Source organism: Dactylosporangium sp. NPDC049525 (assembly GCF_040676755.1).
Taxonomy (GTDB): domain Bacteria; phylum Actinomycetota; class Actinomycetes; order Mycobacteriales; family Micromonosporaceae; genus Dactylosporangium.
Genome location: NZ_JBFAPO010000040.1, coordinates 1 through 109,478 on the forward strand (window position 1 = coordinate 1; position 109,478 = coordinate 109,478).

The 109,478-nt window shown below is 72.0% G+C and carries 90 protein-coding genes, 2 tRNA genes and 3 pseudogenes; 44 read left to right on the plus strand and 51 right to left on the minus strand.

Annotated features, from left to right (window positions below; translation table 11 throughout):
- The 6 genes from AB0K00_RS39065 to AB0K00_RS39090 all read right to left on the minus strand — a co-directional run.
- A partial coding sequence (locus tag AB0K00_RS39065) for a DUF4407 domain-containing protein (protein ID WP_363531655.1) occupies nucleotides 1-500 on the minus strand: 500 nt, incomplete at its 3' end.
- Between the two features lie 29 nt (nucleotides 501-529).
- The gene (locus AB0K00_RS39070; protein ID WP_363531658.1) at nucleotides 530-1,243 is read right to left on the minus strand and encodes a hypothetical protein; all 714 of its coding nucleotides are present in this window, start codon (nucleotides 1,241-1,243) and stop codon (nucleotides 530-532) included.
- A gap of 242 nt (nucleotides 1,244-1,485) precedes the next feature.
- A complete protein-coding gene (locus tag AB0K00_RS39075; RefSeq protein ID WP_363531660.1) occupies nucleotides 1,486-3,066 on the minus strand; it encodes a discoidin domain-containing protein in 1,581 nt (526 codons plus the stop codon).
- A 142-nt stretch (nucleotides 3,067-3,208) separates the two neighbouring features.
- Nucleotides 3,209-6,082 (minus strand): peroxidase family protein, encoded by a 2,874-nt coding sequence (locus AB0K00_RS39080; protein WP_363531663.1) that lies wholly within the window; start codon nucleotides 6,080-6,082, stop codon nucleotides 3,209-3,211.
- Nucleotides 6,083-6,223: 141 nt separating this feature from the next.
- Nucleotides 6,224-6,874: a response regulator transcription factor gene (locus AB0K00_RS39085; RefSeq protein WP_363531666.1), complete on the minus strand. Its 651-nt coding sequence runs from the start codon at nucleotides 6,872-6,874 to the stop codon at nucleotides 6,224-6,226.
- A complete protein-coding gene (locus AB0K00_RS39090) occupies nucleotides 6,871-8,178 on the minus strand; it encodes a histidine kinase (protein WP_363531669.1) in 1,308 nt (435 codons plus the stop codon). Before AB0K00_RS39090 ends, AB0K00_RS39085 begins: the two co-directional genes overlap by 4 nt.
- 110 nt (nucleotides 8,179-8,288) lie before the next feature.
- Here AB0K00_RS39090 and AB0K00_RS39095 point away from each other — a divergent pair, with 110 nt between their 5' ends.
- From AB0K00_RS39095 to AB0K00_RS39110, 4 genes are read left to right on the plus strand one after another with little or no spacing between them, the layout of a single operon-like run.
- Nucleotides 8,289-8,843 (plus strand): hypothetical protein, encoded by a 555-nt coding sequence (locus AB0K00_RS39095; protein WP_363531672.1) that lies wholly within the window; start codon nucleotides 8,289-8,291, stop codon nucleotides 8,841-8,843.
- Nucleotides 8,840-9,928: a peptidoglycan-binding domain-containing protein gene (locus tag AB0K00_RS39100; RefSeq protein ID WP_363531675.1), complete on the plus strand. Its 1,089-nt coding sequence runs from the start codon at nucleotides 8,840-8,842 to the stop codon at nucleotides 9,926-9,928. The genes AB0K00_RS39095 and AB0K00_RS39100 overlap by 4 nt, the downstream gene beginning before the upstream one ends.
- Nucleotides 9,925-10,614: an ABC transporter ATP-binding protein gene (locus AB0K00_RS39105; RefSeq protein ID WP_363531678.1), complete on the plus strand. Its 690-nt coding sequence runs from the start codon at nucleotides 9,925-9,927 to the stop codon at nucleotides 10,612-10,614. The genes AB0K00_RS39100 and AB0K00_RS39105 overlap by 4 nt, the downstream gene beginning before the upstream one ends.
- The gene (locus AB0K00_RS39110; RefSeq protein ID WP_363531680.1) at nucleotides 10,611-11,798 is read left to right on the plus strand and encodes an ABC transporter permease; all 1,188 of its coding nucleotides are present in this window, start codon (nucleotides 10,611-10,613) and stop codon (nucleotides 11,796-11,798) included. Before AB0K00_RS39105 ends, AB0K00_RS39110 begins: the two co-directional genes overlap by 4 nt.
- 110 nt (nucleotides 11,799-11,908) lie before the next feature.
- Here AB0K00_RS39110 and AB0K00_RS39115 read toward each other — a convergent pair.
- Nucleotides 11,909-11,981: transfer RNA gene (locus AB0K00_RS39115), tRNA-Thr, on the minus strand.
- A 68-nt stretch (nucleotides 11,982-12,049) separates the two neighbouring features.
- Here AB0K00_RS39115 and AB0K00_RS39120 point away from each other — a divergent pair.
- On the plus strand, nucleotides 12,050-13,864 hold the full coding sequence (locus AB0K00_RS39120) for a metallophosphoesterase (protein WP_363531683.1): 1,815 nt from the start codon (nucleotides 12,050-12,052) through the stop codon (nucleotides 13,862-13,864).
- Here the strand turns inward: AB0K00_RS39120 and AB0K00_RS39125 are convergent.
- The 6 genes from AB0K00_RS39125 to tmk all read right to left on the minus strand — a co-directional run bounded on the left by AB0K00_RS39125 (nucleotide 13,861) and on the right by tmk (nucleotide 18,948).
- Nucleotides 13,861-14,001 (minus strand): hypothetical protein, encoded by a 141-nt coding sequence (locus tag AB0K00_RS39125; protein ID WP_363531686.1) that lies wholly within the window; start codon nucleotides 13,999-14,001, stop codon nucleotides 13,861-13,863. The genes AB0K00_RS39120 and AB0K00_RS39125 overlap by 4 nt on opposite strands.
- Nucleotides 14,002-14,047: 46 nt before the next feature.
- Complete coding sequence (locus AB0K00_RS39130) at nucleotides 14,048-14,737, minus strand: hypothetical protein (RefSeq protein ID WP_363531689.1); 690 nt, start codon at nucleotides 14,735-14,737, stop codon at nucleotides 14,048-14,050.
- A complete protein-coding gene (locus tag AB0K00_RS39135) occupies nucleotides 14,737-15,045 on the minus strand; it encodes a hypothetical protein (RefSeq protein ID WP_363531692.1) in 309 nt (102 codons plus the stop codon). The genes AB0K00_RS39130 and AB0K00_RS39135 overlap by 1 nt, the downstream gene beginning before the upstream one ends.
- 52 nt (nucleotides 15,046-15,097) lie before the next feature.
- Nucleotides 15,098-15,415, minus strand: coding sequence for a YbaB/EbfC family nucleoid-associated protein (locus AB0K00_RS39140; protein ID WP_363531695.1), 318 nt, complete (start codon nucleotides 15,413-15,415; stop codon nucleotides 15,098-15,100).
- 75 nt (nucleotides 15,416-15,490) lie between these two features.
- Complete coding sequence (locus AB0K00_RS39145) at nucleotides 15,491-16,696, minus strand: DNA polymerase III subunit delta' (protein ID WP_363531698.1); 1,206 nt, start codon at nucleotides 16,694-16,696, stop codon at nucleotides 15,491-15,493.
- Nucleotides 16,693-18,948, minus strand: a complete 2,256-nt coding sequence (tmk, locus tag AB0K00_RS39150) for a dTMP kinase (RefSeq protein ID WP_363531864.1) — start codon at nucleotides 18,946-18,948, stop codon at nucleotides 16,693-16,695. The genes AB0K00_RS39145 and tmk overlap by 4 nt, the downstream gene beginning before the upstream one ends.
- A 202-nt stretch (nucleotides 18,949-19,150) precedes the next feature.
- On the opposite strand from tmk, the gene AB0K00_RS39155 reads away from it, so the two are divergent.
- The 5 genes from AB0K00_RS39155 to AB0K00_RS39175 are packed head-to-tail and all read left to right on the plus strand — an operon-like array spanning nucleotide 19,151 to nucleotide 23,023.
- Nucleotides 19,151-20,359, plus strand: a complete 1,209-nt coding sequence (locus tag AB0K00_RS39155; RefSeq protein WP_363531701.1) for an amino acid deaminase/aldolase — start codon at nucleotides 19,151-19,153, stop codon at nucleotides 20,357-20,359.
- 26 nt (nucleotides 20,360-20,385) lie between these two features.
- Nucleotides 20,386-21,309, plus strand: coding sequence for an SAM-dependent methyltransferase (locus AB0K00_RS39160; RefSeq protein WP_363531866.1), 924 nt, complete (start codon nucleotides 20,386-20,388; stop codon nucleotides 21,307-21,309).
- Between the two features lie 32 nt (nucleotides 21,310-21,341).
- The gene (locus AB0K00_RS39165; RefSeq protein ID WP_033363510.1) at nucleotides 21,342-21,599 is read left to right on the plus strand and encodes a DUF6364 family protein; all 258 of its coding nucleotides are present in this window, start codon (nucleotides 21,342-21,344) and stop codon (nucleotides 21,597-21,599) included.
- Nucleotides 21,586-21,876, plus strand: a complete 291-nt coding sequence (locus tag AB0K00_RS39170) for a type II toxin-antitoxin system PemK/MazF family toxin (RefSeq protein WP_363531705.1) — start codon at nucleotides 21,586-21,588, stop codon at nucleotides 21,874-21,876. Before AB0K00_RS39165 ends, AB0K00_RS39170 begins: the two co-directional genes overlap by 14 nt.
- Before the next feature lie 10 nt (nucleotides 21,877-21,886).
- The gene (locus AB0K00_RS39175) at nucleotides 21,887-23,023 is read left to right on the plus strand and encodes an NADH-quinone oxidoreductase subunit D (RefSeq protein ID WP_363531708.1); all 1,137 of its coding nucleotides are present in this window, start codon (nucleotides 21,887-21,889) and stop codon (nucleotides 23,021-23,023) included.
- A gap of 2 nt (nucleotides 23,024-23,025) precedes the next feature.
- On the opposite strand, the gene AB0K00_RS39180 is transcribed toward AB0K00_RS39175, so the two are convergent.
- The 4 genes and pseudogenes from AB0K00_RS39180 to AB0K00_RS39195 all read right to left on the minus strand — a co-directional run bounded on the left by AB0K00_RS39180 (nucleotide 23,026) and on the right by AB0K00_RS39195 (nucleotide 27,907).
- Nucleotides 23,026-25,197 (minus strand): hypothetical protein, encoded by a 2,172-nt coding sequence (locus AB0K00_RS39180; protein WP_363531711.1) that lies wholly within the window; start codon nucleotides 25,195-25,197, stop codon nucleotides 23,026-23,028.
- Between the two features lie 106 nt (nucleotides 25,198-25,303).
- Nucleotides 25,304-26,357, minus strand: a pseudogene (locus AB0K00_RS39185) (glycine betaine ABC transporter substrate-binding protein); the annotation flags it as partial.
- Nucleotides 26,358-26,451: 94 nt separating this feature from the next.
- Nucleotides 26,452-27,141, minus strand: coding sequence for an ABC transporter permease (locus AB0K00_RS39190; RefSeq protein ID WP_363531714.1), 690 nt, complete (start codon nucleotides 27,139-27,141; stop codon nucleotides 26,452-26,454).
- A gap of 85 nt (nucleotides 27,142-27,226) precedes the next feature.
- A complete protein-coding gene (locus AB0K00_RS39195) occupies nucleotides 27,227-27,907 on the minus strand; it encodes an ABC transporter permease (RefSeq protein WP_363531717.1) in 681 nt (226 codons plus the stop codon).
- A 2-nt stretch (nucleotides 27,908-27,909) separates the two neighbouring features.
- Here AB0K00_RS39195 and AB0K00_RS39200 point away from each other — a divergent pair, with 2 nt between their 5' ends.
- A complete protein-coding gene (locus tag AB0K00_RS39200) occupies nucleotides 27,910-28,902 on the plus strand; it encodes an ABC transporter ATP-binding protein (protein ID WP_363531719.1) in 993 nt (330 codons plus the stop codon).
- Nucleotides 28,903-28,958: 56 nt separating this feature from the next.
- Here AB0K00_RS39200 and AB0K00_RS39205 read toward each other — a convergent pair whose 3' ends face one another.
- The 7 genes from AB0K00_RS39205 to folP all read right to left on the minus strand — a co-directional run bounded on the left by AB0K00_RS39205 (nucleotide 28,959) and on the right by folP (nucleotide 33,624).
- The gene (locus tag AB0K00_RS39205) at nucleotides 28,959-29,432 is read right to left on the minus strand and encodes a hypothetical protein (protein ID WP_363531722.1); all 474 of its coding nucleotides are present in this window, start codon (nucleotides 29,430-29,432) and stop codon (nucleotides 28,959-28,961) included.
- A gap of 48 nt (nucleotides 29,433-29,480) precedes the next feature.
- Nucleotides 29,481-29,768 (minus strand): hypothetical protein, encoded by a 288-nt coding sequence (locus AB0K00_RS39210; protein WP_363531724.1) that lies wholly within the window; start codon nucleotides 29,766-29,768, stop codon nucleotides 29,481-29,483.
- 30 nt (nucleotides 29,769-29,798) lie between these two features.
- Nucleotides 29,799-31,226, minus strand: a complete 1,428-nt coding sequence (locus AB0K00_RS39215) for an ABC transporter permease (RefSeq protein WP_363531727.1) — start codon at nucleotides 31,224-31,226, stop codon at nucleotides 29,799-29,801.
- A 67-nt stretch (nucleotides 31,227-31,293) separates the two neighbouring features.
- A complete protein-coding gene (locus tag AB0K00_RS39220) occupies nucleotides 31,294-31,866 on the minus strand; it encodes a DUF3180 domain-containing protein (protein ID WP_363531730.1) in 573 nt (190 codons plus the stop codon).
- 15 nt (nucleotides 31,867-31,881) lie between these two features.
- Nucleotides 31,882-32,403: a 2-amino-4-hydroxy-6-hydroxymethyldihydropteridine diphosphokinase gene (gene folK, locus AB0K00_RS39225; protein ID WP_363531733.1), complete on the minus strand. Its 522-nt coding sequence runs from the start codon at nucleotides 32,401-32,403 to the stop codon at nucleotides 31,882-31,884.
- A 46-nt stretch (nucleotides 32,404-32,449) separates the two neighbouring features.
- The gene (gene folB, locus AB0K00_RS39230; RefSeq protein ID WP_363531735.1) at nucleotides 32,450-32,815 is read right to left on the minus strand and encodes a dihydroneopterin aldolase; all 366 of its coding nucleotides are present in this window, start codon (nucleotides 32,813-32,815) and stop codon (nucleotides 32,450-32,452) included.
- 11 nt (nucleotides 32,816-32,826) lie between these two features.
- Complete coding sequence (folP, locus tag AB0K00_RS39235; RefSeq protein ID WP_363531869.1) at nucleotides 32,827-33,624, minus strand: dihydropteroate synthase; 798 nt, start codon at nucleotides 33,622-33,624, stop codon at nucleotides 32,827-32,829.
- A gap of 341 nt (nucleotides 33,625-33,965) precedes the next feature.
- On the opposite strand from folP, the gene AB0K00_RS39240 reads away from it, so the two are divergent.
- From AB0K00_RS39240 to AB0K00_RS39270, 7 genes are all read left to right on the plus strand, one after another.
- A complete protein-coding gene (locus AB0K00_RS39240; protein WP_363531872.1) occupies nucleotides 33,966-34,277 on the plus strand; it encodes a hypothetical protein in 312 nt (103 codons plus the stop codon).
- Nucleotides 34,278-34,324: 47 nt separating this feature from the next.
- Nucleotides 34,325-34,699, plus strand: coding sequence for a hypothetical protein (locus AB0K00_RS39245; RefSeq protein WP_327006656.1), 375 nt, complete (start codon nucleotides 34,325-34,327; stop codon nucleotides 34,697-34,699).
- A gap of 122 nt (nucleotides 34,700-34,821) precedes the next feature.
- A complete protein-coding gene (locus AB0K00_RS39250) occupies nucleotides 34,822-38,235 on the plus strand; it encodes an ATP-binding protein (RefSeq protein ID WP_363531875.1) in 3,414 nt (1,137 codons plus the stop codon).
- Between the two features lie 11 nt (nucleotides 38,236-38,246).
- Nucleotides 38,247-40,199 (plus strand): DMT family transporter, encoded by a 1,953-nt coding sequence (locus AB0K00_RS39255; protein WP_363531878.1) that lies wholly within the window; start codon nucleotides 38,247-38,249, stop codon nucleotides 40,197-40,199.
- A 6-nt stretch (nucleotides 40,200-40,205) separates the two neighbouring features.
- On the plus strand, nucleotides 40,206-40,751 hold the full coding sequence (locus AB0K00_RS39260) for a hypothetical protein (RefSeq protein ID WP_363531738.1): 546 nt from the start codon (nucleotides 40,206-40,208) through the stop codon (nucleotides 40,749-40,751).
- Nucleotides 40,752-40,798: 47 nt separating this feature from the next.
- Nucleotides 40,799-41,890 carry a M23 family metallopeptidase gene (locus tag AB0K00_RS39265; RefSeq protein ID WP_363531881.1) on the plus strand — a complete coding sequence of 364 codons (1,092 nt, stop codon included), beginning with the start codon at nucleotides 40,799-40,801 and terminating at the stop codon, nucleotides 41,888-41,890.
- 38 nt (nucleotides 41,891-41,928) lie between these two features.
- Entirely contained in the window at nucleotides 41,929-42,516 is a 588-nt protein-coding gene (locus AB0K00_RS39270; RefSeq protein ID WP_363531884.1) for a hypothetical protein, read from the plus strand.
- Nucleotides 42,517-42,518: 2 nt separating this feature from the next.
- Here AB0K00_RS39270 and AB0K00_RS39275 read toward each other — a convergent pair whose 3' ends face one another.
- Nucleotides 42,519-43,142, minus strand: coding sequence for a hypothetical protein (locus AB0K00_RS39275; RefSeq protein WP_363531741.1), 624 nt, complete (start codon nucleotides 43,140-43,142; stop codon nucleotides 42,519-42,521).
- A 263-nt stretch (nucleotides 43,143-43,405) separates the two neighbouring features.
- On the opposite strand from AB0K00_RS39275, the gene AB0K00_RS39280 reads away from it, so the two are divergent.
- Nucleotides 43,406-45,520: a hypothetical protein gene (locus AB0K00_RS39280; protein ID WP_363531744.1), complete on the plus strand. Its 2,115-nt coding sequence runs from the start codon at nucleotides 43,406-43,408 to the stop codon at nucleotides 45,518-45,520.
- An 80-nt stretch (nucleotides 45,521-45,600) separates the two neighbouring features.
- Here AB0K00_RS39280 and folE read toward each other — a convergent pair whose 3' ends face one another.
- From folE to dacB, 7 genes and pseudogenes are all read right to left on the minus strand, one after another.
- Complete coding sequence (gene folE / locus AB0K00_RS39285) at nucleotides 45,601-46,278, minus strand: GTP cyclohydrolase I FolE (protein ID WP_363531747.1); 678 nt, start codon at nucleotides 46,276-46,278, stop codon at nucleotides 45,601-45,603.
- Nucleotides 46,279-46,325: 47 nt separating this feature from the next.
- Nucleotides 46,326-48,329 carry an ATP-dependent zinc metalloprotease FtsH gene (gene ftsH / locus AB0K00_RS39290; RefSeq protein WP_363531749.1) on the minus strand — a complete coding sequence of 668 codons (2,004 nt, stop codon included), beginning with the start codon at nucleotides 48,327-48,329 and terminating at the stop codon, nucleotides 46,326-46,328.
- Between the two features lie 212 nt (nucleotides 48,330-48,541).
- Nucleotides 48,542-49,117, minus strand: coding sequence for a hypoxanthine phosphoribosyltransferase (gene hpt, locus AB0K00_RS39295; protein WP_327006663.1), 576 nt, complete (start codon nucleotides 49,115-49,117; stop codon nucleotides 48,542-48,544).
- 151 nt (nucleotides 49,118-49,268) lie between these two features.
- Nucleotides 49,269-50,888, minus strand: coding sequence for a gamma-glutamyltransferase family protein (locus AB0K00_RS39300; protein ID WP_363531753.1), 1,620 nt, complete (start codon nucleotides 50,886-50,888; stop codon nucleotides 49,269-49,271).
- A gap of 9 nt (nucleotides 50,889-50,897) precedes the next feature.
- Complete coding sequence (tilS, locus tag AB0K00_RS39305; protein ID WP_363531756.1) at nucleotides 50,898-51,866, minus strand: tRNA lysidine(34) synthetase TilS; 969 nt, start codon at nucleotides 51,864-51,866, stop codon at nucleotides 50,898-50,900.
- A 443-nt stretch (nucleotides 51,867-52,309) separates the two neighbouring features.
- Nucleotides 52,310-53,353, minus strand: a pseudogene (locus AB0K00_RS39310) (zinc-dependent metalloprotease); the annotation flags it as partial.
- Nucleotides 53,354-53,427: 74 nt separating this feature from the next.
- Complete coding sequence (gene dacB, locus AB0K00_RS39315; protein WP_363531759.1) at nucleotides 53,428-54,822, minus strand: D-alanyl-D-alanine carboxypeptidase/D-alanyl-D-alanine-endopeptidase; 1,395 nt, start codon at nucleotides 54,820-54,822, stop codon at nucleotides 53,428-53,430.
- 81 nt (nucleotides 54,823-54,903) lie between these two features.
- Between dacB and AB0K00_RS39320 the strand changes: the two genes are divergently transcribed.
- Nucleotides 54,904-55,443, plus strand: a complete 540-nt coding sequence (locus AB0K00_RS39320; RefSeq protein WP_363531762.1) for an inorganic diphosphatase — start codon at nucleotides 54,904-54,906, stop codon at nucleotides 55,441-55,443.
- A gap of 4 nt (nucleotides 55,444-55,447) precedes the next feature.
- Here the strand turns inward: AB0K00_RS39320 and eccCa are convergent, their stop codons facing one another.
- The gene (eccCa, locus tag AB0K00_RS39325) at nucleotides 55,448-59,407 is read right to left on the minus strand and encodes a type VII secretion protein EccCa (protein WP_363531765.1); all 3,960 of its coding nucleotides are present in this window, start codon (nucleotides 59,405-59,407) and stop codon (nucleotides 55,448-55,450) included.
- Nucleotides 59,408-59,537: 130 nt separating this feature from the next.
- On the opposite strand from eccCa, the gene eccD reads away from it, so the two are divergent.
- Nucleotides 59,538-60,872, plus strand: a complete 1,335-nt coding sequence (eccD, locus tag AB0K00_RS39330) for a type VII secretion integral membrane protein EccD (RefSeq protein ID WP_363531768.1) — start codon at nucleotides 59,538-59,540, stop codon at nucleotides 60,870-60,872.
- A gap of 103 nt (nucleotides 60,873-60,975) precedes the next feature.
- Complete coding sequence (locus AB0K00_RS39335) at nucleotides 60,976-62,292, plus strand: S8 family serine peptidase (RefSeq protein ID WP_363531771.1); 1,317 nt, start codon at nucleotides 60,976-60,978, stop codon at nucleotides 62,290-62,292.
- Nucleotides 62,293-62,296: 4 nt separating this feature from the next.
- Here the strand turns inward: AB0K00_RS39335 and AB0K00_RS39340 are convergent, their stop codons facing one another.
- The 5 genes from AB0K00_RS39340 to AB0K00_RS39360 all read right to left on the minus strand — a co-directional run bounded on the left by AB0K00_RS39340 (nucleotide 62,297) and on the right by AB0K00_RS39360 (nucleotide 68,315).
- Nucleotides 62,297-63,481, minus strand: coding sequence for a MarP family serine protease (locus tag AB0K00_RS39340; RefSeq protein ID WP_363531774.1), 1,185 nt, complete (start codon nucleotides 63,479-63,481; stop codon nucleotides 62,297-62,299).
- 4 nt (nucleotides 63,482-63,485) lie between these two features.
- Nucleotides 63,486-64,139, minus strand: a complete 654-nt coding sequence (locus tag AB0K00_RS39345) for a CoA pyrophosphatase (protein ID WP_363531777.1) — start codon at nucleotides 64,137-64,139, stop codon at nucleotides 63,486-63,488.
- Nucleotides 64,136-64,756: a TlpA family protein disulfide reductase gene (locus tag AB0K00_RS39350; protein WP_363531780.1), complete on the minus strand. Its 621-nt coding sequence runs from the start codon at nucleotides 64,754-64,756 to the stop codon at nucleotides 64,136-64,138. Before AB0K00_RS39350 ends, AB0K00_RS39345 begins: the two co-directional genes overlap by 4 nt.
- The gene (gene nth / locus AB0K00_RS39355; protein WP_363531887.1) at nucleotides 64,753-65,436 is read right to left on the minus strand and encodes an endonuclease III; all 684 of its coding nucleotides are present in this window, start codon (nucleotides 65,434-65,436) and stop codon (nucleotides 64,753-64,755) included. The genes AB0K00_RS39350 and nth overlap by 4 nt, the downstream gene beginning before the upstream one ends.
- Before the next feature lie 77 nt (nucleotides 65,437-65,513).
- Nucleotides 65,514-68,315: a CapA family protein gene (locus AB0K00_RS39360; protein WP_363531783.1), complete on the minus strand. Its 2,802-nt coding sequence runs from the start codon at nucleotides 68,313-68,315 to the stop codon at nucleotides 65,514-65,516.
- A gap of 251 nt (nucleotides 68,316-68,566) precedes the next feature.
- Between AB0K00_RS39360 and AB0K00_RS39365 the strand changes: the two genes are divergently transcribed.
- From AB0K00_RS39365 to AB0K00_RS39400, 8 genes and pseudogenes are all read left to right on the plus strand, one after another.
- Nucleotides 68,567-69,244, plus strand: coding sequence for a Crp/Fnr family transcriptional regulator (locus AB0K00_RS39365; protein WP_033363643.1), 678 nt, complete (start codon nucleotides 68,567-68,569; stop codon nucleotides 69,242-69,244).
- Nucleotides 69,245-69,342: 98 nt separating this feature from the next.
- Nucleotides 69,343-69,945 carry a TetR/AcrR family transcriptional regulator gene (locus AB0K00_RS39370; protein WP_363531890.1) on the plus strand — a complete coding sequence of 201 codons (603 nt, stop codon included), beginning with the start codon at nucleotides 69,343-69,345 and terminating at the stop codon, nucleotides 69,943-69,945.
- Between the two features lies 1 nt (nucleotide 69,946).
- A complete protein-coding gene (locus tag AB0K00_RS39375; RefSeq protein WP_363531786.1) occupies nucleotides 69,947-70,756 on the plus strand; it encodes a TIGR03084 family metal-binding protein in 810 nt (269 codons plus the stop codon).
- Between the two features lie 56 nt (nucleotides 70,757-70,812).
- Nucleotides 70,813-72,305, plus strand: a pseudogene (locus AB0K00_RS39380) (acyclic terpene utilization AtuA family protein).
- Nucleotides 72,302-73,402 carry an acyl-CoA dehydrogenase family protein gene (locus tag AB0K00_RS39385; RefSeq protein WP_363531789.1) on the plus strand — a complete coding sequence of 367 codons (1,101 nt, stop codon included), beginning with the start codon at nucleotides 72,302-72,304 and terminating at the stop codon, nucleotides 73,400-73,402. The pseudogene AB0K00_RS39380 and the gene AB0K00_RS39385 overlap by 4 nt, the downstream one beginning before the upstream one ends.
- A gap of 3 nt (nucleotides 73,403-73,405) precedes the next feature.
- A complete protein-coding gene (locus tag AB0K00_RS39390) occupies nucleotides 73,406-74,986 on the plus strand; it encodes a carboxyl transferase domain-containing protein (RefSeq protein WP_363531792.1) in 1,581 nt (526 codons plus the stop codon).
- Between the two features lie 8 nt (nucleotides 74,987-74,994).
- Complete coding sequence (locus tag AB0K00_RS39395) at nucleotides 74,995-77,016, plus strand: biotin carboxylase N-terminal domain-containing protein (protein WP_363531794.1); 2,022 nt, start codon at nucleotides 74,995-74,997, stop codon at nucleotides 77,014-77,016.
- A gap of 17 nt (nucleotides 77,017-77,033) precedes the next feature.
- Entirely contained in the window at nucleotides 77,034-78,194 is a 1,161-nt protein-coding gene (locus AB0K00_RS39400) for an acyl-CoA dehydrogenase (RefSeq protein WP_363531797.1), read from the plus strand.
- Here the strand turns inward: AB0K00_RS39400 and AB0K00_RS39405 are convergent.
- The 5 genes from AB0K00_RS39405 to AB0K00_RS39425 all read right to left on the minus strand — a co-directional run bounded on the left by AB0K00_RS39405 (nucleotide 78,188) and on the right by AB0K00_RS39425 (nucleotide 85,140).
- On the minus strand, nucleotides 78,188-79,750 hold the full coding sequence (locus tag AB0K00_RS39405) for a serine/threonine-protein kinase (protein ID WP_363531893.1): 1,563 nt from the start codon (nucleotides 79,748-79,750) through the stop codon (nucleotides 78,188-78,190). The genes AB0K00_RS39400 and AB0K00_RS39405 overlap by 7 nt on opposite strands.
- Nucleotides 79,751-80,062: 312 nt before the next feature.
- Complete coding sequence (locus AB0K00_RS39410) at nucleotides 80,063-83,623, minus strand: adenylate/guanylate cyclase domain-containing protein (RefSeq protein WP_363531800.1); 3,561 nt, start codon at nucleotides 83,621-83,623, stop codon at nucleotides 80,063-80,065.
- The gene (locus tag AB0K00_RS39415) at nucleotides 83,620-84,405 is read right to left on the minus strand and encodes an MBL fold metallo-hydrolase (RefSeq protein ID WP_363531803.1); all 786 of its coding nucleotides are present in this window, start codon (nucleotides 84,403-84,405) and stop codon (nucleotides 83,620-83,622) included. The genes AB0K00_RS39410 and AB0K00_RS39415 overlap by 4 nt, the downstream gene beginning before the upstream one ends.
- Before the next feature lie 113 nt (nucleotides 84,406-84,518).
- Nucleotides 84,519-84,980 (minus strand): RidA family protein, encoded by a 462-nt coding sequence (locus AB0K00_RS39420; RefSeq protein ID WP_363531806.1) that lies wholly within the window; start codon nucleotides 84,978-84,980, stop codon nucleotides 84,519-84,521.
- 1 nt (nucleotide 84,981) lies between these two features.
- Nucleotides 84,982-85,140, minus strand: a complete 159-nt coding sequence (locus AB0K00_RS39425) for a hypothetical protein (RefSeq protein WP_203848715.1) — start codon at nucleotides 85,138-85,140, stop codon at nucleotides 84,982-84,984.
- Between the two features lie 146 nt (nucleotides 85,141-85,286).
- On the opposite strand from AB0K00_RS39425, the gene AB0K00_RS39430 reads away from it, so the two are divergent.
- The 3 genes from AB0K00_RS39430 to AB0K00_RS39440 are packed head-to-tail and all read left to right on the plus strand — an operon-like array spanning nucleotide 85,287 to nucleotide 88,415.
- Nucleotides 85,287-86,258 (plus strand): hypothetical protein, encoded by a 972-nt coding sequence (locus tag AB0K00_RS39430; RefSeq protein ID WP_363531809.1) that lies wholly within the window; start codon nucleotides 85,287-85,289, stop codon nucleotides 86,256-86,258.
- A gap of 29 nt (nucleotides 86,259-86,287) precedes the next feature.
- A complete protein-coding gene (locus tag AB0K00_RS39435) occupies nucleotides 86,288-87,265 on the plus strand; it encodes an ArsA-related P-loop ATPase (RefSeq protein ID WP_363531812.1) in 978 nt (325 codons plus the stop codon).
- A 28-nt stretch (nucleotides 87,266-87,293) separates the two neighbouring features.
- Nucleotides 87,294-88,415, plus strand: coding sequence for an ArsA-related P-loop ATPase (locus AB0K00_RS39440; protein ID WP_363531815.1), 1,122 nt, complete (start codon nucleotides 87,294-87,296; stop codon nucleotides 88,413-88,415).
- 21 nt (nucleotides 88,416-88,436) lie between these two features.
- On the opposite strand, the gene AB0K00_RS39445 is transcribed toward AB0K00_RS39440, so the two are convergent.
- Nucleotides 88,437-88,745, minus strand: a complete 309-nt coding sequence (locus AB0K00_RS39445) for a WhiB family transcriptional regulator (protein WP_033363547.1) — start codon at nucleotides 88,743-88,745, stop codon at nucleotides 88,437-88,439.
- A gap of 432 nt (nucleotides 88,746-89,177) precedes the next feature.
- On the opposite strand from AB0K00_RS39445, the gene AB0K00_RS39450 reads away from it, so the two are divergent.
- Complete coding sequence (locus AB0K00_RS39450; RefSeq protein ID WP_363531818.1) at nucleotides 89,178-91,619, plus strand: transglycosylase domain-containing protein; 2,442 nt, start codon at nucleotides 89,178-89,180, stop codon at nucleotides 91,617-91,619.
- A 105-nt stretch (nucleotides 91,620-91,724) separates the two neighbouring features.
- Here AB0K00_RS39450 and AB0K00_RS39455 read toward each other — a convergent pair whose 3' ends face one another.
- Nucleotides 91,725-92,177, minus strand: coding sequence for a GatB/YqeY domain-containing protein (locus AB0K00_RS39455; RefSeq protein ID WP_363531821.1), 453 nt, complete (start codon nucleotides 92,175-92,177; stop codon nucleotides 91,725-91,727).
- A 286-nt stretch (nucleotides 92,178-92,463) separates the two neighbouring features.
- Between AB0K00_RS39455 and AB0K00_RS39460 the strand changes: the two genes are divergently transcribed.
- From AB0K00_RS39460 to AB0K00_RS39470, 3 genes are all read left to right on the plus strand, one after another.
- The gene (locus tag AB0K00_RS39460) at nucleotides 92,464-93,357 is read left to right on the plus strand and encodes a metallophosphoesterase (RefSeq protein ID WP_363531824.1); all 894 of its coding nucleotides are present in this window, start codon (nucleotides 92,464-92,466) and stop codon (nucleotides 93,355-93,357) included.
- Entirely contained in the window at nucleotides 93,354-94,544 is a 1,191-nt protein-coding gene (locus AB0K00_RS39465) for an alpha/beta fold hydrolase (RefSeq protein WP_363531827.1), read from the plus strand. The genes AB0K00_RS39460 and AB0K00_RS39465 overlap by 4 nt, the downstream gene beginning before the upstream one ends.
- 61 nt (nucleotides 94,545-94,605) lie before the next feature.
- Nucleotides 94,606-94,679 (plus strand) — tRNA-Pro (locus AB0K00_RS39470).
- Nucleotides 94,680-95,063: 384 nt separating this feature from the next.
- On the opposite strand, the gene AB0K00_RS39475 is transcribed toward AB0K00_RS39470, so the two are convergent.
- Nucleotides 95,064-95,399: a hypothetical protein gene (locus AB0K00_RS39475; RefSeq protein WP_363531830.1), complete on the minus strand. Its 336-nt coding sequence runs from the start codon at nucleotides 95,397-95,399 to the stop codon at nucleotides 95,064-95,066.
- 302 nt (nucleotides 95,400-95,701) lie between these two features.
- On the opposite strand from AB0K00_RS39475, the gene AB0K00_RS39480 reads away from it, so the two are divergent.
- From AB0K00_RS39480 to AB0K00_RS39495, 4 genes are all read left to right on the plus strand, one after another.
- Nucleotides 95,702-96,055, plus strand: a complete 354-nt coding sequence (locus tag AB0K00_RS39480) for a hypothetical protein (RefSeq protein ID WP_363531833.1) — start codon at nucleotides 95,702-95,704, stop codon at nucleotides 96,053-96,055.
- 45 nt (nucleotides 96,056-96,100) lie between these two features.
- Nucleotides 96,101-96,376: a hypothetical protein gene (locus AB0K00_RS39485; RefSeq protein ID WP_363531836.1), complete on the plus strand. Its 276-nt coding sequence runs from the start codon at nucleotides 96,101-96,103 to the stop codon at nucleotides 96,374-96,376.
- 224 nt (nucleotides 96,377-96,600) lie between these two features.
- Nucleotides 96,601-99,738 (plus strand): diguanylate cyclase, encoded by a 3,138-nt coding sequence (locus AB0K00_RS39490; RefSeq protein ID WP_363531896.1) that lies wholly within the window; start codon nucleotides 96,601-96,603, stop codon nucleotides 99,736-99,738.
- On the plus strand, nucleotides 99,722-100,333 hold the full coding sequence (locus tag AB0K00_RS39495; protein WP_363531839.1) for a metal-dependent phosphohydrolase: 612 nt from the start codon (nucleotides 99,722-99,724) through the stop codon (nucleotides 100,331-100,333). Before AB0K00_RS39490 ends, AB0K00_RS39495 begins: the two co-directional genes overlap by 17 nt.
- On the opposite strand, the gene bfr is transcribed toward AB0K00_RS39495, so the two are convergent.
- The 3 genes from bfr to AB0K00_RS39510 all read right to left on the minus strand — a co-directional run bounded on the left by bfr (nucleotide 100,308) and on the right by AB0K00_RS39510 (nucleotide 101,363).
- Entirely contained in the window at nucleotides 100,308-100,790 is a 483-nt protein-coding gene (gene bfr / locus AB0K00_RS39500; protein ID WP_363531842.1) for a bacterioferritin, read from the minus strand. The genes AB0K00_RS39495 and bfr overlap by 26 nt on opposite strands.
- Nucleotides 100,791-100,811: 21 nt before the next feature.
- Nucleotides 100,812-101,000 (minus strand): (2Fe-2S)-binding protein, encoded by a 189-nt coding sequence (locus AB0K00_RS39505; RefSeq protein ID WP_363531845.1) that lies wholly within the window; start codon nucleotides 100,998-101,000, stop codon nucleotides 100,812-100,814.
- A 72-nt stretch (nucleotides 101,001-101,072) separates the two neighbouring features.
- Nucleotides 101,073-101,363, minus strand: a complete 291-nt coding sequence (locus tag AB0K00_RS39510) for a DUF4031 domain-containing protein (RefSeq protein WP_363531848.1) — start codon at nucleotides 101,361-101,363, stop codon at nucleotides 101,073-101,075.
- Nucleotides 101,364-101,382: 19 nt separating this feature from the next.
- Here AB0K00_RS39510 and AB0K00_RS39515 point away from each other — a divergent pair, with 19 nt between their 5' ends.
- The gene (locus AB0K00_RS39515) at nucleotides 101,383-102,786 is read left to right on the plus strand and encodes an FAD-linked oxidase C-terminal domain-containing protein (protein ID WP_363531851.1); all 1,404 of its coding nucleotides are present in this window, start codon (nucleotides 101,383-101,385) and stop codon (nucleotides 102,784-102,786) included.
- A 13-nt stretch (nucleotides 102,787-102,799) separates the two neighbouring features.
- On the opposite strand, the gene AB0K00_RS39520 is transcribed toward AB0K00_RS39515, so the two are convergent.
- The gene (locus AB0K00_RS39520) at nucleotides 102,800-104,680 is read right to left on the minus strand and encodes a glycerol-3-phosphate dehydrogenase/oxidase (RefSeq protein WP_363531854.1); all 1,881 of its coding nucleotides are present in this window, start codon (nucleotides 104,678-104,680) and stop codon (nucleotides 102,800-102,802) included.
- On the opposite strand from AB0K00_RS39520, the gene AB0K00_RS39525 reads away from it, so the two are divergent.
- The gene (locus AB0K00_RS39525) at nucleotides 104,663-105,130 is read left to right on the plus strand and encodes an SRPBCC family protein (RefSeq protein ID WP_363531856.1); all 468 of its coding nucleotides are present in this window, start codon (nucleotides 104,663-104,665) and stop codon (nucleotides 105,128-105,130) included. The genes AB0K00_RS39520 and AB0K00_RS39525 overlap by 18 nt on opposite strands.
- Here AB0K00_RS39525 and AB0K00_RS39530 read toward each other — a convergent pair.
- Nucleotides 105,124-106,710, minus strand: coding sequence for an NAD(P)/FAD-dependent oxidoreductase (locus tag AB0K00_RS39530; protein ID WP_363531859.1), 1,587 nt, complete (start codon nucleotides 106,708-106,710; stop codon nucleotides 105,124-105,126). The two genes, AB0K00_RS39525 and AB0K00_RS39530, sit on opposite strands and share 7 nt — an antisense overlap.
- Nucleotides 106,711-106,772: 62 nt before the next feature.
- Between AB0K00_RS39530 and AB0K00_RS39535 the strand changes: the two genes are divergently transcribed.
- A complete protein-coding gene (locus AB0K00_RS39535) occupies nucleotides 106,773-109,052 on the plus strand; it encodes a S8 family serine peptidase (RefSeq protein ID WP_363531861.1) in 2,280 nt (759 codons plus the stop codon).
- The last annotated feature ends 426 nt before the right edge of the window (nucleotides 109,053-109,478 follow it).

Sequence of the window (109,478 nt, forward strand, 5' to 3'; positions counted from 1 at the left end):
TTGCAGGTGCGCAGGTTGCTCTCCCGGGTGGTCAGCTCCTCCTGCCGGTCCTTGGCGACCCGTTCGTTGATCGCCGTGTTGTACACACCGAGCAGGAGCGGCTCGGCCAGGATCACGCCGAGCGCGACCGACAGGAAGAACCGGGGGAACAGCTTGCCCCACGCCCGCCCACCGGTGCCGGTCGACGAGGACATCAGCCAGCGGTCGAGGCTGAGGATGAACATGCCCCACACCAGCACCGCGACCGGGATGAACGGCTCGAAGCCGCCGAACACCCAGTACAGCGCGGCGCCCATCGACAGCATGGCCATGATCGCCGTGCCGACGACGACGCCACCCATCGACGTGTACCGGGCGCGCTCGCTCGGCACCTGGGCCAGGATGTCCTCCCGGACGCCGGTGGCCAGCCGCAGCACTCGGCCGAGACCCCAGCGCGCCGGCTCCGGGGGCGGCGGCCGCAACGAGTCCGTGTCGTGCTGTCCCTCAAATGGTTGACCCATGACCTCTATCCACCGTCCGCCTTGTGGTTTCAGTACCTGTCTCGCGGCTGGTTGTCCTCGGCGTCCCCGAAGCTGTCCCGGGTCCGGTAGCCGTACTCACGGAACTCGCCGGCCTGCTCCGGGGAGCGCCGGGGACCCGGCAGCCATCCGTTGTCGTGCTGCACGTTCAGCGCCAGGTCGATGAGCTCGACGGCGAGCCCGGGGATCACCGGCGGCTCCAGCTGGTTGCGCGCATACATCCGGGCGAGGATGCGCTGCGCGACCTCGGGGTTGCGCCCGGCGTCCTCGCGCGCGCCGAGCATCCGCAGCTTCGCGTCCCTGAGCAGGTAGCCGCGCAGGTCGGCGCGGACGTCCCAGCAGCCGCTCTCCAGCACCCGCACCGGGTCCAGAACCCGACAGTTGTAGCTGGCCCGCAGGATCAGGCGGCTGCCCGAGTTCGTCGCCGACAACGTCGCGAAGGCCGGCACCTCGTGCGCGCGCATCAGCACGACCGCGACCATGTTGGCCTTCACCACCACGTCGGAGCCGAGCATCTTTGGCCCCTCCGGCGCGAGGGCGAACTTGTCATTCGTCTGGAACACGAAGACCGAGCCGCCCGCGAGCTGGGGCAGCTCGTCGATCCGGCGGCGGGCCTGCCGGAACAGCCGGCTGGGTAGTGGGTCCAACTGGGTCGATTCGACCACCGGGAATCGCGTGTCCGGATGTACGACGTCGAAACCGGAGGTCGGCTCCAGAACCGACACGGCGGATCCTCATCTCCGTGGGGGGACTTGCATGTCGCTGCCTTCTGACGGACAGGACTGCGTCTCCCCCGCGGCCCGGCACGGAGCAACCGCGCCGGGGTCACCCGGTCAGGTGCCGGGCTCCCGCGCGACCGGACCACGGGCACGACGACAGCCCGGCCGGGCTGCGGGCCGGGCCGGGCGGACGTCGTTCTTCAGCCGCCGTGGGGTGCCGGCCCCTGTGAGCCGGCACCCCACGGTCGTCACGTGCCGTAGACCTGGAACTCCAGCAGCGAGTAGCCGTACTGGGTGCCCCGCTGGGTGCCGTACATCCGCACGTACCGGCCGGTTCCGGTGACGGCGAGGTTCTGCACGCCACCCGTGCCGGTCGTGGTGGTGTACACCGTCGTCCAGTTCGTGCCGTCGAGGGACGTCTGGACCTGGAACGCTTTGCCGTAGGCGTTCTGCCAGTTGAGCACGACGCGGTTGATCGGGTGGGACGCGCCGAGGTCGACCTGCAGCCACTGCGGGTCGCTGAAGGCGCTGGACCAGCGGGTGGTGGTGCTGCCGTCGACCGCGTTCGCGGCGACCAGGCCGCCGTTCTCCACCGACGACGCCGTCGCCGGGCGGCCCTGCGACAGCAGGCCGGGTGGGTTGCTGGGACCACCACTGGGACCGCCGCTGGGACCGCCGCCGCCGGCCACCGGCGTCACGGAGACCTCGTTGGAGTTCGGCGAGCCACCGACGGCGTTGACCGCGTCGACGAAGTAGAAGTACAGCTTGTTGTTCTGCAGGCCGGTGTCGGTGAACGTGGTCGTGCCGCCGCCGACGGTGGCGACCGGGGTGGGGACCTCACCGTCGGACTTCGTGCCCCGGTAGACGCGGTACGAGGTCGGGTTGCCGCTCGCGCTCGCGTTCCAGTTGAGCGTCACGCTGGTGCTGCCCGCGGTGGCCCGCAGGTTGGTGGGTCCGGCCGGCGACGAGGCGGTGGCCGGGGTGACCGTCATCAGGTCCACTCTGGACAGTCCGTGGTCGGAGACCGCGAACTGCTGGATCGAGTTGACCCCGGCGTTGAGCCGGACCTGCAGCGCGGAGTGGCCGTACACGTCGAAACTGCCGGTGATCGGGAAGCTCTGGGTCGACGTGATGACCACGCCGTTGACCTTGAGCCCCATCTGGCGGTTGTTGACGCCCGGAAACAGGCCGCCCTGGAACGCATAGCGCCAGTCGACGGTGTAGAGGCCGGTGGTCGGCACGACGACGTTGTTGAACGTCATGGTGCCCTCCTCCGCATAGGCCATGTCGACGACCCGGTCGCCGGGCGAGTCGGAGCCCGAGGAGCCCAGCACCGACGGGAACCAGCCGCTCAGCGTCTGGAACCAGTCGAAGCCGCCGAGCAGCGCGTCCTTGCAGTAGTAGACCTTGCCGGCGCCGACGGTCACGCCGGCGACGTTGCCGCCGGTGCCGATGGGCGGCGGGGTCTTGGACGCGTCCTCGTCGGAGCGCGCGGACTCGCCGGCCGCGTTGACCGCGGTCACCTGGTAGAAGTAGATCGGCGTGCTGCTGAGGTTGTTGTCCTTGTACTCGGTGTCGGTCGTCGTGGCGATCGGGGTGTTGCCCTCGGCGCCGGACGCGGTGCCCCGGTAGATCCGGTAGCTGGTCGCGCCCGCGACGGCGGGCCATTCGATGGTGATCGACAGGTCGCTGCCGGCGACCAGTTCGAGTTCCTCGGGGGCGTTGGGCACATCGGCGGCCATGGCGGCGTGGGTGGCGCCGAGACCGATGCCGGTGAGCGCGAGCAGGACGATGCAAGCGCGGGTGATCCCGCGCCGGGTTGTGGTCATGCTGACTCCAGGGGATGCAAGCATGGGGTGGTCCGGCCGGTCCGGTGGCGGCACCGGGACGGCCGGCGGCGGGTGTGTGTGCGGGGCGGTTGAACCCCGCTGAGCGGCGGTTTCGAGCGGGAGAGCGCTCTCTGCGGCGAGGCTAGCATCTGCGTCTGTCGATCAAATAGGCGTTGCCACAGGTTGCCAAATTGGTCTTGCCCAGCGGCGTACCGGCGCCATCGCCGACCGCCTGGAATGCCGCCGCCGCAACGATTCCCGGCGCTCCGGGGATGCGGAAAGCGTTTGCCGCAAGGTCGGTGAGCGGGATGTCGGTGTTGCGGGCGATCAGCTGGCTCAGCGACGTGTGGAAATCGATGCCGAACTCGCTGCGGATGGCGGCCTGCAGCGGGTCGTTGGCGTAGAAGAAGCGGTCGCCGTCGCGCAGCGCGGCGAACTGCTCCCGCCAGATCGCCTGCTGCAGCTCGCCGAACTCCGAGCCGGCGAGGTGCCGCTCGGCGAGCATGCCGGTGAACGCGTCGAGGCTGCCCACGCTGCCGTAGATCGCCTTGAGGCGGGCGGCGAGCGTCGTGCGGCGCACGACCCGGGTGGCGTTGTCGGCCTCGACGGTGGTCGGGTTGCCGTCGATGTCGAACAGGGCGACGATGTCGAGGCTGTTCGGGTCGTCGATCTCGTGGCCGGGCGTCAGCAGCGGGTCGGCCGGGAAGGCGTCGGTCGCCTCGCCGGTGATCGCGGTGAACGAGGTCTTCGCCGGCAGCCCGTAGGCCGCCCGCATCTGGTTGTAGGTCGGCATGCCGTGATCCCGGCCGCGCTGCAGGTCGATCGCGCCGAGGTCGACCACCCCGTCGAAGCACTGCGGCAGCTCGGGCCCGTCCAGGCAGGCCGGGTTGCCGCCGACCGGGACCTGGAACAGCACGCTGCGCAGCTGGTTGTCGATCATCTCGTCGTTGCGGTACTCCGACTCCCCGCCGATGCCCTTCAGCAGCGGTCCGAGCTGGAGCATCGGCACCAGGTCCGGGTTGAAGAACGCCACGTTCAGCGGCACCCCGATCTCCGCGTCGGCGCCGTCGACCGTCACCTCCGCACCCTGCGCCTCGATCGCGGCGAGCGTCGCGGCCGTGTACCGGCTCGCGTTCGTGTCGACCTCGATCTCGCCGTGGATCTGGCTGTGCGCCCGGTACCCGACGGTCGCGAACTCGTTGGAGACCGAAGGGTCGACGCTGCTGTCGTAGCCCTGGTACGCCGGCAGCGTGACGCCCATCGCCGGCAGGAACTCGGTGTAGGTGATGTACTGCTGCTCCGCGATGACCACCGCACGGGCGATCTGGAACTTGTCCTGCTGCGACAGTGACGCCGGCAGCAGCCCCACGATCCGGTTGTGCTCGCGGGCGAACAGGGTCTGGGTCGCGGTCAGCGCGATGTTCTCGTTGGCCCGCACGTCACCGGCGACGACCGCCTTGTTCGGATTGCCGAGCAGCCGCCCGTCGACCTGCATCGCCGGCGCGGCGCCCGGGTTCCCACGGCTGTCGCGGCGCGGCAGGTAGCCGCCGGGCATCAGCAGGGTGGCGTTGTTGTTGTCCGGGTTGCCGTCCTGGGAGCCGTCGCGCAGCCAGTCCAGGCGGGCGTCGGTACCGCCGTACACGGCCCAGGCGTCGATGTAGGAGCTGACCGTGTTGACCTGTTGGCGGGGGTTGGTGACCCCCGTGCCGGGTGCCGCGGCGGTGCGGGTGAACGGGATGACGCCCAGGTCGTTGCTGAAGGACTCCATCGGATCCGCGGCGTTGAACGGGATGTCCGCCGCGGTGCCGTTGTCCTGCCGCAGGCCGATGGTGTGGTCCAGGAACTGGCCCCACACGTTGCCCCACTGCGTCACGCCGCGTTCGGAGAACACGTTGACGTTGGTGTCGTTGAACACCCGGTTCGACACGAGGCGGGCGTTTGGCCCGGCCACCTGCTGGCTGTGCCCGTCGGCGTAGCGGGCCGCGCCGACCCGGCGGTATTCGGTGCCGGAGGTGCCGAGGGTCACGGAGCCGGGGTTGTTGCCGGACCCGTCCAGGCTTTCCGCCTCCCAGGTGCCGCGGATCGGCGGCGTCGCCGAGCCGAACACCTGCAGTTCCCACAGCGAGTAGCCGTAGCCGGTGCGCCGGACGGTGCCGGTCACCCGCACGTAGCGGCCGGTGCCGGTGACTGGCAGGGTCTGGATGCCGCCGGTGCCCGTGGTGGTGGAGTAGACGGTCGCCCATCCACCGGTGCCCGAGGCGGAGACCTGGATCGTGAAGCTGGTGGCGTACGACGTCTGCCAGTTGAGCACGATCTGGCAGACGTCACGGGAGGCGCCCAGGTCCACCTGGATCCACTGTGGATCGCTGAACGCGCTCGACCAGCGGGTGGCGGCGTTGCCGTCGACCGCGGCCGACGCCGGGGTGCTCGAGTTCTCCGTCGACGACGCGGTCGCCGGACGGTTCCGGGCCAGGTCAGCCGCGCCGCAGCCGGTCCGGACGTAGGAACCGTAGACCTGGAACTCCCACAGCGAGTATCCGAACGCGGTGTGCCGGGCGGTGCCGTACATCCGCACGTATCGCCCGGTGCCGGTGACCGCGAGGGTCTGGGTGCCGCCGGTGCCGGTGCTCGTGGCGTAGACGTTCGTCCACGTGACGGCGTCGTTGGACACCTGCACGGCGAAGCCTTCGGCGTAGGAGTTCTGCCAGTTCAGCACCACCTGGGTGAGCGCGGCCGGGGCGCCGAGGTCGACCCGCAGCCACTGCGGGTCGCTGAACGCGCTCGACCAGCGGGTGCCGCCGTTGCCGTCGACGGCGGCCGAGGCGGGGGTGCCGGCGTTCTCCACGGACGAGGCGACGACCGGCCGGCCCTGCGACAGCGGTCGCGTCGCGGCCTGGGCGGGGCTGATCCACCCCGCCACGATCAGGCCGGCGATCAGTGTGACGACGATGCTCGAGGTGGCGATCCGGCGGGCAATGCCGCGCCGGAACGCCGACGACAGAGGGACAGGTTGCATTGACACTCCCTGCTCAGGGGCGGTTCCGCGCGGGTCGTGCCGCGCGGACATGAGCAGAAAGCGCTCTCCTGCAGTGAAGGCTCGACGTTCCGGCCCCCGTTGTCAATGCCATCGACGCCGGTTGTTCTTGTCAACGTCCTGTCAGGCCAGGCCGGTCTGGTACGCGTAGATCACCGCGTGGATGCGGTCGCGCAGCGCCAGCTTGGCGAGGATCCGGCTGACGTGCGTCTTGACCGTCCCCTCCGTGATCATCAGCCGGCGGCCGATCTCCTGGTTCGAGAGTCCTTCGGCGATCAGCCTCAGCACCTCCCGCTCACGCGTGGTGAGTGCCTCGACGGCGGGAGGGTCGGCGATCCGCGGTCCGGTGGTGACGAAGTGCTGGACCAGCCGCCGCGTGACGCTCGGCGCGGCGACGTTGTGCCCGCCCGCGACGGCCCGGACCGCCTGCAGCAGTTCGGCGTCGAGCGAGTCCTTGAGCAGGAACCCGGCCGCGCCCGCGCGCAGCCCCGCGTACACGTACTCGTCCAGGTCGAACGTCGTCAGGATGATGACGTGGGGTGGCTCGTCCGGCGGATGATCGGCCCGCAGCCGCCGGGTCGCCTCGATGCCGTCGATGCCGGGCATGCGCACGTCCATGAGGACCACGTCCGGCCGGGTCCCGGCCGCCACGGTGAGCGCCTGCAGCCCGTCGGCCGCCTCACCGACCACGGTCATGTCGTCCGTGCCGTCGAGGATCATGCAGAAGCCGGCCCGGACCAGCGCCTGGTCGTCGGCGATCACGACGCGGATCACGGGACCGGCTCCAGCACCGGGCCGACGGCGACCGGAAGCCACGCCGACACCTCGAAGCCCCCGTCGGTGCCCGGGCCGAGCCGCAGGTCGCCGCCGAGCGCGTGGACGCGCTCGATGATCCCGCGCAGCCCGTTGCCGGGCAGCGGCGGCGCGACGGGGCCGCCGTCGTCCGCGATCCGCACGCCCAGGCCGGCCGGGCCGAAGTCGAGCGCGACCGCGCAGCCCGCGCCCGGCGTCGCGTGCTTGAGCGTGTTGGTGAGGGCTTCCTGCACGATGCGGTAGGCGGCCAGCTCGACCACGGCCGGCAGCGTGGTCGGTTCTCCGGTGACCTGGAAGTCGACCCTGGTGCCGCCGTCGCGCACCCGGTCGACCAGCTCGGGTAGCGTGCCGAGGCTCGGCTGGGGCGCGAGCTCGGCGTGCGGGTCCTTCCGCACGAGGCCGAGCAGCCGGCGCATCTCGGCCAGCGACGCGCGACCGGTGGTGACGATGTTGGTCAGGGCGGCCTCGGTGCGCTCCGGCTGCCTGGTGAGCATCGCCTTGGCGCCCTGCGCCTGGACCACCATCACGGACAGGCCGTGCGCGACGACGTCGTGCAGCTCCCGGGTGATCCGGCCGCGCTCGGTGGCGACCGCCAGCGCCGTGCGCTGCTCCTGCTCCCGCTGCAGGTCGTCGGCGCGGGCGCGCAGGGTGGCGACGTGGGCGCGGCGGGTCCGGGCGCTGTCGGCGACCGCCCAGGTGGCGGCGAGCAGCAGCGCCGGCACGGTGGCCGCCTTCAACGCATCGGACAGTATCATCAGGGTGTCGCCGTGCAGGGTGGCGTGGAGCGATTTGGCCAGCCGGTCGGCGGTGGCCGGGCCGGCCTTGCCGCCGCCGGGACCTCTGGCGACCACATCCAGCTCGGCGAACAGGCACACCACGAACACCGCGGCCTCCGTCGCGGCCAGGACGGCGATGACGGCCCGGCGGGAGTAGGCCGACCCGGCCAGCGTGTACATAGTGATGAGCGCGGCCACATCCATCGGCGGCGGCGCCACGGTCCGGTCCAGCAGGTGCGCGCCCGCCGAGCCGGCGGCCAGCAGCATCGCGGTCAGCGGCCAGCGGTGCCGCAGGACGATCGCGACCGCTCCGGGCACGCCGGCCAGCCACCACCAGAGCACGTGGGTGCGCCAGGCATCGAACGAGCCGAACATCTGCAGCTTCTTGTCGTTCGTCGAGCCGCTGAACAACAGCAGCGCATCGCTCCAGATCAGGCTGCAGACGGCGAGCAGCAGGATCAACGCCGCATCGAGCCAGAGCCGTCGCATCGCCCCAGCGTACGTGGGGTACGGCGGGCCGGAATCCGTCGTAGGACAGACCCGGAGGTCCGTCGACGGGCAGACGCGACGATGCCCTCGGAGCGACGAACCTGGGCCGCATGACACGCAGATCTCTCGCCGTCGCTCTCGCGGTCGGCGCACTGCTGGCCGCTCCGGTCGCCGCTTCGGCCGGCTGCTCGCCGAGCCACGACGCGGCGCCGTCCGCGTCGTCCACCGCCGGCGGCAACACCCAGCGGATGCTGGACGTCGGACGCCAGTTCGCGCAGTGCGCCCGGGACCACGGGTACCCGGGCTTCCCGGATCCGGACGTCGACGGCGGGCGCCTCGTCTGGCCGGCCGACACCGGCATCGGCCTCAAGGACCAGATCAACAAGATCGGCGAGATCCCGGAGTGCAGGGCGATCAGCGATCAGATGGGTGCGCTCGGCACCCGGCACACCCCGTCCATCGGACCGTCCGACCTGCCGAAGCTGCGCGACTTCGCCGAGTGCATGCGGGCGCACGGACTGCCCGACTTCCCCGACCCGAAGCCGGACGGCTCCTTCCAGATCACCGGAACGCCGCTGCAGGGCCAGGACCAGTCGGAAACCTGGATGGCCGGCATCGACGCCTGCAAGCAGCATCTTGCCGACAAGCGGATCGTCACGACATGAGGACCCGGTTGTTGGCGGCCGCCGGTGTACTGCTGGCCGCGGCGGGTGTGGTCGGCTGGGCGGTCACCCGGGCACCCGCGGCGGCTCCGGTCGCCGCGCCTCAGGTGCGTACGACGACGGCGGCCGTGACCCGCGGCGACGTGACGGCGCGCGTCCAGGTCGCCGGCACGCTGGGCTTCGACGGGTCCTACACCGTCGCCAACCAGCTGCCCGGCGGCGTGGTCACCGCCGTGGCGGCACTCGGCTCGGCCGTCGGCCGCGGCGCCGACCTGTTCGCGGTGGCCGGCGTGCCGGCAGTGCTGCTGTACGGGGGCACGCCGGCCTACCGCGACCTCGCCGCCGGGATGACCGACGGCAACGACGTCCTGGAGCTGGAGCAGAACCTGGTCGCGTTGGGCTTCGACCCGTCGCACACCATCACCGTCGACCGGCACTTCAACGACGCCACGGCCGGCGCGATCCGCCGCTGGCAGGCGGCCCGCGGGCTGCCCTGGGCCCAGCGCACCGGCAGGCTCCCGCTCGGCCAGGTGGTCTTCCTGCCCGGTCCGGTCCGGGTCGGGCAGATCGTCGCGGACGTCGGTGCCTCCGTGGATCCCGGCGCGCCGGTGCTGGCGGCGACGGGGACCGCACGCGTGGTGCGCGTCGCGCTGACCGCCGGCCGGCAGTCCATGGTCCACGCCGGTGACCCGGTCCGGGTCACCGTTCACGGCCTGGATCAGGCGGTCGCCGGGACCGTCCGGGACATCGGCGCGGTGGCGACCGTGCCCAGCGAGGGACCCGGCGGCGGTGGCGCGGCGACGATCCCGGTGGTCATCACGCTGAGCCTGCCGGTCGGCGCGCCGACGCTCGACCAGGCGCCGGTCCAGGTCGCGATGGCCGGCGCGCAACGCCGGAACGTGCTGCTGGTCCCGGTGACCGCGCTACTCGCAGGACCCGCGGGCGGCTATCAGGTCGCGGTCGTGGACGACGCCGGGCGGCACCTGGTGCCGGTGCAGCCGGGGCTGTTCGACGACGGCACCGGCGCCGTCGAGATCACCGGTGGCGGCCTGGCCGAAGGCACCAGGGTGGAGGTGCCGGTCTCGTGAGCGACGTCGTGCTGTCCCTGGAGAACGCCGGCCGCACCTACCCCGGCACCCCGCCGGTCGAGTCGCTGCGCGGGGTTGACCTGGCCGTCCGCGCCGGTGAGATGGTCGCGGTCGCCGGCCCGTCCGGGTCGGGCAAGACCACCCTGCTCAACCTCGCCGCCGGGCTGGACCGACCGACGACCGGCTCGGTGCGGCTGGCCGGTCAGGCCGTCGAGCGCCTCTCCGACCGACGGTTGTCCGGTCTGCGCGCCCACACGCTGGGCGTGGTGTTCCAGCAGTTCTTCCTCATGGACCAGCTGTCCGCAGTGGACAACGTGGCCAACGGGCTGCTGTACCGCGCGGTGCCGGTGCGGCAACGCCGGCGGGCGGCGGCGGAGGCGCTGGACCGCGTCGGGCTCGGGCACCGGGCCGGACACCCGGCCGGCAAGCTCTCCGGCGGCGAACGCCAGCGCGTCGCCATCGCCCGCGCGCTGGTCGGCCGGCCGGCGCTGATCCTCGCCGACGAGCCAACCGGCAACCTCGACAGCGCCAACGGCGCGCAGATCCTCGCGCTGCTGCGGGACCTGCACGCCGACGGGGCGACCCTGCTGATCATCACGCACGACGCCACCGTCGCGGGCGCCTGCCCGCGACGCGTCGACCTCCGCGACGGCCGGGTCGTCGCCGACACGGGAGCGGCCGGATGATCTCCCGCGTACGGACCGCGGACCTGCTCGCCCTGGCGACCATCGGCATCCGCAGCCGCCCGCTGCGCGGCGCACTGTCCACATTGGGCATCGCGATCGGCGTCGCCGCCATCATCGGCGTCCTCGGCATCACCCGCTCCAGCCAGTCGGACCTGCTGGCCCGCATCGACCAGCTGGGTACCAACCTGCTCACCGTGGTCAACGGCCACCAGCTCGGCGGCGACGAGTCGAAATTGCCGGCGAACGCCACCACCGGCATCGCCCGCACCGAAGGCGTCCAGCGGGTCACCGCCACCGCCGACCTGGGCCACCTCCAGGTGTTCCGGACCGACCAGGTTCCCGTGTACCGCAGCGGCGGCATCGAGGTGCGCGCCACCGAGCCGTCCCTGCTCGCCACCCTCGACGGCCACGTCGACACCGGCGTGTTCCTCAACGAGGCGACCGTGCGGTATCCGGTGGTGGTGCTCGGCCACGACGCCGCGTCGGAGCTCGGCATCAACCACGTCGACCCCGGTACCCGGATCTGGCTGGGCGAGCACTGGTTCACCCTCGCCGGGGTGCTGCGCCCGTTCGAGCTCGCGCCGGAGGTCGACCACGCCGCGTTGATCGGCCTGCCGGTCGCCGCCGAGTACTTCGGATTCGACGGGCACCCGACCCGCGTGTACGTGCGGACGGACACCACCCGCACCGCGCTGGTCGCCACGATGCTGGCCCGGGCGGCCAACCCCGCCGAACCCAGCACCGTCGACGTCAGCCGCCCCTCCGACGCGCTCGCCTCACGACTGCTCGTCGCCGACTCGGTCACCTCGCTGCTGCTCGGCCTCGGCGCGATCGCATTGCTGGTCGGCGGCGTCGGCATCGCCAACGTCATGGTCATCTCGGTGCTGGAACGCCGAACCGAGATCGGACTGCGCCGAGCCCTCGGCGCCGCCCGACGGCACATCGCCGCCCAGTTCCTGTCCGAGTCGCTGCTGCTGTCGACCCTGGGCGCGGTGGCAGGCTCGCTCCTCGGCACCGCGGTCACCTACGGCGTGGCAACCTACCGTGGCTGGCAGATGCTGATCCCAGTGACGGGCGTCTGGGGCGGCCTGGCCGCAACACTGGTGATCGGGACGCTCGCCGGAGCGTACCCAGCGGCGAGAGCAGCCCGCCTCAACCCGACCGACGCACTACGGACGTCCTGACCGGGTCCACTGCCGGCGATGACCGCAACCCGTGATTTCGGGCCGGATCAACCCGCACCGGAAACGGCAGCGCCCTGGCCAGGTATCCCCTGACCAGGGCGTCGTTGCCGAGCCGCCTAACGGAATCGAACCGTTGACCTATTCATTACGAGTGAATCGCTCTGCCGACTGAGCTAAGGCGGCAACGATGACCAAGTGTACGGCACGCCTCGGGGGCGCGCGCGAGGGGTTTCCCGGGTAACGTCCGGCGCGTGATCCCCGACGATCTGCCGGCCGCCCCCGGCGAGCTCACCGCCGAACCCGGCGAGCCACTCCTGCCGATGCCCGACGTGGAGAAGCCCGCCGCGCAGGTCGGTGACCGGCCGAACGCGTTGGACCCGGACCAGATGGGGTTCACTCCGCGGCGGGCCGTGCCGTGGCTGAGCCCGGTGCTGCTCAGCGGCACCGCGGTGCGGGTCGTGCTGGCCGACCTGTTCGGGGCATACCTGGACAAGCGCGAGCTGCAGGACTCGATGCCGGACCGGATCATGCGCGAGGCGCCCGGGTTCACCGGGGAGCTGGGCGCCGAGGACTCGGAGATCGTCGAGATCCCCGACGGTGAGCTGTGGGTCGACTACTGCGCCGACACGGGTGACGGGTTCAACGCCACGTACTCCATTGCCTACCTGCTGGCGCAGCGGTCGCTGAGCGTCGAGGGGCATGAGCTGCCGCGTGGTGAGGTGCTGGTGCTCGGCGGGGATCAGGTCTATCCGACGGCGAGCGGGCAGCAGTACGAGGACCGGTTCAAGGGGCCGTTCCGCGCCGCGTTCCCCGACCCGCCCGAGCACGGGCCGCGCCCCCGCATGTACGCGGTGCCCGGCAACCACGACTGGTACGACGGCCTGACCGCCTTCCTGCGCCTGTTCGTCCGTGGCGGCGAGGGCAAGATCGGTGCCTGGCAGACCCGCCAGTCCCGGTCGTACTTCGCGATCCAGCTGCCCAACCGGTGGTGGATCCTCGGCACGGACGTGCAGGCCGGCGCCTACATCGACGACCCGCAGCTGCGGTACTTCAACCGGGTCGCGGCCCGCCTCGGTCCCGGCGACAAGGTCATCATCTGCCCGCCGTCGCCGAGCTGGGTGGAGGCGCACGAGGACCGCAAGGCGTATGACAGCCTCGACTATTTCGTGCGGACCGTGATCACTCCGACCGGTGCCGACGTGAAGCTGATGCTGTCGGGCGACCTGCACCACTACGCCCGGTACGAGGGGGCCGACCGGCAGCTGATCACGTGCGGGGGCGGGGGCGCGTACCTGTATCCGACGCACGAGCTGCCGCAGCGGCTCGAGGTGCCGCCGCGCCGGTCGCTGGTGCGCAACGCCAGCCCGTCGCAGTGGTTCGACTTCAAGGCGGCCTACCCGAGCAAGGCCAGGTCGCGCGGGCTCTCGTTCGGCGTGTTCTGGCGGGTGCCGTGGCGCAACCCCATGTTCCTCGGGCTGCTCGGCGTGCTGCAGACCCTGACGATGCTCGCCTTCGTCAACGCCGCCGACCGGGTCATGTCGGGCGCGGAACAGCGCCTGGTCACCATCCCCGCGTTCCTGATGGTGATGGTCGACGTGGTCAGCGCGTACTTCCTCGCGATGCCGGGCGTCGCCGGGAGACGCAGACCCAAGCACTGGATCCTCGGGCTGGGGCACGGCGCCGCGTTCGTGGGCATCGCGGTGCTCGGCACCTGGGCGTGGCTCAGCCTGCCGTTCGTCGACCAGTCGTGGCCGCTGCCGCTGCTGATCGCGATCGTGCTGTACTTCCCGCTGTCGTGCGTCGCGGCCGGTGAGCTGTTCGCCCTGTACCTGCTGATCGCCTCGAAGTTCGGGGTCAACCTCAACGAGCTGTTCGCCGGCCAGGGCATCACCGGCTACAAGGGGTTCCTGCGGCTGCGGTTCGGCGCCGACGGCACCCTGACGATCTACCCGATCGGCGTGGACCGCACCGCCCGCCGCTGGCACGCGCAGCCGGTGGGCTCCTGGTTCGCCCCGCGCAAGCCGATGGCGCTGCGGCTCATGGAGCCCCCGATCAACGTGTCTTAGCTCAGGTATGCGAGGAGGCCCACCTCCGGTGCGAGGGCGCCGGGCTGGGCAAGGGCACGAAAATCCTCCTCGACGGCGGCCCGGGTCAGCACGCCGGCCCGGGCCGCCTCGTACCGCACGATCGAATACAGGAACACGTCGAGGTCGTCGAATTGCCGCCGCCGTCGGAGGCGATGGACGGACCTACAGGGGCACCCGGGTGATCAGGGGGACGGTGCCGGCCGGCGCGGCCTCGGGCTCGGCGTAGCGCAGCTCCGCGAGGTCCGGCGACCAGCGCCGCTCCAGGTCGCGGGCGGCGCCGAACGCGTCGGCGACGGGCTGCAGGACGCGGACCCCGATCCGGGCCGCCGCCGCGAGCACGGCCGCCGGCGGCGGGCCGTCGACCTGGTTGCCGCGGATGGTGACCGCCTCGGCGGAGCCCGCGACCCGGGCGACCGCCTCGGCGAGCTCGGTGCGCAGGCCCTCGGACCAGTCGGCGAGCGCGTCGGCATAGGACGCGGTGGCCCGCAGCCGGCCGGTGACGGTGGCGGGGTCACCGCCGTCGCCGAGGTGCCCGGCGAGCGACCGCCACCGCGCCGCGAACGCCTCCGCCCCCGACCCCTCCCATGTCCCTGCGGTGCCGAGGTCCGCGGCGAGCCGGTCCCGGCGCCGGGCGAACCGGTCGGCGTCGGCCCGCAGCTGCGCCGCCGCCGCCCGCAGCGGCTCGGGGGTGAGCTTCAGCCCGAACTCGAGCGCGTCGCCGGGCAGCGCGCCGACCTGCCGCAGCAGCGGCCAGAGCGGGTCACCGGCCGGTGCCCCGCCGGCGACGAGGGCGGCGTCGACGCGGTGCAGCAGGTCGGTTCCGATCCCGGCGAGCCGGTCGAGGGCGTCCATCACGCATCCTCCTGCCGCTGGTGCTGCCGCCGCGCGTCGTGGTCGGCGGCCCGGTAGCCCTGGGCGGCCAGGCGCAACGCCGCCGCGGTCTCGGCGAGCCGGACGCCGTGCGCCGAGGCCTCCCGGGCGCGGGCGGTCAGGGCGGTGGTCAGGGTGCGGTGCAGGGCGCGGCCCAGCTCGCCGGGGCCGCCCGGCGCATCGCCGCCGAGCGCCCGGGAGCCCGGGTCGGCAAGCGCCATCGTGGTGCTCGCGCCGGCCAGCTCGTCACCGGCGGCGTCCAGCCGGCCGGCCAGATCGTCGAGTCGCATGCAGTCCCCCCGCCGTGTCCACGTGCGCTGCCAACCGCCCACCAACCGCCCGCTACGTCAGGGAGCGGTAGTCGCCGAACGTCTCGGCGTGCAGCTTCTTCCTGGCCCAGGCGGCGGCGTCGGTCGCGGCGGTGACGGCCGCACGGACCGAGCGGGACAGCTCGGCCCCGGTCTGCCCCCGCACCTGGTCGATCCGCACGTCGCGGATCGTGCCGTCGGCGGTGACCACCACCTCGACCAGGCCGTCCGGGGAACGCACGCTCACCTCGACGGTCGTGACCGCCTTGTCGAATTCGGCGAGCAACGCGTCGATGCGGCGATAACGCTCCACCGCCTGCTCGATCCACGTCTCGTCGATCTCGCGCCCCATGTCGGCCCCTCCCCCGGGTGACCGTACGGCACCACGCAGTGACGCGAAACCCCGAGCCGCGGCCTGTGGATAACTTCAGCCGCGCCACAGCGCGAGCATCATCGCCTCGACGGCGATGCGGGGTTTGACGTTGGTCTCGATCGCGACGCGGCACTCCAGGACCGACTCCAGCCGGCGCAGCGTGCTCTCCGGCGCCCACTTCTGCGCGGCGGCGGCCGCCAGCTCGTCGGTGTCGCCGTGGACCGGCTCGACACGCGCGTCGAACGTGTGGACCAGCACGTCCCGGTAGAAGCCGGCGAGGTCGACCAGGGCCCGGTCGAGGGCGTCGCGCTGGGCTCTGGTGGCGCGCGACTTCTGCCGCCGCTCGAGGTCCTTGAGCTGCCCGGCCGAGCCGCGGGCCGCGCCGGCGGCGCCCTTGCCGGTGCCACCGGCGCCCAGCGCGGTCTCCAGCGAGGAGCGCTCCTTGGCGTCGGTCTCGACCACGGACGCGGCGGCCTCGGCCTCGGCGGCCTCGATGAGCGCGGCGGCGGCGTCGAACGCGGCACCGATGCCGGTCAGGCGGCGCGGCACCGCGAGGACCGCCTCCCGGCGGGCCCGGGCCTGCGGGTCCCGGGCGAGGCGGCGGGCCCGGCCGACGTGGCCCTGCGCGGCCGCCGCCGCCCAGGCCGCGGTCTGCTCGTCGAGGCCGTCGCGGCGGCGCAGGAGCGCGGCGATCGCGTCGGCCGGCGGCTGGCGCAGCGGGACGACCCGGCACCTGGAGCGGATCGTGACGGAGATGTCGTCGGGGTGGGTGCTGGGGGTGCACAGCAGAAAGACGGTGCGCGGCGGCGGCTCCTCGATGGCCTTGAGCAGCGCGTTGCCGGCGGCCTCGGTGAGCCGGTCGGCGTCCTCGACGAGCAGGACCTGCCAGCGGCCCTGGGTCGGCGAGCTGGCCGCGCGCAGGACCAGGGCGCGCATCTCGCCGACCGCGATGGACAGCCCCTCCGGCACCACGAACCGCACGTCGGCGTGGGTGCCGCCGAGCGTGGTGTGGCAGGCCGGGCACTCGCCGCAGCCGCCCGTGGGGCATTGCAGGGCGGCGGCGAAGATGCGGGCGGCGACGGACCGGCCGGAGCCGGGCGGGCCGGTGAAGAGCCAGGCGTGGGTCATGCCCGCTTCGGCGACGTCGCCGCGGACGATCGCGGCGGCCGAGGAGATGGCGCGGGTCAGGGTCGCGACCGCGTCGTCCTGCCCGACGAGCTCGGCGAAGATCGGCGGGACCGTGCCGACGTCCGCGCTCATACCCGCGTCTCCCGACCCCCGTCGAACCGATCGCCGTCGAACCTGTCTCCGTCGAGCCGGTCCCCATCGAGCCGGTCCCCGTCGAGCCGCCCTCCGTCGAGATGACCAGCGCCGAGATGACCAGCGTCGAGCCGTTGCCCGTCGATCCGGACGCCGTCGAAATGACCGGTCAGCTCGTCGCCGGTGAGCGCGGTGACGGTCTCGGCGGTGTCCTCCAGGGCCTCCTCGATCGCCTCTGCGAGGTCGAACTCCTCCTCGGCGGGCATCAGGTGCCGGACCCGCTGCAGCACGCCGGTGGCGAGTGCCTCGGCCGGCCGGGACGCGTCGAGGACCAGGTAGCGGCTCGGGTCGGCGGCGGCCAGGTCGAGGAACGCGTAGCGGACCCGCTCGTGGAAGGCGAGCGACTCGCTTTCGAGGCGGTCGGCGTTGCCGCGGCGGCCGGCCCTGGCCAGGCCCACGGACGGTTCGAGGTCGAGCAGGACGACCAGGTCGGGCTTGAGCCCGCCGGTCGCCCACTTCGACAGCCAGGACACCTCGTCGACCGGCAGGGTCCGGCCGGCGCCCTGGTAGGCCAGGGACGAGTCGACGTAGCGGTCGCTGATGACCACCGCGCCGCGGGCGAGCGCGGGCCGGACGACGGAGGCGACGTGGTGGGCCCGGTCGGCGGCGTAGAGAAGCGCCTCGGCACGGGGGGTCACCTCCTCGCCGGTGACCTCGGGCGGGTCGAGCACGAGGCTGCGGATCCGCTCGCCGAGTGGTGTCGCGCCCGGCTCGCGGGTGACGACGACGTCGCGGCCGATCCGCTGCAGCGCCTCGGCGAGGTGCCGGACCTGGGTGGACTTCCCGGCGCCCTCGCCGCCCTCGAAGACGATGAACAGCCCGCGGGCCGCGAGGGGCTCGTCGGGGCTGAGCGGGCGGCCGCGGATCGAGCCGAGCACGTCGGCGAACAGCGGCACACCCTTCTTGTCGTCCATCTGCCGCAGGGCGACGACGCCGGCGATGACGCCGAAGATGCCGGCGATCGCCAGCAGCGGGCGGGTGCTGGAGACCTCGAAGTCCTTGAAGCCGAGGTTGAGGTGCCGCGACCCGCCGGCGCCGACGATGACACTGGACAGCGAGATGGTGAGCATGAGCACCACCCGGGTGCCCGTCTGCACGAAGGCGAACGCCCGGCCGCGCATGTCGTCGGAGACCTCGCCGCCGAGCAGCGTGGTGCCGGACAGGAACGCCATGCCGGCACCGACACCGACGAGCAGCGCGCCACCGACGGCGACGGTGAGGTGGGTGGCGAGGGCCAGGATCAGCACCGAGCCGGCGGCGAGGATGATCGACAGGCCGAACCAGCGGCGCCGCGACAGCGCCCCGACGATCCGCGGACCGGCCGCGATGCCGACGCCGAGACCGAGGAAGAGCGTGGCGAAGAGCAGTGCGAAGCCGGCGTCACCGGCGCTGAGCGACACGGCGTAGAACTTCGCGGTGCCGACGACCACGCCGCCGCCGGCGAAGGCGCCGAAGATGCCCAGCACCAGGCCGCGCACCAGCGGGGTCCGGCTGACGAACGCCCAGCCCTGGGTGAACTCCTTGAGCATCCCGGGCTTGCGCTCGACGGCGGCCGTGCGCCGGCCGCTGATCTCCTTGATGCCGAAGAACACGGTGATGGCGGTGGCGAGGAAGGTCAGCGAGTTGAACCACAGCGCGACCTCGCTCGGCTCGACCCCCTGCGGCCGGACGTCGCCGCCGCCGAAGATCACGACGACGAGCTTCTCCAGGCCGATGAGCACCAGGCCGGCGAGCACCGGCGTGATGCCATAGGTCGTGGCGAGCGTCAGCTGGTTGGCCGTCTCCAGCCGGGCCCGGGGCAGCAGGTTGGGCACTGCCGCCTCCTTGGCCGGGGTCCAGATCATCGCGGTGGTCTCGATGATGAACGTGGCGATGGCGGCCCAGGCGATCACGAGCGTGCTGTCGTCGACAATCAGCGCGGCGGCCGGCATCGAGGCGAAGAAGAGGAACCTGACCAGGTCGCAGACGACCATCGTCAGGCGCCGGTCGAACCGGTCGGCGAAGACGCCGGCGACGGGTCCGAGGATCAGCGCCGGCAGCAGGCGCACGGCGATGACCGAGCCGAACGCCACGCCCTGCGCCGTCGAGTTGGACACCTGGTCGGCGGCGAAGGTGGCGGCGGCCAGCAGGCCGAGCCAGTCGCCGAGGGACGAGAGCCCCAGGACGGCCCACAGCCGGCGGAACGCCCGGATGCGCAGGACCGCCTTCAGCTCCCCGAAGCCGGACAGGTCACTGCTCGCGATGGCGACACCTCCCGTCGTCGACGCCCCCCACCTGGGTGACAGCTCGCGCCTACTGTAACCACGCTACCGGTCCCGAAGTGTCGGGCAGATATGGGCCGACGCACGGACGCGAGGTTCTTTCATATTCATCGCCGACTCGGTACGGTGAGTCGTGTCCAGCTCACGTGCCGCCCAACGGGCTCGCTACGATCACGCCACCGCTGACCTCGACCCGCCGTTCGCGATCGTCGACCTGGACGGGTTCGACGCCAACAGCGCCGCGATGGTCGGCCGCGCGGCCGGCAAGTCGCTGCGGATGCCCAGCAAGTCGGTGCGGGTGCGCGCGCTGATCGACCGGGCCCTGGCCCAGCCGGGCTGGCACGGCGTCATGGCGTTCACCCTGCCGGAGGCGATCTGGCTGGCCGGGCACGGCACGTCCGGGGACATCCTGGTGGCCTATCCCACCGCCGACCGGGCCGCGCTGCACCGCCTCGCCACCGACGAGAAGCTCGCCGCCACCGTCACCGTCATGATCGACAGCACCGCCCAGCTCGACCTGATCGACGCGGTCGTGCCGGCCGGCGAGCGGGCCGGGGCGGTGCGGGTCTGCATCGACCTGGACGCCTCCTGGCGCCCCGCGCGCGGCGTGCACATCGGGGTGCGGCGCTCACCCGTGCACAGCGCCGGCCAAGCCGGCGAGCTGGCCGCCGCGATCGCCGGCCGGGCCGGGTTCCGCCTGGTCGGGCTGATGTCCTACGAGGCGCAGATCGCCGGCCTCGGCGACGCGCCGCCCGGGCGCCCGGTCCGCGGGGCGCTCATCCGCATGATCCAGTCCCGCTCGTTCCCCGAGCTGCTCGCCCGGCGCGCGGCGGTCGTCGCCGAGGTCCGCCGCCACGCCGACCTGGAGTTCGTCAACGGCGGCGGCACCGGCAGCGTGCAGGCCACCGCGCAGGACCCGGCGGTCACCGAGGTCGCCGCCGGCTCCGGGCTGTTCGGCCCGTGGCTCTTCGACGGGTACCGCCGCTGGCGCCCACAGCCCGCGGCGTTCTTCGCGATGTCGGTCGTCCGCCGGCCGAACCCGCAGGTCGCCACCGTCCTCGGCGGCGGCTGGATCGCGTCCGGAGAGACCTCACCGACCCGCCAGCCGCTGCCCTGGCTGCCGGAGGGGCTGCAGCTCATCGGCACCGAGGGCGCCGGCGAGGTGCAGACCCCCCTCGTCGGCCCCGGCGCGGCCGGCCTGCGCCTCGGCGAGCGCGTGTACTTCCGCCACGCCAAGGCCGGCGAGCTGTGCGAACACGTCAACGAGGTGCACCTCGTCTCCGGCGACACGATCGTGGACGTGGTCCCCACCTACCGGGGAGAAGGCAAAGTGTTCCTGTGAACACAGGCGTGCGGTGGCGGGCGGCAATGCAGCGGGCGCTCTACGGCGACGACGGGTTCTTCCGTCACGCCAGCCCGGCCGCCCACTTCCGCACCAGCGTGCACGCCTCGCCGCTGTTCGCCGGGGCGATCGCCACGCTGCTGGAGCGCCTCGACGAGGCCCTGGAGCACCCCTCGCGGCTGGACCTGGTCGACGTCGGCGCCGGCCGCGGCGAGCTGCTGCGGGGTGTCCTCGCCGCCCTGCCGCCGGCCGTCGCCGCCCGGGTCGCCGCCGTCGGCGTCGAGGTCGCACCCCGCCCGGAGGACCTCCCCGACACGATCGGGTGGACCTCTGCCATCCCCTCCGGCAGCACCGGCCTGCTCGTGGCCACGGAGTGGCTCGACAACATCCCGGTCGACATCGTGGAGCTCGACTCGCGTTTGCGGCCGCGGTACGTCCTGAGCTCCGCCGACGGCACGGAAACCCTCGACGAGGCACCGCTGGCGCCGGGTGACGCCGCCTGGCTGGCCGAATGGTGGCCACTCGACGGCCTCCCCGAGGGTGCCCGCGCCGAGCTGGGCGCGCCGCGCGACGAGGCCTGGGCGGCCGCGGTCGGCAGCCTGACGCGCGGACTGGCGCTGGCCGTCGACTACGGGCACCTCGCCGGGGCACGGCCGCTGTTCGGCACGCTCACCGGCTTCCGGGACGGCAAGGAGACTCCGGCGACGCCCGACGGGTCGTGCGATCTGACGGTCGCGGTGGCGTTGGACGCGCTGGGCGTACACCACCTGCTGATGACGCAGCGAGAGGCGTTGCGGCTCCTGGGGGTGCACGGCGGGCGGCCGCCGATCGCGCTCGCCTCCACCGACCCGGCCGGCTACGTGCGCGCCTTGGCGCGGGCCGGCGAGGCGGCCGAGCTCATTGACCCAGCGGGCCTCGGCGGCCACCACTGGGTCATGCGGTGGGTATGAACATTCGTCATACCGGCGGTACACTGGGGGCCATGACAGCCAAGGTGACGTTGTCGTTCTCCGATCAGACCATCGCCGACGCCCGGCACTGGGCCGAGCGCGACGGCGTCTCGCTCAGCGCGTGGATCGACCGCGCCGCGCAGGAGCGCGCGCTGCGCGAGATCTTCACCGCGCACGCCGAGGCGGTGCGCCGGGCCAAGCCCGACCTGGAGCGCGCCGCGCTCGCCGACGAGGAAGAGATCGCCCTGGTGGACGCGGAGCTGTTCAGCGGGCGCCGTGCGGCGCGGTGAAGTCTGGCTGATCAAGGGCGCCCGGGAGCGCCTCGGACTGATCATCAGCTCCGACGTGTTCAACAGCACGGACGTGCCCGTCGTCATCGTCGCCGAGGTCACCGACCAGGAGGAGCTGCGTGACTCGCCGCTCGCCGTCGAACTCGACGACCTGGTCGTCATGCCCGACCGGATCTCCTCGCCGCTGAAGCGCTGGTTCACCGAGCGGGTCGCCGTCGCGGACACCGCCACGATGCACAACGTCTCGCGCGCGCTGCGGATCCTGCAAGACCTCTAGGCTTAGCCGTATGACCTCCGAGTTGACGGTCGGCACCGGGGCGGGCCTCGACACCGCCGACATGGTGCTCAACATCGGCCCGCAGCACCCGTCCACCCACGGCGTGCTGCGGCTCAAGCTCGTCCTGGACGGCGAGCGGGTGCTCAGCGCCGAGCCGATCATCGGCTACATGCACCGCGGCGCCGAGAAGCTCTTCGAGGTCCGTGACTACCGGCAGATCATCATGCTGGCCAACCGGCACGACTGGCTGTCGGCGTTCTGCAACGAGCTCGGCGTCGTCCTGGCCGTCGAGCGCCTCATGGGCATCGAGGTCCCCGAGCGGGCCATCTGGCTGCGCACCGCCCTGGCCGAGCTCAACCGGGTGCTCAACCACCTGATGTTCCTCGGCTCGTATCCGCTGGAGATCGGCGCGATCACGCCCGTCTTCTACGCGTTCCGCGAGCGCGAGACGATCCAGGCCGTCATGGAGGAGGCGTCCGGCGGGCGGATGCACTACATGTACAACCGCGTCGGCGGCCTCAAGGAGGAGGTCCCGGCCGGCTGGACCACCCGCGCCCGCGCCGCCATCGACCAGGTCCGCCGCCGCATGCCCGACCTGGACAACCTGATCCGCCGCAACGAGATCTTCCTCGCCCGCACCGTCGGCGTGGGCGTCCTCTCCGCCGCCGACGCCGCCGCATACGGCGCGTCCGGCCCCGTCGCCCGCGCCTCCGGCCTCGACTTCGACCTGCGCCGGGACGAGCCCTACCTCGCCTACGGCGCGCTCACCGTCCCCGTCGTGACCCGCACGACCGGCGACTGCCACGCCCGCTTCGAGGTGCTCCTCGACCAGGTGTATGCGTCCCTCGACCTCGCGCAGGCCTGCCTCGACGAGGTCGACAAGCTCACCGGCCCGGTCAACGTCCGCCTGCCGAAGGTCGTGAAGGCCCCGGAGGGCCACACCTACGCCTGGACCGAGAACCCGCTCGGCGTCAACGGCTACTACCTGGTCTCCCGCGGCGAGAAGACGCCCTGGCGGCTCAAGCTGCGCACCGCGTCCTACTCCAACGTCCAGGCCCTGTCGAAGCTGCTCCCCGGCACCCTCGTCCCGGACCTGATCGCCATCCTCGGCTCGATGTTCTTCGTCGTGGGCGACGTCGACAAATAGCCTTACCGCCAGCGGTCGTCGTTGCCTTCGAAGTCGACGATCTGGCGGGTGGGACGGGAGCGGGGCTCGTCGCGGGAGCCGTTCCAGCCGTAGTCCTCGTCGTCGTCCTGGCGGGCGCGGCGGGACACGCGCTCGTCGTCGCGGGCGGGAGTGGGGTCCTGCCAGCGCGACGCGGGCGCCGCGGGCAGGGCGGCCTGCGCGGCGCCAAGGGCGGGCCGGTCGCGGCGGACCTCGGACCAGCGGGTCGTGCCGCCCTCGTCCCGGCGGGCTTCCTCGTAGCTGCTCTCCGACCACTGCCCGTCGGCCCCGCGCTGCTGCTCGCGTTCCCGGCGGGCCTCGGACCGGCGGGGGCTCTCCCGGCGGGGCTCGTCGTCGTCGGGGGTGGGCGCGTACTCCTCGTGCCGCACCGACGCCCAGCGGTCCTCGATCCGGACGTGGGTGCCGGTCTCGTCGGCGTGGACCGCGGCGCGGCGCTCGCCCATGCGCAGCTCACGGCCGCCGCGCTCGTCGCTGTGCACCGACGCCCACCGGTCCGTGGTGCGGACCCCGGTCACGCTGCCCGCCTCGTCCGGGTCGTGCGCGCGGCGGCGGCCACCCGCGCGTTCGACGTCGCGGGACGGCCCGTCGGCGTCGGCCCGCGCCATCCGCTCACGCAGCAGCTGCTCGGTCCATGACTCTTCGCGGGGCTCCTCGCGAGGGGTCTCGGTGCGTTCGATCCACTCGGACCGTTCGCTGCGCTCGGTCCACTCGGATCGTTCGGTGCGCTCGGACCGGCTGATGCGCTCGGCGCCCCAGCCGCGCTCGGCGCGGTCGGGCTGCTCGTCCCGGCCCCCGCGGTCAGTGTGCTCACCACGTCCGCCGCGGTCGGCGTGGTCCCCCCGGCTTCGTTCGCCCCGGTCGGCGGCCTGCTCGCCCCGGTCGCCCCAGTCGCCGCGGCCGGCGTGCTCACCGCGGCCCCGGTCGGCCCGGTCGGCGGCGTCGCCGCGGTCGGTCCACTCGCCGCGCCGGCGGCGGCCGCCTTCGCCGGCGTCGGCCCCGTCGCCGCGGGCGCCCCAGTCACCGCGGGCGCCTCTGCCGGGGTCGGCGTCGACCCGGTCACCCCGCGCGCCGCGGTCCGCCCGGTCGCCGTCGGCCCACTCGCCGCGGCCCATGCGCCCGCCGGCGTCGCCGCGGTCGGCCCGGTCGCCACGGCCACCGCGCTCGGCCCGGCCGGGGTCGCCGTCGTCGCCGCGGTCGGTCCAGTCGCCACGGCCGGTGCGGTCGGACTGGTCGGCCCAGTCGGCGGCGTCGCGGCCCATGCGCCCGCGGTCGTGCGCCCCGGCCCGGCCGCCACGGTCGCGGTCGTCCTGGTCTGGGTCGTCGCCGCGGTCGGTCCAGCCGGTGCGGGCGGCGCGGCCGGTGCGGTCCGGCGCCTCGCTCCAGTGGCCGCCGTCGACGATCCTGCCGTTGTCCCTGCCGGCGTCTCTGCCGTCGTGGCGGGCCCGGTCGGCGGGCTCGTGCCAGTCCTGGCCGTCGCGATCGGACCATTCGGCGGGGCGCTGGGGCCAGTCGCCGTCCCGGTCGGCGACGCGCTCGGTGATCGGGCGGCGCTGCTGCGGGATCTCGGGGCGGGCGCCGTAGACGGTGCCGTCGCGGCGCTGGTCGGTCGGGTCGACGACCATGGTCTTGGTGGTGACCTGCACGGTCTCGGTGTGCCGCAGCACGCCCTGGGGCACCGCGGCGGAGCCGACCGGCTGCGGCCCGGCGTGCTGCGCGGCGGCCGCCTGCTGGGCGGCCCGGGTGGTGCGCTCGAGCTGGCCGCGCATCAGGTCGACCTGGTTGCGCAGGGCGTCGACGGTCTCGTGCAGCACGCCGATGCGCTCGACGAGCTGACCATGCGTGGCGCGGGCCGCGTGGGTGATGTCGCCGCGGATCTCGTCGCGGAGCGTGTCGAGCTCCTCGAACACCGCGTCCTCGATCTCGCTGCGCACGTTGTCGTTGTCGGGGCGCAGGGCGATGGACAGGCCGATGAGCACGACCACGAGCACGGCGAGCACCGCGGCGAGCTGCAGGACGAACCCGCCGCCGAACAGCAACAGCAGCGCGGCCAGCGGAGCAAGGCCGACGCCAGCCCAGAAGAGGATCTGGAGGAGCTTTGCGCTCGGCCGTCCTCCGGTGGTTTCCGCGGCTGGCATGAGCAGAGACCTTACCTAGTCTTCAGGACAAGTGAAATGCCCGCCCTCGGCGGCAAGGATGTGCCGGGGACGGGCATTTCGCAACTACCGTGCGTTATCGGTGGGGCTAGCCGAGCGAGCCGTCCGAGGAGAAGACGAGCGCGACCGTCGCCGTGCCCTTCTTCAGCGCGTCGAGGCTCTGCGGGCCGCCCGCGTCGAGGCTGACGAACTTGCCGAACTGGATGCTGTAGGTCTTCTCCAGGCCGGGCTGGCAGAACGGCCGCTGCGGGCACTCCGCCGGGCCACCGAGGACGGTGTCCTTGCCGGAGCACTTGGCGGCGAACTCGCTGAGCGTCTTCACGCCGTTCTTGTCGGCGAACGCGGTGGTGACCGCGAACGCGTTCTGGTCGGCGGCCTTCGACGCCTTGCCGAAGGTCAGGCCGGCCTTGCCGCCGATGTCCTTGAGCGCGGTGACGGTCTTGTCGACGTCACCGGAGGCCAGGGTCTTGGCGTCCTTGCCGTTGACCTGCCCGTTGATGAACTCCGTCAGGGTGCCGGCATACTCGGGGACGACCTGGATGTCGCCCTTGGTGAGCTGGCCGTAGTAGACCTCGCGCTTGCCGATGGTCTGGACGGTCGCGTCGTAGCCGGCCGAGTCCAGGACGATCTCGTAGAGCGCGCCGAGCGTGGCGTTCTCCGCGAAGTCGGCCGCGCCGATCTTGATCGCCCCGCCCTTGCCCTTTTCGAGGCCGGTGGTGAGGTTCTCGGCCTTGGCGAAGTCCTCCGCGGCGACCTTGGAGGTCTTGCGGTCCACGACGACCGCCTTGTTGAGCTGGATCAGCTTCTCCGTGGTGAGTGCGTCGGAGACCTTGTCCAGTGCCGCGACGAGGGCCGGGTCGGCGGCCTTCGTGTTGATCGCGGCAATGATGTTGTCCGCCGTCTGGAGCTGCTTGTCGTCGGTCAGGACGACCAGCTTGTCCCCGGCGACCGGGGCACAGCCGGCCCCGCTCACACTCGCCGGCGCCTGGGTGCCCGAGGAACCCTCATCGCCGCAGGCCGCGAGGCCTACGGTGGCGAGGCCCAGAAGGACCCCGAGCGTGGCGCGCATGGCAGTTCGCAAAATGGCCCGCCTTCCGTGTCCCGGCGCGATCACTGTTGACCGGCCGCGTGTCCGACGGACGGCGCTATCGGCTTGAAGCCCGCCCGCTAATCAATAGGCAACTCTGCCCATGGGAAATCGGCAACCGCAACCAGGCACGGTTTCGTAACGACCCGTCACGCACGGCCTGCGGCCTGCCGCAACACCTTCGGTGTGACCTTGCGCTCCACCAGGGCCATCAGGCCGTCGATGAGCAGCGCGAGCAGCGCGACGAGGACCGCGCCGGCGAGGATCTGGGCGTCGCCGCGGCCCGGTCCGAGCCCGAACCCGGCGGAGATGATGTTGCCGAGTCCGCCGCCGTTGACGAGCGTGGCGAGGGTGGCGGTGGCGACCACCTGGGTGGTCGCGATGCGCAGCCCGGTGGCCAGGAACGGCACCGCCAGCGGCACCTCGACCCGCCACAGCATCTGCGCCGACGTCAGGCCCATGCCCCTGCCCGCGTCGCGGACCTCCTCGTCGATCGCGCGCATGCCGGTGTACGCGTTTGCCAGCAGCGGCGGCAGCGAGAACACGGTCAGCGCGACCACGACGGCCGGCATGCCGATGCCGAGCGGGCTCAGCGACAGGATGGTCAGCAGCGCGATGACCGGCATTGCCTGCGTGATGTTCGACAGCGTGACGACGACGCCGGAGCCCGCGCCGCGTCGGCCGAGCCAGATCCCGATCGGCCAGGCGACCAGGCAGCCGACCAGCACGGACAGGAACGAGATCTCCAGGTGCTCACGCAGCCGGACCACGATCCCGTCCGGGTTGGTCCAGTTCAGCGGGTCGTTGAACCAAGTGATCATGTCGCTTATAGCGCTCATGCCGTCACCTCCGCTGCGCTCCGGCGCCGGCCTGAGCCAACACTGCACCCCTGGTTCGCGGCGTCCTCGCTGCGCTGCGGGCCGCTCATGCTTTCCCCCTGGTCCACGGCGTCAGCGCCCGGGTCAGGGCGACCAGCAGCAGGTCGAGCACCAGGGCGAGCAGCACGCAGATGAGCGCGGCGGTGGCGATCTGGGCCTTGTAGAAGTTGTTGCGGAAGCCGCTGAGGATCAGCGCGCCGAGGCCGCCCTGGGAGCCGACGGCCGCGCCGACAGTGACCAACGCCACTGTCGAGACCGTCGCGAGCCGCAGTCCGGTGAGGATCGCCGGCAGCGCGAGCGGCAGCTCGACGCGCAGCAGGCGGGCGCCCCTGCCGTAGCCCATCGCGGTGGCGGCTTCCCGCACGTCGCTGGGCACCTGCTGCAGCCCGGTGAGAGAGTTGCGGATGATGACGATCAGCGCGTACATCACCAGCGCCACGACCACGGGGGTGCGGCCGGTGCCCAGGAACGGGGCCAGGAAGGCCAGCAGGGCGAGCGACGGAATCGTGTAAAGCACGCTCGCTGATGTCAGAATCGGCGTGGCGAGCGGGCGCACCCAGTACGCCAGCACCGCCAGCGGCACCGCGATGGCCACCGCGATCGCGACCGACCACACGGTGATGGCCACGTGATCCACCAGCGCGTCCCGGATCGTGTCGGAGTTGTCCCGGACATAGCTCCAGGAGAACCAGGGGTTGCCCGCCTCACCGCGAGCCAGGAAGGACATGCGTGGACCGTACCGCGAAGGCCGACGCCGCGCCGATCACCCTCGATCGGCTCGGCAAGACGTACCCGAACAGCACCACGGCGGTCGACGAGCTGAGCCTGGACATCGCCGGCGGCGACGTGACCGTGCTCATCGGCCCGTCGGGCTGCGGCAAGTCGACCGTGCTCAGGATGGTCAACCGGTTGATCGAGCCGACCAGCGGCCGGGTGCTGGTCGACGGCGAGGACGTGACCACGGTCGATCCGGTGCGGCTGCGTCGGACCATCGGCTACGTCATCCAGAATGTGGGACTGTTCCCGCACCAGACGGTCCGGACCAACGTCGGCACGGTGCCGCGGATGCTCGGCTGGGACAAGGCCCGCATCGCGAAGCGCACCGACGAACTGCTGGACCTGGTCGGCCTGGAGCCGGAGCGGTACGCGGCCCGGTATCCGCACGAGCTGTCCGGTGGTCAGCGGCAGCGGGTCGGGTTCGCCCGCGCGCTCGCCGCGGACCCGGTGGTGCTGCTGATGGACGAGCCGTTCTCCGCGGTCGACCCGATCAACCGCGGCCGGCTGCAGGACGAGTTCCTGCGGCTGCGACAGAGCGTGCGCAAGACGACGATCCTGGTCACGCACGACCTCCAGGAGGCGATCAAGCTCGGCGACAAGATCGCGGTGCTGTCCGACCACGCGCACCTGGAGCAGTACGCGACGCCGGCGGAGCTGCTGGCCAACCCCGCGAACGCATTCGTGGAGCAGTTCATCGGCGAGGACCGCGGCGTCATGCGCCTGTCGGTGACCCCGATCCCCCGCGACCGCCTCCACCCGCTGGACGGTGCCCCCGACGGCCTGCCCACCGTGCCCGCCGACGCGACGCTGCGGGTTGCCTTCGGCACCATGCTGGCCGCGGGGACGGGATCGGTGGTCGTCCGGGACGGCGACAAGCCGCTCGGATTGCTGTCCGCCGCGGATGTACAGCTGGCGCTCGCCGAGGTCGACACCGCCGCCCGTTGACGCAGCGAAGACCGGCGACGGGGTTGGCCTGTCGCCGGTCTGTTTCGCGGTGCCGCTTACGTCCGCCGGCCTGCCATGGAGGCGATGCCGACGATCCAGCCGACGATGAGGCCGTAACCGGCGCCACCGGCGGCGTTGACGACCGCGGTCCCGAAGGACGTGTTCGCCAGCAGGAACGCGGTGAGGAGGGCGGCCAGCGCGGCCGCGAAGATGAAGGCGGCCCAACCGGTCAGGATCGCCGAGATGGTGCCGCGCGCGCTGGACAGCTGCGCGCCGACGAGCAGTGAGATGAACACGGCCGTGAACAGGATCAGCAGGATCGCCTTGAGGTCGGCGGCCAGCAGCTCCCGCACCGACTGGTCGCTGTCGATGTTCCACTGGGGCCACGCGAGGGTCTCCAGGAACAGACCGCGGTTGCCCGAGTTGACCCAGTCGACGTACCAGGGACTGCCGAAAATCAGCACCAACAGGAACGCCACCAGCGTGCCCGCGCTTGACGCGGAGCGGTAGCGCGAACGAGTAACAGCCATGCCCCGGATTAGTCCCGGGAAACAAATTTTATAAACGGATACCGATAGTTACTTCGCCGGCGACATCAGGTAGTCGATGAAGGCCGCGCGGACCATCGGCTCGGACTCGCCATAGGTGTGGTCGGTCACCTCACGCCAGAGCGCGACCACGTCATCGACGGTGGCGTCCAGCGAGCCGAGCCACCCGTCCTGCGTCTCGTCGTTGCTGGACGTGACGTGCTTGAACAGGTCCCAGAAGAACTTCACGTCGCGACGCTGCCGGGCGAGGCTGAAGGCGCGTTCGCGGAGTTCCTCGGTGGACAGCGCGTCAAGCTCCGCAAGGGTGGCGTCGGTCATGACCACAGCTTAGCCAGGCGTGCGCCGCGGTCAGCGGCTGCTGCCCCACCGCTCCTCGACGCCCCAGTCCTCGTCGGTGGTGCGGGCCGGCAGCTGGCTCGTCCAGCCTCCGGTGCGCGACGCCGACCAGCCGTTGTCGGACTCGGCCTGGCTCGAGCCGTAGCTACCGGCCGAGCTGCTGCTGGGGGTCCAGACCTCTTCCTCGATCTCCTCCTCCGCGAGGGTCCGCGGCCGGCCGAAGGTCTCGATCAGGCGGGTCACGATCAGGCCGATCACGATCGCGCCACCGGCGACGGCCAGCGGGGCGATGTTCCACCGCTCGGCGGCGGAGTACCGGAACAGCACGGTGATCGCGGCGACCGCGAGGACGGTGCCGAACACGCCACCGCGGCGGCCGTAGGCGGAGGTGCCGCCGATGAGGGCCGCGCCGAGCGCGAGGGCGGTGGTGGCGAGGCCGGCCGCGGCCATGCCGTTCTCGGTGGTGGCGACCTCGCGGACGTCGAGGGCGGTCAGCACCCCGGCGGCCGAGGCGAGCAGGGCCGAACCGGCGATCGCGAGGCCGGTGATGGTGGCCGCGCCGCCACCGCGGCGGCGGGCCGGGTCGGCGACCGGGCGGAAGCGCCCGACGGCGCGGCGGACCGGCCGGATCAGGCCGACGGCGCTGCCGACGACCCCGACGAGGACGACCGCGAGCAGCCAGAACAGCGCCTTGTCATGCGGGTCGTAGGCGCCGGCGACGACCTTCTCGGCGTTCTGGTCGGCGATCCAGGCCATCAGCGCGAGCGCGACGCCGAGGCTGGCCGCCCAGCCGGGGACGTGGAAGCCGACGACCAGGACCGCGATGACCACGCCGACGCCGAGCGCGACGAGGGCGGTGATGCCGGCGGTGACCGCCAGGCCACGGTGGGAGTTGTCGGCGAAGAACAGCGCCGACGCGTACGCGATCGGGCCGAGGGCCAGGTTGACGGCGCCGGCACGCAGAGTGAGCCCCATGGCGACCGCGACGAGTCCCAGCTCGGCGCCGGCGAGCAGCAGCGACTCGAACTCCGCGCCGCGCAGCGCCTCCGGGCGGGCGTCGCGCAGCAGGTACAGCAGGGAAGCGGAGGCGAGCAGGAGGACCATCTCCCACAACGCGTGCACCGCCAGCCGGTCGCGGCCGGGCTCACCGTGCTCCGGGTCGTCGAAGACGTCGCCGAGCTGCGCCGGGCTGGGCGCGGCCCGCCTCGCGGCGAGGCCCAGCGTGCTCTCCGTCGGCGGCACGCTGTAGTCCGTGCTCGCCGAGTAGGCGCCCGGGGTGTACACCGACTGGTTGGCGACCCCAAGCGTCGGCGCGTCCTCGGGCACGCCGCCCGAGCGGAAGTCGGGCTCCTCACGGAACCCGGGTTCACCGCGGAACCGCGAGTCGTCGTACGCCATCGTGCGCGCCTCCTGCCAGCCGACGACCGGTACGGGTCGCACAGTAACCGCGGATTGTGACCTGCGACAGTCTTTGGGCGAGGAAGACGACAGTGTTTGTTACAGATGCCTATCGATCGAGGCTTTCGTCCTCGGTGCGATCGCCCTCGTGGCGCCCGTCCAGGCGGCCCTGCCTGGGCAGGTCCTTGTCCCGCGGGCTGGGTGGCACCCGGCACGCCCGCTCCAGCCACAGCGCGGCGGCAACCAGCACGATCGATCCGGCGACGCCGAGCAGCGCCTGCGGCAGGTTGTCCGAGACCTTCGCGAGCACCCCCTTCTGCGTCAGCAGCCAGGAGGACATGCCCAGGTAGAGCCCGCCGAACAGGGCGGCAACCAGCGCGGATGCCTTACCGAGGACGGCATACCGCGCGATCACCAGCGGTTGCAGCGGGCCGGCGCCCTCCTTGCGGAGGATCCGGTTGCGGGTCGAGTAGGCCTCGAAGCCCTCGAAGATCGCCAGGCCGATCAGGGTCAGCGGCGGCAGCCAGGGCAGCGTCGGCATGCTGTTCCAGAGGCTGCTGATGCCGATCCAGGCCAGCGCGGTGGTGGCGAGCGCCGCGATGACGAGGGTGGCCGGGCTGGTCGGCTCCATACGGCCCTTGGGCCCGGTCGCGTTCGGTTCGTCGGATGACGGCGTGGCCATCGGCTCGGCTCCAGATCACGAATCGAGGTGGATGTCTTCCCGCGGGCGCAGGTCGGCGAGGTCGGCCGCGACCGGGGCGGACCGGACCAGGTCATAGAGCCATCCGTGGCCCGGCAACTGCCCATAGGGCTGGATGTCGAGCCACGGCCGGAGCACGAACGCCCGGAGATGTGCCCGCGGGTGGGGCAGGGTCAGCTCCGGATCGTCGGTGGTGACCGGCCGGTCGTCGTCGTCCCAGACGGCGATGACGTCTACGTCAAGCGTACGCGGGCCGAAGCGGCGCTCCGGGTCCCGCATCCGGCCGGCGGCGTCCTCCAGTTGGTGGGCCCGGTCGAGCCAGTCGCGGGGCGTCGCGGCCGGGTCGACGGCCAGCAGGGCCGCGTTGAGGTAGTGCGGCTGGTCAGGGTCGCCCCACGGGGGTGTCTCGTACACCCCGGAGACGGCCATCACGACGTCGCCCAGCCCCGCGACGGCGCCGCGCAGGTTGGCCGCGCGGTCGTCGAGGTTGCTGCCCAGGGCCAGCACCGCTCTCGTCACGGCTGCTCCCTCATGCCCGGGTCCGGCCTCATGCCCGGGTCCGGCCTCATGCCCGGGTCCGGCGGATGGTCACGGCCACATCGGCGAACACGTGCGGGATCGGCGCCTGCGGCTTGTGGACGGTCACGGTCGCGGCTCGTACCCGCGGATCGTCCACACACACGTCGGCGAGGCGCTGCGCGAGGGTCTCGATGAGGTTGACGGGCTCGCCCGCGACGACCTCGGCGAGGCGTCCGGCCAGCTCACCGTAGTGCACGGTGTCGGTGACGTCGTCGGACTTCGCGGCCGGCGCGAGGTCGAGCTCCAGCACCACGTCGATCACGAAGTCCTGGCCGTCGCGGCGCTCGAAGTCGAACACGCCGTGGTTGCCGCGGACCCGTAGCCCGGTCAGGGTGATCCGGTCGGCCGTCATGTCACCGCCTGTCATCGTGCCGCCTGCACGGCCTGCCACACCTTGATCGCGTCAACGTTGCCACGGACCTCGTGCACCCGCACACCCCAGGCACCCGCGGCGACGGAGAGCACGGTCGTGGCGATCGTCGCCGCCTCCCGGTCCTCGGTCGGGCGCGGCGACCCGTCCTCGGCCGCCAGCAGCCGGCCGAGGTGGGACTTGCGGCTCGAGCCGACGAGGACGGGGTACCCGAGCGCGACGAGGTCCGGCAGATGCGCGGCCAGCCGCCAGGTGTGCTCGGCCTTCTTCGCGAACCCCAGGCCGGGGTCGAGGATCAGCCGTTCGGGTGCGACCCCGGCGGCGACGGCCTCGTCGACGCGCTCCAGCAATTCGGCGCAAACCTCTTTCACGACATCGTCGTAAAGGGCTAAATCGGCCATCCTCCGCGAATGGCCCCGCCAATGCATGAGCACCCAGGGGCAGCCGGCGTCCGCGACCACGCGGGCCATGTCGGGGTCGGCCAGCCCGCCGGACACGTCGTTGACCAGGGCGACCCCCGCCGCGATGGCCTCGGCGGCGACCGCCGCGCGGGTCGTGTCGATGCTCATGGCGACCCCGGCCGCGGCGAGCTCGCGGATCACCGGCAGGACCCGGTCCAGCTCGGTGCGCGCGTCGATCCGCTCCGCGCCGGGGCGGGTGCTCTCGCCGCCGATGTCGATCACGTCGGCGCCCTGGTCGACCATCTGCATGGCGTGCTCGACCGCGGCGCCCAGCCCGGCGTAGCGACCACCGTCGGAGAAGCTGTCCGGGGTCACGTTGAGCACCCCCATGACCACGGGGGAACGGCGGTGAAGGAGCGTCACCTGAATGAAGGTACTCACCTTCGGTCTGTCACCTGTCCCCCACCAGGGGTAACCGCTGGAACGCCTCATCAGCAACACTGATCACGGACCGGTCAGCTTGTTGGAAAGAGGGCTGCAACGTACTCTCTGCAAGTGAACGTTATTCGGACCGTTAAACCCGACAATGGGCATTTAGCAGGGCAAACGCCCGGATAAGGTTCCGCTGGAGGGCGACACAGCAGCCGGGGTCGTATGACCGGGTCGTCTTATCAGCGAGGCTTAACGCGCGGCGTGCACCTCGCCCGTCGCGCCTCCGGGGAGGTCTGATGATGTTGTTGGAGATCGGCCACACGTTGTGGGGGGAGACCACCCGCGTCGTGGACGCGATCGCCCTGGCTCCGTCGCCAGAGCCCGCACCGAAGACGATCAACACCGACGGCATTCTGAACTTCTTCACCACCAAGATCGTTCCGATCCTCCTCGCCGCGCTCGGCGTGATCTTCATCGGGCGGGCCAGCAAGGGTGAGGTCTCTCGGGTGCTGACCAGTTCAGCCATCGCGATCATCGGCCTGGCCTTCGTCGCCGGCGCCGCGTCGCTGTTCTTCTTCGGCGACTCGCTCGTCAAACTGCTCTTCAACTAGAGCTGCCGTGCCTTCCTGGCCTCACTGCTGAGACGAGTGAATAACACATGCGGCTGCGCACCGACGACGACATCTACCGGGCCCGCCTGGTCTACCTCGGGCCGCCCGGCTACACCCTGCCCATCCAGCTGCCGTATGCGCAGTATGGGGTGTTCGCACTGCTGGTGCCGTTGTTCATGTTCATCCGCTACCTGATCACCCTGCAGGTCGACTACTTCCCCGCCTACGAGATCGCCCTCGCGATCGTGGCGACGTCGCTGATCTTCCGCTACGTCGACCCCGACCGTCCCGCCCGGATGGTGGTCCGCACAGCCCTGACCGACTGGCGCCACACCCGGGAGCCGAGCCACGAGCAGCGCGATGCCAGGCTCGTGGCCACCCGGGTGCGCATCCGCCCGGAACTCACCGGTGATCTCGCATGACCAACCCGCCTCCCCGCCGTACTGGGGGCTATTCCAACCAGCCGGACACCGACGACGACGCTGCGCACACGTCTGACTACGATGGCGGACTTCGGGCCGCCGCCGAGGGCGGTCGCGTGGCGATGTTCCGCGGTCCGGCCCGCGGCCCGGCGGCCGACCGGCCGACGAGCGCGCCACCCGCGGCGGACGTCGACTCGCCGTTTCTCGGCCTGTTCGACGACCCGTCCGGCGGGCGCCCACGCGACCGGGTGAAGGCCCTCGAGCCCGGCAACAACCGGCCGATCTCGGGCATCCCGGTATCGGCGGCCCCGTCGTCCGGCGCGGGGCGGGCGCCGGAGGACCTGCGCGCCCCCAAACGGGTCGTTCCGCGCACCGAGGCGCTGCCGGCGGGTAGTTACGAGCGACGCCAGCTGGACCGGCCGCCCGTTGAACGCCAGCCCGTTGAACGTCAACCCGTTGAGCGCCAGCCTGTCGAGCGTCAGCCTGTCGAGCGCCGGACGATCGACGCCGGCCCGCCGGCGCTGCCGTCTGCCGCGGACCGGCTCGAGCGCAGCGGCGAGCACCCCGGCTATCCGGAGATCCACGACTGGAGCGGCGAGCACCCGCGCCTGCTCGGGCGGCCCGGCGTCGCCGAGCGGCGCCCGGTCGACCGCGGACCCGTCGACCGGGTGCCGGTGGACCGTGTGCCGGTGGATCGCGGGCAGGTCGACCGGCATCCCGCTGAACGGCAGCCCGCCCAGCGGCAGCCGGATCGTTCCTCACGGCTGCCCAGCCGGCCGTCGGGCGGAAGCGCCAGTCGTACACCGGCGAAAAGCAACGGCAAGGTGGTGCCGGGCCGGGAGCTCGTGCCGCCGGCGCGCCGCACGCCATCGGAGCCACCGGGGCGCAGCCAGCCCGGGAAGCCACCGCGGCCGGCGGTGAAGCCCGGCAGGAAGACCCAGCTGGACCGCACCCCGAAGCCCCGGCACAAGGACCGGCAGGCCTCGATCGACCTGGCGATCACCGAGATCGCCGGGCACCTCACGTTCACCCCGAACACCGTCACCGCGTGGTACTGGCTGCCCGAGGTGCGCTGGGCCTTCCGCCCCGACGCCGAGCGCGAGGCGCTGCTGTCGGCGATCTCCGAGCAGTACGCCGGGCTCGCCGGCTTCCGCCTGCACCTGCGCCGCACCACCAAGCCGTTCCCGGCCGACCAGTGGGCCCGCGTCGTGGACAACAACACGCCGTATCCGCTGCCGTCGGCCGGCGCCGGCCCGTCGTGGGCCGATCACCTGGTCGCCGCCCAGAAGCACCTGCTGGCGATCAACCACGCCGAGGGCCAGACCTACCTCGGCATCTCCTTCGCCCGGCGCACCCTCGGCGACACCTTCGCCGAGCGCATCGGCTCCCTGTTCCGCCGAGGCGTCGCCGACGCCGAACGGCGCAGGATGGCCCGCACCGTCGAGCAGTTCGACGAGGTCCTCGGCGCGTTCGGCATGCGCGGCCGCCGGGTCACCGCGTTCGAGCTGGAATGGTTGCTGTACCGGTCCGTCGCGCTGTGCATGTCGCCGCCGGGGCAGATCACCACCCTCGACGGCGGCTGGGAACGTGGCGACCTGCTGGCATTGACCGAGCAGGTCGAGCGGTACCGCACGCCCTACGGCTCCACGGTGAAGCTGGTCAACCGGGTCAGCGGCGAGGAGCGGCACGTCGCGGTCCTCACCGTCGGCCGGATGGAGCCCCTGGAGATCCCCGAACGGCACGAGCCGTGGCTGCACTTCCACGAGCGGCTGCCGTGGCCGATGGAGCTCTCCTCCCGGATCGACATCCTCGGCCCCAACGACTCCTTCCGGAACCTCGAGCACCGGCTCCGGCTGATCCGCTCCCAGCAGGCCGACTACAGCGAGCACGGCATCGACGCGCCGCCGGAGCTGGAGCGGCTCGCGAAGCGCGCCCTCACCATCGGCGACGAGATCAGCACCGGCCTGCCCGTCGATTCCTCCCGCGCGCACGGCTGGCACCGCATCGCGGTCGGCGGCCGCACCCGGGAGGAATGCCTGGAGCGGGCCCGCCGGGTCACCCAGATGTACTCCCGGGAGATGCGGGTCGCCCTGCAGCACCCGAAGCAGCAGGACTGGCTGGCCCGCGAGTTCATCCCCGGCGAGCCCCTGGCCAACACCGGCTACCTGCGCCGCATGCCGGTGAAGCTCTTCGCCGCCGCCCTGCCGCAGGCCGCCTCCACCGTCGGCGACCGCCGCGGCGACCTCATCGGCCGCACCGCCGGCACCTCCCGCCGCCCGGTCTTCCTCGACCTGCACTTCCCCATGGAGGTCCGCGAACGCTCCGGCCTGGCCGTGTTCGTCGCGGAGCCCGGCGGTGGCAAGTCCACCCTTATGGGCGCGCTGGGCTATTTGAATGCCCGCCGTGGTGTCCAGGTGACGCTGCTCGACCCGTCCGGGCCTTTGGCCAGGCTGTGCGCGATGCCGGAGCTGGCACCGTACTCCCGGGTGCTGAACCTGACCGGGTCCGAGCAGGGCACGCTGGCGCCGTACTCGCTGATCCCGACCCCGCAGCGCGGCCACTACGCACCCGGCTCCGGCGGCGACCGCGAGTTCGAGATCGCGATCTCCAACGCCCGGGCCGAGCGCCGCATGCTCGTGCAGGACATCTGCATGATGCTCGTCCCGCCGCAGGTCGCTCGCGAGGCCTCCACCGCCACGATGCTCCGCCACGCCGTCCGCCAGGTGCCGGCCGAGGAGTCCTCAACCCTCGAGGACGTCATCCGCTCGCTGCGCGACACCGGCGACCACGACGCGCTCGAACTCGGCAACCTGCTCCTGGACACCGCCGAGATGCCCCTCGCCATGCTCTTCTTCGGCACCCCGCCACCCGGGCTCCTCGGCGCCGACGCCACCCTCACCGTCATCACCATGGCCGGCCTCCGCCTCCCCGACCTCAAGATCGAACGCGAGTACTGGTCCGCGGAGGAATCCCTCGCCCTGCCGATGCTGCACACCGCCCACCGCCTCGCGGTCCGCCGCTGCTACGGCGGCGACATGACCCAACGCAAACTCGTCGGCCTCGACGAGGCCCACTTCATGGAAGGCTGGCGCTCCGGGCGCTCCTTCCTGGTCCGGCTCGCCCGCGACTCCCGCAAGTGGAACCTGGCAGCGCTGGTCGCCTCGCAGAACCCGAAGGACATCCTCGGCCTGGACGTGCAGAACCTCGTCTCCACGGTCTTCGTCGGCCGCATCGCCGAGGACTCCGAGATCGCCGCCGAGGCCCTGCGTTTGCTGCGGGTCCCGACCGACGTCGGCTACGAGCAGACGCTGGCGGCCCTGTCCCAGGTGGACACGTCCTCGTCCTCGCGGCTGGGGTTCCGCGAGTTCGTGATGCGCGATGTGGACGGCAGGGTGCAGAAGGTCCGCGTCGACGTCTCCTATGTCCGGGACCTCCTGCGATACCTGGACACGACACCGGGGGGTGTACACGTCGACGGCACCGTCGGCGGCGAGGTCGTGGACATCCACGACGACGACCCGGAGGTCGACAGGTGAGACGCCTGCCCGTGTACGCAGCCGTAGTCATCGTCACCGCGGTGGCGACGCTGTTCGGCGGACCGGTAGGGCCAGCAGCCGCATCACCAGCACCAGTCCGGGCACCGGAGGGAGGCTTGTGCTCTGTAGAAGAGTGGCGGGTTCCGAGCAACTTCCAGAACTGCGCCGATCGACTGCAGGTAGATATTCAGTCTCGAGTGAGCTGCTTGGACGCACCAACTCCGGACGCCCCGGATTCGGGAATGGCCGGCTGGTTTTCTCAGCAGCCAACCACCCCTGAGACATCACGCCTTCGCTTCCGATACAGTGAATACGGATACGCTGGCTACGACTTTACCACTTATGATCTTAAATGCGCTTCGGTGGTAACCAATCCGAGTGCGGAATTCGAGAACACAATAGCCAATGGCGAGTTCCTGCTTGCCACTTCGGTCATCGGCGCATCGAATGCACTGCGGGAACGCGCTTGGGACCCATCGTACATGTGGGGTTGGGCAGAGCCCCTCGTCGAGCAAGCGACGAAGGCGGTGTACGCCAAAGTATTTACCGCATTCGGAGCCGTAACGATTTCGATCGTTGGGCTCTACCTATTGTGGCGCTCAAGACAGTCCGATCTGTCCAATGCCGTCACAACGGCTGGCTGGGCGCTCTTCGTAATGGTGCTCATCACCGGAATCGCGGAATGGCCGACGCTAGCAGCAGGCCTCGCAGACAAGACTCTGGTGTCCAGTCTGGGCGTAATCCACGACGCGGTAGGTCCACCATCTCAGGAGATTCCACCAGATGAGTGCCGGAATCCAGATCCGTCCGCCTGCGCCGACCCGCGGCCGCCGGCGGTCAGGGCTAGCAACACAGTAGTTGACGGACTTCTCTACAAAAATTGGCTTCGAGGCACCCTGGGGTCTGCCGACAGCACAACTGCAACCAAGTATGGTCCGGCGCTATACGACGCCAAATCATTCTCATGGCAAGACATTGAGAAGATCCGCGCAGATGAACGACGCGCAGCAAAAGAAGAAGAGCAACGAATCGTCGACAAGCGTCCCGGACCCCCGGTCGAGTCCTCAATGCGTAAGATTGTCACCGAAGAGAAAAAGCAACGCTGGATGCGCATTGCCGAACAGATCAAGACCGAAGATCCGGAGGCATACGAGCATCTTCAGGGAAGCAAGGGAATGGACCGCATTGGAGCGGGGTTCCTGGCGATCCTTTCAGCTTTGTTCTTTGCGCTCTTTGACGTCACCGCGTCAGTGCTGGTCATCCTTGGCTTCTTGATCTTCCGGTGGGCGGTGATCGCGTCGCCGATCTTGGGCACGGTCGGGTTGCTTCGACCGGCTAATGCTGGATTGCGGCGGCTCGGCAACGCCGTCATCGCGGCAATGTTCAACATCATCATCTTTGGAACCGGCTCTGCGATCTATCTCTTCGCGGTCAGCTTGATCCTCGGTACCGCTTCGCTGGCTGGATGGCTGCAGGTGCTGCTGATCTGGCTGACCGGGGTGGTCGGCTGGCTGCTACTGCGCCCTTACCGCCGGATCACACAACTCGGCGGAAAGGACTCGACCCGGGCGATCACGTCGGCCGGCAGTTGGCACCGGCTGTTCCTGCGCGATGTGCGCCAGGCGGCCGCGTTAAAGGTCGTCGACGCCGGAGGGACGAACGAACCGCGGCAGCGCGGCGAGGACGGTCCGGTTCGGCAGCGGCCCGAATCCCGGGACGAGGACTCGTTGCCGGTGGGTGCCGGTGAGCGGTCCGCGGGGACCGGCGAACGGGTGGCAAGACCTGAAGAACGGCCCGCGCGACAGGACAGTCCACAGCGCCAGCGCCGGCAGCCGATGTGGGAGGAGCCGGACTCGCCGGCGGAGACGGCGCCGTCGTATTCGATCTATCGACCCGACTCGGAACGGTCCGTGCCAGACCGGGCGCCGACTCGACGGCCGGAGTCGGCAAACCTGCCGGGGTGAGCATCCATGCGTACGGTTCTGCGTCTGCTCGGCACGCGGTACGGCATCGCGATGGTGCTCATCGTTGTGGTGCTCGTGGTCGTGGGGTTCGGCCGGATTGTCTTCACCGAGGGTGACCGGTCGACCAACGACGCGCTCGGTCCGACCGTCGCTCCGGCCACGCCGACGACGCCGGATCCGTACAGCTCGCTCGGTGACGACGGAGTCCAGGACGAACCGGCCTCGGTGGCGCCGTCCCTGAGCAAGGGTGCCGCCGACGCGAACACGGTGGCCACGCGGTTCGCGAAGGCGTGGATCCGCAAGGCGGGGGTCACCGGCGAGCAGTGGCGGGCAGGGCTGAAGCCGGACGCGTCGAGCGAACTGATGGAGGACCTCGCCGACACGGACCCGGCCGACGTACCGACTGCCACGATCACCGGCCCCACGGCCCTGGAGGACTTCGGGCAGGTCGCGACCGCGAAGGTGCCGGCTGACGGCGGGACCATCGTCCTGCAACTCGAGGCCATCAACGGGCGCTGGCAGGTCACCTCACTGGACTGGGAGGTGGCGTGACCGACTTCGAGACCGCCGACGGCGACGGCACAGACGGTCGGCGCAGGATCCGTCCCGCGCTCCTGATCGCGCTCGCCGCGGTACTGGTGCTGGTGTGCTGTGGCGGCGGCGTGGTGTCCTTCTTCCTCGATGCGGCAAACAAGACCGTCACGTACGATTCCGGCTGCGGCAACGGCAAACTGGTCGACGTATCGGCGGAGATGCCGAGTCATCGCAGGCTGGGTCCCGAGCAGGTGCGCAACGCGGCAATCATCGTTCGGGTCGGACAGGACCTGAATGTCCCGCCACGGGGGTGGGTCATCGCCGTCGCGACCGCGATGCAGGAATCGTGGCTGCGCAACCTGCCGAACCTGGGCAACCGCAATGACCACGATTCGCTGGGCCTGTTCCAGCAACGTCCCAGCACCGGCTGGGGCACGCCCGAACAGATCATGGATCCGAAGTACGCGTCGCGGAAGTTCTACGAGAAGCTGGTGACCGTTCCCGGCTGGCAGACCATGAGCCTGACCCGGGCCGCGCAGAAGGTGCAGCGCAGCGCGTACCCCAACGCTTATGCGAAACACGAGGAACTGGCGTCGACGGTCGTCAACTCCTTGACCGGCGGCGCGGCGCGGGCCGTCGGAGACCAGACCGATCTGACATGTGTCAATGCCGGGCAGATCGCCGCATCAGGGTGGACGGCGCCGGTCAAGGGAAAGGTGGGGTCGGGGTTCCGGACTGCTTCCCGTCCCACCCACCAAGGCGTCGATCTCATTGTGCCGAGGGGTACCGTCATCCACGCCGCTGCGGCGGGCCGCGTCATCAAGGTCCGTTGCGATGCGATCGGGCCGAATGGAAAACCCTGGGGTTGCGACCGCGACGGTTCGCCGTCAGTTCGCGGCTGCGGATGGTTCGTCGACATCATGCACGCCAACGGCATCATCACTCGGTACTGCCACATGGTGAAACAGCCGAGCGTCGTCGTCGGCCAGAGCGTCGCACCCGGCCAGGAAATCGGCTTCTCGGGCACGACGGGCCATTCTTCGGGTCCACACCTGCATTTCGAGACGCACCGGAACAACGATTCGAGCAAGAACGGTGCGGTCGATCCGGTGCAGTTCATGCAGCTGATGGGTGCACCACTCGGAGCCGAGCCGTGAGCAACCGTCCCAGCGATGACGATCTTCCCGACTGGGATCTGATCGCCGGCAACACCGAACGCACTCCGGCGGGCATTGAACTGGTGCCGGCCGGGTCCGTCCGCGACCTACGGGGGCGGCGGGCGATGGTCGGACTGCCAGGTCTCGGCTGGCGCGGCGACCTGCGCGTCGATGACGCGGTGGTGCAGGCGAGTCGGACGTATGTACCGGTGCTGCCGGAGCAGGAGTGGTACCGGGCCGAATCCGAACAGACCGAGGTCTTCGCGCCGCTGGTGCCGATTGAGCGGGTCTGGGTGGAGCGGATTTCGTCAGCGGTGAAGCCGGCGGAAGGCGGCTCGGACCTGGTGGGGCGGTTAGTGTCGCTGGACGCACCGCCGGCCCGGCCGCCGAGGCCGGTACGCGAGGTCGGAACTGTCACCGGGCTGCGGGTGATTCGACTGCCCGGGCCAGATGACAAGGTCGGGCGAGACGAGCGAGATCTCCGTGCGGTGACGGAGCCGTACAACAGCGCCGAGGGCGACATCTGCGTCCGAGTGTGCACGGAGCTGGACTGGTACCGGTGGGCCTGGAGTGGCCAGGCACCAAAAACCCTCGAACTACCGATCCATTTGGTCTGGATCGAATAGATCTACGTGGCTCTCTCGGCGCTACAGACTCGCCAGCCATCTTCTTTCACGAGATGGAAGGTCCACTTCTGCACGCGAATCGAGTCCTGACCGTTCTGCTCAGGAATTACGGTGTTGACATTGGCGCGTATATCAGCAGTCGTATCGCTATTATTTACCTCAAGATCAGACAACGACGTGCTAACAGATATACCATACTTACGTTCCAATTCTTCAATCTCGGCAAGCGCCTCGCTCACACTTTGAAGCTGCGGCGACGAGCATTCGAACACATGAGCACGAATCGCATCCCTCCGCTCAAAGCGCGCACTGACATACTGCTGCAGCGTGGCCGAGGGGCTACTACGCTCTGGCCTGGTGGCTTTGTCGTACAGGACGTAGGCGGTGATTGAGCCGCCCAGGCACAAGCCCACCGCGACAACCGCCAGCACCAGCAGCAGCGTCTTGCGCAGGCCGAGGCCTCGCTTCGGGGGCTCCGGTGGCTGTGGGGGAACGGCGGCGGGACGGCCGAGGGGCTCGTCCTTGCCGATGACCTCGCCCTCGAGCACCTCGTCGTCGCCGGGCCGGGAGCGGGGAATCGACCTGCCCTGATCAATGCTCGGCTCGTTCGGCTTCGATGGGTCCACGCATCAGAGGCTATCCGCCCGTACGGGGACTGGCATCCTCCCGCGCCGCTGGCGCCGAACAACACAAGCTCCCGCGCCGCCGGCGGTGAACAACCACAAGATCGCAAGTACCCGCGGCATCCCGTGCAAGATCGAAAGAGGTGGGCGGGGATGCGAAGACCAGAGCTTGCACCTGCGGGAACGTAAGACTCCCAGTGCGCCTACTGACTGGTTCCGCGGTCTGCGTTACCGTTCCCGCATCTGCTGGATCGGAAAGGGGCACGGTGGCACGCCTGCGGGCACGGATCGAGCGAGCGGCTGCGCTGCACCGGCACACCGCTGCGCTGGTCGCCGCCGCTGGGCCGGTCCTGGACGGGTATTCGCCGAGCGCGGCGCCGGCCTCGCAATATGCGGAGCAGCACGACCTCACCGCGGAGTTGCGGGCGGACGCGAACATGCTGGCCCCCGGCTGGTTGGGTGCGCAGCTGGACGCGCTCGCGCCGAGCACGCCGCTCGGGGGGCCGTTGCCGCCGACGTTCGTGCGGGTCGGGCAGGCGCATCCGCTGGATGACGCGCGGTTCCCCGTGGTGGTGCCGCTGCTGCGGGCGGGGCACATCGCCATCGACGCCGACGCCAGGGACAGCCGGGTCGCGGGGTTGCTGCGCAGTCTGGTGCTGCGGCTGCTGGCTTCGTCACCGCCGGGTTCGGTACGCATCCGCGCCATCGACGCGGTCGACTCGGGGTCCACGTTCGGGTGGTTCACCGGTATCGAGTCGATCATGCCGCCGCCGGTGAGCGATGCGGAGGGGCTTCGCGCGGTGCTGGACGAGGGCGAGCAGTGGATTGCCGCCCGCACCGACAGCCCCGGCCCGACGCTGCTGATCGTGATCGCTTCCCTGCCGGAGCTCACCGAGGGCCGGGATCTGGCCCGGATCGCGGGGCTGGCGCACGCGGGTCCCGCCGGACGGTTGCATCTGATCGCCGCGGGCTGGCCGCCGCCGCCGTTGACGGCGGAGACGACGCAGGCGCCGCTGCCGCACGCGACGCAGATCGCGATCCGTAACCCGCACGCGTGGGTGGGTGACCCGCCGGGGGGCACGTTCTCCGGCACGGGGGTGACCCCGGCCCGGCTCAACGCACCGGTGTATCTCGACCCGGACCCGCCCGCCGACCTGGTGCGGCGGGTCTGTGCCCAGCTCAGCGGGCCGTGGGGCACGCCGCCGACGCCGGTCGGTGAGCCGAGCCGGACCGCGTGGCTGAACTACGTTGCCGCCGGGCAGCGGCTCGACGTGGTCCGCCGGGAGGTCATCGCGGTGGTCGCGGAGCACAAGGCGGCGTTGAAGGCCGCCCGCGACGACCTTTCCGCGATCCGCGCGAAGCTCGCCCACCATCAGGCGTTCCTGGCGGAGATCGCCCGGGAGGCCGGTGGCCGGCCGTTCGACCTCGTGCCGAGCTGGCAGGAGACGCAGACCGCCGCGGCGGTGCTGACCGGTGCGGCCCAGCCCGCCGGTCGCCGCCGCAGCACCGCTCAGGAGCCGGCCGCCTCGTGGCCGCAGCAGGGTACGCGCACCGCCACGCTGCCAGTGAGCGCGCCGCCGGCGCCTCCCGGTGTCACCAGCCCGGCGCCGTCGTCGACGGGCAACCTCTACATGGGCTCCACCGCGGGCAACACGGGCGCGATCATGGGCCCGTTCCAGAACTACCCCGGCGGCCCCGCGACCGGCGCGCTGAACGGTCCCACGGGCGCGCAGCCGGCCTACCGCCCGCCGGTGAGCGGCGTGCCTGCCCGCCCACAGAGCCCAGGCCACGGGCCAGGCCACACGCCAGGCCACACGCCCAGCCACGCACAGACCTACCCCAAGAGCCCGGCACAGGTGAGCGGAGGCCCGGCCCGCCCGCCGGTCAGCGGTGGCCCGGTCAGGCCCGCGGCCGTCAGCGGCGTGCCGGCGTCCGTGGCCGCCGGCGCCACTGGGACAGGCACCGTGCGCCCTCTGAGCCCCCCAGCGCCCGAGTCCCTACCGGGGAGGGTGTCCCATGCCCTGCGCGTGGCAGCGGCCGGCCTGAAGCAGTCTGAGGGCGCGCTCGCCGCCCCTGACCGGTCCGGCACGGCGTCCAGTTCCCGCGTCTGGATCAACGCCGCGATCTACTTCACGTTCGCCGTGCTTGCCGCCATCGTCCAGGTACCGACGCTGCTGGCAGGCGAGCGGTTCGACGAGATCAGTCTGCTGGCGCTGCCCTGCGCGCTGGTGCTGCCTGCGCTCGCCTTCGTCCTGGGCTGGCTGACGATCGGCGCGACGACCCGCCGCCCCACGGCGAGGACCCCGGTGATGGGCATGGCGATCAGCCTCCTCGCCCTGATCCCCATGATCGTCTTCGCCGCCGTCCTGTTCCTGGACTGACCCCGACAGCAGGACGCCGGCGCCCTGAAGCAGGACGCCGGCCAAGAACCATGAAAGGCGAGGAAGGGCGAGGAAAGGCCTCAGCCCCGCAGGATCAGCGACATCGCCTCGGCGCGTGACTTCGCGTCGTCGCGGAGCAGCCCCCGGACCGCAGACGTGATCGTGCGCGAGCCGCCCTTCTGGATGCCGCGCATCGACATGCACATGTGCGTGCACTCGATGACCACGATGACGCCGCGCGGGTTGAGCTCGGTCATCAGCAGGTCGGCGATCTGCGAGTTGAGCCGCTCCTGGACCTGCGGGCGCCGGGCATACACCTCGACCAGCCGGGCCAACTTCGACAAGCCGGTGATGCGACCGTCGTGCCCGGGGATGTAGCCGATGTGGGCTACGCCGTGGAACGGCAGCAGGTGGTGCTCGCACATCGACATGACCTCGATGTCGCGGACCAGGACGAGTTCCTCGTGGTCCGCCTCGAAGGTCGTGGACAGCACCTGGGCGGGGTCGACGCGCAGCCCTGCGAACAGCTCGGCATAGGCCCGGGCGACCCGGGCGGGTGTCTTGCGTAGCCCGTCGCGGTCCGGGTCCTCGCCGATGGCCAGGAGGATCTCGCGGACCGCGTCCTCGATGCGCTTCAGGTCGACGTTGCGCTCGACCTCGACGCCGCCGAGCTTTCCGCTGACGAGCCGGGCCGCGACGTGGTCGAGCTCGACCCCGGCGTCGATCAGGTCGCCTTCGACGATTCTCTCCTGGGACACACCGAACCCGACGACATTGTCGTCGGGTTCGGTGCTGCTGGTCTCGTTCAGTTTTTGCCGTCCGTGGTCTCGCCGCCACTGGTGATCCGCACGTGGTCACCGTCGCCGTTCAACCCGACCGGCTGGCCGACGTCGGCTCCGTTGGCGCCGGACTCGAGGGCCCGCCGCCGGCGGCCGTTGCCGCTGTAGGGAGCCATCGGGGGACGCTTGACCACGCGGGCGCAGATGCGGGCCATGTCGGTCTGGGAGATGGTCTCCTTCTCGAACAGCTCCTCGACGATCTGGTCGAGCACGTCGCGGTATTCGACCAGGATCTCCCACGCCTCGTCGTGCGCGATCTCGATGAGGGCGCGCATCTCGCCGTCGATCTCGGCCGCGACCTTCTCCGAGTAGTCCCGCTCGTGGCCCATCGTGCGGCCCAGGAACGGCTCGCCGTCGCCGACGCCGTACTTGACGGCGCCGAGCTTGGCGCTCATGCCGTACTCCGTGATCATCGACCGGGCGAGCGCGGTCGCCTTCTCGATGTCGTTGCCGGCGCCGGTGGTCGGCTCGTGGAAGACGAGCTCCTCGGCGGCCCGGCCACCCAGCGCGTAGGCCAGGGTGTCGATCATCTCGGAGCGGGTCTGCGTGTACTTGTCCTCGGTCGGCAGGACCAGCGTGTGGCCCAGCGAACGGCCGCGGGACAGGATCGTCACCTTGTGCACCGGCGCGGAGTGCGGCAGTGCCCAGGCGACCAGCGCGTGGCCGCCCTCGTGATAGGCGGTGACCCGCTTCTCGTGGTCGCTCATGATGCGGGTGCGCCGCTCGGGGCCCGCGACGACCCGGTCGATCGCCTCTTCGAGGTAGTCGTTGGTGATCGCGCGCTTCTCGTGGCGGGCGGTCAGCAGCGCCGACTCGTTGATGACGTTGGCCAGGTCCGCGCCGGTGAAGCCGGGCGTGCGGCGGGCGACCGCGTCGAGGTCGACGTCGGGCGTGAACGGCTTGCCCTTGGCGTGCACCCGCAGGATGGCCTTGCGGCCCTCCATGTCGGGGCGGTCGACAGGGATCTGCCGGTCGAAGCGGCCCGGGCGCAGCAGTGCCGGGTCGAGGATGTCGGGCCGGTTGGTCGCCGCGATCAGGATCACGCCGCCCTTGGTGTCGAAGCCGTCCATCTCGACGAGGAGCTGGTTGAGCGTCTGCTCGCGCTCGTCGTGCCCGCCGCCCATGCCGGCGCCACGGTGGCGGCCGACCGCGTCGATCTCGTCGACGAAGACGATGGCGGGCGCGTTGGCCTTGGCCTGCTCGAACAGGTCACGGACCCGGGAGGCACCGACACCGACGAACATCTCGACGAAGTCCGAGCCGGAGATCGAGTAGAACGGCACGCCGGCCTCGCCGGCGACGGCGCGGGCCAGCAGCGTCTTACCGGTGCCGGGCGGGCCGTAGAGCAGGACGCCCTTCGGGATCTTCGCGCCGAGCGCCTGGTACTTGGCCGGGGCCTGCAGGAAGTCCTTGATCTCGTGCAGCTCTTCGACGGCCTCGTCGGAGCCGGCGACGTCGGCGAAGGTCGTCTTCGGCGTGTCCTTGGAGATCAGCTTCGCTTTGGACTTGCCGAAGTTGAGCACCCGGGAGCCGCCGCCCTGCATCTGCGACATGAAGAGCAGCAGCAGCACGACCAGCACCGCGATGGGCAGCAGGTTGATCAGGAGGCTGACGAATATGTTGTCTTGAGTGACATTGACGTTGTACTGGTCGAGCTTCTTGTCCGCCTGCAGCGTGGCGAGCTCGTTCTGCAGCTCGTCGGCGAACTGGGCGGAGAACTGGGTCTCGACCTTGTCAGTCTTGGTGTTTTTGATCGTTTCCTTGGTCCTCAGGTCAAGTCTGAGCGTCTGCTCCTTGTCCTGAATCACCGCCTTCTTGGCCTTGCCCTCACGCAACAGGGCAAGCACCTGCGATGTGTCCGCCTTGGTGTAGCTGGGGCCGGACGTGAAGAAGGAACTAAGGACGATCGCACCGATGATCACCAGGAGGATCCAGACCACCGGCCGGCGGAACAAACGGGTACGTTCCATGTTGTCGTCGGGCGCACGCGGCGCCCGGCCCCTCCATCCGTAAGACCGCTGACCACGCCGGACCCACTGTGCCGACGCGATGTCGAAAACGTCGAGGAGTATGGTCCGGTTGACGCTCGCGACCATTTGACGGTACACCGTGGCACCGACAGTCGCGGATCGGCGTGGGCCGCCGAGGAGATGCTCCCAGCAGACTCTCAGGAAGAGCCGGGTCAGCCGCGCCCGTAGACCGACGGCTTGAGGACCCCCACGAACGGCAGGTCACGGTAGCGCTCGGCATAGTCGAGCCCATATCCGACGACGAACTCGCTGGGGATGTCGTAACCGACGTAGCGCACCGGCACGTTCACTCTCAGCGCATCGGGCTTGCGCAGCAGCGCCACCACGTCGACCTGGGCCGCGGAGCGGCTCTGCAGATACTTGAGCAGCCACGACAGCGTGAGCCCCGAGTCGACGATGTCCTCGACGACGATCACGTGGCGGCCGGCGATGTCGCGGTCCAGGTCCTTGAGGATGCGAACGACCCCGGAGGACGTCGTGCCCTGCCCGTAGGAGGAGACGGCCATGAACTCGAGCTCGACGGGTGGGCCGACCCGGCCCAGCGCGCGGGCGAAGTCCGCCATGAACATGACGGCGCCCTTGAGCACCCCGACGAGGAGGATCGACTCGGCGTCGGCGTAGTCCGCCGCGACCTGCTTGGCGAGCTCGGCCGTTTTGTCCCGGATCTGCTCCTCGCTGATGATCACGTGGTCGATGTCGGACGCATGCCAGGTGGTGCCGTCGGCCATGCCCCTAGCCTGCCGCATCGGCCCTCCCGGATCGACGGCGGGTCACCCTCGAGAGACCCGCGTCGCAGGAGAGGTCACACAACACAGCGACCCGCGTCGCGGAAGAGGTCACACGACAGGGACCCGCGTCGCAGGAGAGGTCGCAGGACGGTCAGTAGCCCGCCGCCATCCCGTCCGCACGGGGCTCGGAGCCGGCGACGTAGCCGGACGGCGTGCGCCAGATCGCCTGCCCGTAGCCGAAGGCGCCCTGCTCGTCGACGATGCGCACCTGGTGCCCGCGCCGCCGCAGGTCGTCGGCGGCGCCGGCGAGCCCCGGCTCGAGGTGCACGTCGAGCCCCGTGTGCCAGTACCAGCGCGGCCGGTCCAGCGCGGCCTGCGGATCCAGCAAGTCGTCGACGGTCGAGCGGACCACCTGCACGTGACCCTGCGGCTGCATGTGCCCGCCCATGACGCCGAACGGGCCGACCGCGGCGCCGTCCCTGGTCAGGAATCCCGGGATGATGGTGTGGAAGGGGCGCCGGCCCGGCCCCACCTCGTTCGGGTGCCCCTCGGCGAGCGCGAAGCCGGCCCCCCGGTTCTGCAGGCTGAAGCCGGTGCCGGGCACCACGACGTGCGAGCCGAAGCCCATGTAGTTCGACTGGATCAGGCTGACCATGCGCCCGTCGGCGTCCGCCGTGCAGAGGTAGACCGTCCCGCCTCGTGCGGGATCACCGGGCGGGTGCTCGGCGGCGTCCGGGCCGATACGGCCCCGGCGCTCCGCCAGATAGTCGGCATCCAACAGATGCGGCGGGTGTACGACCAGCGAAGGGTCCCCGATGTAGGCGTGCGCGTCGGCGAAGCCGAGTTTGACCGCCTCGATCTGCCGGTGCAGGTCATCCTCGCCACCGGCGCTGAAACCGTCCAGGATCCCGAGTGCCTGCAGCGCGGCGATGCCCTGACCGTTGGGCGGCAGCTCCCAGACCTCGTGCCCGCGGTACCCCACCGACAGCGGCTCGACCCAGAGCGATGTGTGCCCGGCCAGGTCGGCCTCCCGCAGCAGCCCGCCGGTCCGCTCGGCGTAGGCCACCAGCGCCTCGGCGATCTCGCCCCGGTAGAACGACTCGCCGCCGGTCGCCGCGATGGAGCGCAGCGTGCTGGCGGCGTCCGGGTTGCTGAACCGCTCCCCGGCCCGCGGCGCCCGGCCGCCGAGTGTGAAGACGCGGCTCCACTCGGTGAACTCCTCGCCGGTCAGCCCCGCCTGCACCACCTCGACCGCGCGGTCCCAGTGATGCGCGACGGTCGGCGACACCCCGTAGCCGCGCTCGGCGTAGGCGACCGCGTCGTCGAACAGGTCCGCGAACGGCAGCGAGCCGAAGCGTCCGTGCAGGTCACGCCAGCCGGCCGGGGCGCCGGGGACGGTCACCGGCAGCCAGCCGCGGGCCGGCATGACCCGGGCCGCGACGGCCTGCGCGCCGCCGAGCGCGGACGCGGCGCGCGCGGCCGGCGCGCGCTCGATGACGAGGTCGCGGGTCAGCAGCGCCGGCGAGCGACCCGAGGCGTTCAGCCCGTGCAACTGTGAGCCGTCCCACACCAGGGCGAACAGGTCGCTGCCGATGTCGTTCGAGCCCGGCTGGAGCACGGTCAGTGCGGCGGCGGTCGCGATGGCGGCATCGATGGCGTTGCCACCGCGGCGCAGCACCGCCAGCCCCGCGGACGCGGCGAGCGGCTGCGCGGTCGCCACGACGCCGCGCGGTGCGTGGACCGGCCGGCGCTGGTGCAGGTCTTTCGACATTTGTGGATCTTATGCGATGCGGCGCAGCCTGCCGCCCTGGCGGGCGACCCGCAGGCCGCCGGGCAGCGCCGCCGGGCCCTGCCCGTGCCAGTCGGTGATGAGCGCGTCCATGGCGACCACGTGGCGGTGCGAGAGCGCGCCGCCGGACACCCCGAGCCGGCGGGCCCAGGAGTGCAGCACCCGCGTGCGGACCGGCGGCGGGAGCCGCTCCAGCTGGGCGACGTCGAGCTCCTCCGCGCCGACAAAGGCCTTGTCGAACGCGTCGGAGGCGAGCTCGTCGAGCAGGGCGGTGTCGGCCGCGATCAGCCCCGCGGTCCGGGCGAGGTTGTCGATCACGGCCGGGCCGAGCGCGGCGACCAGCGGCCGGACGCGCGAGCGGGCATACGCGTGGTCGGTGTTGTGCGGGTCCTCCCACGGCGTCAGCCCCGCCACCTCGCACGCCGCCCTGGTGTCGGCCCGCGTCACGTCCAGCAGCGGCCGGGCGAACAGCACCCCCTGGCGCTCGCGCCTGGCCGGCATCCCGGCCAGCCCGTGCGGGCCGGCGCCGCGGGTCAGGGCCAGCAGCACCGTCTCGGCCTGGTCGTCGCGGGTGTGGCCGAGCAGGACCAGGACCGCCCGGTGCGCCTTCGCGGCGGCGACCAGCGCCGCATACCGGGCGTTACGGGCGGACGCCTCCGGCCCTCCGTGCCCGGCGACCTTCACGGCCCGCACGTCCACCGGGTCGAACTCGTGGTCCCGGGCCCAGCCGGCGAGCCGCGCGGCCCGCTCCCCGGATCCGGCCTGCAGGCCGTGGTCGACCGTGACGAACCCGCAGTGCGTGCGCATGCGCTGGGTGACGAACCTGGCCGCCACCGCGAGCGCGAGCGAGTCCGCGCCGCCGGAGCAGGCGACCAGCACCATGTCACCGGGCGACACGTCGGCCAGGCCACGCCGGACCGCGGCACGCACCGCGGCCACGGCCGGCGCGAGCGCGGCCATCGCGATCAGCCGGTGGCGTCGGGCTTGGCCGGCCGATCCTGAGCGTCGTCGACCTCGTCGTCGCCGTCCGCCTGCGCCGCCGGCGGCTCCACCTCGGCGGGCTCCACCTCGTCCGCATCATCCGCCGCAGCGGACTCGCCGCCGCCCTGCTCCGCGGCAGGCTCGGCAACGCTCTCGGCAGCGGGCTCGACGGTCGTGGTCGCCGCGGTGACCGGGGTGGGCGCCGTGGCCTCCTCGGCCGACAGGCCCGCGACCTCGGTGGACTCCGCGATGCCGGCCTCGGCCGGCGCCGTCTCCACGGGCTCCGGCACCGTCGGCACGGGAGCCGGCGGCACCTCGACGACCCCCGCCTTGGCCGGGGACGCCGCCGGCGACGGGACGGTCGTGGCGGTCGCGGCCTGCGCGACGGGCGGGATGGCGACGGGCCGGTTCAGCGCGCTCGCGCCGTGCACCCGCACCACCCACGCGTCGGGGTCGCCCAGCTCGTCGAGGCGCGGGATGGTCAGCGGCGACTGCCAGATCTTGTTGAAGCCGTCCATGCCGACGCGCTCCACGACCGCGTGGACGAACTTGCGGCCCTCGGCATACTGGCGCATCTTCACGTCGACGCCGAGCAGCTTGCGCAGCACCCGGTCGAGCGGGTTGGCGGTCGCCTCGCGGCGCCGGTTGAACTTGGCCCGGATCTCCTCGACCGACGGCAGCACCTCGGGGCCGACGCCGTCCATGACGAACTCGGCGTGCCCCTCCAGGACCGTCATCAGGGCGGTGAGCCGGTCGAGCACGGCCCGCTGGCCGGGCGTCTGGACCAGGTCGAGCACCGACACCTTGCTGTTGGGGTCGCGGACCACATCGGCGAGGGCACCGATGCCACGGCGGAGCCGCTCGGCCAGCTGATCCTGGTTGAGCTGGGAGGCGTCCACGAACGCGCCGACCTCACCCAGGAAATAGCCCCGCATCCAGGGGACCGCGGTGAACTGGACCCGGTGGGTGACCTCGTGCAGGCACACCCAGAGCCGGAAGTCGCGGGAGTCGGCGCCGAGCCGGCGCTCCGCCTCGACGATGTTGGGGGCGACCAGCAGCAGCTGGCCGGGGTCGGCGGAGAAGACCTCATACTGCCCGAGGACCTTGCCCGACAGATATGCCAGCACGGTGCCCGCCTGCACGCCGGTGAACCGTGAGCCGATCGCGCTGGTGATCGGGCCCGGCTGCTTGCCGCCGGCGAGCCGCTCCGCGAGCGGCTGGATCACCTGCCGGAGGCCCTCGATGTTGGTCGCCGCCCAGTCACGGCGGTCGACGATGCGCACCGGCGGTGCCAAAAGTTTTGTGCGCAGACCGGTGAAGGAGCTGACGTGCTCGGTCGCCTCGTCCGCCAATCCCCGAAGATCGGTGACTGCGGCGGCGGCCTCCTCGTAGGACACGGCAGGGCCGCTCTTGCCCAACGCCGCGGCGGTTGCCGCGGCCAGATCCCAATCGACGAACTGCGCCATGAACCCACCGTACCCGCGCCCGACCACCGCCTGCCGCCGAGACGACCGGACTTCGACCTTCAGTAGTCCCCCGACTACCGACAGCCACAGGCGGCAAGCGCGGCGGCGACCCGGTCGAGCGCGACGACGGCCTTGTCCCGGTCGGTGGTCTGATCGGCCATGAACGCGAACGCAAGCGTCCGCCCGTCGGCGTCCACCACGATCCCGGTGAGCGAGTTGACGCCGGTGAGCGTGCCCGTTTTCGCCCGGACCATGCCGGCCGCGCCGGAACCCTCCTGCGGCTTGGTGAACCGCAACGCCAGGGTTCCTGAATACCCGGCGACCGGCAGCCCGCCGAAGATCGCGTGCAGGTCGGCCCGGTCGGAGCGGGCGGACATCGCCAGGAGCGTGGTGAGCAGCGCCGGGGACAGCCGGTCGTTGCGGGAGAACCCGCTGCCGTCGACCAGCCCGTACCCGGTCACGGGCACGTTCAGCTCCTCCAGCACGGCCCGCATCGCCGCGGCGCCACCCTCGAACGACGCCGGCTGGCCCTTGGCGAGGGCGACCTGCCGGGCGAGGATGTCCGCGAGCACGTTGTCGCTCTCCATCAGCATGAACTCGACCAGCCGCACCATCGGCGCCGACTCGACCTTGCCGAGTTCCTGGGCACCCGCCGGCGCGGTGCCCGCGACGGCGGCGGCGGCCGGCAGCCCGAGCATCTTCGCGAACGCCTGCGCGGCCTGGACATCGGGCTGCGGATACCGGATGGCGTACCTGCCGCTGTTCGGCCGCCCGCCCTCGGTCATCAGCGGGGTGATCACTGCGCCGGAGCCCTCGGTGGTGGCGTCGGCGTCCCAGCCCGGGCCGATCCCGGACCCCGTGAACACGGAGTTGTCGTAGATGACCTTCGTCGGCGCCGTGTCGCCGAGCGCCTTCTTCACCTGGGCGGCCAGGTCGTCGAGGCGGGCCGCTCCCGGATAGTAGGAGGTCGGGAACACGGCGAGGGTCGGGTCGCCGCCGGCGACGATGACGACCTCGCCCGGCTGCGCGCCGGCGACGACACGGGTCGGGATGCGATACGCCGGCCCGCGCGCGGCGAGCGCCGCCACGGCCGTGACGATCTTCGTGGTCGAGGCCGGCGTCATCGCCGCGTCGGGCTCGGAGGAGAACAGGACCTGTCCGGTCGCCACGTCCACGACGGAGGCGGTGATGTGCGGGCCGAGCGCGGGCGCGGCCAGCAGCGACGTCAGCGCGGCCTTCACCCCGTCCGGCGACGGCAGCGGCGCCTGGCTGTCCATCGCGGAAAGGACCGCGGGCGGCAGTTCGGGCGTGACCCCGGCGGTCCATCTGGCCTGCTCGTCCGGCCCGGCGAGGCCCAGCAGCCGGATGGTCTGCGGGCCGGCATACACCGAACCGAGCGCGGCAACGAGCGCCACGACCAGCGCGATGGCCGCGACGACAGTGCCAACCTGTGGTCTTTCCCTCGCCAACGGACCCTCCCCGTTCTCCGTCGTGGTGCTGTCAGGGAGACTAATGGTCGGCGCAGCGGTGCGAGGGTGAGGAGTCATCAGATGGACTTCGACGTAACGGTCGAAATCCCGAAAGGTCAACGCAACAAGTATGAGGTTGACCATGCGACCGGCCGGATCCGGCTCGACCGGACGCTGTTCACCTCGACGCAGTACCCGGCCGACTACGGCTTCATCGAGGGCACACTCGGCCAGGACGAGGACCCGCTCGACGCGCTCGTGCTGGTGCAGTCCCCAACGTTCCCGGGCTGCCTGATTCGCTCGCGGGCGATCGGCATGTTCCGCATGACGGACGAAAAGGGCGGCGACGACAAGGTGCTCTGCGTGCCCGCGGAGGACCCGCGGCTGGAGCACCTGCGCGACATCCACCACCTGGGCGAGTTCGACCGGCTGGAGATCCAGCACTTCTTCGAGGTCTACAAGGACCTGGAGCCGGGCAAGAGCGTCGAGGGCGCCACGTGGGTGGGCCGGGTCGAGGCCGAGGCCGAGATCGTCGCCTCCCGCAAGCGTTACCAGGAAGCGATCGCGGACGGCACCTATCACGACCCGGGCGTCGCCCCGAACGCCCGACCGATCGAATAGCGCCTCAGCCCGCCTCGACGTGCGCCACCTGGATCAGGCGCGCGCCGTCGCGGCGGGTGACCAGCCAGCCCCGCCCCGGCGGCAGCGGACCGGGGCGGACGTTGCCGAGCAGCGCCCCCTCCTCCCGGTCCCCGGACAGCAGCAGGCCCGGTGAGGACAGCTCCCGCAGCCGCTGCAGCACGGGCTCGAACAATGCCCGTGACGCGCCGCCGCTGCGCCGCGCCACGACCAGGTGCAGGCCGATGTCCCGGGCCTGCGCGAGGTAGGGCAGCAGCGGATCGAGCGGGTTGCCTGGCCCGGTGACCACCAGGTCGTAGTCGTCGACCAGCACGAAGCACTCCGGCCCGGCCCACCAGCCGCGGGTGCGGAGCTGGTCCTGGGTCACGTCGGGTCCCGGCAGGCGCCGCTGCATGTAGGCGGCGACGGAGGCGATGAGGTCCTCGGTCTGCTGGGCGCCGGTGCCGTAGCCGATGAGGTGCTCGGTGCGCACGGCGCCGAGCAGGCTGCGCCGGTGGTCGACGAGCACGATGCGCGCCGCCTCGGGCGCGAACCGGTCGCTGATCGTCGTGGCCAGGCCGCGCAGCAGCGTCGACTTGCCCGACCCGGCGTCGCCGAAGACCAGCAGGTGCGGCTCCGCGCCGAAGTCGACCCGGGCCGGGCCCAGGTCGACCTCGGCGATGCCGATCGGCAGGTCGAGCGGGCGGGCCGGGTCGGCAGGGACGGCGGCGGCGCCGGCCATGGCCGCGTAGGGCACGTGGCTCGGCAGCAGCCGCACGCGCGGCGCGGCCGCCCCGCTCCAGGCCGCCGCGACCGCCTTGACCAGGTCGGCCTGGTCGCCACCGGCCAGCGCCGGCAGGGCGACCAGCAGGTGCAGCCCGTCGGCGGTGACGCCCCGCCCGGGTGCCTCCTTCGGCACGTTCGCGGCGGCCTTGCGGGACGCGAGGGAGTCGCTCTCGTCGCCGAGCCGCAGCTCGATGCGGGAGCCGAGCAGGTCCCGCAGCGCCGGCCGGAAGTCCATCCAGCGGGACGCGGACGCGGCGACGTGGATGCCGTAGGACAGGCCGCGGGTGGCGATGTCGGTGATCGCGCCTTCGAGGTCGTCGTACTCGCCGCGGACCGTCGCCCAGCCGTCGACCACCAGGAATACGTCACCCCACGCGTCGGCGGCCGCGGCGGTGGCGCGGCGGCGCCGATACGTGGCCATGCTGTCGACGCCGGTCTCGGCGAAGCGCCGCTCCCGGTCGTTGAGCAGCGCCGCGACCTCGCCGACGGTGCGGCGGACCGCGGCCGGGTCGAGCCGGCCGGCGACCCCGCCGACGTGTGGCAGGTCCCGCAGGCCGAGCAGCTGCCCGCCGCCGAAGTCGAGGCAGTACACCTGGACCTCGGCGGGGGTGTGGGTCAGCGCGAGCCCGGCGATCAGCGTGCGCAGCGCCACCGACTTGCCGCTCTGCGTGCCGCCGACGACGGCGACGTGCCCGTTGGCGCTGTCGAGGTTGAGCCACAGCACGTCGCGGCGCTGCGACAGCGGCTTGTCGACCAGCCCGACCGGCACCTGCAACGCCCCGCGCAGCCGCGGGTCGGCGACGCTCAGGCCGCGGCCCGCCACAGGCGCGACCGGGCCGAGCAGCTCGTCGATCGACGGCGGCGGGCCCAGCGGCGGCAGCCACACCTGGTGCGCGGGGACACCCTGCCCGGCCAGCCGGTCGACGAGGATGTCGAGCAGGCTCCCCGTCGGCTCGTCCGCCGGAGGATCCGGCAACGCGCGTGGCGGCGCGAACCGCGTGTCGTACACCGCGACCCGCCGACCGAGGCCGGCCGCCGCGCCCGATCGTCCGGGCTGATGGTGGGCCCCGGACACATATGCCGCCTTGAACCTGGTCAGCGGCTCGGTCCCGGACTTCAGGTAGCCGTGCCCGGGCGAGCGCGGCAGCTCATACGCGTCGGGGACGCCGAGCACCGTGCGCGACTCCAGCGATGAGAACGTCCGCAGGCCCACCCGGTACGAAAGGTGCGTGTCGAGGCCACGCAACCGGCCCTCCTCGAGCCGCTGCGAGGCCAGCAGCAGGTGCACGCCCAGCGACCGGCCGACCCGCCCGAGCTGCACGAACAGGTCGATGAAGTCCGGCTTCGCCTCCAGCAGCTCGCTGAACTCGTCGCAGACCACCAGCAGGCTCGGCAGCGGCGCGAGTGGCGCACCGCCGGCGCGGGCCCGCTCGTAGTCGCGGACCGAGTCGTAGTCGCCGGCGCGGCGCAGCAGCTCCTGGCGCCGCACGACCTCGCCGTTGATCGCGTCGGTCATGCGGTCGACCAGCGGCAGCTCCGCCTCCAGGTTGGTGATGAACGCGGCGACGTGCGGCAACCGGTCCAGCCGCGCGAACGTCGCGCCGCCCTTGAAGTCGATGAGCACGAAGTTGAGGGTCTCGGACGAGTGTGTGACGGCCAGGCCGAGCACCAGCGTGCGCAGCAGCTCCGACTTGCCGGATCCGGTCGCGCCGATCAGCAGCCCGTGCGGGCCCATGCCGTCCTGCGCCGACTCCTTCAGGTCGATCTCCACCGGCTGCCCCTGCGGGTCGACCCCGATCGGGACCCGCAGCCGGTCGCGGTGCGGACGCGGCGCCCACGCCCTCGCCACGTCGAGCGACCATGGGTCGTCCAGCGCCAGCAACGCGGCCAGGTCGGTGCTGGTGTCCCGTTTGGCGTTGTCGTCGCCGGTACCGGCGGCGACCGCCAACCTCAGTGGTGCCAGGCGGCGGGCGAGCGCCTCGGCCTCGACGGTGGCGAGGGCGTCGGGCACCCCGATCGACGCGCTCGGGCCGGCGGGGTCGCCGTCGGCGGGCACGGCCGTGGTCGTCAGCCGCCCACCCGACGGGTCGAGCACGATCGCGGCCGGATCGAGCAGCCGCGACGGCGGGCCGTCCAGGTCGATCAGGGTCACCCCGTCGACGCCGCCGTCGGTGCCGAGGTGGCCGCTGCCGGTGAGGTCAGCACCGTCGAGCACGACCACCAGGTGCGGCGCGGCCCGCTGCGCCGCGCTGCGGTCCGGGGCGAACCTGGCCCGGTTGGCGAGCAGGTCGTCCAGCAGGCCCTCCAGCTCGACCGCCGAGCCCGCGACCAGCCGGACCGGGCCGACCGCGTCCGTGCGGGCCGGGTGCATGGCGTGTGGCAGCCACTTCGTCCACTCCCAGCGCTCGCGGCGGTGCGGTGCGGCACAGACCGCGATCAGCAGGTCCTCGGGGGCGTGGAACACCGCCAGCTGGGCCAGCATTGCCCGTACCAGTGCCGGCGCTGCCTCCGGATCGGACGTTTCGGGGCTCAGATGGACGCGGGCGAAGCTGCGCAGCGAGATCGCCACCGGCAGGTCGGGCACCACCGAGAAGGCGTCGAGGAACCGGCGCAGCGCCCCGGCGGTCAGCGGCTCCAGCTCCGCCGGCGGCCCGGTCAGCGGCGGGTGCAGCGGCGTCGCCAGGGTCTGCGGGCCGACCGCGACCCGCACGACCGCGAAGTCGCCGTCGCTCGGGCGCCGCTCCCACAACCGGAAGCTGTCCACCGTCGACCACAGCGAACCCGGATCGGGATGCCGGTAGTGCAGCCCGGTGCGCTGCTTCGCGGCGGTGTCGCGGACCTGCCGGCGCAACGCCGCCAGGTGACGCAGATAGTCCCGGCGGGCGGCGATCATCTCGGCCTTCTTCGGCCCGCCGCCCGCACCGGCCGACGTCAGCAGCATGCCCAGCGTCGAGAAGCCGAACACCGCCCCGATCACATACGAATACGTCCCGCCGTCCCGCCCGGCGAACAGCAGCGCCGTGGCGAGGGTGCCGGTGAGCATCGGCACCACCTGGAGCATCTGCTGCCAGCGCGACGGCGGCGCCGGCGGGAGCTCCGGCGGTGCCTGGACGACGAGGTCGCCGCTCGGGATCTCGGGCGCGGGCCGCCGCGGCGACCGCTTCACGACGACCGTGCTCACGCCAGGAACTGTAAATCCGGCACGGGCGGCGCGGGACCCCAGATGCGTCCTGCGTGACAACTCCATCACACAACGTCCGATTCGCGGCGACGGGACGACGCCCATCCATCGACCGTGATACCTCTAATCCATGCCCGCAGCATCGCCCGGCCTGGCCCGCGTGACGATCAGCTCGCCCCAGCGGCGCGTCGACGTCGCGCTGCCCGACGCCGTGCCGTTGGCCGAGCTCCTGCCCGAGCTGCTGCAGCACGCCGGCGTCGGGCTGGCCGACGACGGTGAGCGCCACGGTGGCTGGCTCCTGCGCCGCGGCGACGGCACCGCACTGTCCACCACCACCGGCCTCGCCGGCCAAGAGGTCCGCGACGGCGCCGTCCTGCACCTGGTCCCGGCCCGGTCGAGCTGGCCCGAGCTCGAGTTCGACGACGTGGTCGACGCGATCGCCGCCGGCGCCCGCCGCCAGGGCGTCGCGTGGAGCCCCGCCGCGACCCGCGCCGCCGCCCTCACCGCCGCCGGCGCCGGCCTGGCCGTCGCCCTCACCGCCGCCGTCCGGGGCGACCTGCCGCTGCTCGCCGCGGTCTCCGCGCTGGTCCTGATCCTCACCGGCACGGTCGCGTCCCGGGCCTATGGCGACGCGCTCACCGGCGCGACCCTCGCCGCCTATGGCCTGCCGTTCGCGGCCGCCTTCGGCTGGCTCACCGCCCCGCCGCTCGCCGGCGCCGACGGCCGGACCCTGCTGGCCTCGACCGCGCTGCTCGTTGCGGCCCTCCTCGCCGGCGCCGGCGTCGCACACCTGCTCCGGCTCTTCGTCGCCGGCGCCACCGCCGCCCTGCTCGGGGTCGCCGGCGCCTTCCTCGCCATGCAAACGCGCCCCGCCGCGGCCGCCGCCGTCGTCCTCGCGGCGCTGGTCGCCGGCGTGGCCGGCACCCCGCTGCTCGCCATCCGCCTCGGCAAGCTGCCCATGCCCGTCGTCGCCCTCCCCGGCGACCTCACCGCGACCGGCGCCGGGCTCGGCGCGGCCCCGGACAGAGGCCGCGTCTTCGCCGCCGTCGCCCGCACCGACGAGATGCTCACCGGCATGCTGCTCGGCTGTGCCCTCGCGGCCGCCGCGGCGGCCGTGGTCCTGGCCCACTCCCGCGACGTGTCCGGGCTGGCCCTGGTCGCGATCGCCGGTCTGGCCCTGCTGCTGCGCGCCCGCATGTTCGTCACCGTCCGCCACCGCGTGCCCCTGCTCACCGCCGGCGCCTGCGCCCTGGCGGCCCTCGCCCTGTCCGCCCCACCCACACCCGTGCTGGCCACCCTGATCGCGGCGGCCGCCACGGCCACCGCCCTGACCGGTGCCCGTGCGGCGTTGCGCCCCATGTCCCCGTATGCCGGCCGCGCCGCGGACGTCCTCGACATCCTCTGCCTGGTCTCGGCGGTGCCGCTCGCCTGCGCGGTCCTGGGCCTGTACGGGCTGCTCACCTGACCCGGCAACGACTCTGGAGCCGGCGCGGACACATTTAGCTGCCGGTTAAGAATCGCGCGGCGGCGGGGCGGGAGGCTGACAGACCCCACCAACACGGTCCAGAATGGGTGCCATCGCACCCGCCTCCCTCCCCCGCGCCGCCGCCCGTGGCCTCGTTACGGCGGCCTTCGCGCTGCTGACGTGTCTGGTCGCGGCGCAGCCGGCCGCCGCCGATCAGACCAGGTCGGCGCAGTGGCAGCTCAACGCGCTCGACGCGAAGGACGCCTGGAAGGTGTCGACGGGCAGCGGGGTGATCGTCGCGGTCCTCGACAGCGGGGTCGACGCGACGCATCCCGATCTCGCCGGGCAGGTGCTGCCGGGCGTGGACCTCGTCGACGGCGGCGACGGCCGGGTCGACCCGGTCGGGCACGGCACGACGGTGGCGGGCCTGATCGCGGGGCGGGCCGACGACAGCACCGGCGTCGCCGGGATCGCGCCGGGGGCGAAGATCCTGCCGGTGCGGGTGCTCGACAAGCTGAACAAATACGACGACCCCGCAGTCATCGCCAAGGGCATGCGGTGGGCCGTCGATCACGGGGCGACGGTGCTGAACCTATCGCTCGGCGGGGCGCTGCGCAGCGACGCGATCGCGGAGGCGCTGAGGTATGCGGCGGCCCACGACGTCGTCGTCGTCGCGTGCACCGGCAACGTGGCAACGGATCCGTCGATCCATGAGGTGTGGTATCCGGCCCGGGAGCCCGGGGTCGTCGCGGTCGCCGGGTTGAGCGGGGGTGTGTCGCCGAGCGCCAAGCCGACGACCAGCCCGTCCGCGCCGGGTGGGCGCGGCGGCGGGGCCGACGGGCTGTGGTCGGGGTCGCTGACGGGGCCGGAGACGGTGCTGACCGCCCCCGCCGACAATCTCACCGGCGCGCGCCCGGGCGGCGGGTACTGGCAGGTCCAGGGCACGAGTTTCGCCGCGCCCCTGGTCGCGGCGACGGCGTCACTGATCCGGTCGAAGTATCCGGCGATGAGCGCCGCGAACGTGATCAACCGGCTGATCGGCACGGCGAAGGATCTGGGGCCGGCGGGGCGGGACGACCAGTTCGGCTACGGCGAGGTCGACCCCCTGTCCGCGCTGCGCGAGCCGGTGGAGGAGGTCGCCGCGAACCCGTTGACGGTCGCCGCGCCGAAGGCGGGGTCCGGGAAACCGGCGCAGGCCACCGCCTCGGCGACGGCCTCGACGATCCCCCGCGAGCAGGGCGGCGCGGCCCCGCTGCCGGCCGCCGAGGCGGCCGGCCTGGCCGGTGCCCGGCAGTCGCCGGACGACGAGCCGGTCGGGTCGAGCATCACCATCGGCCTCGTGGCCACGCTGCTGATCCTGGTCGTCGGCGCCGCCGGGGTCCTGACCCACCACCGGACCAGGCGCCCCGACCGCTTCTAGAACGTCAGGCGCACTTTCCGGTGCCGGTGGCGTCGTTGTGGGTCTTGCCCGCCTCGGCGACGACGGACGCCTCGTCGGCGGTGATGGCGAAGCCGGTGTTCTGGTCGTCCGCGGCGGCGGCGAAGATGACGCCGAGCACGGTGCCGTCGGGGGCGACGAGCGGACCGCCGGAGTTGCCGCTGCGCACCAGTGCCCGGATCGTGTAGATCTCGCGGGTGACCTTGCCGTCCTCGTAGATGTCGGGGCCGGTGATGTTGCGGTGCTCGCGGATGCGGGCGGACTGCGCGTTGTACGGCCCGTCCAGCGGATACCCGATCACGATCGCGTCGGCGTTGGTCTCGGCCTTCTTCGTCGCGAACGGCATGACCGGCGCGTTGAGGCCCTTGACGTACAGCACGGCGAGGTCACGGTCGGGGTCGTACGCGACGACAATGGCCTTCTTCGACACACCTTTCACCTCGACGGTGGTCGACTTGGTGCCGGCGACGACGTGGGCGTTGGTCATGACCCGGTCGGTGGCGTACACGAAGCCGGAGCCCTCGATGCGCCGCGAGCAGCTCTGCGCGATGCCGCGGACCTTGACCACGGACCGCTCGGACTTCATCACCAGCTCGGAGCCGGCGAGCTTCGGGTCCGGCGCCTCGACCTCGCGGACGCGGGTCGGCGACAGGCCGTCGAACACGTCGGGGAAGCCGCGCGTGTCGACGGTCTCACGCAGCGCGGCGGAGAGCTGGTCGGCCTGCCGCGGCATGAGCTTGTCGACGCCGTTGAGGATGAAGGAGTTGCTCACCGAACTGGCCAGCCACGGCAGCGACGACTGGCTCAGCGGCGCGGCGACCAGCCAGACCACAACCAGCACGGCGACGACGGAGACGACGGCGCCGCCGGCGTTGTCGACGCCCTGCGCGGTGCGGTTGACGATCGCGCTGCGCAGCCGGTTGCCGACGAAGCTGGCGAGGGCCTGGCCGGCGACCGCGAGGCCGAAGACGGCCGCCAACGAGATGACGACCCTGATCGGGTCGTCATCGAACTGGTCGGCTATCAGCGGCCCGATCTGCAGGCCTAGGAGCGCACCACCGAAGAACCCGGCGAATGACAGCAGACCAACGAGGAACCCCTGGCGATAGCCGTTGACGGCGAACATCACCACGAGGAGCACAAGGACGATATCGATCACGCTGCCAGACACGCATTCAGCGTACGGGGGCGGCACCAGGTGTCGGCAGTTCCTCAACCCGGTCTGTCGGCCACTCGACCGCCCATCCGCCGAGTTCCAGCAGCGTAGAGACCACGCCGGCGGTGAAGCCCCACACCAACATGTCGTGTATCCGAAACGCTGGGCCGATCCATCCGCTCGGGTGACGCACCCGCAGCCGGTTCGCGGGGTCGATCAGATCCCGGATCGGCAGGCGCTCGACCCGGGCCACCTCGGCCGGGTCGGCGGGCCCGACGGGGTGCGGCGAACGCCACCACGCGACCACCGGCGTGACCAGGAAGTTACTCACCGGGATCCACAGGGTCGGCAGGGTCGCGACGACCTCGACGGTGGCCGGGTCGAGCCCGACCTCCTCCTCGGCCTCCCGCAGGGCGCAGGCGACCGTGTCGATGTCGCCCGCGTCGACCGCTCCGCCCGGGAACGCCGGCTGCCCCGCGTGGTTGCGCATCGTCGCGGCGCGCTGGAGCACCAGGATGTCGGGGCCGCTCTCCGGCTGCTCACCGAACAGGACCAGCACCGCGCTCTGCCGCTGCCCCTCGCCGTCCGGGGTGGGCAGACGCGTGAAGTCGCCCGCCTCGGCGTCGTGCAGGCGGGTCAGCAGCGGCTCGAACCAGTCAGGAAGCTCGCTCATGCCGGCACCTCGATGCCGAGGTGGCCGGCCGTGAGCGCGCGGATCTTCTCCTCGTCGAGGGCTTCCCCTTGGTACGTGTAGACGATGCGCCCTCCCGGTGCGATGAACAGCGTGGCCGGCAGTGAGCTGGCGACGGGCTTGCCCACGACCCGGCTCAACGCGATCGAGAACTGCTGGTCGCGGTCCTCCAGCATCGGAAACGTCAACTGCTTGTCGTCGATCACCGACTGCGCGCCGTCACGGGAGTCCCTGACGACGACGCCGACGACGCGGACCTTGCCGCCGGCCGCGGTCACGAACCGCTGGAACGCGGGCAGCTCGGTGCGGCACGGCTCGCAGTAGGAGCCCCACAGGTTCAGGATCGTGGGGAGGCTGCCGAGCTGGGCCGCATCGACGTACCGGCCGCCGTCGAAGCACTTGACGGCCATCGCGGGCAGCGGTTTGCCGGCGGAGGTCGCGCCCGCCGACGGGGACGCGGACGGACCTGGCGACGCGGCCTGCAGGCACGGCGGGCCGGTCGGGGCCGCGTCGAGATCGTCGGTCTTCGGCGGTTCCGGTGTACAGGCAGAGACGGCGAACAGCGCTGCGGCCAGCAGTCCGGCGAGGACGCGTCTCATGAGGCCAGTGCCAGCTCGGTCAGTTCCGCGACCCGCGGGCCCTTCAGCAGGCCGATCGCGGTCTCGAGGTCGGTGGGTCCTATCCCGTACGAGGGGCAGTCGCGGCGCAACGTGCACGCGCCGCACGCCGGTTTCCGAGCGTGGCAGACCCGACGCCCGTGGAAGATCACCCGGTGCGACAGCATGGTCCAGTCGCGGCGCTCGATCAGCGCCCCGACCGCGGACTCGATCTTCACCGGGTCGGTCTCCGTGGTCCAGTGCCACCGCTGGGTGAGCCGCTGGAAGTGCGTGTCGACGGTGATGCCCGGCACGCCGAACGCGTTGCCGAGGATCACGTTGGCGGTCTTGCGCCCGATCCCGGGCAGCCCGACGAGCTCGTCGAGCGTGCCGGGAACCTCGCCGTCGTGCCGGTCGATCAGCGCCTGCCCCAGCTTCATCAGCGAGTCGGTCTTGTTCCGGAAGAACCCGAGCGGCTGGAGCATGTCCTGCAGCTCCATCCGGTCCGCGGCGGCATACGCGGCGGCGTCCGGATAGCGCGCGAACAGCTTCGGGGTCACCTGGTTGACCCGCACGTCGGTGGTCTGCGCGGACAGGATCGTGGCGACGGCAAGCTCCAGCGGGGTGTTGAAGTCCAGCTCGCAGTGCGCGTCGGGATGGATCGCCGCGAGGGCCCGCCCCATCCTGCGGGCACGCCGCTTCAACCCCAGCGCAGTCTCGGTCACGCTCCGACTTTACGTCGCCGCCCAGCGGGCGCGGATCAGCCGCCCGCCGGTGCGGTGATGGCCCCGTCAGCTGAGATCTTCGCTCCGGTGGTCGGGAAGTCCTGTTTCGTCAGGTTGGACACGAATGGGATCGCCTGTTTCTTCGGGTCGGGCTTCGGCAGCCCCGGCGCCACCATGTACGTCGCGGTCAGCGACCCGCTCTTGTACGTGCCGTCGCCGCCGAGCGTCACCTTGAGCACCCCGCCGATGCCGACGACGCCGTTGTAGCTCAGCGCCCGGTACCCGGCGAAGTTGCCGAGGCTGTAGGCGATCAGCCGGCCCTTGTAGAACTCCATCGCCCGCATGACGTGCGGCCCGTGCCCGACGACCAGGTCAGCGCCGGCGTCGATCACCTTGTGCGCGAACGCGATCGTGTCGCACCGGTTCTCCCCGAGGAAGAACTCGGTGCCGGGCTTGGTGTGCGTCTTGTCGGAGCCCTCCGCGCCCTGGTGCACCTGCACGACGACCAGGTCGGCCTTGGTCGCGGCCTCCTTGATGATGGCCTCCGCCGCGTCGAGGTCGCTGCACAGGTTGGACCACTTGTACGAGGCGAACCCGACGACCGCGATCTTCACGCCCTTGGCCTCGCCGACCGAGATCATCCCGGGCCACCCGGTGTACTTGATCCCGGCCTCGTCGAGCGCCTTCTGCGAGTTCTTGTATCCGACCTCGCCGAAGTCGTACGCGTGGTTGTTCGCCATGTTCATCATGTGGAACCCGGCGTCCTTCAGGTTGCTCACATACCCCGGCGGCGTCCGGAACGCGAAGCACGTCTTGCCGGCCGACTCCGCGGAGCACTTGCCCACGCCGGTGTCGTCGGTCAGCACCTGCTCCAGGTTGCCCATCTGGAAGTCGGCGGTGAGGAAGTCCTGGACCGGGTCGAAGAACCCCTTGCCGTTGTTCGGCGGCAGCCCGCCGGGCGCCATGCCCATCACGATGTCACCGGTCGCGGTCATCGTGATCCCGTCGGCCGGTCCCGGCGCCGCGGGCGCGGTCGTGCCGCCGGGCGTGGCCGCCTCGCTGCCCTGCTGCGCCACCGGCGGCTGGCTCTTCCCCGGCCCCGGATCGTCGCCGCTGAGGAACGTCGCCGCCCCGGCCGTGCCGGCCCCGATCACCAGCGCCGCGATGGCACCCAGGATGATCGCCGTGCGACGCCCGCCCCCGCTCTTCGGCGGCGGCGTCTCCCCCGGCAGCGGCAGTTTGCGCCGTCCCGCCCGCTCCTCGGGCTGATACGCCTGCGCCGCGAACAGGTCCTCCGGCCCCCGGGTCGCCCCGGGATCCGGTGCCCGGGTGGCCCCGTAGACGGGCCCGGTCGTCTGGGCGCCGTAGACGGGCCCGGTGGCCTGCCCGGCGCCGAACGACGCACCCGCAGGTCCGTCGCCGTATCCAGGTCCATCGCCGTACGCGGTTCCCTCGCCATACGCCGGACCGCTGACCTGCCCACCGGCCGCGAACATCGAACCGCCCGCCGCCGGCGCACCGTCGCGGAACGTGCCCGTCGCGGGCGGCTGACCGTCGCGGAACGTGCCAGTGGCCTGCGGGCCAGCGTCGCGGAACGTGCCCGTCGCAGGCGGCTGACCGTCGCGGAACGTGCCTGTCGCCGGTGGGGCGCCGTCCCGGAACGTCCCAGTGGCCTGCGGGCCGGCGTCGCGGAACGTCCCCGACGCAGGCGGCTGAGCATCGCGGAAGGTGCCGGTCGCAGGTGGCTGGCCGTCGCGGAAGGTGCCGGTCGCCGGCGGCTGAGCATCGCGGAACGTGCCCGTCGCGGGCGGCTGAGCGTCACGGAAGGTGCCGGTGGCCTGGAGTCCCGCGTCGCGGAACGTCCCCGTCGCCTGGGGGCCGGTGTCGCGGACCGAGCCGGTCGGCTCAGGACCCGCGCCGGGCACCGCCGCAGCACCATAGGTGCCGCCGGTGGGCCTGGCGCTGCCGCGGACCTGCCCGGTCCCCTGTGCGCCGGTGTCGAAGAGTGAGCCGGTCGGCGCGGCGCTCCCGCGAGCCTGGTGACCGGGGTCGAACGAGGGCGCCGGCGGTGCGGCCGAGCCTCGGACCGGGGGCGCGCCGTCATAGCCGGGCGCGGCACCGCCCCGCGCCGGAGGGGCAGGATCGAACAAAGAGCCGGTCGGCGCGGCGCTCCCACGGACCGGTGCGGTGCCACCGAAGGCCGAGCCGGTCGGCTGGGCGCCGCGGGTGTCCTCGGGCGCCCACGCGCTGCGTCCGTGCTGCTGGCCGCCGTGAACGTCACCGGACGGCTGCCCCGCGCGGAAGTCGCCACCGCGCAGCTCGGCACCGTGCGGGTCCCCGGGCCGGGTGTCACCACTCCAGGCCGGCGGCCCGGACTCGGCCCGCCGCCCGTCCCCGCTCCAGCCGGCCGACGGCCCAGACTCAGAGCGCCGGTCATCCCCACCCCAGCTGGCAGGCGGCCCGGCCTCAGGACGCCGCTCGTCGCCGCTCCAGCCAGACGGTGGGCCAGGCTCAGGGCGTCGGTCGTCGCCGCTCCAGGCGGCCGTGGAGGGCTCGGCACCCCGGCCGTCGCCGCCCCAGGCCGCGGCGCCGGGCTCAGCACCCCACGCCGCCGTGCCGGGCTCCTGGCCGCGACCGTCGCCCCACGCCGCGGTGCGGGGGTCCGGTGCCCACGGCGTGTCGCCCGGTGGCTGCTCGCCCCGCCGGCCGGGGCCGCGGGGATCGGCGCCGCCCGGGCCGTAACCCTGGCCGGGAGCTGGCGGTTGATCGTGTGGAGGCTGATCGCGATCGTCCGGCCAACGGGACGGGTCGCTCGGCGGTCCGCCGTACACCGTCATGCGCTTCCCACCCCACCGGTCTTTCAACTGTGGGGTCGAGTCGCCCCGCGGCGAACATATCGCACCCGCGCGACCTCGTGATGGTCTGGTTCCAATGCGTTACCAGTACTGTTGAACGGCGCCGCGCCGCAGGTCGGCATGTATCGTGAGCATCCTGCCCGACGCCCGGGGCACGACCGGCGTGTGCATAAACTGACGTTCGCGTGATTGCTCATGGCGAGTGACACGCCGACGGATTCGAGGTGGACGCGATGGACGAGGTACTGGCGCGCAGCGGCATTTTCCAGGGTGTCGAGCCCGAGGCTGCCGAATCCCTCGCCAAGGAGATGGAGACGATCGACGTCCGCAAGGGCGAGATCGTGTTCAGTGAAGGCGAGCCGGGCGACAGTCTGTACATCGTGCTGTCCGGCAAGATCAAGGTTGGTCGCCGGGCCGCCGACGGCCGGCAGAACCTGATCGCCGTGATGGGACCGAGCGACATGGTCGGCGAGCTGTCGCTGTTCGACCCGGGTCCGCGCACCGCGACCGCCACGGCGGTGCTCGACACGCGGCTGGCCCGGCTGCGCAAGCAGGCGCTGCGGCCGTGGCTGACCAACCGGCCGGAGATCGCGGAGCAGCTGCTGCGCGTGCTGGCCAGGAGGCTGCGCCGCACCAACGACGCCCTCGCGGACCTGATCTTCACCGACGTGCCGGGCCGGGTGGCCAAGACGCTGCTGCAGATGGCGGGCCGCTTCGGCACCCGCGACGGCGGCGTCCTGCGGGTCAACCACGACCTGACCCAGGAGGAGATGGCGCAGCTGGTCGGCGCCTCCCGCGAGACGGTCAACAAGGCGCTGGCGGACTTCGCCTCCCGGGGCTGGCTCCGCCTGGACGGCAAGAGCGTCATCATCATGGATCCCGAGCGCCTGGCCCGCCGCGCCCGAGTCTGAGCGCACCACCGGACACCCCAAAAAGGCACGCCCGCCGCGTGCCTTTTTGTCTGCCACCAAAAAAGTCAGGCTTGACTGTTTGTTTTCGGCGCAGCACCCTGGAAGGTGTGAGGGCCCCGCAGCAGGAACGCAGCCGCGCCACCCAGCAGCGCCTGCTGGAGGCCACCGTCGACTGCCTGGTCCTGCACGGCTGGTCGGGCGCGACCACCACGGTCATCGCCGAGCGCGCCGGCGTCTCCCGCGGCGCCCAGTTGCACCACTACCCGACCCGCGCCGCCCTGGTGCTCGCCGCCGTCACGCATCTGGCCGAGCGGCGCGCCGAGGAGATCCGCAAAGAGGCCGCCGAGCTCACCGGCGACCGCGACGAGCGGCTCGACAAGGTCCTCGACATGCTGGCGACCGCGTTCACCGGGCCGCTGTTCGTCGCCGCCCTGGAGGTGTGGGTCGCCGCCCGCACCGACCTCGAGCTGCGCGACGCCCTCGTCCCGCTCGAAGCGAGGGTCGGCCGGGAGATGCACCGGCTGACGGTCGAGGTGCTCGGCGCCGACGAGCGCCGGCCGGGGGTCCGCGAGGCGGTCCAGACGACGCTGGACCTGCTGCGCGGGCTCGGCGTGGCCAACCTGCTCACCGACGACAGCCACCGCCGCGGCCTGCTGCTCGCGGCGTGGAAGCAGCAGCTCACGACGATCCTGGGGACCTGAAATGGTGACGTTGTCCGAGGTCCTCACGGACCTCCGCACGGAGTCCGAGTCGCTGGACCGGCTCGTGTCGGCCCTCGACGACAAGGACTGGAGCCGGCCCACCCCGGCCCCCGGTTGGACGGTCGCGCACCAGATCGCCCACCTGCACTGGACCGACGGGGTGGCGACGCTCGCCGCGACCGACCCGGCGGCGTTCATCCAGCAGCTGGGCGCGATCGAGGATCCGTACACGATGGTGGACCGCGCGGCGGCGGACAACATCGCCCCGCCGGAGGAGCTGCTGCGCCGCTGGCGGAACGGCCGGGACGCCCTGATCAAGGTGCTGAGCGAGAAGCCGAAGGACGAGAAGCTGCCGTGGTTCGGCACCGCGATGTCGCCGCTGTCCAGCGCGACGGGCCGGATGATGGAGACGTGGGCGCACGGCCAGGACGTGGCCGAGACGTTCCCGGAGCGGGCCGACGCGCAGGAGCACCGCCGGCCGACGGACCGGCTGCGGCACGTGGCCAACCTCGGCTTCCGCACGATCGGGCACAGCTTCCTCAGCCATGGAAAAAACCCTCCGGCAGCACCGTTCCGGGTGGAGTTGTCCACGGTGGACGGTGCGGTGTGGACGTTCGGGCCCGAGGAGGCGCCCAACCGGGTCGTCGGCCCGGCCGAGGACTTCTGCCTGCTCGTCACCCAGCGCCGCCACCCGGCCGACCTCGGGCTGCAGGCCACCGGCGACGACGCCCGGGAGTGGATGACCCTGGCCCAGGCGTTCGCCGGCCCGCCCGGTGGCAAGCGGGAGCCGGCGAAAGCGAAAGCGCAGTGATCCGCATCGGCAACGCCTCGGGGTTCTACGGCGACCGCGCGACCGCCTGGCGGGAGATGCTGGACGGCGGTCCCCTCGACGTCCTGACCGGCGACTACCTCGCCGAGCTGACCATGCTGATCCTGGCCAAGGACCGGATGAAGGACCCGGACACGGGGTATGCGAAGACGTTCCTGCGCCAGCTCGAACACACCCTGGGCACGGCGCTCGACCACAACACGAAGATCGTCACCAACGCCGGCGGTCTCAACCCGGCCGGCCTCAGGCGGGCGATCGAGGCGCTCGCGGCGCGGCTGGGGCTCGGCGTCCGGGTCGGCCACGTCGCGGCCAGCAACCCGAATGCGTATATCGGCGCGCTCGGCATCGCGGAGTGCCTCAAGGCCGGCGCGGACGTCGTCGTCACCGGGCGGGTCACCGACGCCTCGCTGGTCGTCGGCCCCGGCATCGCCCACTTCGGCTGGCGGCCCGAGGACCTCGACGCGCTCGCCGGCGCCACCGTGGCCGGGCACATCCTGGAGTGCGGCGCGCAGGCGACCGGCGGCAACTACGCGTTCTTCACCGAGCTGCCCGACCTGGACCACCCCGGTTTCCCGATCGCCGAGCTGCACGAGGACGGCGCGTCCGTCATCACCAAGCATCCCGGCACGGGCGGCGCCGTCACCGTCGACACGGTCACCGCGCAGCTGCTGTATGAGATCGGCGCCCCCGAATACCTCGGCCCCGACGTCACCACGCACTTCGACACGATCCGGCTCACCCAGCAGGACGAGGACCGGGTCGAGGTGCGGGGCGTCAAGGGCAGCCCGCCACCGGACACGCTGAAGGTCGGCACCCCGGCGCTCGCCGGCTTCCGCAACAGCATGACGTTCGTCCTGTGTGGACTGCAGATCGAGGAGAAGGCGGCCCTCGTCGAGCGGCAGCTGCGGCGCAGGCTGGACCACGAGCTGGAGTTCATCCTGGCCCGGACCGACCACCCGGACGCCGACGACGAACAGCGGGCCAGCGCGCTGCTCGCGGTGCACATCAAGAGCACCGATCAGCAGGCCGCCGGTCGGGCATTCTCCCAGGCGGCGGTCGAGCTGGCCCTCGCCTCCTATCCCGGCCTCACCCTGACGGGCCCTCCCGGCGACGCCACGCCGTTCGGGATCTTCCAGGCCGAGTTCGTCCCGCGCGGCGCCGTCCACCAGGTCGCCGTCCTGCCCGACGGCACGGAGGTGGAGGTCCGATGAGAGTGCCGCTGGGGACCCTGTTCGGGGCGCGGTCGGGCGACAAGGGCGGCGACGCGAACATCGGCGTGTGGGCCCGCTCCGACGAGGCGTATGCCTGGCTGCGGGAAACCCTCACCGAGGACCTCCTGAAGGAGCTGCTGCCGGAGGTCAGGACCGTGGAGCGGTACGAGCTGCCCAACCTGCGCGCGCTCAACTTTCTGGTGCGCGGCATCCTCGGCGACGGCGTCGCGGCCAGCACCCGCTTCGACCCGCAGGGCAAGGCGCTCGGCGAGTGGCTGCGCTCGCGGGTCGTCGACATCCCCGACAAGTTGCTGCCATGACCGATGCCTACGCGAAGCCCGAACTGCGGGATCTAGTGCGAAATTTCACCCGCAAGGAGATCGTGCCGCACCTCGGCGACTGGGAGCGGGCCGGCGAGGTGCCCCGCAGCCTGCACCGCAAGGCGGCCGAGATCGGGCTGCTCGGCATCGGCTTCCCGGAGGAGGTCGGCGGCGAGGGCGGCGACCTGACCGACACGATCGTGGTCACCGAGGAGATCATCCAGTCGGGTGGTTCCTCCGGGCTGATCGCGGCGCTGTTCACGCACGGGATCGCGCTGCCGCACATCATCGGCAGCGGCAACGCCGAGCTGATCGACCGGTTCGTGCGGCCGACATTGCGCGGCGAGCTGATCGGCTGCCTGGCGATCACCGAGCCCGACGGCGGATCCGACGTCGCGGGCATCCGGACCACCGCAAAGGCCGACGGTGACCAGTACACCGTCAATGGCAGCAAAACCTTCATCACCAGCGGCGCACGGGCCGACTTCGCCACCACCGCCGTGCGCACAGAGGACGGGGTCCGGCTCCTGGTGGTCCCGGCCGGGTTCACCGTCACCAGGACCCTGGAGAAGATGGGCTGGCACTGCTCCGACACCGCCGAGCTGTCCTTTGTGGACGTGCGGGTGCCACGCAGCCATGACGTGGGCGGCATCCAGACCCTGCTGGCGCACTTCGCCGCCGAGCGGATCTCCCTCGCGGTGCAGTGTTACGCGACCGCGCAGCGCTGCCTCGACCTGACCCTCGCCTGGGTCCGGGACCGGCACACATTCGGCCGCCCCCTGGCCAGCCGGCAGGTGGTCAAGCACCGGCTCGCCGAGATGGCCCGGCAGGTCGACGTCGCCCGGACCTACGTGCGACACACCGCGAGACGTGTCGCAAGCGGCGAACGACTCGTTACGGAGGTGGCGATGGCGAAGAACACGGCGGTCGCGGCCTGCGACCACGTCGTCGACCAGGCCGTGCAGCTGCACGGTGGCCTCGGGTATTTGCGCGACGCCGAGGTCGAGCGCCATTACCGGGACGCTCGGATCATGGGCATCGGCGGCGGGACCACGGAGATCATGAACGAGATCATCGCGAAGCAGTTGGGGGTCTGAGGCATGCCGATCCTGACAAGTGCCCTCGATCCGCGTGGGGGCGTCTACCTGGACAACCGGGAGGCGATGCTGGAGCGGCTGGCCGAGCTGGAATCGGCGCTGCGACAGGCGCGCGGCGGCGGGGGCGAGAAGTACGTGACCCGCCATCACGCCCGCGGCAAGCTGCTGCCCCGGGAGCGGATCGAGCTGCTGGTCGACCGCGACTCGCCGTTCCTGGAGATCTGCCCGGTCGCCGCGTGGGGCACCGACTACCCGGTCGGCGCGAGCGTCGTCACCGGCATCGGCATCGTCGAGGGCACGCCGTGCGTGATCGTGGCGAACGATCCGACGGTCCGCGGCGGGGCGATCAACCCGTTCTCGCTGAAGAAGACCCAGCGGGCCGGCCAGATCGCCCGCGAGAACCGGCTGCCGATGATCAACCTGGTCGAGTCGGGCGGCGCGGACCTGCCGCAGCAGGCGGAGATCTTCATCCCCGGCGGGGCGGCGTTCCGCGACCTGACCCGGCTGTCGGCGGCGAGCATCCCGACGATCGCGGTGGTCTTCGGCAACGCGACGGCCGGCGGTGCGTACGTGCCCGGTATGTCGGACTACACGATCTTCGTGCGGGACCGGGCGAAGGTGTTCCTCGCCGGCCCGCCGCTGGTGAAGATGGCCACCGGCGAGACGGTCGACGACGAGACGTTGGGCGGCGCGGCGATGCACGCCACGAAGTCCGGTCTTGCCGACTACATCGCCGAGGACGAGCGCGACGCGCTCCGGCTCGCCCGGGGATGTGTCCGAAATTTCGGCAACAGCCTGGCAAAGACCTACGGCCTCGAGCCCAAGTACGACGCCGACGACCTCCTCGGCATCCCCAGTGCGGATCTCAGGGTGCCGTTCGACCCGCGCGAGATCCTCGCAAGAGTCCTGGACAGCAGCGAGTTCGACGAGTTCAAGCCCGCCTACGGTCAGGCGCTGTGCACCGGCTGGGGCGCCATCCACGGCCACCGCATCGGCGTCCTCGCCAACACCCGCGGCGTACTGTTCTCCGCCGAAGCGCAGAAGGCGGCCCAGTTCATCCAGCTCGCCAACGCCGCCGGCATGCCGCTGCTCTTCCTGCAGAACACGACCGGCTACATGGTCGGCAGCGAATACGAGCAGGGCGGCATCATCAAGCACGGCGCGCTGATGATCAACGCGGTGGCGAACTCGAAGGTGCCGCACCTGACGGTCAACATCGGCGCCTCCTACGGCGCCGGCAACTACGGCATGTGCGGCCGCGCGTTCGAGCCGCGTTTCCTGTTCACCTGGCCGAACGCCAAGTCGGCGGTGATGGGACCGCAGCAGCTGGCCGGGGTCCTGTCGATCGTCGCCAGGCAGGCCGCGGAGGCCAAGGGCCACGTCTACGACGAGGAGCAGGACCGCACCATGCGGTTCATGGTCGAGCACAAGGTCGAGCAGGAGTCGGCAGCGCTGTTCCTGTCCGGCCGCCTGTACGACGACGGCGTGATCGACCCCCGCGACACCCGCACGGTTCTGGGCATGTGCCTGGCGCTGGTACAGAAGACGGCCCAGGACACCAACTTCGGCGTCTTCCGACTCTAGGAGAGAACGTGATCAGAAGGCTCCTGGTCGCCAACCGGGGCGAAATCGCCAGACGGGTGTTCGCCACCTGCCGGGCGATGGGCGTCGAGACGGTCGCCGTCTACTCCGACTCCGACGCCGACGCGCCACACGTCGCCGAGGCCGACTACGCGGTGCACCTGCCGGGCAACGCGCCGACCGCCACGTACCTGCGCGGCGACCTGCTCATCGCGGCCGCCCGCAAGTGCGGCGCGGACGCGGTGCACCCCGGCTACGGGTTCCTGTCGGAGAACGCCGACTTCGCGCGCGCCGTGATCGACGCCGGGCTCACCTGGGTCGGGCCGTCGCCGAAGGCGATCGCGATGATGGGCTCGAAGCTGGAGGCGAAGGCGCTGCTTGCTGACGTGGGCGTGCCGATGCTGCCGACCGCGGTCGAGCCCGAGCAGGTCGACACGTTCCCGGTGCTGGTGAAGGCATCCGCCGGTGGCGGCGGCCGGGGCATGCGCATCGTCCGGGACCGCGAGTCCCTCGCCGAGGCGGTCGCGGCCGCGCGGCGGGAGGCGGCGTCGGCGTTCGGCGACGGCACGGTGTTCTGCGAGCGGTACGTCGAGCGGGCCCGGCACGTCGAGGTCCAGATCATGGCCGACTCCCACGGCAACATCGTGACGCTCGGCGAGCGGGAGTGCTCGATCCAGCGCCGGCACCAGAAGATCGTCGAGGAGACGCCGTCGCCGGCGGTCGACCCGCAGCTGCGGGACCGGCTCTGCCAGGCGGCGATCGCGGCGGCCCGCGCGGTGTCCTATGTGGGCGCCGGCACGGTCGAGTTCCTCCTCGCGCCGTCGGGCGAGTTCTTCTTCCTCGAGATGAACACCCGGCTGCAGGTCGAGCACCCGGTCACCGAGTGCGTGGTCGGCGTCGACCTGGTGCGGCTGCAGCTCGTCGTGGCCGAGGGCGGCCCGCTGCCGTTCAACGGCCCGCCGCCGCTGCGCGGGCACGCCATCGAGGTCCGCCTGTACGCCGAGGATCCCGCGTACGCCTGGATGCCCTCCACCGGCACGCTGCACCGCTTCGACGTGCCGGGCGTCACGCATTCCTTCGGCCCGCTGGCCGCGCCCGGCCTGCGGCTGGACTCCGGCGTCGTGGACGGCTCCGTCGTCGGCGTGCACTACGACCCGATGCTCGCGAAGCTGATCGCCTGGGCGCCGACCCGCGCCGAGGCGGCCCGGATGCTGTCCAACGCCCTGGCCCGGGCCCGTTTCCACGGCGTCACCACCAACCGGGACCTCCTGGTGCGGGTGCTGCGGCACTCCGCGTTCCTGTCCGGCGGGACCGACACCGGCTTCCTGGACCGGCACCCGGAGGTGTTCGCGCCGCTGCTGTCCTCCGTGGACGCGGTGCGCCTGTCGTGCCTGGCCGCCGCGCTGGCCGGGGCCGCCCGCCGGGCCAAGTCGGCCACCCTGCCGGGGCTGCCCTCCGGCTGGCGCAACGTGCCGAGTGCGCTGCAGACAGTGGTGTACGAGGGGCCGACCGGCACGATCGAGGTCGGCTACCGGCTGGACCGCTCCAACGACCTGGCGGCCTGGGCGGTGCGCCGGGTCGACCCCGAGGACATCGGCCTGCCCGGCGCCGCGCTCGACCCGGCCGGCGCGCCCGACCACCCGCCGGCGCAGATCCTCTCGGCGACCGGCGGCCAGGTCGTGCTCGACGTCGCCGGGGTCCGGCTGCAGTTCGCCGTGCACGAGGTCGGCCCGGTGTCCTTCGTGGACAGTTCCGAGGGGTCGGTGACGCTGACCGAGCTGCCCCGCTATCCGCTGCCGGTCGCCGAGCAGCCCGAAGGTTCCCTGATCGCGCCGCTGCCCGGTGCGGTCGGCCGCGTCCTCGTCGTGCCTGGGCAGCGGGTCGCCGCCGGCGAGCTGCTGCTGACCGTGGAGGCGATGAAGCTCGAACACCCCGTCCACGCACCCACCGACGGTGTCATCAGCGACCTGCGGGTCACGGCCGGCTCGCAGGTCGAGTCGGGAGCCCTGCTGGCGGTGTTGACGCCTGCTTGAGAAAGGTCCACCCCTCAATGGACTTTGACTACACATCGGAACAGCAGGACCTCCGTGACGCGGTGGCGAAGCTCGGCAAGCGCTACGGGCACGAGTACTTCGTGCGCAAGGCCAAGGCCGGCGAGCACTCCGACGAGCTGTGGGACGAGGCGGCCAGGCTCGGCTACCTCGGCGTCAGCGTGCCCGAAGAGTTCGGCGGCGGCGGTGGCGGCATCACCGAGCTCGCGATCGTCTGCGAGGAGCTTTCCGCGGCCGGCGCGCCGCTGCTCCTGCTCGTCGTGTCGCCCGCGATCGCGGCGACGATCGTCAACCGGCACGGCACGCCCGCGCAGCGGGCCCGCTGGCTGCCCGGTTTCGCCGACGGCACGCGCAAGGTGTGTTTCGCCATCACCGAGCCCGACGCCGGCTCCAACTTCCACCGGCTGTCCACCGTGGCCAAGCGGGACGGCGACGACTATGTGATCACCGGGCGCAAGGTGTACATCTCCGGCGTCGACGAATGCTCACAGATCGTCGTGGTCGCCCGGATGGCCGACGAGCGCACCGGCAAGCTGAAGCCCGCCCTGTTCATGGTGCCCACCGACGCGCCCGGGCTGACGCTGTCCAAACTGGACATGGAGATCGTGTCGCCGGAGAACCAGTTCCTGCTCTTCTTCGACGAGGTGCGCGTCCCCGCCGCCGACCTGATCGGCGAGGACCCGGAGGCCGGCCTGCCGGCGCTGTTCGCCGGCCTGAACCCGGAGCGGATCACGGTCGCCGCGATGGCGTGCGGGACCGCCCGGTACGCCCTGGAACGGGCCTCCACCTACACCGCGACCCGCTCCGTGTGGGGCCGGCCGATCGGCAGCCATCAGGGCGTCGCGCACCCCATGGCGCACGCGCACATCCAGGTCGAGCTGGCCCGGCTGATGGTGGCGAAGGCGGCGGCGCTGTACGACGCCGGCCGCGACCTGGAGGCCGGCGTCAACGCGAACATGGCGAAGTACGCGTCGGCGGAGGCGTCGGCGCTCGCCGTGGACACCGCGATCCAGGCGCACGGCGGCAACGGCATGACCACCGAGTACGGCGTCGCGACGCTGCTGGGCGCCACCCGGGCGGGCCGCATCGCGCCGGTCTCGCGCGAGATGATCCTCAACTTCGTCGCCCAGCACCTGATGGGCCAGGAGAAGTCCTACTGACGGCGCAGCTGCTGGCCGGTGATCGTGCTCGGCGGGTTACCGGCCAGGCAGCGAAACGTCGTCGGCCCGGCCTGCTGGGCGGACAGCGCCGGCAGCAGCACGTCGACCCGCCAGCCCACCGGCGGCAGGGAGACCAGCAGCAGCGTCTTCAGGCTGCACACCTCACCGACGGTCGGGTTGTCCTTGGCCGCCTTCACCTGGCTGCCCGCGGGCAGGTCACCGTAGGCGAACACCTCCCAGGTGTGCGCCGCGGCACAGTCCACGGCCTTGAAGCCGGCGTCGAAGCACTCGACCGTCTGCGCGCAGCGGGCCGCCTTCGACACCCCCTGCGGGCACGCGACGGCGACGGCGCTGCGGGTCGGGCCGGCCGAGGCGGTCGGCGGGGCGGAGCCGGTCGGTCCCGGCGTCTTCGTGGGGCCGGGTCCGGGCCCGCCGCTGAGGTTGTACGCGATGCCGGCGCCGGCGAGCGCCACCACGAGCAGCACCACCGCGCCGACGGTCAGCACGAACCGGCGGGCGCCGGGCGGGGGCTTCGGCGTGTCCAGGACCACGCCGTCGGCACCGGGGCCGACCGGCGGCGGCCCGCCGCCCAGCCAGGGCGCCTCCAGGCCGTGCTGGACGGTCCGGTCGGAGTCCTCGCCGACCATGAACGGGGAGTCCAGGAGGCGGTCCGGCGGCGGGGGCGGGGTCGGCGCCTTCGAGGTGTAGACCGGTTCGATCGGCGGCGAGCCGAGCGGCGGCACGATCACCTGCGGCGCCGGCTCCAGCCGCAGGCCGATCAGCAGGTCGCGCAGCTCGATCGCGCTCGGCCGGGCGGCCTCGTCGTTCGCCATGCCGGCCCGCAGGACCGCCATCAGGCTCTCGGGACAGCCGGGCAGGTCGGGGATCTGCTCGTTGAACATGTCGACCAGCGACAGCAGGCTCGGCGCCTGGTCGTCCCGCCAGCGCGGCGGGCGCCCCCGCATCAGCGCGTACAGCGTGGCGCACAGCGCATACACGTCGGCGGCGGCCGCCGGTGGGGACTGCCGGAACGTCTCCGGCGGCGCGTAGGCCGGGGTGAGCGTGTCGAGCGTCATCGACTCGTCGCGCCACTCGGCGAGGATGGCCAGGCCGAAGTCGGCGAGCGCCGGCTCACCGAACCGGCTGAAGAGGATGTTGGCCGGCTTGACGTCGCGGTGGAGCACCCCGAGCGCGTGGGCGTCGGCGAGCGCGTCGGCGATCTTGAACCCGACGTCGCGGGCCTCGACCGCGGTGAGCGGCGAGTCCTTCATCCGCTCGGCGTATGAGCCGTCGCACAGCTCCATGATCAGATACGGGTGGCCGAGCTCGGTCACGCCCGCGTCGAACAGGTCGACCACGTGCGGGTGGCTGGACATCCGGCCGGCGGCGCGGGCCTCGCGCAGGAACCGCCGGCGGTCGCGGTCGGTCTCCAGGGTCCGGTTCTCGACCTTGACGGCGACCTCCCGGCCGACCGACTCCTGGGTGGCCCGGTAGACCGTCGCGTAGCCGCCATGCGCGAAGACGGACAACCCGGTCATCCCGGGCACCGTCGGCATGGGTGCGGCTGCGGTCACGGCTAAGACGGTACGACAGCCGCCGGATATTCGCCGTCACGCATCGGCTGTTTCTTCCGCTGCGGCCTCCGGCCGGAAGAGCAGTGGGGGATTCTCACCCCACACCCCCAATGCTCGCTTCGCTCGCACGCCCTGCGCTTCGCGCGGCCGAAGCACGCGCGTGCGCGCGGCATCCGGGCGCGCACTCCCCGGCGTGCCGCCCACGCCCTCGCGTGCCGGTCGCCCTGTCCGCGCGCTGGACCTGTTGCGCAACTCGAAGTACGGCGTGCCTGCGCAAGGCCGACCGCGTGCAGCTCAGGGCGTGGCGGCCGAGGTCGTCAGGGCCGCGGTCACGACTGCGGCCTCGTCGCACTGGCCGTTGGCCTCGAGGGCGTCGGCGAGGACCCGGGCCGCGTAGATCCGGCTGCGGACGTCCTCGCCGGCGAGGGTCTGCGCCTGCCGGGCCCAGTCGAGGGCCTCGACGTGCCGGCCCGCGGCGAGCAGCGCGCCGGCGTAGGCGGCGACCGCGTGCCGCCGGGAGAACATCACCGACGGGCCGGGGCGGTCGGCGGCCACGCAGCCGAGCATCTCCAGGGCCGTCTCCAGGTCGCCCTGCGCCTGGCGGGCCAGGCCGAACAGGACCCGCGGCGCGACCTTCGCCGCCTCGAGGACGTCGTGGGTCTCCACGACCTGTAGCACCGCGCGGGCGTCGTCCTCCGCGGCGACGGCGTCACCGCGGTCGAGGCTGACGAACCCGCGCATGGTCCGGGACATGCCGATCAGCAGCGGATGGCCGGTCTTCTCGCCGTACTCGGTGGCGTCGGTGAGCAGGTCGTAGGCGTGTGCGGGCTCGGCCAGCTCACGGGCGACCACGCCGCGGACCACGAGCGCGAGCCCGCGGCCCCAGTCGTCACCGGCGGCGGCGAAGTCGCGGTACGCCCGGCGCGCCTCCCGGTCCGCGTCAGCCAGGTCGCCGCTCTCCGCGGCCGCGAACGCCTCGACCGCGCGCAGCGTGCCGACCGCCCACGCGTCGCCGACCCGCTCCCCGAACGGCAGGAAGGCCTTCGCCAGGCGCCTGGCCTCACCGAGGCGGCCGGCCAGGAGGCGCACGAAGGCGGTGGTGCCGCGCAGCCAGGCGCGGCCGACGGGGTCGCCGAGCTCGGCGAAGCGGCGGGCCGCCCGGCCGAGGGCCGCGTCGGCGCCGGCGAAGTCGCCGCGGGTGGTGGTGACCCAGGCCAGGTGCTGCAACGACCACGCCTGCGCCCGCCGGTCCCCGGCGCTGACCGCGATCTGGAACGACTCGGCGAAGCGGCCGCCGGCCTCGGCGAGGCGCCCTTCGAGGAAGTCGGCCATGCCGAGCCGGCGCATGGCGTCGCCGCGCTCATAGGTGAGGCGGGCGTCGGTCGCGGCGTCCAGCGCCTCGCTCAGGGTCTGGTAGCTGCGGCGCTGGTCGCCGGTGGCGCGGTAGGCGCGGCCGGCGACGAGGAGGGCGCCGACGCGCACCGCCGGGTCGTCCGGGGCGTTGGCGGTGATCTTCTCCGCGCTGGCGAGGGCCTCGGGCACCCTGCCGAGCTGCAGCAGCGCCCGGGCGTGGACGAGCCGGTCGCCGGGTGGCACGACGCCGCCGCCGAGCGCGGCGGCCCGGTCGGCGGCCTGCGCGGCCTGGGCGGGCTCGCCGGTCGCGAGCGCCTCGCGGGCGGCCCGGCCGAGCGCCTGCACGCCGAGGGGCGCGGCGGAGCGGGCGAGGGAGTCGGGGCGCAGCCCGACGACGTCGGCGAGCCGGGAGGCGCGCTCGGCGTGGTCGGCGATGAACGCGTCGGCCGCGCCAGCGGTCATGTTGAGGCCGGTGACCGTGCCCGCGACGTTGCCGGCGCCCTGGTGGGCGGTCATCGCCGCGGCGGCCCAGCGGGACAGCGCCGCGTGCCGCTCGGCGAGGTCGGCCTTGCCGATGCCGGCATACGCGGCCTCGCGCAGCAGCGGCGTGGCGAACGCGAACCCGCCGCGGGCGCGCCGCAGCATCCGCCGCTGGAGCAGCTCCTCCACGGCGCGCTCCAGCTCGACCGCGGCGACGACGGCGGGCCGGGCCGGCTGGCCGGGCGGGTTGAACCGCAGCGCCTCGAGGGCCCGGCTGGGCACGGTGTCGCCGATGACGGCCGCGTCGCGCAGCACGGCGCGGGTGTCGGCGGGCAGCGCGTCGATGCGGGCGGCGAGGACCGCGGCAAGGTCGCGGGACAGCAGCCGGCCGCCGAGAGATCCGGGAGTGAGCCGCCAGCCGACGGGGTCGCTGCCGGGCACGGTGCTCAGCGCGCCGCGCTCCTGCAGCAGCGTGACCAGCTCGGCAAGGTAGAACGGGTTGCCCTGCGCGGTCGCCAGCAGCCGGTCCTCATCCGGTGCTGCCAGTCGCCCGCCGCCGAGGTACGCGGTGAGCAGGCGCGCCGCGTCGGCGCCGCGCAGCGGCGGGATCGGCACCAGCTCGGCGTCCGGGACGCGGGTGAGGACACCGGCGGAGCGGACCAGCTCCGGGCGGCCGAGCAGCACGATGAGGACCGGGCCGGTGATCCGCTCGATGGCGGCGCCGAGCGCGTCGACGGTCTCGGCGGTGGCGTCGTGCAGGTCGTCGACGATGACGACGAGGGGCGTCTCGGCCGCCATGCCGGACAGCAGCTCCGCGACGGCGTTGGGCACGGCGTGCAGGTCGAGCTCGTCGGGCTTGGCGCCGGGCGCGACCCAGGACGCCTCGGCGAACGACCCGGAGTAGCCGATCAGGCTCAGCAGCAGGTCGGTGGCGAAGCGGGGCGGCTCGGGCCGGCCGCGGGCGGCGCGGGCCAGCCGCTGGGCGAGGCGGCGCAGCCGCTCCTCGACCGCCTCGCGGGTGAGGTTGGTGGCGTCCGGCGGCAGGCCGATCGCAGCGCGGACCAGGTCCGCGAGGGGCGCGAGCCGGCGGCGCTCGCCGAAGGCGGCGCAGTGCACGGACAGCACCCGGGCGCCGCCGCCGGGTGCGAACCCGGCGCTGGGCGTGTAGCCGGCGCCGCCGAGGTAGCCGGCGGCGAAGCGCTCGATCTCACCGGCGAGCCGGGACTTGCCCAGGCCGGCCTCGCCGGTGAAGACCAGGACGCGGGTCTCCTGCCGGTCGGCGATCTCGGCGAGTCGGCCGGAGACGCGGGCCAGCTCCGCCTCGCGGCCGACGAACGGCGCCTCGTCGCCGAGGCCGGAGCGGGTGCCGGGGGCGTCGAGCAGGCCGAGCAGTTCGTACGCCTCGACCGGCTGGCGTTTGCCCTTGAGCCGCAGCGGCCGCAGCGCGCGCCAGGAGGCGAGCCGACGGGTGGTGGCGGCGGTGCGGTCGCCCGCGTAGACGGCGCCGATCGCGGCGGCGTCAGCGAGGCGGGCCGCGGTGTTCACGGTGTCGCCGATGACCGTGTATTCGATGCCGGCCTGGACGCCCGCGACGACGGTGCCGGTGTTGAGCCCTATGCGCAGCCCGAGGGGGGCGCCGCCGCCGCGCTCGTCGTCGAGCACCCGGCGCACCGCCCGCTGCATCGACAGCGCGGCGCGCACGGCCCGCTCGGCGTCGTCCTCGTGCGCGACCGGGGCGCCGAAGACGGCCATGATGCCGTCGCCGGTGAGCTTGTCGACGTGGCCGCCGAAGGTCTTGACCGCGCCGGCGAGGGCGGCCAGCACCCGGTCGGTGACGGCGCCGACCCGCTCGGGGTCGAGGTCCTCCGACCAGGCGGTGAAGTCGGACAGGTCGCCGAAGAGCACCGTCACGATCCGCCGCTCGGCAGCCGGGAGGCTGGCGGCGGCCGGCAGCGCCGAGCCGCAATGGTGGCAGAACCGCGCACCGGGAACGGCCACGGTCCCACACACCGAACACGTCACGTTGCGTCCAACCCTAAGTGGGGTGGCTGTGATTCCCGCCTCAGGTAGGCAAGTTGTGCGCGCACCGACCACTCGGCGGCTTCCCACAGGCTGCGGTCCACGTCGGCGTAGACCCGGGCGACGACCTCGGCGGGCTCCTCGGCGCCCGCGGCCAGCGCCTCGCGGACCTGTTCCAGCCGCGCCCGGCGGTGCTGGTGGTAGAAGCGGGCGGCCACGGCGGTGTCGGTGAGTGCCGGGCCGTGGCCGGGCAGCGCGGGCACGCCCTCGAACGTGGCCAGCCGGGCCAGGCTCTCCAGGTAGTCGCCGAGGTCGCCGTCGGGCCAGGCGACGATCGTGGTGCCGCGGCCGAGGATGGTGTCGCCGGTCAGGAGCAGCCGCTGGTCACCGTGCCGGGCGGCGAAACAGACCGAGTCAGCGGTGTGACCGGGCGTGCTGACCGGTTCGATCAGCACGCCGTCGACCTCGAGCGTCGCGTGGACCGGCGGCTGGTGCACCGGCGCGCCGGTGAGCTCGGCGAGGCGCGGCACACCTTCCGTGTGGTCTTCGTGGCTGTGCGTGAGAATGATGGCCGCGATCGGCGCGTGCGCCGCGACCGCCCGCAGGTGCCCCTCGTCCAGCGGGCCCGGGTCGACGACGACGCAGCCGCCGCCGGGCGCCCGCAGGAGCCAGGTGTTGGTGCCGTCGAGCGTCATGGGACCCGGGTTGGGCGCGCGGACCAGCGTCACCCAGTCGGGCAACGACGTGAGGACCTCGGCGGTCGGGGCGGTGACGTGGCTTACCACGAAGAGATCGTACGGCGGGCCGGTTCACTCGACACGTCACCCGACCGGCTACCGGACCCGCGCTACGACCCGCTTCGTGACGGCCCTTTCAGGCTGCCCCTTCAGGCGACCCTTCAGGCGACCTCGAAGATCGCCTCGACCTCGACGGGCGTGTTCAGCGGCAGGGCGGAGACGCCGACCGCGCTGCGGGCGTGCTTGCCCGCCTCGCCGAAGACCTCGCCGAAGAGCTCGCTGGCGCCGTTGACGACGCCCGGCTGGCCGGTGAAGCCCGGTGCCGACGCGACAAACCCCACGATCTTGACCACCTGCACGACCGTGTCCAGGCCGACCAGGGCGTGCACGGCCCCGAGGGCGTTCAGCCCGGCCTGGCGGGCGAGGTCCTTGGCCTGCTCGGGGGTCACGTCCTCGCCGACGAGGCCGGTGGCGGGCAGCTTGCCGTCGATCATCGGCAGCTGGCCCGAGACGTAGACGTAGTTGCCGGTCCGCAGTGCCGGCACGTAGGCGGCGACCGGCGGCACGACCGGCGGGATCGTCAGCCCGAGCTCGTCCAGCCGGGCGAACACCTCACTACCCATGTCAGCCGGCCTTCGGCCGCTTGAAGTAGGCGACCAGGTTCTCCGGGTTGAGGCCGGGCACGATCGCCACCAGCTCCCACCCGTCGTCGCCGAAGTTGTCCAGGATCAGCTTGGTGTTGTGGACCAGCAGGGGTGCGGTCAGGTACTCCCATTTCTGCATGGTGCGAGACTATCGGGCGGCTGTTGCACCCCGACCGAATCGGGTCCCCCAACGGATGCGCGTGGCGGCTACCCTAAGGGCCGCGCCGCACGGGTCCCGGGAGCCGGACCGCCGGCGGACCCGGCCGTCGCACACGAGGTGGAGACATGACACAACCGCCCCAGTACCCAGGGCAGCCCGAATACCAGGGCCAGCCAGGCGACCCTTACGCCGCGCCGGGACAGCCACCGCAGGCACCTCCGGGGCAGGGCTGGCCGCCCGCGCCGTCCGTGCAGGACCCGTTCGCACCGCCCACCTCGGCGCCGCCGTCCGGACCTCCGACCTCCGGCCAGCCGTATGCGGTGCCGGTCCAGCCGCCGTTCCCGCAGGCCGGGTATCCGCAGCAGCCGGACCCGACGCAGTACGGGCAGCAGCCGCAGTACGGGCAGCCGGATCCCTCGCAGTACCCGCAGCAGGGCTACCCGCAGCAGCCGCAGCAGTATCCGCCGACGGGCGCGTTCCCGACCGGGCCGCAGCCGACCGGGCAGTTCCCGACCGGCCCGCTGCAGCAGCAGCCGACGAGTGGTTTCCCGGGGCAGCCCACGAGTGGTTTCCCGGGCCAGCCGACCAGCGGCTTCCCGGCCGACCCCTATGCGGGTGGCTACCAGCCCGGCTATCAGCAGCCGCAGCCGCCGAAGAAGCGCGGCCTGATGATCACGCTGATCGTCCTGGCGGTCGTGCTGGTCCTGTGCGGTGGTGGCGGCGCGGCCGCGTATTTCATCACCCAGGGCAACCAGGGCAAGGGTCAGCCGACCGCGCTCGACGCGGTCAACGGCTTCCTCAAGGCCGTCTACAAGGACAAGAACACCACCGAGGCGCTCAAGTACGTGTGCGCGAGCTCGCGGAACAAGGAGAAGCTGGCGGCCCGGGTCGACGAGATCCGCAAGTATGACGCCGCCCTGAGCAGCCCGACCTACACGTGGCCGGCGCCGACGGTGGAGAAGCAGGACAGCTCCGCGGCGACGCTGCTCGTCCCGATCAAGGTCGCCACGAGTGACGAGAAGGTCGCGGAGACGAAGTACAAGTTCCTCGCGACGAACGACAACGGCTGGTGGGTGTGCGAGATCACTGCCGCGTAGTCATGGACGGCGCCCTGTAGCGTCGAGGAGTGACAACGCGCGAGTCTCAGGACGGGCGGGGCGGCTACGGCTGGCCTGCCCGTCTTCATGTGGTCACCGGCAAGGGCGGCACCGGCAAGACCACGGTCGCCGGCGCGCTCGCCCTGGCGCTTGCCCGGGACGGCCGGCGCACGCTGCTCATCGAGGTCGAGGCGCGCCAGGGCATTGCGCAGCTCTTCGACCGCGACCCCCTGCCCTATCAGGAGCTGCGGATCGCGGCGGCGAGCGGCGGCGGCGAGGTCCGCGCGCTCGCCGTCGACGCCGAAGAGGCGCTGCTGGAATACCTGGAGATGTTCTACCGGCTCGGGGTGGCCGGCCGGGCGCTGCGCAAGGTCGGCGCGGTCGACTTCGCCACGACCGTCGCGCCGGGACTGCGTGACGTCCTGCTGACCGGCAAGATCAAGGAGGCGGTGACGCGCACCGCCGACGGCCGCCGGGTCTATGACGCGGTCGTGCTCGACGCGCCGCCGACCGGCCGGATCGGCCGGTTCCTCAACGTGACGGCCGAGACGGCGCGGCTGGCGAAGGTCGGCCCGATCAAGACGCAGAGCGAGGGCGTCGCGGCGATCCTGCGCTCGCCGATGACCGCGGTGCACGTGGTCACCCTCCTGGAGGAAATGCCGGTCCAGGAGACCGCCGACGCGATCGACGAGCTCGTCCGGCTGGGCATCCCGATCGGCACGGTGATCGTCAACGCCACCCGGCCGCCCGTGCTCGCCGGCGCGAAGGTGACCCAGGCGGACCTGCGCCGCGGGCTGACCGCGGCCGGGCTCGCCGCCGACAAGGAGACCCTCGCCGGCCTGGCCGGCGAGGCGAAGGCCTACCAGACCAGGATCGCCGCGGAGGCGTCGCTGCGGGCCGACCTGCTCGGTCTCGGCCGGCCGGTGGTGGAGTTGCCGGTGCTGCCGGGCGGTGTCACGCCGCAGGCGCTGGAGTCGCTCGGTGATCTGTTGCTCACCTCGGCTTGAGCGAGCACCTAACGGATACGCTCGCTAGGTGGGGACTCCCAAGCTCGACGTCGACGCGATCCTCGCCGACCCGGCGATCCGCATCGTCGTCTGCTGCGGCTCCGGCGGAGTCGGCAAGACCACGACCGCGGCGGCCCTCGCGGTGCGGGCCGCCGAGCGGCACGGGCGGCGCACGGTGGTGCTCACCATCGACCCGGCCCGCCGGCTGGCGCAGGCGCTGGGCCTGACCGAGCTGGACAACACGCCGCGGCTGGTCAAAGGACTGCAACCGGACTCCGCCGAGCTCCAGGCGATGATGCTTGACATGAAGCGGACCTTCGACGAGGTCGTGCTCGAGCACACCGACCCGAAGCGCGCCGAGGAGATCTTCGCCAACCCCTTCTACCAGGCCATGAGCTCGACGTTCTCCGGCACGCAGGAGTACATGGCGATGGAGAAGCTCGGCCAGCTGCGGGCCCGCGACGAGTGGGACCTGATCGTGGTCGACACCCCGCCGTCCCGCTCCGCGCTGGACTTCCTGGACGCGCCGGCCCGGCTGTCCCGGTTCCTCGACGGCAAGATGCTGCGGCTGCTGCTCGCCCCGGCCCGGGCCGGAGGGCGCAGCGTGTTCAACCTTGTGTCTGCCTCGTTCGGCCTGTTCAGCCGTACCGTGACGAAGATCCTCGGGGCACAGCTGCTGACCGACCTGTCGGGTTTCGTCGGCGCCTTGGACTCGATGTTCGGTGGCTTCCGCGAGCGGGCCGAGCAGACCTACCGGGTGTTGCAGGCGCCGGAGACGGCGTTCCTGGTGGTGGCCGCCCCGGAGCCGGACGCGGTCCGTGAGGCGGTCTACTTCGCCGGGCGGCTCGCCGCCGACCGGATGCCCCTGGCGGGGCTGGTGCTCAACCGGGTCGTCCTGGTGCCGGCCGGCGGGCTGGCGGCCGACGACGCGCGGGCCGCGGCCGTCCGCCTCGACGAGGTGGGCGGGCACCCGGCGACGGCGGAGGTGCTCCGGGTCCACGCCGAACTCGCCGACCAGCGGGACCGGCAGGCGGCAGTCTCCGGCCGGTTCCTGCGCGCCCATCCCGGTGTGCCGGTGGTGAAGATCCCGGCGCAGCCCGCCGACGTCCATGACCTCGACGGGCTGCGTGCAATCGGAATTGCCTTCTAGAGCCTTCGTCCGCCCGGTGCCTCAGCCGGTCGGAACGAGCTCCTTGGGCGCGTCCTTCTCGTTACGATCCATGGCGGCTTCGAACATCTTGCGCCAGCTGGGCACCTGCGGGTGACGGCGCAGCAACGCTCGGCGCTCGCGCTCGGTCATGCCGCCCCAGACTCCGAACTCGATCCGGTTGTCGAGGGCGTCCGCCAGGCATTCGTACCGCACGGGGCAGCTCCGGCAGATCCGCTTCGCCACGTTCTGCTCGGCACCCTGGACGAACAGAGCGTCCGGGTCGCCATTGCGACACGCGGCGATGCTGGGCCAGTCGACGACCATGCTCATATTTCCTCTTCCCCCCTTGGACTCCCCCCGGGTCCATCCGCCGTGCTTGCCCCAGCGAATAGCACCCAAACCACGTCCCCCCATGGCATTTGGATGCTGTTCGCCGGGCTACCCGGCGCGACGGCAGGGTCCCCGGCCACGGGAACCCCGAGAGGAGCTTTCCGGAACATCATGCTCTGTAGTCGTCCAGTTACGCAACGTTGTTGCACCAGGTTAACCGCCACTTTGGCGATCCACCAAAGGGTGGAGCGTGGTACCGCAGCGTCACGACCGGGTGTGATTTGCCCAAAATGCCGGCACTCCCGTGATCCGTGTATCAGACTCGGCTACGGGTCAACCTCACGCCCGGTGTCACGCGTCTAGGACAACGAGGACGCCAGCATCTGGACGCGGCCTCATGACGTCGTCACGTAGTCTGAGGAAGTGACCTGGATGCGCAAACGCGAACACGGCCTGCTGCCCAATGCAGCATCTCTCCTGCTGTGTGGGCTGCTCGCGGGCTTGGTGGTCGCTGCGGCCGCATTCCCCGCGGTTGCAATGTCGGGCCTAGCCGCGAAGGCCGGCGCCGACACGTTCGAAAACCTGCCGACTGACATCGACGTGCTTCCGTCGCCGCAGATCAGTTACATCTATGCATCCGACGGCAAGACCCTGCTGGCGATGATGTACGACGAGAACCGGCGCGACGTCCCGCTGACCGATGTCGCGGATGTCATGCGCAAGGCGATCGTCGCCGCGGAGGACAACCGCTTCTACGAGCACCGCGGTGTCGACGTGAAGGGTGTGGCCCGCGCGTTCGTGGCCAACCAGAACGCCGGCGGCCAGACCGAGCAGGGCGCCTCGACGCTGACGATGCAGTACGTGCGGCAGGCGATCTCCTACTCGGCGAAGACGCCGCAGGACGTCGTGGACGCCACCGACAAGACCCCGACGCGCAAGCTGCGCGAGATGAAGTACGCGATCGACCTGGAGAAGAAGCTCAACAAGGACCAGATCCTCGAGCGGTATCTCAACATCGCCGCGTATGGTCACGGCGCCTACGGCATCTTCGCCGCCTCACACGTCTACTTCGAGAAGGACCCGAAGGACCTGACGCTGCCCGAGGCCGCGCTCATCGCCGGCCTGGTGAAGGCGCCCGGCACGAGCGACCCGGCGACCGCCGACGGCCTGCCGCGCGCCATGGAGCGGCAGAAGTACGTGCTGAACCAGATGGTCGCGATGGGCTACATCAAGCAGCCGGAGGCCGATGAGGCCGCCAAGGTGAAGCTCAACATCATCGGCAAGCGCACCCCCGAGGGCTGCGAGTCGGTGCAGAAGCAGGAGCTGGGCGCCGGCTTCTACTGCGACTACCTGCGCCGCTGGTGGATGGACCAGAAGATCTTCGGCGAGGACCAGTACCAGCGCGCCAACCGGCTCCGTGCCGGCGGCTACACGGTCATCTCCTCGCTCGACGTCGCCACGCAGACCGCGGCCGCCAAGTACGCCCAGGACCAGCCGAACGTCGGCAAGAACGAGAAGATCCGGATCGGCAACCAGAACGCGGTGATGCTGGCCGCGGTCGAGCCGGGCACCGGTCGGGTCACCGCGATCGCGACGAACCGCGTGTTCAGCAACGACAACTCGCACAACGGGGCCAACACCAACCCCGACAAGCGGGGGCAGAAGGGCAACTACCCCAACACCACGGTGCCGATCATCACCGGTGACAAGGACATCCCCGGCTACCAGGCAGGGTCGACGTTCAAGATGTTCACCGCGGTGGCGGCGCTGGAGGCGGGCCTGCCCCTGGCCACGACGATCAACACCGAGAAGCAGTTCCAGTCGACCTTCAAGATCGAGCCGGGCAGCCCGGCGTCCTGCAACGGTCCCTGGTACTGCCCGAAGAACTCCGGTGGCCAGTCCGGCCCGTACAACATGTGGACCGCCTTCGGCAGCTCCATCAACACGTTCTTCGTGCCGCTGGAGCAGCAGGTCGGCGCCGACAAGGTCGTCGACGTGGCGAAGCGGCTCGGCATCCAGTTCAACGCCGCCGAGGACGCCAAACTGGCCGCCAACCCGAAGGGCTGGGGCGCCTTCACCCTCGGCGTCAGCGCCACCACGCCGTTGCAGCTGGCCAACGCCTACGGCACGCTCGCCGCGGACGGCCTGTACTGCGAGCCGACCCCGATCCTCGAGGTCCGCGACAACAACGGCAAGAAGGTCGAGGGGCTCGACCCGAAGTGCAAGCAGGTCGTCGACAAGGAGGTCGCGCGCGCGGCCGTCGACATGGCCCGCTGCCCGGTCGGCGACCAGTCCGCCACCGGCAAGTGCGGCGGCGCGACCGCGGGTTACGCCCGCAAGTACGTCGGCCGCCCGCTGGCCGGTAAGTCCGGCACCACCGACTCGGAGAAGAGCGCCACGTTCGTCGCCATGACGAAGCAGCTCGCGGTCGGCGGCTTCCTCACCGACCCGGACTGGCCCGAGACGAACAAGGACATGAAGCACCCGCAGATCAACTACGCCACCTTGGGCACGCTCAAGGACGGCCTGGCGAACAAGCCGGTGGTCCAGTTCGTGGCGCCCACCAAGGACAAGTCGATGGGCAAGCTGGTCGAGATCCCGTCGGTCAAGTGCGCGCCGGTCGACCAGGCCAAGAGCCGGATCAGCCGCGCAGGGTTCACCGTGACGGTCTCCCCCGCGCAGATCGCCTCGACCTGCCCGGCGGGCACGGTCGCAAAAACCGAGCCGGGCGGCGCCACGGTGAAGGGCGGGCCGGTATCGCTGATCATCAGCAAGGGTCCGGGCGCGCCGGCTCCGCCGTACCTCGGCACCGACCCGGGCACCGGTAACGGCGTCCGCGACGACCAGGGATGCCCGCTGCCCTGGGTCTGCTGACCCGCACCGCACAACGCAACGGCGGCCGCCCCGGACATCCGGGGCGGCCGCCGTCGTACTACCAGTGGGCTATTGCATAGCAGTGGGCTACTGCATAGCAGTGGGCTACTGCTTCGCCAGCTGGGCCCGGACCTCGGCGGCGACCCGGCCACCCTCGGCGCGGCCGGCGACGGCGGACTGCGCGGCCTTCATCGCCTGCCCCATGCTCGCCATCCCGCTCAGCCCCGCCGCGGCGAGCGCGTCACGGACGATGCCGGCGAGCTCGTCCTCGGAGAGCTGGGCCGGCAGGTAACCGGCGAGCACCTCCTCCTCGGCCCGTTCCTTCGCCGCCTGGGCCTCCCGCCCGGCACCGGCGAACGCCTCGGCGGCCTCGCGCCGCTTCTTCGCCTCCTTGGTGAGCACCGAGAGGACCTCCTCGTCGGACAGCTCGCGGGCGGCCTTGCCGGCGACCTCGGCGTTGCGCACCGCGGTGATCGCCATCCGCAGGGTCGAGGTCACCAACTCGTCGCGGGCCTTCATCGCCACGCGCAAGTCGGACTCCAGACGCTCCTTCAACATGAGCCAAGTCTATCTGCGGGTCCTTGCCCATATTGGGTTGCAAAAAGTACGGCGGGCGCCCGCACAGGCGCAGGAGGTGCCCGGCAAGCAGAGCCAGTTTGAGTGGGAGCGAAGCGAGCATGGGGGGTGTGGGGAGGCGCAGCCCCCCACGGAACCGCGGGCGGCAGCCCGGGGAGCAGAGCCAGTTTGAGTGGGAGCGAAGCGAGCATGGGGGGTGTGGGGAGGCGCAGCCCCCCACGGAACCGCGGGCGGCAGCCCGGGGAGCCAGAAACTGTACGCTGAGCTGATGCGCTCGAAGACTGTCCGGCGGCTGCTCGTCGGGACCGCCGCGGCCGGTGCCGCCACTTTTGCCTACGCGTCGCTCGTCGAGCGCAACATGTTCACCCTGCGCAGATTCGACGTGCCGGTGCTCGCACCAGACGCCGAGCCGCTGCGGATCCTGCACCTCAGCGACTTCCATCTCACCCCGGGCCAGCACCGCAAACAGCGCTGGATCGCGGAGCTCGCCGGCACCGACCCGGACCTCGTCGTCGTCACCGGCGACAACATGGCCCACGTCGACGCCGTTCCCGCGGTCGTGCGGGCCCTGACGCCGCTGCTGGACCGGCCCGGTGCCTTCGTGTTCGGCAGCAACGACTACCGCGGGCCCGTGCTGAAGAACCCGTTCGGGTATTTCAACCGCGACAAGCCTTACGTGCAGGGCGCCGCGCTGCCCACCGAGGAGCTGCGCGACGTGCTCACCGGCTCCGGCTGGGCCGACCTCAACAACGCCCGCACCACGATCAAGGCCGGCGGGCGCACCATCGAGCTGGTGGGCGTCGACGACCCGCACGTCGGTCGCGACGACTACGACAGCGTCGCCGGCCCGGCCTCGCCCGACGTCGACGTGCGCATCGGCCTCACCCACTCCCCCGAGCCGCAGGTCCTGGACCGGATGGCCGACGACGGCTTCGACCTGCTGCTGGCCGGCCACACCCACGGTGGGCAGGTCGCGCTGCCGTTCTTCGGGGCGCTCGTCACCAACAGCGGCCTCGACCGGCGGATGGCGAAGGGGCTGCACCGGTGGCCGTATTCGTCGGCGTTCCTGCACGTGTCCGCGGGCCTCGGCACGCACCCGACGGCGCCGGTCCGGTTCGCCTGCCCGCCGGAGGCGTCGATCCTGACCCTCGTCCCGCGATGACCGCCACGACCGCGACCACCCCCGCGGCGTCGGCCGTCGCCGCGGGTGCTGCCGGTCTCACGGTGCGCAAGTGGCCGCGCCGGGCCGCGTACGCGGGTGTGGCGGGCGCCGCCGGGCTCGCCGTGCTGCTGCCGACCGGCACTGCCGGCGCCGGGTGGTTCCTGGCCGGGCAGGTCCTCAACGTCAACGCGGTGCGCGCCTACCCGGTCCGGGTCCGCGCGCACGCCGGCAACCGGGTCACCCTGACCCGCACCCCCGACACGTCGCGCTCGATGCCGCTCGCCTTCGTGTGGTCCTCCGGCCACGCGGTCCTCGGCCCCGTCATCGCCATGGACCGCACCAGCGTGACCCGCGAGATCACCACCCTGACCCGCGGCACGCTGGTGAGCGGGCTCAAGGGGTACACCACCGGTTATGTCTTTGAAGGTGACCCCCTGTCGGCTCGGGGCCTGCCCTTCGAGGAGGTGCTGGTCCCGGCCGAGCTCGGCGACTGCCCCGCGTGGCTCGTCCCGCCGGTCAGCGGCCCCGCCGACGACACGTGGATCATCGCGGTCCACGGCAGGGGCGCGCCCCGCGGCGAGGCGCTGCGCATCCTGCCCACCTTGGCCGCGTCGGGTCACAACACGCTCGTCGTCACCTACCGCAACGACCCCGAGGCGTTCCCCAGCCCCGACGCCCGCTTCCACCTCGGCCACACCGAGTGGCGCGACGTCCTGTCCGCCATCGACTACGCCCGGGCCGCCGGCGCCCGGCAGGTCGTCCTGTACGGCTGGTCCATGGGCGGCGCCGCCATCCTCAACCTCCTGCGCTCGTGGGAGCACGGCGGCTTCGTGCGCGGCATCGTCCTGGACTGCCCCGTCGTCGACTGGACCGCGACCCTGCGGATGAACGCCCGCCAGCTCAACGTCCCGCCACTGTGGACCTGGACCGCCCTCAAACTGATCCAGCACCGCCTCGGCGTCCGCGCCGCCGACCTCGACTACCGCGACGTACCCCTCGACGTGCCGACCCTGCTCTACGTCGACCACGACGACCGCACCGTCGCCCCGCAGCCGACCGTCGCCCTGGCCGCGGCCTCCCCGTCCGTCCAGCTCGTCGAGACCCGCGAGGCCGGTCACTGCCGCAGCTGGAACCTCGACCCCGCCGCGTACGAGTCGACCGTGAACTCCTTCCTCAAGTCTCTCTGACGCCACAGGGGATACCGAGTTGGAGCGCTGCCGGGCGTGGGCTACGATTACTCGGCACGCTCGGGGTATAGCGCAGCTTGGTAGCGCGCTTCGTTCGGGACGAAGAGGCCGTCGGTTCAAATCCGGCTACCCCGACTTCGTGTAGCACGTGGTGAGGGCCGGTTTCCTGGTGACAGGAGATCGGCCCTGATCCGTTACTAGGGCTCTGGGAGACGCCCGGGGGACAACCCCGCTCCCAGCACTGTGATCCGCGCGTCACTCCGCCGGCCGCAGCAGCCGATCCAGGACCGCCACCGGCCGACGCAGGCACGCCTCCCGACACACGCTCAAAGACGAGGGCAAGACCCCGTTCGGTGCCTGCGAACGCCGAAGCCTCGGACATTCCCATCGAGCGAATGTCCGAGGCTGTGCGCGATTACGCTGTTGCCCTATTGAGCCGGCCGTTTCATTTGCGATATCAGATTTCCTGGGCAGGACAGATCGTCCCCCGGCTCAGGCAGACTCCTGACACCTAGTCGTTCAGTTGCGGATCGCGTAGCTGTAATAGCTCGCCAAGTAGGGAGTGCCCCAGAAGTTGGAACCGCAGTCCTGGTAGCTGAACTGGCCCGGATTCTTCCACGGGCCGTAGACGAGCTTTCCGCCGTCCTTCAAGCACCACAGCACGGCCCGATGTTGCCCGGTCCCGCCACTGCAGGTGCCGTCCGTCCCGACCAGATTGCTGCCCCAGTAAACGGGTCCATAGCTGCAGCCCGTTGGAGCCGCAGCGGCCGGGTCGGCCGCGACCGTCGTCGCGGCCATTGCCACGACCGCCACAACCGCCAATCGCAAAGATTGACGAGAGGCTTTCGAGAACATCTGATTCGAACGAAGCCAATTGAACACATTTCCCCCAATGCGTCAGGCCCTTCAGATGGACGGTACTCTATGCGATGCAAAGGCTTCAGGCAACAAACAGCGGATTGCGCAGGCACATCGGGGCACGTCATGCCGCACGAAGGCACGTTCCGAGGCGCTGCCATAGCGTCCGATTTCGGACGGAACATCAAGCGGCAATCGGGGCCGCCAACGGACACGGAGTGGGTCCAAGCCTCCGGCGCCCAGGGAAGCCCTGGGTGAGTCGGTGTCCATGGGCGCGGCGTGGCGCTACGTTGACCAGGATGATTTTTCGCACCGAGAGGAACCGCCGGATGGCCGCCAGCTTCCACCCTCAGCCGTATCCGCTGTATGCCGTGACGATCGAGAAGGTGGACAACCCGGCCCGGTTCCAGCTCACGGATGAGCCGGTCCGCCTCGTCATCGGCTGGCGCGCCGACGAGCAGGGTGACGTGACCCCGCTGCTCGCCGGTGGCAGTCCTGGCGGCAGCCCCTGGACGGGGCCCGTGTACTACGAGGAGACCCGGGACCGCGCCGAGGAGACCGCCCGGCAGGTCGCGAAGGGCGACCGGTCCGCGGTCCGGGGCGCCCGGGTCGTCGAGGCCGCCGCCTGGATCGACCGCAACACCGAGCTGTAGCTCCACGGCCGGTCGGCCGTTGCCCGGGTCGCCTACCGTGCAGACATGGACGGTCGTCTCGTGGCGTGGGGCATAGCGATCGTGTTGGTGCTGGTGGTGGCCGCGGGGGTGCTGGTCCGGCGCCGGCGGGCGGCGGCGCGGGAGCTGAGCCGGGAAGAGGTGCTGCGCCAGGCCAGGCGGGCCGGCCAGCAGATGACGAAGGCGAGCCGGACGGCGCGCCGGGGCGGCATCCGCGGCAAGGGCGGCGGTGGCAACGAGCCCAACGACGCGGACACCAGCAACGACCTCGGCGGCGCCAGCAGCGACTCGAGCGGCTGGTAGCACGCCGAACAGCCGACCCTGGTGCCGTCGCCACCGCCGACCTGCGAGGCGCCACCGCCGGAGCCCGAGACCCTTGCTCCGGCGGCGCAACCGCACCTTCGGCGGCGGTGACCGACCACCGGGTGGACACCGGACGGTCAAAACCTGCTGAACACCTCAGCGGCGACCCCGCAAGGCCGATCTGGTTGACAATGAACGTGCAGGGCGGTCCGGCACCGGTGACGATGGATCCAGTCACCGGTGCTCATTCGCGTGCTGCGCTGGACGTGGCCCTGCACGACGTCGCGGGGTGCAGCCTGCTGCTGTTCGACGTCGATCACTTCAAGACGGTCAACGACGCCTTCGGCCACCTCCGCGGCGACCTGCTGCTGCGCCAGCTCGCCGACCGGATCACCGAGCTCATCCGCACCGAGGACGCACTGTTCCGCTACGGCGGCGACGAGTTCGTGCTGCTGCTGCCGAACACCGGGGCGGACGAGGCGCTGCGCCTCGCGATCCGGCTGACGGACGAGATCCGCGCCCGCGAGTTCGCCGGGACCCCACCGCTGCACCTGTCGATCAGCCTCGGCGTGGCGACCAGCCCCGTCGACGGCACCGACGGCGAGGCCCTGATCGCGGTCGCGGACCGCCGCAACTACCTCGCCAAGCGCCGCGGCCGTGGGCAGGCGGTCGGCGACGACGTCGAGGCGTCCACCGCCGCCGGCTCCTCGCGGCTCTGGGAGCGTGACGCGGCGCTGAGCGCCACGCAGGAGTTCCTCACCCGGGTCGCGGCCGGTGGGCACGCCGCCCTGCGGGTCGTCGGCCCCCCGGGCGCCGGACACACCCGTTTCCTGCGTGAAGTCGCCCAGATCGCCCGTTTGCGCGGTTTTCCGGCGGTACTGGCGGCCGACCGCGCGCCCGGCTGCATCCTGCTCGCCGACGTGGGCGACCCGTTGCCGGAGCTCGGGGACGCCGCCGCGGTCGTCTACGCCACCACGAACCTGCACGACGACGACCCGCGCCGGACGGGACTGCGCGAAGCGGTCGTCGAGCTGACCCCGTGGTCGCCGGCGACGCTGCGGATCTGGCTGCGCATCGCCCTCGCGGGCGAGCCCAGCACCGCCCTGGTCGACCGCCTCGTCGAACGCTCCGGCGGGTTGCCGGCGCGGGCGGAGGCGGAGCTCGGGCGGCTGCGCGCCCAGGGCGAGTTGATCGGCTCGCCCGACGGCACCTGGACCGTCAAGCCACAGCCGGCGAAACGGCGACGCAGCCGGCTGCCCGTACCGATGACCAAACTCGTCGGCAGGGACCGGGAGACCGCCAAGGTCGCCGCCCTCGTCCGGGACGGGCGCCTGGTCACCCTGGTCGGCCCGGGCGGTATCGGCAAGACCCGGCTGTCCCTCGCCGCCGCGACGGTGCTCGCCGACGACTTCGCCGGCGGCGCCGTGTTCGTGCCTCTCGCGGACAGCACCGACGCCGAGCTGATGACGGCGGCGCTGGCGCGCGCGCTGCACGTCAGCGAGCTGCCCGACCAGAACCTGTTCGACACCGTGCTGGACCAGCTCGAGGAGTCCGAGCTGCTGCTGGTGCTGGACAACTTCGAGCAGGTCGTCGACGACGGTGCGGCCCTGGTCAGCGACCTGCTGGCCGCGGCGCCGGGAGTCCGGGCGCTGGTCACCAGCCGGGAGCGGCTCTCGCTCTACGGCGAGCAGGTGTACCAGGTGCCCACGCTCGCCGACTCGCCCGCGGTGACGCTGTTCGAGCAGCGGGCCCGGGCCGTCGACGCCGACTTCGAGATCACCATCGACACCGCGCTGCCGGTCGCGGCGCTGTGCCGCCGCCTCGACGGCCTGCCCCTCGCCATCGAGCTGGCCGCGGCCCGGGTCGACCGCTGGACGCCGGACGAGCTGCTCAACCACCTCACCGAGCACCTCGACCGGGACCTCGACTCGCTCGGCGGCGGCGCCGGACCGCGGGACCTGCCGGCGCGGCAGCAGACCCTGCGCGGGGCGATCGACTGGAGCTTCGTCCTGCTCGACGCCGAGGAGCAGCGGCTGCTCACGGAGCTGTCGGTGTTTGCGGGCGGCTGGACCACGGCGGCGGCGCTCGCGGTGACGCTGCCCGGTGGCGACCTGGACCTGCTGGTGAAGCGGCTGTCGGCGCTCGTCGACAAGCACCTCGTGGTCCGCGACGAGGACGACGGCCGGTACCGGCTGCTGTCGACGATCCGCTCGTACGCCCTGCACCGGCTCGGCGACGCGGTCGAGCCGCTCGACCGGCACGCCGACTTCTACGCCGCGTTCGCTGAGGCCTCGGCGGCCGGCCTGTCCGGCCCCGAGCAGGTCGAGTGGACCGGCCGGGTCGAGGCGGACTACCAGAACGTGCGGGCCGCGTTCGCGCACGCGGACGTCGCCACCAAGACGCGGATCTGCCTGGGGCTCTGGCGGTACTGGCGCAACGGTGCCCACATCAACGAGGGCCGGGAGTGGCTCTCGACGCTGCTGGCCGCACCGGGGCTGGAGGATGGCGCCCTGGCGCGGCTGCTGCACGCCGCCGCGATCCTCGCCGCGACCCAGGACGAGCACGAGGAGGCCCTGCGCTTCGGCGCCTCCGCCCTGCAGAAGGCGACCGCTGCCGGGGACCGCGCGACGGTCGGCCACGCGCACAACGCGATGGGGATCGCGGCGATCGGCGGCGGCGACCACGCGGCCGCGACCGAGCACTTCGGGCACAGCCTGGCCATCTGGCGGGAGCTGGACGTGCCGCAGGGCGTCGCCGCGTCCCTGGGCAACCTCAGCAAGGTGTCACTGTCGCGGGGCGAGATCGCCGGCGCCGAGCAGTACGCCACCGAATGCCTGTCGCTGGAGCGCGCCGCCGGCAACACGCGGGGCATCCAGCTCGCCCTGGAGTGTCTCGGGCAGATCATGCTCGCCCGCGGGGACGTCGGCGCGGCCCGTGAGGCGCTCGACGAGAGCCTCACGCTCAGCCGGCAGATCGGCGACTCGTTCGGCGCCGCGATGGCTCAGCACCAGCTCGGCCTCGCGGCCCGGCTGGAGGGCGACCGGGTCGAGGCACTGCGGCTGCTGGTGACCGCGCTGACCACCCGGCACGAGGTCGGCGACCGGCTGGACCTAGCGATCTCCCTGGACGTGGTCGCGGCGCTGGTCGCGGCCGACGACCCGGCCCACGCGGCGCGGCTGATCGGCGCGGCGGACGACCTGCGGGCCCGGCACCGGCTCGCCGAGCCGCCGGACGCGCAGACGCTGCGCTCGGTGACGCTGCCGCTGCTGCTCGACCATCAGCGGGACCGGGCCGCCGGCCGGGCGGTGTCCATCGAGCACATCGTCGAGGCCCTAAAGTCCTCTTATGGTGTCGTTGGCTGACTGGCAGCGCCTGTTTCCCGCGGACTCGGCGGTCGGGGCTTCGTTGATCGAGCGCTGGTCGGAGCCGCACCGGCGGTACCACACCCTGGACCACCTGGCGGTCATGCTCGGCGTGATCGACGCGCACGCCGAGATCGCTGACGACGCTGACGCGGTGCGGCTGGCGGCGTGGTTCCACGACGCGATCTACGAACCGTTCGCGCCGGACAACGAGGAGCGCAGCGCGCTGCTCGCGTTGTCAGTTCTGCCCGATTTAGGGGTTTCGGCGGACCGGGTGGCCGAGGTGGCCCGGCTCGTCCGCCTGACGGCGGGGCACTCGGTCGCGGCGGGTGACCGCAACGGCGCCCTGCTCGCGGACGCCGATCTCGCCATTCTCGCGTCGCCGCCGGCCGACTACGCCCGTTATGCGGCAGCGGTACGGCAGGAGTACGCGGCCGTGCCCGAAGACGCCTTCCGCTCCGGCCGGGCGCAGATCCTCGGGTCGTTCCTGGCCGAACCGGATCTCTTCCGGGCGGTGCCGGCGCGGGCGGAGTGGACCGCCCGCGCTCATGACAACCTGCGGGCCGAGATCACGACGCTTCTGGGTGCTCCGTGACGTTCTGCAGGTACAGCGGCTCACCGAACTTCTCAATGAGCGCGAGCTGCGTCTCCAGATAGTCGACGTGGTGCTCCTCGTCCGCGAGGATCTCCTCGAAGATGTTCGCGGACGTCACGTCGCCGATCGAGCGCATGTATTCGATGCCGCGGCGCAGCCGGTCGACGGCCTCGACCTCGACCTGCATGTCGCACTTGAACTGCTCCGGGACGGTCTCGCCGATGCGCAGCGCGAAGAGGCGCTGGTAGTTGGGCAGACCTTCCAGGAACAGGATCCGGTCGGTCAGCACCTCGGCGTGCTTCATCTCGTCGATCGACTCGTGCCGGGTGTGTTTCGCCAGGATCGTATATCCCCAGTTCTCCTGCATCTTCGCGTGTAGGAAGTACTGGTTGATCGCCGTGAGCTCGGCGGTCAGCTGCTCGTTGAGAAATTCAATGACTCGTGCATCCCCCTGCATGTGGGCAGGGTAACCGCTTTTCTAGGCCAAAGCGGGCAATACCGCATTTGGCACCTCGGCATCGATGAGATCGGCCACCCGGTCGAGGCAGGTGCCGCAGCCGGTGCCGGCGCCACACTCGTCACCCACGGCATCCTCGGTATGCGCACCCGAGCGGATGACCCGCCGGATCTCGCACTCCCGTACCCGAGCACAGATGCACACATACACGATTGAGCTCCTCGCTTAGCCTTACCTAAGCAAGGGTCGCCTAAGTTGTCCGCTGAGACAAGTCCTGAGCAGCTATTTCACAGTCCTGGATACGTCGGGGGGAACGGACAAATGCCGTGGGCGACGCAGGCCGGCAGCTTTCAGGCGCGCCACGATCTCCTTGCCGGTCACACTGCGCGCACCCAGCCAGATGGCCGCCTGCACCCGGTGCGCCGGAATGTCGTAGTGATCCCGCTCGAAGCCACGCCGGGGCACGCCCAGCAACTCCGCGAACACGTGCAGCTCGGTGACCGAGACGTCGCTGATCAGATGGGCCCAGAGCCGGCCATGCGCCGGCCACCGCGGCGTGTCGATGTAGAGCACGCCTATTAGCCTGCCAAACATGGATCTCAACACGGATCTCATCCACGAGCTTCGCGCCGCACTGCCCCACGAGGGCGGTGTGCTCACCGACCCGGACCTGCTGCGCTCGTATGAGCACGACGAAGCCGACCTGTGCGCATATGGCACCCCGCAGGTCGTCGTCCGTCCCCGGACGACCGGCCAGGTCTCCGCCGTGCTGCGCGCCGCAAGCCGCCACCGCGTCCCAGTGATCCCGCAGGGCGCCCGCTCCGGCCTCGCCGGCGGCGCCAACGCCATCGACGGCGCGATCGTGCTGTCCCTGGTCGCCATGAACGAGATCATCGACATCGACGCGGGCAACCGCATCGCCGTCGTCCAGCCCGGCGTCGTCAACGCCCAGCTGCGCCGCGCGGTGGCGGCGAAGGGCCTGTACTACCCGCCGGACCCCGGTTCCTGGGAGCAGTCCACGATCGGCGGCAACGTCTCCACCGACGCGGGCGGCATGTGCTGCGTCAAGTACGGCGTCACCAGCGACCACGTCATCGGCCTCGAGGTCGTCCTGGCCAGCGGCGAGGTCCTCAACTGCGGCCGCCGGACCGCCAAGGGCGTCGCCGGTTACGACCTGACCAGCCTCTTCGTCGGCTCCGAGGGCACGCTCGGCGTCATCACCGAGATCACGGTCAAGCTGCGCCCCGCACCGGCCGCCTCGCTCACCCTCGTCGCCGTCTTCGACACGCTCCCCGCCGCCGGCGCCGCCGTCGAGTCGATCATCACCGCCGGCATGCAGCCGAGCATGCTCGAGGTCATCGACCGGGTCACCCTCAGCGCCATCGAGGCGTTCCGCCCGATGGGCCTGCCCACGACCGCCGCCGCGCTGCTCATCGCCGCCGTCGACTCCGGCACCCGGGCACCGGACGACCTCGCCGCGATCGCCGCCCTCTGCCGGCAGGCCCAGGCGGCCGACATCCACGTCGCCACCGACGCCACCGAGGCCGAGGCTCTGCTCGCCGCCCGCCGCCTCGCGCACCCGGCGATGGAACAGTTCGCCGCGCAACTCTTCCCCAGCGGCGGCGGCATCATGGTCGACGACGTCGCCGTGCCCCGCACCCGCCTGGTCGACCTCATCGAAGGCATCGAGGGCATCGCCTCCACCCACGGCGTGGTCGTCGCCACCGTCGGCCACGCCGGCGACGGCAACCTCCACCCGATCATCGTCATCGACCGCTCCGACCCCACCAGCCTCGCCCGCGGCCAGAAGGTCTTCGACGCCATCATGTCCCTCGGCCTGTCCCTCGGCGGCACCTCCACCGGCGAGCACGGCGTCGGCCTGCTCAAACGCGACTGGCTGGCCCGCGAGATCGGCCCGACGGGGCTGAAGACACACCGCTCCATCAAGGCCGCCCTGGACCCCGACAACATCCTCAACCCGGGCAAGATCTTCTAAGGCCGGTCACGACTCACGAGATGGAGGTGCGGTCGGACCGGAAGCCGCGGACGTCCGGGACGCCGAGGCGGGCCGCGTCGGCGGTCAGGTCGTCCGGCATCCGCTGCGACTCCTGCTCCGCCGCCACCCGCGCCAGGTAGTGCTCGATCTCCCGGGACTTGGTCGCGGTGTCCCAGCCCAGCACCGCGCCCATGATCTCGGCCGTCTCGGTGGCCGAGGCCGCGCCGCGGTGATCGGTCTCGAACGAGATCCGGGTCCGGCGGGTCAGCACATCCTCCAGGTGCAGCGCGCCCTCGGCGTGGGCCGCGTAGGCCACCTCCGCCGCCAGGTATTCCGGGGCACCGGGCAGCGCCCGGCGCAGCGACGGGTCGAGGGCCAGCACGTCGAAGGCGAGCGAGCCGTACCGCTCCAGCAGGTGCTCCAGGACGCCGACCGAGATCCCGTGCCGGCGGGCCAGGTCGGCGCGGTTGGTCCACAGCGAGTGGTAGCCGTCGGCGCCGATCAGCGGCAGGTCGGCGGTGCGGGAGGCGGGGACCAGGCCACCGTGCCGGCGCAGGCCGCCGAGGCGGTGCGCGACCCGGTCGATGACGTCGGCCGCCATCACCCGGTACGTGGTGTACTTGCCGCCCGCGATCAGCATCAGCCCCAGCATCGGCTCGACGACCGCGTGGGTGCGCGACAGCGCGGAGGTCTGCTCGTCCCGGCTGTGCGGCTGCCGGTGGCGGGCCTCGCGGGACAGCAGGGGGCGCAGGCCGGCGTAGACGCCTTCGATGTCCTCCGTGGACAGCGGCCGGTCCAGGACCTCGTTGACCTGCCCCAACAGGTAGGAGATGTCGGTCGCCGACGCCGCTGGATGCCCCCGGTCGAGGTGCCAGTCGGTGTCGGTGGTGCCGATGATCCAGTGCCCGCCCCACGGGATGACGAACAGGACGGAGGTCTGGGTGCGCAGGATCAGCCCGGCCTCGCCGGTGATCGCGGATCGTGGCACGACGAGGTGTACGCCCTTGCTGGCGCGCACCTGCATACCCGCCGACTCGCGCGGGCCGCCGTTGGACAGCAGTCCGGCGATGTCGTCCATCCACACGCCGGTGGCGGCGACGACCGTGCGGGCGTGCACCTCGAACTCCTCGCGGGACTCCAGGTCGCGGACCCGCACCCCGGTGACCTCGCGCGCGTCGCGGAGCAGCCCGACGGCGCGGGCGCTGGGCACGATCGCCGCGCCGAGGCTGGCGGCGGTGCGCGCGAGCGTGGCGACCAGGCGGGCGTCGTCGACCTGGCCGTCGAAGTACTGGATCGCGCCGCTGATCGCGTCCTCGCGCAGCGACGGGAAGCGCCGGTGGGCCTCGGTGCGGGACAGGTGCCGGTGCAGCGGCATCCCGCGGGGTGCGGACCCGCGCAGCTGGGCGGCGGTGGCGAACGCGTCGTAGAGGCCGACGCCGGCGCCGTAATAGGCCCGCTGCCAGACGCGGTGGACGGCGCCGGTCAGGCCGCGGTGCGCGGGCAGCGGCACCAGGATCGGCACCGGCCGGACCAGGTGCGGCGCGAGGCGGGTGGCGAGCAGACCGCGCTCCTGCAGCGCCTCGGCGACCAGGCCGAACTCGAGCTGCTCCAGATATCGCAGGCCGCCGTGGATCAGCTTCGAGGACCGGCTGGAGGTCCCGGAGGCTAGGTCACGGGCCTCGACGAGAGCGACGGACAGCCCGCGGGACGCGGCGTCGAGGGCCGCACCGGCTCCGGTGACCCCACCGCCGATGATCAGGACGTCGAAGCGCTCGCGGCGCAGCCTGGCGACGTCCTGCGCGCGGCGGGCGGGCGACAGGCGGCTGGCCTCGAAACGGGACGTGGAGGGTTCACGGCGCACCTCATTACGGTAGCCGTGCCTGTCATTGGGCATCACATCATCGTGTCCATCACCGAACGTATCGTCAGCGCACCTGCCGACCGGGTCTTCGCCGTGCTCGCCGACGGGTGGTCGTACAGCGACTGGGTCGTCGGCACCGCGCATGTCCGCGACGTCGACGCGTCGTGGCCCCAGCCGGGCTCGCGGCTGCATCACAAGGCCGGCCCGTGGCCGGTGTCACTCAAGGACCGCAGCGAGTCGCTGGAGTGCGAGCAGGGCCGGATGCTGCTGCTCAAGGTGCATCTGTGGCCGCTGGGCGCCGGCGAGGTGCGCATCACGCTCGACCCGCTCGACGAGCAGGCGACCCGGGTGAGCATGCAGGAGCAGTTCACCGACGGGCCGCTCGTCGGGATCCGCAACAAGGTCGGCGATGTGCTGCTGCACTACCGCAACGCGGAGGCGCTCAGCCGCCTCGCCGACCTCGCGGAGCGCCGCGCTCAGTAGATCGCCCGCATCGCCTTTCTGACACCGGCGGCGTAGACGTCGCCGAGCAGCGGGCGGTGCCGGGCCAGTGCGGCGCGGGCCGCGTTCGCGCCGGCGGCGCCGTGCACGCCACCACCGGGATGGGCACTGGAATTCGCCAGGAACAGCCGGTCGACGGGCGTGTCGGCGCGCCCGAGACCGGTCACCGGCCGCCACAGCAGTTGTTGGTACGCCGCGGCCGTGCCCCCGTTGATCGCCCCGTCGACGAGGCTCGGGTTCTCCGCGACCAGTTCGGCGGGGCCGCTGACGTGCCTGCCGAGGACCAGGTCGTCGAAGCCGGGTGCGTGCCGGCGCATCGCGTCCTCGACCCGGGCGACCTGGGTGCGCACCAGCTCCGCGTCGACCTCACCGGGTTTCGCGGGTCGCGGCAGGTGGGTGTACGCCCACAATGACTCGGTGCCGGCCGGCGAGCGGGTCGGGTCGGCCGTGCTCATCTGCCCGACCAGCAGGAACGGGTCCTGCGGCGCCCGGCCGGCAGCCAGGTCGGCGGCGTAGCCCTGCGGGTCGGCCCCCAAGTGGATCGTCCCGGCACCCGCGACGTCCGGCGACAGCCACGGCGCCGGCGCGGAGAGTGCCCAGTCGATCTTCAGGGTGGCGTTGTCCCAGCGGAAGGTTTCCAGGTCACGCAGCAGCCGGGCGGGCAGCTGATCCTTCAAGATCAGGGTTTGGTACAGGATGGGCGCCGGCACGTCGGCGAGCACCGCCCTGCGGGCGCGGAAGAGCCGGCCGTCGGCGCACCGCACGCCCAGGGCCCGCCCGCCGCCGACGATCACCCGCTCGACCATGGCCCCGATGCGGACCGCGCCGTGCGGCTGGAACCGCCGGACCAGGGCATCGGTGAGCTGCTGCGCGCCGCCGACCGGCACCGGGAATCCGTGCTGCTGGCCGAGCATGGCCAGCAGCCAGCCGAACCCGCCGCTGGCCGCGTCGTCCGGGGCCAGGTCGGTGTGCAGGGCCAGGCCGGTGAGCAGCAGCCGGGCGCCGTCACCCTGGAAGAGCTCCTCGCCGAGGACCCTGGCCGGGACCAGGAACCGGCGGGCGAGCCGCAGCGTGTCGCCGGGCCCCGCGTGCGCGGCCAGCCTGACACCCGCACGGATGGGGGGAAACGGGGTGAGCAGCGACTCCAGCAGGTCTGTGGAGAGTCGGCGCCATTGGGCGTACACCTCGCGCCAACGTGAACCGTCGCCCGGAGCGAACCGGTCCAGCGACTCGGCCGTCAGGTCCAGCTCGCGGCTGAGCACCGCCGCGCGCCCGTCGGGGAACAGGTGCGCGACGACGTCCGGCGCCTGCGTCCACCGCAGCCCGTGCGCCTCGAGGTCGAGCGCCAGCAGCGGCGGCGACCCCGCGGCGAGCGGATAGAACGCGCTGCACAGGTCGCTGAGGAACCCCGGGGCGGTGATCTGCGCCGACCGGACCGCGCCGCCGACGTGGTCCGTGCCCTCCAGCACGACAACGTCCCAGCCCGCATCGGCGAGCATGTTGGCAGCGACCAGACCGTTGTGTCCGGCACCGATGACCACCGCGTCGACCGTCTCCGTCATGCCCCTCAGTTTGCCCCTCCAGCTCATCCGAAACTGTCACACGCGGGTCGTAGAGTGCCGCCATGACGAGGTCACGGGGTTGGGCGCTGGGATTGACCATCGTCCTTGGCCTGTGGGCAGTGGCGATCACCGTCGCGATCCACAGCGGGGTCTGGCTGGTCGGTGAGGGCCTGCTCGCGCTGGGTTCGGACCTCCCGCGCTGGTCCTGGCCGGCGGCCGGCTGGCTGGCCGCCGTCCTCGTCGCGGTGCCGGCGATGCTGCTGGCGTGGCTGTCGAAGGTCGGGTTCGCCCGGGTGGCCGGCCTGCAGTGGACGATCACCGCCCTGCTCGGCGGCCTGCTCGGCACGGCCCGCCTGATCCCCAACACCTATCACGAGGTCTATCTGGCGGTGCTGGCCGCGACCGCCGCTGTCGCCGCGCTCGTCCACCGGGCCGTGCAGGGCCGGGCCGAGCGGTCCGACCGCTGGCTGCTGTGGCTGTCGCTGACGGTCGGGCTGGTCGCGCTGCTGCCGTGGCTGTGGGTCGGCGCGCTCGGCGGTCCGGTGGAGACGGTGCTCGCCGCGCTCGCCGCGGTGGCGGTGGCGTGGCTCGCGGCCCGCCCGGTCTCGGCGCTCACCGCGATCGGCGAGCCGCTGCGCAGCACCTGGGGCGGCATGGCGATCGGCGGGCTGACCGCCGGGGTCGGCCTGGTCACGCTCGTCGCCGGCGTCGGCGAGCCCGCGGTGCAGCTGTTCACGCTGGTGGCCGTCCCGCCGCTGGCGTTCGCGCTGGCCGCGCTGGCGCGCCGGGGGCGCCCCGCGGTGCCGGCCGTGCTGGCGCCCGCCCTGTTCGGCCCGCTCGCGCTGATCGACCCCGAGGAGACGTCGCTGCTGCTCGGCTTCCGCGACGTCGCGTTCTGGTCGCTGGTCGGCGCCGTGGCCGGCTTCGTCCTCGCGCTGGTCGCGGGCGCCTCCCTCGTGCCGGCGACCGGCCGGATCCGGTGGCGGCCCCGGTTCGCCGCACTGGCCGCGTTCGTCGTCGCGGCGGCCGGCGCGATCGTCTACACGGCCCTCGGCCAGCCCGGCTTCAACGGCGAGCGTCTCTTCGTGATCATGAAGGAGCAGGCCGATCTGAGCGGCCTGCGCAACGTGCCCGGCCGCACCGCCCGCATCAGCCAGACCTATGAGCGGCTGGTCGGCACCGCCGAGCGCTCCCAGGCGTCGCTGCGCAGCGCGCTGCGCGCCAAGCACCTCGACTTCACGCCCTTCTACCTGGTCAACGGCATCGAGGTGGACGCCGGCCCGCTCGCCCGCCAGTGGCTGGAGGACCGCTCCGACGTCGACCGGGTCCTGCTCAACCCGCACCTGCGCCCGCTGCCCGTCGACCCGTCCCCGGAATTCGACGCCAGCGCCGCCGCCCCCACCGCCCCGCCGTGGAACCTGACACTCATCAAAGCCGACCAGGTCTGGTCCCACTTCACCACCGGCCGCGGCATCGTCGTCGGCAGCTCCGACTCCGGCGTCGACGGCACCCATCCCGCCCTGCGGGCCACGTTCCGCGGCTCCGACGACTCCTGGCTCGACCCGTTCGGCCACAGCCCCGTCCCCGTGGACCACAACGGCCACGGCACCCACACCCTCGCCACCGCGGTCGGCGCCAACGTCGGCGTCGCACCCGGCGCGCAGTGGGTCGCCTGCGCCAACCTCCCCCGCAACCTGGGCAGCATGGCCAACTATGTGAGCTGCATGCAGTTCATGCTCGCGCCCTATCCCAGCGGCGCCGACCCCATGCACGCCGGCCACCCCGAGCGCGCCCCGCAGATCCTCACCAACTCGTGGGGCTGCCCCTCCATCGAAGGCTGCGACACCCGCTCCCTGCAGCAGGCCGTCGACGTCTTCGCCGCCGCCGGCATCTTCTTCGTCGCCGCCGCCGGCAACACCGGCCCCGGCTGCGCCACCATCACCGACCCACCCGCCAACTACCCCGCCACCTTCACCGTCGGCGCCGTCACCAGGACCTCGAAGGTCGCCTCCTTCTCCAGCCGCGGCCCCGCCCCCGGCAACCTCCCCAAACCCGACCTCATGGCCCCCGGCGCCGCCATCGTCTCCGCCCTGCCCGGCGGCGGCTACGGCGCCTTGAGCGGCACCTCCATGGCCACCCCCCACGTGGCGGGCGTCGTCGCCCTCATGTGGGCCGCCAACCCCGCCCTCATCGGCCAGATCGACCAGACCCGCCAACTCCTGCTCCGCACCGCCCAGCCAGTCGACGCCTCCACATCCCCCTGCGGCCCCGAAGACACCGCCGGCGCCGGCCTCGTCGACGCCCTGGCCGCCGTCACCGCCGCCACCGCCCCCGCCCCTTAACCCCTCCCCGCTCAACCTCCGCACCTCGCCCCTCCGCCCTCCCCGCTCAGCCCACCCAGCTCTGCCTCCGCACCTCCCCGCTCAGCCCACCCCGCCCTCCGCCTCCACCGCTGCCCTCGCAGCCCGGCCCTCGCCTCCCGCCTCTGCGGTCACGCCTGCGCACGCCGCCCTCGCCGTCTCGCCCCGCGGTCGCGTCCGCCGCTCGGCCTCCGCTGCTCCACCTCGCCGCTCCGCCCTCCCCGCTCCGCCCCTCTACCTCCGCCCTCGCCGCGCCGCCCTCGCCGCCCGCCTCTGCGGTCACGTCTGCGCGCCCCGTCCTCGCCGTCTCGCCCCCCCCAGCGCCCCCCCCCCCCGCCGCCCCCCCCCCCCCCCCCCCCCCGCCCCCCCCCCCCCCGCCCCCCCCCCCCCCCCCCCCCCCCCCCCGGC

What these genes read in the sequence shown, in the direction of transcription:
- AB0K00_RS39240 (WP_363531872.1), top strand. Translation starts at nt 33,966, where the DNA reads ATGTTGTTGGAGATCGGCCACACGTTGTGGGGGGAGACCACCCGCGTC.
- AB0K00_RS39195 (WP_363531717.1), bottom strand. Translation starts at nt 27,907, where the DNA reads ATGTCCTTCCTGGCTCGCGGTGAGGCGGGCAACCCCTGGTTCTCCTGG.
- AB0K00_RS39190 (WP_363531714.1), bottom strand. Translation starts at nt 27,141, where the DNA reads ATGAGCGCTATAAGCGACATGATCACTTGGTTCAACGACCCGCTGAAC.
- eccD (WP_363531768.1), top strand. Translation starts at nt 59,538, where the DNA reads ATGCCCGCAGCATCGCCCGGCCTGGCCCGCGTGACGATCAGCTCGCCC.
- AB0K00_RS39345 (WP_363531777.1), bottom strand. Translation starts at nt 64,139, where the DNA reads ATGAGCGAGCTTCCTGACTGGTTCGAGCCGCTGCTGACCCGCCTGCAC.
- AB0K00_RS39100 (WP_363531675.1), top strand. Translation starts at nt 8,840, where the DNA reads ATGAGGACCCGGTTGTTGGCGGCCGCCGGTGTACTGCTGGCCGCGGCG.
- AB0K00_RS39375 (WP_363531786.1), top strand. Translation starts at nt 69,947, where the DNA reads ATGGTGACGTTGTCCGAGGTCCTCACGGACCTCCGCACGGAGTCCGAG.
- AB0K00_RS39075 (WP_363531660.1), bottom strand. Translation starts at nt 3,066, where the DNA reads ATGACCACAACCCGGCGCGGGATCACCCGCGCTTGCATCGTCCTGCTC.
- AB0K00_RS39165 (WP_033363510.1), top strand. Translation starts at nt 21,342, where the DNA reads ATGACAGCCAAGGTGACGTTGTCGTTCTCCGATCAGACCATCGCCGAC.
- AB0K00_RS39095 (WP_363531672.1), top strand. Translation starts at nt 8,289, where the DNA reads ATGACACGCAGATCTCTCGCCGTCGCTCTCGCGGTCGGCGCACTGCTG.
- AB0K00_RS39175 (WP_363531708.1), top strand. Translation starts at nt 21,887, where the DNA reads ATGACCTCCGAGTTGACGGTCGGCACCGGGGCGGGCCTCGACACCGCC.
- AB0K00_RS39515 (WP_363531851.1), top strand. Translation starts at nt 101,383, where the DNA reads ATGGATCTCAACACGGATCTCATCCACGAGCTTCGCGCCGCACTGCCC.
- AB0K00_RS39145 (WP_363531698.1), bottom strand. Translation starts at nt 16,696, where the DNA reads ATGAGCGCGGACGTCGGCACGGTCCCGCCGATCTTCGCCGAGCTCGTC.
- AB0K00_RS39475 (WP_363531830.1), bottom strand. Translation starts at nt 95,399, where the DNA reads ATGTTCTCGAAAGCCTCTCGTCAATCTTTGCGATTGGCGGTTGTGGCG.
- AB0K00_RS39480 (WP_363531833.1), top strand. Translation starts at nt 95,702, where the DNA reads ATGATTTTTCGCACCGAGAGGAACCGCCGGATGGCCGCCAGCTTCCAC.
- AB0K00_RS39460 (WP_363531824.1), top strand. Translation starts at nt 92,464, where the DNA reads ATGCGCTCGAAGACTGTCCGGCGGCTGCTCGTCGGGACCGCCGCGGCC.
- AB0K00_RS39455 (WP_363531821.1), bottom strand. Translation starts at nt 92,177, where the DNA reads ATGTTGAAGGAGCGTCTGGAGTCCGACTTGCGCGTGGCGATGAAGGCC.
- AB0K00_RS39385 (WP_363531789.1), top strand. Translation starts at nt 72,302, where the DNA reads ATGACCGATGCCTACGCGAAGCCCGAACTGCGGGATCTAGTGCGAAAT.
- AB0K00_RS39365 (WP_033363643.1), top strand. Translation starts at nt 68,567, where the DNA reads ATGGACGAGGTACTGGCGCGCAGCGGCATTTTCCAGGGTGTCGAGCCC.
- AB0K00_RS39135 (WP_363531692.1), bottom strand. Translation starts at nt 15,045, where the DNA reads ATGCGACTCGACGATCTGGCCGGCCGGCTGGACGCCGCCGGTGACGAG.
- AB0K00_RS39140 (WP_363531695.1), bottom strand. Translation starts at nt 15,415, where the DNA reads ATGGGGCGCGAGATCGACGAGACGTGGATCGAGCAGGCGGTGGAGCGT.
- AB0K00_RS39090 (WP_363531669.1), bottom strand. Translation starts at nt 8,178, where the DNA reads ATGCGACGGCTCTGGCTCGATGCGGCGTTGATCCTGCTGCTCGCCGTC.
- AB0K00_RS39400 (WP_363531797.1), top strand. Translation starts at nt 77,034, where the DNA reads ATGGACTTTGACTACACATCGGAACAGCAGGACCTCCGTGACGCGGTG.
- AB0K00_RS39210 (WP_363531724.1), bottom strand. Translation starts at nt 29,768, where the DNA reads ATGACCGACGCCACCCTTGCGGAGCTTGACGCGCTGTCCACCGAGGAA.
- AB0K00_RS39425 (WP_203848715.1), bottom strand. Translation starts at nt 85,140, where the DNA reads ATGCAGAAATGGGAGTACCTGACCGCACCCCTGCTGGTCCACAACACC.
- AB0K00_RS39350 (WP_363531780.1), bottom strand. Translation starts at nt 64,756, where the DNA reads ATGAGACGCGTCCTCGCCGGACTGCTGGCCGCAGCGCTGTTCGCCGTC.
- AB0K00_RS39320 (WP_363531762.1), top strand. Translation starts at nt 54,904, where the DNA reads ATGGACTTCGACGTAACGGTCGAAATCCCGAAAGGTCAACGCAACAAG.
- AB0K00_RS39450 (WP_363531818.1), top strand. Translation starts at nt 89,178, where the DNA reads ATGCGCAAACGCGAACACGGCCTGCTGCCCAATGCAGCATCTCTCCTG.
- AB0K00_RS39080 (WP_363531663.1), bottom strand. Translation starts at nt 6,082, where the DNA reads ATGCAACCTGTCCCTCTGTCGTCGGCGTTCCGGCGCGGCATTGCCCGC.
- tilS (WP_363531756.1), bottom strand. Translation starts at nt 51,866, where the DNA reads ATGGCCGCGCTCGCGCCGGCCGTGGCCGCGGTGCGTGCCGCGGTCCGG.
- AB0K00_RS39260 (WP_363531738.1), top strand. Translation starts at nt 40,206, where the DNA reads ATGCGTACGGTTCTGCGTCTGCTCGGCACGCGGTACGGCATCGCGATG.
- AB0K00_RS39360 (WP_363531783.1), bottom strand. Translation starts at nt 68,315, where the DNA reads ATGACGGTGTACGGCGGACCGCCGAGCGACCCGTCCCGTTGGCCGGAC.
- folP (WP_363531869.1), bottom strand. Translation starts at nt 33,624, where the DNA reads ATGGGGGTGCTCAACGTGACCCCGGACAGCTTCTCCGACGGTGGTCGC.
- folB (WP_363531735.1), bottom strand. Translation starts at nt 32,815, where the DNA reads ATGACGGCCGACCGGATCACCCTGACCGGGCTACGGGTCCGCGGCAAC.
- AB0K00_RS39220 (WP_363531730.1), bottom strand. Translation starts at nt 31,866, where the DNA reads ATGGCCACGCCGTCATCCGACGAACCGAACGCGACCGGGCCCAAGGGC.
- AB0K00_RS39160 (WP_363531866.1), top strand. Translation starts at nt 20,386, where the DNA reads ATGCAGCGGGCGCTCTACGGCGACGACGGGTTCTTCCGTCACGCCAGC.
- AB0K00_RS39205 (WP_363531722.1), bottom strand. Translation starts at nt 29,432, where the DNA reads ATGGCTGTTACTCGTTCGCGCTACCGCTCCGCGTCAAGCGCGGGCACG.
- AB0K00_RS39245 (WP_327006656.1), top strand. Translation starts at nt 34,325, where the DNA reads ATGCGGCTGCGCACCGACGACGACATCTACCGGGCCCGCCTGGTCTAC.
- hpt (WP_327006663.1), bottom strand. Translation starts at nt 49,117, where the DNA reads ATGGCCGACGGCACCACCTGGCATGCGTCCGACATCGACCACGTGATC.
- nth (WP_363531887.1), bottom strand. Translation starts at nt 65,436, where the DNA reads ATGGGGCGGGCCCTCGCGGCGATCCATCCCGACGCGCACTGCGAGCTG.
- AB0K00_RS39465 (WP_363531827.1), top strand. Translation starts at nt 93,354, where the DNA reads ATGACCGCCACGACCGCGACCACCCCCGCGGCGTCGGCCGTCGCCGCG.
- AB0K00_RS39180 (WP_363531711.1), bottom strand. Translation starts at nt 25,197, where the DNA reads ATGCCAGCCGCGGAAACCACCGGAGGACGGCCGAGCGCAAAGCTCCTC.
- AB0K00_RS39495 (WP_363531839.1), top strand. Translation starts at nt 99,722, where the DNA reads ATGGTGTCGTTGGCTGACTGGCAGCGCCTGTTTCCCGCGGACTCGGCG.
- AB0K00_RS39535 (WP_363531861.1), top strand. Translation starts at nt 106,773, where the DNA reads ATGACGAGGTCACGGGGTTGGGCGCTGGGATTGACCATCGTCCTTGGC.
- AB0K00_RS39405 (WP_363531893.1), bottom strand. Translation starts at nt 79,750, where the DNA reads ATGCCGACGGTGCCCGGGATGACCGGGTTGTCCGTCTTCGCGCATGGC.
- AB0K00_RS39485 (WP_363531836.1), top strand. Translation starts at nt 96,101, where the DNA reads ATGGACGGTCGTCTCGTGGCGTGGGGCATAGCGATCGTGTTGGTGCTG.
- AB0K00_RS39420 (WP_363531806.1), bottom strand. Translation starts at nt 84,980, where the DNA reads ATGGGTAGTGAGGTGTTCGCCCGGCTGGACGAGCTCGGGCTGACGATC.
- AB0K00_RS39445 (WP_033363547.1), bottom strand. Translation starts at nt 88,745, where the DNA reads ATGAGCATGGTCGTCGACTGGCCCAGCATCGCCGCGTGTCGCAATGGC.
- AB0K00_RS39250 (WP_363531875.1), top strand. Translation starts at nt 34,822, where the DNA reads ATGTTCCGCGGTCCGGCCCGCGGCCCGGCGGCCGACCGGCCGACGAGC.
- AB0K00_RS39390 (WP_363531792.1), top strand. Translation starts at nt 73,406, where the DNA reads ATGCCGATCCTGACAAGTGCCCTCGATCCGCGTGGGGGCGTCTACCTG.
- bfr (WP_363531842.1), bottom strand. Translation starts at nt 100,790, where the DNA reads ATGCAGGGGGATGCACGAGTCATTGAATTTCTCAACGAGCAGCTGACC.
- ftsH (WP_363531749.1), bottom strand. Translation starts at nt 48,329, where the DNA reads ATGGAACGTACCCGTTTGTTCCGCCGGCCGGTGGTCTGGATCCTCCTG.
- AB0K00_RS39335 (WP_363531771.1), top strand. Translation starts at nt 60,976, where the DNA reads ATGGGTGCCATCGCACCCGCCTCCCTCCCCCGCGCCGCCGCCCGTGGC.
- AB0K00_RS39490 (WP_363531896.1), top strand. Translation starts at nt 96,601, where the DNA reads ATGGATCCAGTCACCGGTGCTCATTCGCGTGCTGCGCTGGACGTGGCC.
- AB0K00_RS39130 (WP_363531689.1), bottom strand. Translation starts at nt 14,737, where the DNA reads ATGGACGCCCTCGACCGGCTCGCCGGGATCGGAACCGACCTGCTGCAC.
- AB0K00_RS39300 (WP_363531753.1), bottom strand. Translation starts at nt 50,888, where the DNA reads ATGTCGAAAGACCTGCACCAGCGCCGGCCGGTCCACGCACCGCGCGGC.
- AB0K00_RS39110 (WP_363531680.1), top strand. Translation starts at nt 10,611, where the DNA reads ATGATCTCCCGCGTACGGACCGCGGACCTGCTCGCCCTGGCGACCATC.
- AB0K00_RS39530 (WP_363531859.1), bottom strand. Translation starts at nt 106,710, where the DNA reads ATGACGGAGACGGTCGACGCGGTGGTCATCGGTGCCGGACACAACGGT.
- AB0K00_RS39520 (WP_363531854.1), bottom strand. Translation starts at nt 104,680, where the DNA reads ATGCCCAATGACAGGCACGGCTACCGTAATGAGGTGCGCCGTGAACCC.
- AB0K00_RS39430 (WP_363531809.1), top strand. Translation starts at nt 85,287, where the DNA reads ATGACACAACCGCCCCAGTACCCAGGGCAGCCCGAATACCAGGGCCAG.